Annotated in this window: 95 protein-coding genes, 6 tRNA genes, 1 other RNA gene and 2 pseudogenes (2 of these 104 running past the window's edge); 43 read left to right on the top strand and 61 right to left on the bottom strand. The window is 43.1% G+C overall.

Annotated elements, in window-relative coordinates; genetic code table 11:
- The 15 genes from EIH25_RS10955 to EIH25_RS10885 form a co-directional block, all read right to left on the bottom strand.
- Nucleotides 1-1,929, bottom strand: partial view of a bifunctional 4-hydroxy-3-methylbut-2-enyl diphosphate reductase/30S ribosomal protein S1 gene (locus EIH25_RS10955; RefSeq protein ID WP_124101076.1) — the 5' portion only. 33 nt of this gene lie to the left of the window's left edge; 1,929 of the gene's 1,962 nt are visible here — the first part of the coding sequence; it begins with the start codon at nucleotides 1,927-1,929; its stop codon lies off the left edge, out of view.
- Entirely contained in the window at nucleotides 1,930-3,282 is a 1,353-nt protein-coding gene (gene cmk / locus EIH25_RS10950) for a (d)CMP kinase (protein ID WP_124101075.1), read from the bottom strand.
- A gap of 127 nt (nucleotides 3,283-3,409) precedes the next feature.
- The gene (locus EIH25_RS10945; protein WP_124101074.1) at nucleotides 3,410-4,639 is read right to left on the bottom strand and encodes an NAD(P)/FAD-dependent oxidoreductase; all 1,230 of its coding nucleotides are present in this window, start codon (nucleotides 4,637-4,639) and stop codon (nucleotides 3,410-3,412) included.
- Nucleotides 4,640-4,714: 75 nt separating this feature from the next.
- Nucleotides 4,715-5,569, bottom strand: a complete 855-nt coding sequence (locus EIH25_RS10940; protein ID WP_124101073.1) for a MurR/RpiR family transcriptional regulator — start codon at nucleotides 5,567-5,569, stop codon at nucleotides 4,715-4,717.
- A gap of 139 nt (nucleotides 5,570-5,708) precedes the next feature.
- Nucleotides 5,709-5,918, bottom strand: a complete 210-nt coding sequence (locus EIH25_RS10935; protein ID WP_124101072.1) for a DUF3006 domain-containing protein — start codon at nucleotides 5,916-5,918, stop codon at nucleotides 5,709-5,711.
- A gap of 26 nt (nucleotides 5,919-5,944) precedes the next feature.
- Nucleotides 5,945-6,991 (bottom strand): hypothetical protein, encoded by a 1,047-nt coding sequence (locus tag EIH25_RS10930; RefSeq protein ID WP_124101071.1) that lies wholly within the window; start codon nucleotides 6,989-6,991, stop codon nucleotides 5,945-5,947.
- A 55-nt stretch (nucleotides 6,992-7,046) separates the two neighbouring features.
- Nucleotides 7,047-7,988 carry an MBL fold metallo-hydrolase gene (locus EIH25_RS10925; protein ID WP_124101070.1) on the bottom strand — a complete coding sequence of 314 codons (942 nt, stop codon included), beginning with the start codon at nucleotides 7,986-7,988 and terminating at the stop codon, nucleotides 7,047-7,049.
- Nucleotides 7,989-8,037: 49 nt separating this feature from the next.
- A complete protein-coding gene (locus tag EIH25_RS10920) occupies nucleotides 8,038-9,903 on the bottom strand; it encodes a YgiQ family radical SAM protein (RefSeq protein WP_124101069.1) in 1,866 nt (621 codons plus the stop codon).
- Between the two features lie 53 nt (nucleotides 9,904-9,956).
- Nucleotides 9,957-12,551: a DNA translocase FtsK gene (locus EIH25_RS10915; RefSeq protein ID WP_243113156.1), complete on the bottom strand. Its 2,595-nt coding sequence runs from the start codon at nucleotides 12,549-12,551 to the stop codon at nucleotides 9,957-9,959.
- Nucleotides 12,552-12,653: 102 nt separating this feature from the next.
- Nucleotides 12,654-13,517, bottom strand: coding sequence for an undecaprenyl-diphosphate phosphatase (locus EIH25_RS10910; RefSeq protein WP_124101068.1), 864 nt, complete (start codon nucleotides 13,515-13,517; stop codon nucleotides 12,654-12,656).
- Between the two features lie 184 nt (nucleotides 13,518-13,701).
- Complete coding sequence (locus EIH25_RS10905) at nucleotides 13,702-14,334, bottom strand: ATP-dependent Clp protease proteolytic subunit (RefSeq protein ID WP_243113181.1); 633 nt, start codon at nucleotides 14,332-14,334, stop codon at nucleotides 13,702-13,704.
- Between the two features lie 308 nt (nucleotides 14,335-14,642).
- Nucleotides 14,643-15,734 carry a hypothetical protein gene (locus EIH25_RS10900; RefSeq protein WP_124101067.1) on the bottom strand — a complete coding sequence of 364 codons (1,092 nt, stop codon included), beginning with the start codon at nucleotides 15,732-15,734 and terminating at the stop codon, nucleotides 14,643-14,645.
- 263 nt (nucleotides 15,735-15,997) lie between these two features.
- The gene (locus EIH25_RS10895) at nucleotides 15,998-17,197 is read right to left on the bottom strand and encodes a hypothetical protein (protein WP_124101066.1); all 1,200 of its coding nucleotides are present in this window, start codon (nucleotides 17,195-17,197) and stop codon (nucleotides 15,998-16,000) included.
- 250 nt (nucleotides 17,198-17,447) lie between these two features.
- Nucleotides 17,448-19,898 (bottom strand): glycosyl transferase, encoded by a 2,451-nt coding sequence (locus EIH25_RS10890; RefSeq protein WP_124101065.1) that lies wholly within the window; start codon nucleotides 19,896-19,898, stop codon nucleotides 17,448-17,450.
- Nucleotides 19,899-19,998: 100 nt separating this feature from the next.
- Nucleotides 19,999-21,009, bottom strand: coding sequence for an aldose 1-epimerase (locus tag EIH25_RS10885; protein ID WP_124101064.1), 1,011 nt, complete (start codon nucleotides 21,007-21,009; stop codon nucleotides 19,999-20,001).
- A 307-nt stretch (nucleotides 21,010-21,316) separates the two neighbouring features.
- Between EIH25_RS10885 and EIH25_RS10880 the strand changes: the two genes are divergently transcribed.
- The 5 genes from EIH25_RS10880 (at nucleotide 21,317) to EIH25_RS10860 (ending at nucleotide 27,526) form a co-directional block, all read left to right on the top strand.
- Complete coding sequence (locus tag EIH25_RS10880; protein ID WP_124101063.1) at nucleotides 21,317-21,523, top strand: DUF378 domain-containing protein; 207 nt, start codon at nucleotides 21,317-21,319, stop codon at nucleotides 21,521-21,523.
- A gap of 653 nt (nucleotides 21,524-22,176) precedes the next feature.
- Entirely contained in the window at nucleotides 22,177-24,018 is a 1,842-nt protein-coding gene (gene uvrC, locus EIH25_RS10875) for an excinuclease ABC subunit UvrC (RefSeq protein WP_124101062.1), read from the top strand.
- Nucleotides 24,019-24,110: 92 nt separating this feature from the next.
- Nucleotides 24,111-25,385 carry a folylpolyglutamate synthase/dihydrofolate synthase family protein gene (locus EIH25_RS10870; protein ID WP_124101061.1) on the top strand — a complete coding sequence of 425 codons (1,275 nt, stop codon included), beginning with the start codon at nucleotides 24,111-24,113 and terminating at the stop codon, nucleotides 25,383-25,385.
- Between the two features lie 80 nt (nucleotides 25,386-25,465).
- Nucleotides 25,466-27,412 carry a methionine--tRNA ligase gene (metG, locus tag EIH25_RS10865; protein WP_124101060.1) on the top strand — a complete coding sequence of 649 codons (1,947 nt, stop codon included), beginning with the start codon at nucleotides 25,466-25,468 and terminating at the stop codon, nucleotides 27,410-27,412.
- 37 nt (nucleotides 27,413-27,449) lie between these two features.
- A tRNA-Arg gene (locus tag EIH25_RS10860) sits at nucleotides 27,450-27,526 on the top strand.
- A 63-nt stretch (nucleotides 27,527-27,589) separates the two neighbouring features.
- Here EIH25_RS10860 and EIH25_RS10855 read toward each other — a convergent pair.
- From EIH25_RS10855 to EIH25_RS10840, 4 genes are all read right to left on the bottom strand, one after another.
- Nucleotides 27,590-28,501, bottom strand: a complete 912-nt coding sequence (locus EIH25_RS10855) for a tyrosine-type recombinase/integrase (RefSeq protein WP_164489226.1) — start codon at nucleotides 28,499-28,501, stop codon at nucleotides 27,590-27,592.
- Between the two features lie 89 nt (nucleotides 28,502-28,590).
- Nucleotides 28,591-28,803, bottom strand: a complete 213-nt coding sequence (locus EIH25_RS10850) for a hypothetical protein (protein ID WP_124101058.1) — start codon at nucleotides 28,801-28,803, stop codon at nucleotides 28,591-28,593.
- 113 nt (nucleotides 28,804-28,916) lie between these two features.
- Entirely contained in the window at nucleotides 28,917-30,137 is a 1,221-nt protein-coding gene (locus EIH25_RS10845; RefSeq protein WP_124101057.1) for a hypothetical protein, read from the bottom strand.
- A 615-nt stretch (nucleotides 30,138-30,752) separates the two neighbouring features.
- Nucleotides 30,753-31,133 (bottom strand): hypothetical protein, encoded by a 381-nt coding sequence (locus EIH25_RS10840; RefSeq protein ID WP_124101056.1) that lies wholly within the window; start codon nucleotides 31,131-31,133, stop codon nucleotides 30,753-30,755.
- Between the two features lie 181 nt (nucleotides 31,134-31,314).
- On the opposite strand from EIH25_RS10840, the gene EIH25_RS10835 reads away from it, so the two are divergent.
- Nucleotides 31,315-31,503, top strand: a complete 189-nt coding sequence (locus EIH25_RS10835; RefSeq protein ID WP_124101055.1) for an antitoxin — start codon at nucleotides 31,315-31,317, stop codon at nucleotides 31,501-31,503.
- Nucleotides 31,500-31,757 carry a hypothetical protein gene (locus EIH25_RS10830; protein WP_124101054.1) on the top strand — a complete coding sequence of 86 codons (258 nt, stop codon included), beginning with the start codon at nucleotides 31,500-31,502 and terminating at the stop codon, nucleotides 31,755-31,757. The genes EIH25_RS10835 and EIH25_RS10830 overlap by 4 nt, the downstream gene beginning before the upstream one ends.
- Before the next feature lie 49 nt (nucleotides 31,758-31,806).
- Here the strand turns inward: EIH25_RS10830 and EIH25_RS10825 are convergent, their stop codons facing one another.
- From EIH25_RS10825 to EIH25_RS10770, 13 genes are all read right to left on the bottom strand, one after another.
- Nucleotides 31,807-32,604 carry a zonular occludens toxin domain-containing protein gene (locus EIH25_RS10825; protein WP_124101053.1) on the bottom strand — a complete coding sequence of 266 codons (798 nt, stop codon included), beginning with the start codon at nucleotides 32,602-32,604 and terminating at the stop codon, nucleotides 31,807-31,809.
- 194 nt (nucleotides 32,605-32,798) lie between these two features.
- Nucleotides 32,799-33,032 (bottom strand): hypothetical protein, encoded by a 234-nt coding sequence (locus EIH25_RS10820; RefSeq protein ID WP_124101052.1) that lies wholly within the window; start codon nucleotides 33,030-33,032, stop codon nucleotides 32,799-32,801.
- Nucleotides 33,033-33,224: 192 nt separating this feature from the next.
- Nucleotides 33,225-34,991 carry a hypothetical protein gene (locus tag EIH25_RS10815; protein ID WP_124101051.1) on the bottom strand — a complete coding sequence of 589 codons (1,767 nt, stop codon included), beginning with the start codon at nucleotides 34,989-34,991 and terminating at the stop codon, nucleotides 33,225-33,227.
- A gap of 61 nt (nucleotides 34,992-35,052) precedes the next feature.
- Complete coding sequence (locus EIH25_RS12495; protein WP_164489225.1) at nucleotides 35,053-35,226, bottom strand: hypothetical protein; 174 nt, start codon at nucleotides 35,224-35,226, stop codon at nucleotides 35,053-35,055.
- A gap of 16 nt (nucleotides 35,227-35,242) precedes the next feature.
- Complete coding sequence (locus tag EIH25_RS10810; protein ID WP_124101050.1) at nucleotides 35,243-35,509, bottom strand: hypothetical protein; 267 nt, start codon at nucleotides 35,507-35,509, stop codon at nucleotides 35,243-35,245.
- 727 nt (nucleotides 35,510-36,236) lie between these two features.
- The gene (pyrE, locus tag EIH25_RS10805) at nucleotides 36,237-36,896 is read right to left on the bottom strand and encodes an orotate phosphoribosyltransferase (protein ID WP_124101049.1); all 660 of its coding nucleotides are present in this window, start codon (nucleotides 36,894-36,896) and stop codon (nucleotides 36,237-36,239) included.
- 143 nt (nucleotides 36,897-37,039) lie between these two features.
- Nucleotides 37,040-37,909 (bottom strand): M15 family metallopeptidase, encoded by an 870-nt coding sequence (locus tag EIH25_RS10800; RefSeq protein ID WP_164489224.1) that lies wholly within the window; start codon nucleotides 37,907-37,909, stop codon nucleotides 37,040-37,042.
- Nucleotides 37,910-37,986: 77 nt separating this feature from the next.
- Nucleotides 37,987-40,458: a HAMP domain-containing sensor histidine kinase gene (locus EIH25_RS10795; protein WP_124101047.1), complete on the bottom strand. Its 2,472-nt coding sequence runs from the start codon at nucleotides 40,456-40,458 to the stop codon at nucleotides 37,987-37,989.
- Nucleotides 40,433-41,134, bottom strand: coding sequence for a response regulator transcription factor (locus EIH25_RS10790; protein ID WP_124101046.1), 702 nt, complete (start codon nucleotides 41,132-41,134; stop codon nucleotides 40,433-40,435). The genes EIH25_RS10795 and EIH25_RS10790 overlap by 26 nt, the downstream gene beginning before the upstream one ends.
- Nucleotides 41,135-41,363: 229 nt before the next feature.
- Nucleotides 41,364-42,119: a YdcF family protein gene (locus tag EIH25_RS10785; protein ID WP_124101045.1), complete on the bottom strand. Its 756-nt coding sequence runs from the start codon at nucleotides 42,117-42,119 to the stop codon at nucleotides 41,364-41,366.
- Between the two features lie 2 nt (nucleotides 42,120-42,121).
- Nucleotides 42,122-42,898 (bottom strand): hypothetical protein, encoded by a 777-nt coding sequence (locus tag EIH25_RS10780; RefSeq protein WP_124101044.1) that lies wholly within the window; start codon nucleotides 42,896-42,898, stop codon nucleotides 42,122-42,124.
- A 214-nt stretch (nucleotides 42,899-43,112) separates the two neighbouring features.
- Nucleotides 43,113-43,700, bottom strand: coding sequence for a dipicolinate synthase subunit B (locus EIH25_RS10775; protein WP_124101043.1), 588 nt, complete (start codon nucleotides 43,698-43,700; stop codon nucleotides 43,113-43,115).
- Nucleotides 43,690-44,559: a dipicolinate synthase subunit DpsA gene (locus tag EIH25_RS10770; RefSeq protein ID WP_124101042.1), complete on the bottom strand. Its 870-nt coding sequence runs from the start codon at nucleotides 44,557-44,559 to the stop codon at nucleotides 43,690-43,692. The genes EIH25_RS10775 and EIH25_RS10770 overlap by 11 nt, the downstream gene beginning before the upstream one ends.
- Before the next feature lie 390 nt (nucleotides 44,560-44,949).
- Between EIH25_RS10770 and EIH25_RS10765 the strand changes: the two genes are divergently transcribed.
- Entirely contained in the window at nucleotides 44,950-45,435 is a 486-nt protein-coding gene (locus EIH25_RS10765) for a hypothetical protein (RefSeq protein ID WP_124101041.1), read from the top strand.
- 117 nt (nucleotides 45,436-45,552) lie between these two features.
- Here the strand turns inward: EIH25_RS10765 and EIH25_RS10760 are convergent, their stop codons facing one another.
- Complete coding sequence (locus EIH25_RS10760) at nucleotides 45,553-46,311, bottom strand: aminoglycoside phosphotransferase (protein ID WP_124101040.1); 759 nt, start codon at nucleotides 46,309-46,311, stop codon at nucleotides 45,553-45,555.
- A gap of 491 nt (nucleotides 46,312-46,802) precedes the next feature.
- Between EIH25_RS10760 and adhE the strand changes: the two genes are divergently transcribed.
- The 5 genes from adhE to recR all read left to right on the top strand — a co-directional run bounded on the left by adhE (nucleotide 46,803) and on the right by recR (nucleotide 52,585).
- Nucleotides 46,803-49,412: a bifunctional acetaldehyde-CoA/alcohol dehydrogenase gene (gene adhE, locus EIH25_RS10755; protein WP_124101039.1), complete on the top strand. Its 2,610-nt coding sequence runs from the start codon at nucleotides 46,803-46,805 to the stop codon at nucleotides 49,410-49,412.
- A gap of 444 nt (nucleotides 49,413-49,856) precedes the next feature.
- An RNA gene (gene ffs / locus EIH25_RS10750) (signal recognition particle sRNA small type) lies at nucleotides 49,857-49,956 on the top strand.
- A 42-nt stretch (nucleotides 49,957-49,998) separates the two neighbouring features.
- Nucleotides 49,999-51,609 (top strand): DNA polymerase III subunit gamma/tau, encoded by a 1,611-nt coding sequence (gene dnaX / locus EIH25_RS10745; protein WP_124101038.1) that lies wholly within the window; start codon nucleotides 49,999-50,001, stop codon nucleotides 51,607-51,609.
- 18 nt (nucleotides 51,610-51,627) lie between these two features.
- A complete protein-coding gene (locus tag EIH25_RS10740) occupies nucleotides 51,628-51,978 on the top strand; it encodes a YbaB/EbfC family nucleoid-associated protein (protein WP_124101037.1) in 351 nt (116 codons plus the stop codon).
- A gap of 4 nt (nucleotides 51,979-51,982) precedes the next feature.
- A complete protein-coding gene (gene recR / locus EIH25_RS10735; RefSeq protein WP_124101036.1) occupies nucleotides 51,983-52,585 on the top strand; it encodes a recombination mediator RecR in 603 nt (200 codons plus the stop codon).
- A gap of 141 nt (nucleotides 52,586-52,726) precedes the next feature.
- On the opposite strand, the gene EIH25_RS10730 is transcribed toward recR, so the two are convergent.
- The 11 genes from EIH25_RS10730 to EIH25_RS10680 form a co-directional block, all read right to left on the bottom strand.
- Nucleotides 52,727-53,200 carry an HD domain-containing protein gene (locus EIH25_RS10730; RefSeq protein WP_124101035.1) on the bottom strand — a complete coding sequence of 158 codons (474 nt, stop codon included), beginning with the start codon at nucleotides 53,198-53,200 and terminating at the stop codon, nucleotides 52,727-52,729.
- Between the two features lie 211 nt (nucleotides 53,201-53,411).
- Nucleotides 53,412-53,885: a tRNA adenosine(34) deaminase TadA gene (gene tadA, locus EIH25_RS10725; RefSeq protein WP_124101034.1), complete on the bottom strand. Its 474-nt coding sequence runs from the start codon at nucleotides 53,883-53,885 to the stop codon at nucleotides 53,412-53,414.
- A gap of 74 nt (nucleotides 53,886-53,959) precedes the next feature.
- Nucleotides 53,960-55,117 carry a type II CAAX endopeptidase family protein gene (locus EIH25_RS10720; protein WP_124101033.1) on the bottom strand — a complete coding sequence of 386 codons (1,158 nt, stop codon included), beginning with the start codon at nucleotides 55,115-55,117 and terminating at the stop codon, nucleotides 53,960-53,962.
- 337 nt (nucleotides 55,118-55,454) lie between these two features.
- Nucleotides 55,455-55,853: a hypothetical protein gene (locus tag EIH25_RS10715; RefSeq protein WP_124101032.1), complete on the bottom strand. Its 399-nt coding sequence runs from the start codon at nucleotides 55,851-55,853 to the stop codon at nucleotides 55,455-55,457.
- A gap of 227 nt (nucleotides 55,854-56,080) precedes the next feature.
- A complete protein-coding gene (gene tuf, locus EIH25_RS10710; RefSeq protein WP_124101031.1) occupies nucleotides 56,081-57,280 on the bottom strand; it encodes an elongation factor Tu in 1,200 nt (399 codons plus the stop codon).
- A 112-nt stretch (nucleotides 57,281-57,392) separates the two neighbouring features.
- Entirely contained in the window at nucleotides 57,393-59,471 is a 2,079-nt protein-coding gene (gene fusA / locus EIH25_RS10705) for an elongation factor G (protein ID WP_124101030.1), read from the bottom strand.
- 21 nt (nucleotides 59,472-59,492) lie between these two features.
- Nucleotides 59,493-59,963, bottom strand: coding sequence for a 30S ribosomal protein S7 (gene rpsG / locus EIH25_RS10700; protein ID WP_124101029.1), 471 nt, complete (start codon nucleotides 59,961-59,963; stop codon nucleotides 59,493-59,495).
- Between the two features lie 220 nt (nucleotides 59,964-60,183).
- Nucleotides 60,184-60,609, bottom strand: coding sequence for a 30S ribosomal protein S12 (gene rpsL, locus EIH25_RS10695; protein ID WP_124101028.1), 426 nt, complete (start codon nucleotides 60,607-60,609; stop codon nucleotides 60,184-60,186).
- A 232-nt stretch (nucleotides 60,610-60,841) separates the two neighbouring features.
- The gene (locus tag EIH25_RS10690; protein WP_124101027.1) at nucleotides 60,842-62,440 is read right to left on the bottom strand and encodes a hypothetical protein; all 1,599 of its coding nucleotides are present in this window, start codon (nucleotides 62,438-62,440) and stop codon (nucleotides 60,842-60,844) included.
- A 100-nt stretch (nucleotides 62,441-62,540) separates the two neighbouring features.
- Complete coding sequence (locus tag EIH25_RS10685) at nucleotides 62,541-63,020, bottom strand: RNA polymerase sigma factor (protein ID WP_124101026.1); 480 nt, start codon at nucleotides 63,018-63,020, stop codon at nucleotides 62,541-62,543.
- Between the two features lie 233 nt (nucleotides 63,021-63,253).
- Nucleotides 63,254-67,294 (bottom strand): cellulase family glycosylhydrolase, encoded by a 4,041-nt coding sequence (locus EIH25_RS10680; RefSeq protein ID WP_124101025.1) that lies wholly within the window; start codon nucleotides 67,292-67,294, stop codon nucleotides 63,254-63,256.
- Between the two features lie 489 nt (nucleotides 67,295-67,783).
- Here EIH25_RS10680 and iorA point away from each other — a divergent pair, with 489 nt between their 5' ends.
- The 7 genes from iorA to EIH25_RS10645 all read left to right on the top strand — a co-directional run bounded on the left by iorA (nucleotide 67,784) and on the right by EIH25_RS10645 (nucleotide 74,266).
- Nucleotides 67,784-69,553, top strand: a complete 1,770-nt coding sequence (iorA, locus tag EIH25_RS10675) for an indolepyruvate ferredoxin oxidoreductase subunit alpha (protein WP_347561951.1) — start codon at nucleotides 67,784-67,786, stop codon at nucleotides 69,551-69,553.
- 88 nt (nucleotides 69,554-69,641) lie between these two features.
- The gene (locus EIH25_RS10670) at nucleotides 69,642-70,217 is read left to right on the top strand and encodes an indolepyruvate oxidoreductase subunit beta (protein WP_124101023.1); all 576 of its coding nucleotides are present in this window, start codon (nucleotides 69,642-69,644) and stop codon (nucleotides 70,215-70,217) included.
- Between the two features lie 39 nt (nucleotides 70,218-70,256).
- On the top strand, nucleotides 70,257-70,547 hold the full coding sequence (locus EIH25_RS10665) for a helix-turn-helix domain-containing protein (protein ID WP_124098061.1): 291 nt from the start codon (nucleotides 70,257-70,259) through the stop codon (nucleotides 70,545-70,547).
- The gene (locus EIH25_RS10660) at nucleotides 70,504-71,040 is read left to right on the top strand and encodes an IS1 family transposase (RefSeq protein WP_124098062.1); all 537 of its coding nucleotides are present in this window, start codon (nucleotides 70,504-70,506) and stop codon (nucleotides 71,038-71,040) included. The genes EIH25_RS10665 and EIH25_RS10660 overlap by 44 nt, the downstream gene beginning before the upstream one ends.
- 554 nt (nucleotides 71,041-71,594) lie before the next feature.
- Nucleotides 71,595-72,827, top strand: coding sequence for a phenylacetate--CoA ligase (locus EIH25_RS10655; RefSeq protein ID WP_124101022.1), 1,233 nt, complete (start codon nucleotides 71,595-71,597; stop codon nucleotides 72,825-72,827).
- A gap of 249 nt (nucleotides 72,828-73,076) precedes the next feature.
- A complete protein-coding gene (locus EIH25_RS10650; protein ID WP_124101021.1) occupies nucleotides 73,077-73,844 on the top strand; it encodes a TIGR00282 family metallophosphoesterase in 768 nt (255 codons plus the stop codon).
- A gap of 158 nt (nucleotides 73,845-74,002) precedes the next feature.
- Nucleotides 74,003-74,266, top strand: a complete 264-nt coding sequence (locus EIH25_RS10645) for a stage V sporulation protein S (RefSeq protein WP_124101020.1) — start codon at nucleotides 74,003-74,005, stop codon at nucleotides 74,264-74,266.
- A 293-nt stretch (nucleotides 74,267-74,559) separates the two neighbouring features.
- Here the strand turns inward: EIH25_RS10645 and EIH25_RS10640 are convergent, their stop codons facing one another.
- Genes EIH25_RS10640 through EIH25_RS10625 form a run of 4 tightly spaced genes read right to left on the bottom strand, consistent with a single transcriptional unit; the run spans nucleotide 74,560 to nucleotide 76,978 of the window.
- A complete protein-coding gene (locus EIH25_RS10640; RefSeq protein ID WP_124101019.1) occupies nucleotides 74,560-75,708 on the bottom strand; it encodes a zinc dependent phospholipase C family protein in 1,149 nt (382 codons plus the stop codon).
- Complete coding sequence (locus EIH25_RS10635) at nucleotides 75,705-76,322, bottom strand: flavin reductase family protein (RefSeq protein WP_124101018.1); 618 nt, start codon at nucleotides 76,320-76,322, stop codon at nucleotides 75,705-75,707. Before EIH25_RS10635 ends, EIH25_RS10640 begins: the two co-directional genes overlap by 4 nt.
- Nucleotides 76,319-76,684 carry a hypothetical protein gene (locus tag EIH25_RS10630; RefSeq protein ID WP_124101017.1) on the bottom strand — a complete coding sequence of 122 codons (366 nt, stop codon included), beginning with the start codon at nucleotides 76,682-76,684 and terminating at the stop codon, nucleotides 76,319-76,321. The genes EIH25_RS10635 and EIH25_RS10630 overlap by 4 nt, the downstream gene beginning before the upstream one ends.
- A 15-nt stretch (nucleotides 76,685-76,699) precedes the next feature.
- Nucleotides 76,700-76,978, bottom strand: a complete 279-nt coding sequence (locus EIH25_RS10625; RefSeq protein ID WP_124101016.1) for a hypothetical protein — start codon at nucleotides 76,976-76,978, stop codon at nucleotides 76,700-76,702.
- 242 nt (nucleotides 76,979-77,220) lie between these two features.
- Here EIH25_RS10625 and EIH25_RS10620 point away from each other — a divergent pair.
- From EIH25_RS10620 to EIH25_RS10605, 4 genes are all read left to right on the top strand, one after another.
- A tRNA-Ser gene (locus EIH25_RS10620) sits at nucleotides 77,221-77,311 on the top strand.
- A gap of 54 nt (nucleotides 77,312-77,365) precedes the next feature.
- Nucleotides 77,366-77,441 (top strand) — tRNA-Ala (locus EIH25_RS10615).
- A gap of 615 nt (nucleotides 77,442-78,056) precedes the next feature.
- Nucleotides 78,057-80,087 (top strand): serine/threonine-protein kinase, encoded by a 2,031-nt coding sequence (locus EIH25_RS10610; RefSeq protein WP_347561945.1) that lies wholly within the window; start codon nucleotides 78,057-78,059, stop codon nucleotides 80,085-80,087.
- A 1-nt stretch (nucleotide 80,088) separates the two neighbouring features.
- Nucleotides 80,089-80,391, top strand: a complete 303-nt coding sequence (locus EIH25_RS10605) for a hypothetical protein (protein ID WP_124101014.1) — start codon at nucleotides 80,089-80,091, stop codon at nucleotides 80,389-80,391.
- Between the two features lie 403 nt (nucleotides 80,392-80,794).
- On the opposite strand, the gene EIH25_RS10600 is transcribed toward EIH25_RS10605, so the two are convergent.
- Nucleotides 80,795-81,502, bottom strand: coding sequence for an XRE family transcriptional regulator (locus EIH25_RS10600; protein WP_124101013.1), 708 nt, complete (start codon nucleotides 81,500-81,502; stop codon nucleotides 80,795-80,797).
- 162 nt (nucleotides 81,503-81,664) lie between these two features.
- A protein-coding gene (locus EIH25_RS10595; protein WP_124101012.1) for an IS3 family transposase occupies nucleotides 81,665-82,803 on the bottom strand; the annotation gives its coding sequence in 2 pieces (ribosomal slippage) (nucleotides 81,665-82,551 and nucleotides 82,551-82,803; 1,140 coding nt in all).
- Between the two features lie 136 nt (nucleotides 82,804-82,939).
- Here EIH25_RS10595 and EIH25_RS12490 point away from each other — a divergent pair.
- From EIH25_RS12490 to EIH25_RS10560, 7 genes and pseudogenes are all read left to right on the top strand, one after another.
- Nucleotides 82,940-83,080 carry a hypothetical protein gene (locus EIH25_RS12490; RefSeq protein WP_164489223.1) on the top strand — a complete coding sequence of 47 codons (141 nt, stop codon included), beginning with the start codon at nucleotides 82,940-82,942 and terminating at the stop codon, nucleotides 83,078-83,080.
- A 37-nt stretch (nucleotides 83,081-83,117) separates the two neighbouring features.
- Nucleotides 83,118-83,960, top strand: a pseudogene (locus EIH25_RS10590) (IS3 family transposase); the annotation flags it as partial.
- A 101-nt stretch (nucleotides 83,961-84,061) separates the two neighbouring features.
- Entirely contained in the window at nucleotides 84,062-84,928 is an 867-nt protein-coding gene (locus EIH25_RS10585; protein ID WP_124101010.1) for a recombinase family protein, read from the top strand.
- Between the two features lie 134 nt (nucleotides 84,929-85,062).
- Entirely contained in the window at nucleotides 85,063-86,127 is a 1,065-nt protein-coding gene (locus EIH25_RS10580; protein ID WP_124101009.1) for an ATP-binding protein, read from the top strand.
- Nucleotides 86,120-88,354 carry a S8 family peptidase gene (locus tag EIH25_RS10575; RefSeq protein ID WP_124101008.1) on the top strand — a complete coding sequence of 745 codons (2,235 nt, stop codon included), beginning with the start codon at nucleotides 86,120-86,122 and terminating at the stop codon, nucleotides 88,352-88,354. The genes EIH25_RS10580 and EIH25_RS10575 overlap by 8 nt, the downstream gene beginning before the upstream one ends.
- 396 nt (nucleotides 88,355-88,750) lie before the next feature.
- Complete coding sequence (locus EIH25_RS10565) at nucleotides 88,751-89,779, top strand: hypothetical protein (RefSeq protein WP_206425708.1); 1,029 nt, start codon at nucleotides 88,751-88,753, stop codon at nucleotides 89,777-89,779.
- Nucleotides 89,780-89,857: 78 nt separating this feature from the next.
- Nucleotides 89,858-91,037, top strand: a pseudogene (locus EIH25_RS10560) (IS256 family transposase).
- An 825-nt stretch (nucleotides 91,038-91,862) separates the two neighbouring features.
- On the opposite strand, the gene EIH25_RS10555 reads toward EIH25_RS10560, so the two are convergent.
- The 4 genes from EIH25_RS10555 to EIH25_RS10540 all read right to left on the bottom strand — a co-directional run bounded on the left by EIH25_RS10555 (nucleotide 91,863) and on the right by EIH25_RS10540 (nucleotide 94,971).
- Nucleotides 91,863-92,396, bottom strand: a complete 534-nt coding sequence (locus EIH25_RS10555) for a hypothetical protein (RefSeq protein WP_124101005.1) — start codon at nucleotides 92,394-92,396, stop codon at nucleotides 91,863-91,865.
- A 116-nt stretch (nucleotides 92,397-92,512) separates the two neighbouring features.
- Nucleotides 92,513-94,054 (bottom strand): NAD(P)H-hydrate dehydratase, encoded by a 1,542-nt coding sequence (locus tag EIH25_RS10550; RefSeq protein WP_124101004.1) that lies wholly within the window; start codon nucleotides 94,052-94,054, stop codon nucleotides 92,513-92,515.
- Nucleotides 94,055-94,059: 5 nt separating this feature from the next.
- Nucleotides 94,060-94,443 (bottom strand): holo-ACP synthase, encoded by a 384-nt coding sequence (gene acpS / locus EIH25_RS10545; RefSeq protein ID WP_124101003.1) that lies wholly within the window; start codon nucleotides 94,441-94,443, stop codon nucleotides 94,060-94,062.
- Nucleotides 94,444-94,458: 15 nt separating this feature from the next.
- Nucleotides 94,459-94,971, bottom strand: a complete 513-nt coding sequence (locus tag EIH25_RS10540) for a hypothetical protein (RefSeq protein WP_124101002.1) — start codon at nucleotides 94,969-94,971, stop codon at nucleotides 94,459-94,461.
- A gap of 298 nt (nucleotides 94,972-95,269) precedes the next feature.
- Between EIH25_RS10540 and EIH25_RS10535 the strand changes: the two genes are divergently transcribed.
- Nucleotides 95,270-96,487 (top strand): iron-containing alcohol dehydrogenase, encoded by a 1,218-nt coding sequence (locus EIH25_RS10535; protein ID WP_124101001.1) that lies wholly within the window; start codon nucleotides 95,270-95,272, stop codon nucleotides 96,485-96,487.
- A gap of 100 nt (nucleotides 96,488-96,587) precedes the next feature.
- Here EIH25_RS10535 and EIH25_RS10530 read toward each other — a convergent pair whose 3' ends face one another.
- Nucleotides 96,588-97,952: an MATE family efflux transporter gene (locus EIH25_RS10530; protein ID WP_124101000.1), complete on the bottom strand. Its 1,365-nt coding sequence runs from the start codon at nucleotides 97,950-97,952 to the stop codon at nucleotides 96,588-96,590.
- Nucleotides 97,953-98,628: 676 nt separating this feature from the next.
- Here EIH25_RS10530 and EIH25_RS12695 point away from each other — a divergent pair.
- Entirely contained in the window at nucleotides 98,629-99,111 is a 483-nt protein-coding gene (locus EIH25_RS12695; RefSeq protein ID WP_124100999.1) for a prepilin-type N-terminal cleavage/methylation domain-containing protein, read from the top strand.
- A gap of 43 nt (nucleotides 99,112-99,154) precedes the next feature.
- Here EIH25_RS12695 and EIH25_RS10520 read toward each other — a convergent pair whose 3' ends face one another.
- The 4 genes from EIH25_RS10520 to EIH25_RS10505 form a co-directional block, all read right to left on the bottom strand.
- Nucleotides 99,155-100,966: a hypothetical protein gene (locus EIH25_RS10520; RefSeq protein ID WP_124100998.1), complete on the bottom strand. Its 1,812-nt coding sequence runs from the start codon at nucleotides 100,964-100,966 to the stop codon at nucleotides 99,155-99,157.
- A 68-nt stretch (nucleotides 100,967-101,034) separates the two neighbouring features.
- Nucleotides 101,035-101,505, bottom strand: coding sequence for a type II secretion system protein (locus EIH25_RS10515; protein ID WP_124100997.1), 471 nt, complete (start codon nucleotides 101,503-101,505; stop codon nucleotides 101,035-101,037).
- 164 nt (nucleotides 101,506-101,669) lie between these two features.
- Nucleotides 101,670-102,602: a cysteine synthase A gene (cysK, locus tag EIH25_RS10510; protein ID WP_124100996.1), complete on the bottom strand. Its 933-nt coding sequence runs from the start codon at nucleotides 102,600-102,602 to the stop codon at nucleotides 101,670-101,672.
- Nucleotides 102,603-102,824: 222 nt separating this feature from the next.
- Entirely contained in the window at nucleotides 102,825-103,571 is a 747-nt protein-coding gene (locus EIH25_RS10505; RefSeq protein WP_243113154.1) for an acyl-ACP thioesterase domain-containing protein, read from the bottom strand.
- Between the two features lie 211 nt (nucleotides 103,572-103,782).
- Between EIH25_RS10505 and EIH25_RS10500 the strand changes: the two genes are divergently transcribed.
- On the top strand, nucleotides 103,783-105,084 hold the full coding sequence (locus tag EIH25_RS10500; protein ID WP_124100995.1) for a phenylacetate--CoA ligase: 1,302 nt from the start codon (nucleotides 103,783-103,785) through the stop codon (nucleotides 105,082-105,084).
- 100 nt (nucleotides 105,085-105,184) lie between these two features.
- On the opposite strand, the gene spoIID is transcribed toward EIH25_RS10500, so the two are convergent.
- Entirely contained in the window at nucleotides 105,185-106,150 is a 966-nt protein-coding gene (spoIID, locus tag EIH25_RS10495) for a stage II sporulation protein D (protein WP_124100994.1), read from the bottom strand.
- Between the two features lie 197 nt (nucleotides 106,151-106,347).
- Between spoIID and EIH25_RS10490 the strand changes: the two genes are divergently transcribed.
- The 8 genes from EIH25_RS10490 to EIH25_RS12630 all read left to right on the top strand — a co-directional run bounded on the left by EIH25_RS10490 (nucleotide 106,348) and on the right by EIH25_RS12630 (nucleotide 114,202).
- Nucleotides 106,348-107,541, top strand: coding sequence for an ATP-binding protein (locus tag EIH25_RS10490; protein WP_124100993.1), 1,194 nt, complete (start codon nucleotides 106,348-106,350; stop codon nucleotides 107,539-107,541).
- The gene (locus EIH25_RS10485) at nucleotides 107,541-108,035 is read left to right on the top strand and encodes a GNAT family N-acetyltransferase (protein ID WP_124100992.1); all 495 of its coding nucleotides are present in this window, start codon (nucleotides 107,541-107,543) and stop codon (nucleotides 108,033-108,035) included. The genes EIH25_RS10490 and EIH25_RS10485 overlap by 1 nt, the downstream gene beginning before the upstream one ends.
- Nucleotides 108,036-108,228: 193 nt before the next feature.
- A tRNA-Lys gene (locus tag EIH25_RS10480) sits at nucleotides 108,229-108,304 on the top strand.
- Nucleotides 108,305-108,558: 254 nt separating this feature from the next.
- Nucleotides 108,559-108,635, top strand: a tRNA-Pro gene (locus EIH25_RS10475).
- A gap of 305 nt (nucleotides 108,636-108,940) precedes the next feature.
- Entirely contained in the window at nucleotides 108,941-109,645 is a 705-nt protein-coding gene (locus EIH25_RS10470) for a LytTR family DNA-binding domain-containing protein (RefSeq protein WP_124100991.1), read from the top strand.
- 1 nt (nucleotide 109,646) lies between these two features.
- A complete protein-coding gene (locus EIH25_RS10465; RefSeq protein ID WP_243113152.1) occupies nucleotides 109,647-110,378 on the top strand; it encodes a GHKL domain-containing protein in 732 nt (243 codons plus the stop codon).
- A gap of 87 nt (nucleotides 110,379-110,465) precedes the next feature.
- A complete protein-coding gene (locus tag EIH25_RS10460; RefSeq protein WP_124100990.1) occupies nucleotides 110,466-112,328 on the top strand; it encodes an ABC transporter ATP-binding protein in 1,863 nt (620 codons plus the stop codon).
- Entirely contained in the window at nucleotides 112,325-114,202 is a 1,878-nt protein-coding gene (locus tag EIH25_RS12630) for an ABC transporter ATP-binding protein (RefSeq protein ID WP_124100989.1), read from the top strand. Before EIH25_RS10460 ends, EIH25_RS12630 begins: the two co-directional genes overlap by 4 nt.
- Nucleotides 114,203-114,691: 489 nt before the next feature.
- Here the strand turns inward: EIH25_RS12630 and EIH25_RS10450 are convergent.
- A tRNA-Leu gene (locus EIH25_RS10450) sits at nucleotides 114,692-114,778 on the bottom strand.
- 221 nt (nucleotides 114,779-114,999) lie between these two features.
- Between EIH25_RS10450 and rimM the strand changes: the two genes are divergently transcribed.
- Nucleotides 115,000-115,343, top strand: the 5' portion of a protein-coding gene (rimM, locus tag EIH25_RS10445) for a ribosome maturation factor RimM (protein WP_124100988.1). It continues 157 nt past the right edge of the window; 344 of the gene's 501 nt are visible here — the first part of the coding sequence; it begins with the start codon at nucleotides 115,000-115,002; its stop codon lies off the right edge, out of view.

The raw sequence follows: 115,343 nt of genomic DNA, 5'->3' as shown, positions 1-115,343 counted from the left end.
CGCTTCCTCGTCCGGCAGCAAAGCTCTCATCGAAAGGCTGATCCTCTTCTTGTCAAGATTGATCTCAGTGATCTGAGCGTCAACGACCTGACCTACCGAAAGAATATCCGCAACATTGTCGACTCTCTGATTTGCAATCTGAGAAATATGAATAAGACCGTCGATTCCGTTTATGATCTGAGCAAAAGCTCCGAACGACGTTATAGAAACGATCGTAGCCTTAACGACCTGTCCTACCTGATAGTTAGCCTTAAATATCTCCCATGGATTTTCCGAATCCTTCTTGTAAATCAAAGAAACCTTCTTGGTTTCAGGATCAATATCCTTTATCTTTACTTCAATCTTGTCGCCAATGCTGACAACGTCTGAAGGATGCTTGATTCTGTTCCACGACAGATCCATTCTTCTTACAAGCCCGTCAACACCGCCGAGGTCAACGAACACGCCGTAATCTGTAATAGACTTGACCTCGCCGTTTACAATGTCCCCTGCCTGAGCCGTTTCAAAGAACTTAGCCTGAGCGGCTTCTCTTTCCTCGCGCTGTACGGCTCTGATCGAACCTACCGCTCTCTGCTTGCCCTCGTTTACCTCGAGTATCTTGAAATTTACCGTCTGTCTGAGAAGCTCGTTAAGATCGTAATCTCTTCTCGGAGCCGCCTGTGAAGCCGGAATAAATACCTTGACTCCGTTGGAAGCGACGAGCACTCCGCCCTTTACAACATTTGTGACAGTTCCGGTAAGAACCGCGTTTTCTTCCTTTGCGGCGCATATCTTCTCAAAGCCCAGAGCCGCGTCTACTCTCTTCTTGGACAAAGTAACGACTCCGTCCTGATCATTGGTTTTAAGAACGATAAGGTCAATAGTATCGCCTACCTTGACAACGTCTTCAACCGATTTGGCAGGATCGTCAGTCAGCTCGGAAACAGGAATTACGCCCTGCTGCTTTGTGCCCAGGTCAACATAAACCTCGCTGGCGTTAGCGCTCAGCACTGTACCGGTTACTCTCTTTCCAATATGTATTGGCTTAAGAGAATTCTCCATCTCCTCCACCCAGTTAAATTCTTCTTCATTGTTCAACATTTCACTCATGGTCTGTTGTACCTCCTTGATTATATAAGCCGGAGTCGAAGCACCGGCAGAAATCCCGATAAAATCTGCACCTGATAAGTCTATATCGGCAAGCTCCCGCGCGCCCTCGATCAGATAGCATCTGCAATATTCGCCGCATACCGCTTTAAGCTTATGGGTATTTGAGCTGTTTTTTCCCCCAACGATTATCATTGCGTCAGCCCTGCGCGCAATATCCGCCGCCTCTTTCTGACGCTCGGACGTAGCGCTGCATATCGTATCGAATATAAGCGCCCCCGGCAAAAGCCTTTCAGCCAGAGCGCAGCATTCGCCCCATATTTTTTTATTATACGTCGTCTGCGCGAGAATTGCAAGCTTTTGGGGATCGAAATTCTCCTTTTTCACCAAATTTTCAAGCTCTTCACATCCGGCAAACACGAAAGACGGACCCATGCAGTGACCCCTTATTCCGATAACCTCGGGATGACTTATGTCTCCGGCTATCAGTACGGTGCAGCCGCTTCCGGATTTTTCACACGCGATTTTATGAATCCTGGCTACAAACGGACAGGTCGCGTCTACGACCGCACAGCCTATTTCCGACAGGCGTTCGTAAACGTCATGACCGACTCCATGAGAACGTATAATAACGGTATGTTCAGGCTTTACTTCTTCAAGCGAAACCGATCTGCAGCCCCTTGCCTCAAGATCTGAAACGACATTTTTATTATGAATTATAGGACCTAACGTTACAACATTATTTCGGTTATCTAATTCATTATACACTATTTTTACGGCTCTGTCTACACCAAAACAGAAACCTGCCGTCTTAGCGGTGCAAATTTTACAATTTCTTAACATTTAATATACCAATTCGGTTATAGCGTCCATTATCTTTGTTTTCAGCATTTTCAGTTCCTTCGGACTTACAGACGTAACCGCGAGTTCCTCCGGCCTGATCGGTCTGCCGAACCGAACGACTACCTTTCTTCTGAATTTCAGCTTTCCCTCAAAGTTTATTCCTACGGGAATAACGGGGACCTGCGCAATAGCGGCAATAAGAGCCACTCCGGTCTTTCCCTTTCCCACCTTTCCGTCCTTAGAACGGGTTCCTTCAGGAAAAATAACAAGATTTCGTCCCATTTCAAGCTTTTCAACCGACATATCTATAGCCGCCGTATCTCCCTTGCCTCTGGTTACGGGAAAAGCACCGAAAAATCTGATAAGCCATGTAAAGAATATATTCTGCTTAAAAAGCTCCTCCTTAGCCATATAGGAAAGAGGAACCCTGGTAGGCAGCGCGATGAAAACCGGGTCGGAATAGCTTCGGTGATTCGACGCGAAAATATTGCTTCCGTCCTTCGGAATGTTCTCCGTCCCCTCGAAAGACAAATTAAACCAGCACTTATATATAAGCCTTACCACAGGTCTTAAAATACTGTATAAAAACATTCTGACGGGACTGAGCTTCTTCCCGCGCTTTACCGGTCTTATCTGCGCAATTTCCTTTGACTCATGCTTTTTCTGTACGCTGCCGTTTTTTTTAGAGGCAATTTTATCCTCTGCAATTTTATATATAACTTCAACCGCCTCGTCAAGAGAAAGATCGGTAGAATCCACCTCCACCGCGTCCTCCGCCTTTTTCAGCGGCGCTATATCACGGTGAATATCGTTATAGTCCCGCTGCCTGATGTCCTCGAGCACCTGCTCGTAAGTTGAGGTATCGCCCTTTTCCTGAAGCTCCTTATAGCGTCTGCGCGCCCTTTCCTCGGCAGCCGCAGTAAGAAAAATCTTTACGTCGGCGTCCGGCAGAACTACCGTGCCTATATCTCTTCCGTCCATAATAATATTGTTTTCCCGGGCTATGCTCTTCTGAAGCTCAAACAGAAATTCTCGTACAACCGGAATTGCCGAAACGCCGGACGCGCCCATGGATATTTCTGGAGTCCGTATCTTATCTGAAACGTCCTCTCCGTTAAGTATTACCTTCTGGGATCCGTTCTCATACGCAAGCTTAACGTCTATTCCGCTCAGAAGGGGACAAACCTGCGTACTGTCCGCGGGATCCGCTCCCTTTGAGATCACATTATACGCGACAGACCTGTAAAGCGCCCCCGTATCTACATACACATAGCCCATTCTCTCAGCGAGCCGTTTAGCGATCGTGGATTTACCGGCTCCCGAAGGCCCGTCAAGCGCAATATTGATTCCCATAATTCTTCCTCCTGTTTATAGTAATCGCCAAATAAATCCGGTTTCAGCGCCGAAGTCATTGCTGAAACGCAGATATTTATATTCACCGTAATCTGTTTCCTGATACACGACCTTAACGCGCAGCGCATTAAACGTCAGCAGCGCAGGCATATGCCGTTGAAAAGGCTATCTGCAAATTAAAACCGCCGGTATATCCGTCTACGTCCAGAACCTCACCGATAAAATAAAGCCCCTTTACAAGCTTTGATTCCATGGTCTTGGGAGATATCTCCCTGACGTCCACTCCGCCGCGTGTAATTATTGCCTCTTCTATCGGACGGAGAGCCCTGACAGAAAAACGCATATCCTTAAGAAGCTCCGCCAGACGTCCGCGCTCTGTCCTCGTTATCTGGTTCACCTTTTTATACGGCTCTATTCCGCTGAGCCTTACGACCGTATCTATCATTTTCGACGGCAGCAGCTTTTTCAGCGCGTTTGAAAAATCACGGTTGGGATATTCACTGAAATCCCTTAAAATACGCTCGTCCAGCTTTTCATGGGACAGCGCGGGCTTCAGATCTATCGAAACCGTATACCTGCCCTTTGTTATCCTGTCCATATGCGCCGAGGCTGACAATGCAAGGGGGCCCGACAAGCCGAAATGAGTAAACAGCATTTCTCCCAGCTCCGAAAACAAAACCCTGCCCGTCTGATCGTCATGCAGCGTAAGCGTGCAGTTTCTGAGAGAAAGCCCCATCATTTCCGCACAGTGTCTTTCTTCCGTAACTATAGGACAAAGCGACGGCGATATTTCCGTAACCCTGTGGCCCGCCTGCAATGCAAGCTTATATCCGCCGCCTGTGGAGCCTGTAAGCGGATAGGATTTTCCTCCTGTAGCGACTACCACCTTTTGCGCATAATACTCGGCTTTTTCGCAGCTTACGCCTTTTACCCTTCCGTCCTCTACAATAAGCTTTCGGGCGTCGTCGTAAATGAATTCAACTCCGGCCTGCTCCGCCGCTCCGACAAGAGCATTAAGGATCGTTTCCGCCCTGTCGCTTTTGGGAAACACTCTGTTTCCCCGCTCGGTTTTCAGCTCCGCGCCAAGCGATTCAAAAAACGCCATCGTATCCTCGGGAGCAAATCGTGAAAGCGAGGAATACATAAAGCTGGGATTTCTCGGAATGTTCTTCATTACGGTTTCCGCGTCGCAGCTGTTGGTTACGTTACATCTGCCCTTTCCGGTAATAAGCAGCTTTCTTCCCGGCTTTTTCATATGCTCAATAACCGCAGTCTTTTTTCCGAGCCACGCCGACTGAACCGCGCAGAACAGCCCTGCCGCTCCGCCTCCTATTATGATAACATCATTTTCAGACATATTATAATTATAACCATTTTCCCCTCAGGAAAAATGTACCTCCTTTCGGCGCACTGAATAAAGCCAGGTCACATATTACGGTTCATATACGTCGTATTCCTCCCAGATACGTTCAAGACTTTCAAAGCTTCTGGACACCTTGCCGACGTCGCTTATGGAAACCGCGGCTATCAGCGCGTTTATAAGGCTCAGCGGAGCGACAAGCGAATCCACGAAGGAAGCCATGTCGCTGCTGGCGAGCAGAAGATTATCGGCATAGCGGGCAAGCGGCGATTCCGACGAATCGGTTATGGCAATTACATTCGCGCCCTTGTTGCTCGCGTACTGCAAAGCCTTTACAGTCTGACGGGAATACCTTGGAAAAGAGATTCCTATGATAACGTCCTTTTCGTCCATATGCATTATCTGCTCAAACATTTCGCTGGTAGTCGTATTTCTGATAAGCTTGACGCGCGGAAAAATAAGCGTGAAATAATAATTCAGAAAGCTTGCCAGAGGAGCGGCGCTTCTCGCTCCGAGAATGTAGATAGTATCGCAGCTCATGATTTTATCCACAGCGCTGTTGAAATCCTCTTTTGAGGTTTCCTCAAGCGTCCGGCGTATCTTTTCAATGTCGAGATTAAGCACCCTTTCAAGCACATCGTCGCGGCTCATACGGTCGGAGGTAACCTCGATCCTCTGGACCGCGGTAAGCCTGTTTCTCATCAGGTCCTGCAAGGCTCTCTGAAGCGCCGGATAACCGTCGTAGCCTAGCTCGGAAGCAAACCTCACTACCGTGGACTCGCTGACGCCAACAGTTTTCCCCAGCTTCTGCGCCGTCATAAAAGCTGCCTTATCGTAATGGGACAAAATATAGTTTGAAATAAGCTTATGCCCTTTTGAAAGCGTTGGCTGCCGCTCTTCGATCAATGCAAATAAATCCTTTTTCATAAAAAAGCCCATGTGCAAAGCCTGCCGTCGGCTATAAAAGAGCCTGACATGGGTCTGCCCTCCTTTTTGCATAATTTCTGATTTCCTTACGCCGCCCTTCGTACGGCACATTACCGTACCGCGCAACGGGCGTATCAAGCTACTCCCACAGGGAATCCAGCAGCTTATTCATTCTCCGCCGCCGCTCGTCAGTTTCGGCTGCAAGCACCTTATACGAACCGTCTGCGTATTCCACAATGTCGCCTGCCTCAGCGTTTTCAGCCTGAACGCACGGAATAACGACGCGTTTGCCGTTTTCATCCTCACAGACAAAGCTTTCGCCCTCTCTGCGGTCTATAATCAGCTTCATATTGTTCACCTTTTCAGTCTGCAAATTCAATAACGCTCAGCATTATTTGAATCGTAAGCTACCGTATTGCTGATTGGGGTATAAGAGTCGGAAAAGCTTTTATAATCGCCGCCTACCACCAGAGTAACTTCAAAAAAGCCTTTTCTTTTATATGTAAGCTCGTCATAGTAAAGATCGTTAGCTGAACGTACGCCGCTCGGTTCTCCGTCTTTTTCTATATACCACCAGATCCTGCCTTCCAGATTGCCCATTTCAGGACGGATCACCAGAATCTTTTCGTCCTCTTCCTTCAGAGTTATTTCCACAGGCAGCTCAATCTCTTCGTCTGTCTTAAACAGTCTTTTATCCAGACCGTTAAGATAATCGAACTTTATTCCAGCTATAAGCCTGGTATTCGTATAATACTCTACCTCGAAATTCTCCAGCTCGGAATTCTGTATCTGCTGGTACTGCGCGTCAGTCAAAAGGCACTGTACGATTTCCTCATCTTCCTCAACAAGCAGAACATAAGCGTTATCCTCCGTTTTCCGCACCATTTCCTTTGTGAAGGACGCGGATAAAAGCCTGCTCATCCGTTCGTCCTCTTCGGCGTCTGAGATCAATAATATCTGGTCGTATATGTTTTTGCCGTACAGCTTTGAAAAACTGCTGAAAAACAGTCCTGCGCCGACAATACCGCACAGCAGCAGAAAAACCGCAAGTCTGACAAAATACTGTTTTACAAAGCTCCGGTCAGTGCTGAACGACGCTTTTCTCAGAGTAACCAAAATGCCGAATTTATCCGAATATCTGTAAGCCCTGCCATGCCTGTACCTGCGTATCAGCATCTCGGCGGCAGTAATAATCAGCTTGGAGATATTATATATAAAAATTATAAAGCATACGATCCTTAAAGCCAGAAACTGCTTAAATCCGGACATACTGTCAAACGGATCAGCTTCGCCGAAAAACAGCCCGCGCAGAATATGGTCTGCAAGCAGCGACGCTGCAAGCATTACAGCGTTAGGCAGGATCACAAGAAAATATTTTATTATTAATCCTGCCGATAAGGCGTATCTTTCAGTTGGTTCCATATTTGCCCCCGTTATGCTTAATTTATGCCTTTACTGGTATTGTCCGTATTTCAATTCAATTTACCGACAGACCCTTTCCGTCGGATGTAAATACAATCGTTCCGTCGTCACGGGTTATGTAAATATTTTCAGCGTATTTCTGAAGCCTGACCAGCGTTTCATCGCTGGGATGACCGTACTTATTGTCAAGCCCGCAGGAAATGACCGCGTATCTGGGAGCCACGGCCGCAAGAAACTCGCCCGACGAGGAAGTAGAGCTGCCGTGGTGTCCGGCTTTAAGCACCTTGGAGGACAGCTCAAAGCCCTGCTCCAGCATTTCCTTTTCCTCCTCCGTTTCGCAGTCGCCTGTTACAAGAAAGCTGTTTTCTCCGTGAACGATCTTCACAAGCACTGAATAATTATTAAGGTCGCTGTGATCCTCCTTAGTCGTGTAAAGCTCCACCTCGGCGCTTCCCAAAACAAAGCTTTCGTCCTTTGCCGAAGCTATCTTCATGCCCTTGTCCTTTATTGAAAGAAGCATATTTTCATAAACCTTTGAGGTCGGCGTCATGTCCTGAGGAACCTTCGGCATTATAAATCTGCCGGTCTCAAAGCTGTCTATTATCTCGCTCATCTCGCCGATATGGTCGGAATGAGGATGAGTTGCAATTATAACGTCAAGCTTTTTTATATCCAGCTTCTGAAGATACTTTATTACCGTATTGTCCTCGTCGCGGTCGCCGCAGTCTATCAGCATTGTCTTCCCGTCGGAAACGACAAGCGTGCAGTCGCCCTGTCCCACGTCTATAAAATGAACCTGAGTATCGGAAGCCTCAATGACAGCAGGCTCGTCCTCAAGCCCGAGAGATATTTTAAAATCACTGTAGGTATATATCCCCGTCAAATCAAGAACAGCCAGCACCGCCGCCGTAATTACAGCAAAAACCGCGGCGAAAGCCTTTTTATTCATGCTTCCGGCAGAACAAATCGGATTTTTTCGTTTTCCTCTCTTCGCCATATACTATCTCCCGCACCGTCCGCGTATGTATAAACGTCCTTGTTGTGTGTCAGCGTTTTTTTGAATAACGTCCATTTCTGCCTTTTCCTTTTGCGTCCCCGGACTTTCTCTGCCTCTTCAGATATTCGGCGTCGGGCGGAACAAGCTTTCCGGCTCCCTGCCCTATCAGATCCTGTCTGCCCGCCCTGCACAGCGCCTTTATTATCCTGCCGCGGTTTTCAGGCTTGAAGTATTGCAGTAGGGCGCGCTGCATCGCCTTTTCCTCAGGAGATCTTGCAACATACACCGACTCGAGGGTGTAAGGATCAAGTCCGGTATAAAACATACAGGTTGAAATAGTTCCGGGAGTAGGATAAAAATCCTGAACCTGCTCCGGATGTATCTTATTCTGCTTAAGAAACACTGCAAGCTCTACCGCGTCTTTAAGCTCAGAGCCGGGATGAGAGGACATAAGATAGGGAACAAGATACTGCTCCTTTCCCTTTTGCTTTGTTATCTCATAGAATTTTTTCTGAAATTTCTTGTAGGCTTCAATATGGGGCTTTCCCATTTTATCAAGCACCGCCGACGAGCAATGCTCAGGAGCTACCTTAAGCTGTCCGCTTATATGGTGCTCTATAAGCTCCTTCATGAACTCGTCGCTTTTATCCTCCATGAGATAATCATAACGTATTCCTGAGCGTATGAACACCTTTTTCACTCCCGGTATTTTCCTCAGCTTTCTCAGCATATCAAGATATTCGGTATGGTCTGCCTTAAGACTTTTACAGGGCTTTGGCGCTAGGCATTTTCTGCCCTTGCACAGCCCGTATTCAAGCTGCTTTTCACAGGACGGTCCCCGAAAATTGGCAGTCGGCCCTCCGACGTCGTGAATATAGCCTTTGAATTCCGGCATCTCGGTAAGCTTCCTCGCCTCCTCAAGCACCGATTCCTCACTGCGGCAGGTCACCCGCCTGCCCTGATGAAGCGCTATGGAGCAGAAATTACAAAAACCGAAGCAGCCCCTGTTGTGTGTGATCGAAAACTGTACCTCCTCGATCGAGGGAACGCCGCCCTGACTTTCATACATAGGATGGTATCTTCTTTCATAAGGCAGAGAATAAACCTCGTCAAGCTCTTCGGAGGTAAGCGACAGCGTGGGAGGATTCTGAACCAGCATTTTGTCTCCCTGCCGCTGGATTATCATTTTTCCGTAAACCTCGTCCTGCTGATCGTACTGTATCCTGCACGCCTTTGCATAAAGCGTCTTATTCTCCGAAACCTCCTTGAAGGACGGACACTGTACCGCGCCGTAGGGAGTTTCGGCAGGCTCGCACAGGTAACAGGTTCCTCTTACATTGCGGACGGACCCGATGTCCTCCCCCGCGTTAAGACGGTCGGCGATTTCAGCTATCTGATGCTCTCCCATTCCGTACATCAACAAATCCGCGCCTGTATCTACAAGAACCGACGGCATTACGCTGTCGCTCCAGTAATCGTAATGAGCAAAGCGGCGGAGCGAAACCTCCAGCCCTCCGCACAGCACGGGAAGCTCAGGAGCAGCCTGTCTGCACATACGGCAGTAGACGGTCGCCGCACGGTCGGGACGTTTTCCACCCTTTCCTCCGGGCGAATAAGCGTCGTCCGTTCTCTTTTTCCTGGCTACAGTGTAATGCGCCACCATGGAGTCGATATTGCCCGCCGTTACCAGCCACGCCAGACGCGGCTTCCCCAGCCTGAGAAAATCGTCTGTGCTTCTCCAGTCGGGCTGAGCTATTATCCCCACGGTATAGCCGCGGCTTTCCAGTACTCTTGAGATGATCGCCGCTCCGAAGCTTGGATGATCAACATACGCGTCGCCGATTATATATACAAAATCAAGCTGCTCTATTCCACGCTCCGTCAAATCATTCTGACAAACCGGCATAAACGCCATAAACGTCGTCCTCCGTTTCTTAAGCGGCGCTGCCGGACAGCGCTCTGCCGCTTTTATTTCATTGCCTGCCTTTCAAGCCATTCTTCCTTGGTAATATTTATCTTTCTTGGCTTTGAGCCCTCCTGAGGGCCGATAATTCCCATTTCCTCGATCTCGTCCATAATTCTGGCGGCGCGCGGAAAGCCTAATTTAAGCTTTCTCTGCAAAAACGCGGTAGAAGCGTTTCCCGTTTCAACAATTATGGAGATCGCCTGCGAAGTAAGATCGTCGTCCGTATTCAGGGCAATATCAGCCTCAGAGCCCTTGCCCTTAGGCTGAGGAATATTCTGCTCTACCTCGTGAATGACCTCTTCGCTGTATTCAGCCGTATGCTCGTTTTTGAGAAATTTGACTACGTTTCTGATCTCAGCTGTGGAGGCAAAGCCGCTCTGGATACGCAGGGGCTTCGGCATTCCCACCGGCTTATAGAGCATATCGCCCTTTCCCAGAAGCTTTTCAGCTCCTATCTCGTCCAGAATTACCCTTGAATCGGTATTGTTTGATACCGAAAGCGCGGTTCTGCTGGGTATATTCGCTTTGATAAGACCTGTAAGAACGTCTACTCTCGGCGACTGAGTAGCTATAAGCATATGCATTCCCGCCGCTCTTGCCAGCTGGGCAAGACGCATTACCGATTCCTCAACCTCCGATTTCGCCGCAAGCATAAGATCCGCAAACTCGTCCACAACTATAACGATACGGGCAAGCTTCTGCCTTTCAAGCTCGGGATTTTCATCTACAAACTGATTATAATCCTCAAGGTTCTTGGTTCCGTTGGCTTCAAAAAGCTTATATCTTCTCATCATCTCGTTTACCGCCCAGCCCAGCGCTCCCGCCGCCTTAAGCGGTTCGGTAACTACCGGAATAAGCAGATGAGGGATTCCGTTATACATAGGAAACTCTACCTTTTTGGGGTCGATAAGAATAAGCTTTACCTCGTCCGGCGAAGCATGAAAAAGTATATTGAGTATGATCGAATTGGTAAATACTGATTTTCCTGAGCCTGTAGTTCCCGCAATAAGCATATGCGGCATTGATGCAATATCGCCGATTACGATATTTCCCTCGATATCCTTGCCAACCGCAAAGGAAAGCTTGCTTTTTGCGCTTCGGTACTCCTTGCTGTCGATAAGCTCCCGCATTGACACGCTGTCGCGGTGGATATTGGGTATCTCTATGCCTATCGCCGCTTTTCCCGGAATAGGCGCCTCTATTCTTACTCCGTTGGCAGCAAGATTCAAAGCAATATCGTCCGCAAGATTGGTGATCTGCTTTACCTTTACTCCCGCCGCCGGCTGAAGCTCGTATCTCGTTACCGACGGTCCTCTGTGAATGCCGATTATTCTCGTTTTAACTCCGAAGGTTTCAAGCGTTTCCACAAGCTTCTGAGACTTTTCCTCTATTTCCCTCTGAGCAAGCTCGGGAGAAGCAGAATTATCAGGATATTTCAGAATGTCTACCGGGGGATAAACGTAAGCCGGAACCGTTTCCTGCTGCTCCAGCAAAGAAGTCTGCCCCTCGCCGTCAACAAAAACCTGCTTCGGCTGACTGTGCTTTTCGCTTTCGATCTTTTCGCCTATTTTTTTCTGCTCCTTGGCAACCGCCTTTTCAATAATGCGCTTAAGCTCCTGCTCGTCGGATTTTTTATCCCTGCTTTCCTCCGAAAGAGTATCCTCCCCGAAAATACCGTCAGGATCAGACGGCAGGCTTACATCGTAAGGCTCTCCGACGTCCGAAGCTTCCGCGTCCTGAACTTCAGAAAAGGCTCCTTCTTCCTGTCCGACGTCGTCCTGATAATATTTTGCAATATCTATACGAACCTTTCTGTCAGATTTCTTTTTCTGAGTTTTATCGGGCTTTTCCTTGGGCGGCTGCATCGCCCTTTCGATACGCTCCTCGCTGACCGCCTTATACCCTCCGACGAACGGCTTTGACAGCGCCCTGAACAAATCGGGCAAAGTCAGATCCGTAAGCAGCATTATAAAGGTAAAATCAAGCAGTCCTATGATTATTCCTCCGCCGACGCGCTTGAACGCCGCAAGCAAAGGCCAGCCGATCGCCGCGCTGGCTATTCCGCCGCCGTTAAGCCTTACTCCGTCGTTGTAAAGCCCTTTAAGCTTCAGCAGAAACGTTTTGCCCTCCACAGTTCCGTTGACCGCTATCTGAGCCGTTCCGCTTAAAAGCAGCATAAGCACAAGACCCTGTACGATTCTCGCAACGATCGTATTATGAGATTTATCCGAAGCTATCTGAAGCGCCACATAAATTATCATCGGTCCTGCCAAAAAAACAGATACTCCGAAAATCCCTCTGTTAATTTCATACAGGCTTGTCCACAGACCGTCTCCTTTTATAAAAGTAACCAGTAGCTCCAACACGCCTGCAAAAAACAGTATGTACGACCAGAAACGTCTCTTCTCCCTTTGCCGCGCAACCTGAGCCGGATTTTTCTTTGCAGCGCCTGTCGCCCCGCCCTTGCCGGACGCGCTCTTTGCGGCGCTTTTTTTATTATTGGATTTTGCTCCGGACTGGGTCTTCCCTTTGTTTCCGGACGCGGATTTTGAAGCTGCAGGTTTCTTCGACGCCGCCATTAAATTTTTCACCACCACTAAAAATCTTGCTGTATCCGCGACCAGACAGTGCGCAGCAGCATATTCAAAACCAGTAAAAGCACTGCAAGACCGCACAAGGCAGTCCTGCAGATACGCATTTTATCCTATTACCAAAGCGTGTCCGACAAACTTTTCAATAATCGAAACAACAATCACAATTATTCCTAAAATAAAAGTGTAATATCCGAATATCTTAAATTTATCGGTTTTAACAAGCCAGTTTACAAGCTTTATAGCGCATACTCCCACAATTGCCGCGACTATAAAGCCTATGATACATTCCGGTACGCTTGCAGCAGCTTTTTCACCGACGGCGTCCTTTATCTCAACCGCACAGCCCCCGAGGATCGCGGGTATGCCCAGTATAAACGAATACTGCACCGCCGTTTCGCGGCTGAAGCCGGAAAAAAGTCCCGCCGAAATGGTCGAACCGGAACGTGAAACTCCCGGAAGCAGCGCTACTCCCTGAAAGAAGCCTACAGTAACCGCGTTTCCTGCCGTTATATTCTTAGGAGTTTTCTTCCCCTTAACGCATTTGTCAGACATGAAAAGCAGACCGGCGGTATACAGAAAGCAAAGTCCCTCGGCAAAAATGCTCTTATCCTCTGCAATTCCCGTAAACCAATCCTTGAACAAATAAAACGGTATAAGGCAGGCGGTGGATATAACTATCATCACTATCATTCTGCGTTCGGGATTCATCTCGCGCCATTTGAACTTTCCTGTGAAAATATCTCTGAGCATAACGAAAAATTCCTTGATCAAGGCGATTATTGTTTTCTTGAAAGCAAAGAAAACCGCCACCAGCGTTCCGAGATGGAGCACCGCGGAATACATAAGCGCGCCCTCTCCGCTTTTTCCGGTAAAATGCTGGAACAGCGACAGATGTCCTGAGCTTGAAACCGGCAAGAACTCCGTTAACCCCTGAATTATCGCCTGAAAAACAGCGTTGATCATTCCCATTATGTACTTTCCTTTCCGAAAATTAATTGCGTTGCATTATGTATGAAAGCCCTCAGACAGGGCTTGGAACTATTTTAAATACCAAAACGGATCCGTATTGACCTCAAGGTAATTATCGGTCTTAGGCTCATAAACGCTGTCGGTGCGCAGAACCTCGTAAATATCAATAACAGTATAAAGCATTCTACTCCCCACCGCCTCCGTCCTCTATCATTTCATAAAGGCACTCTATAGCGTCTGACAGACCCCCTAGCTGGTCTATAAGACCTACTTCGACCGCCCGTTCTCCGTCGAGCACTGTACCGACGTCCATCATAAGCTCGCCGGTAGTCATCATAAGCTCTCTGAACTTATCGGGGCTTATTCCGGAATTGTCAGCCACAAAGCGGACTATTCTCTCCTGCATTTTGTCAAAGTAGGAAAGCGTCTGAGGGACCCCGAGCACCAGACCGTTCATTCTGACCGGATGAATCGTCATTGTCGCCGACGGAACTATGAACGACCTCTTTGCGCATACCGCCAGCGGAACCCCTATCGAATGTCCGCCGCCTACCACCAGAGATACCGTAGGAGTTTTCATTCCGGCGACAAGCTCGGCTATTGCAAGACCTGCCTCAACGTCTCCGCCGACAGTGTTAAGGATAATAACAAGCCCTTCTATCGACCTGTCCTGCTCTATCGCGACAAGCGCGGGAATTATATGCTCATATTTTGTAGTCTTGTTCTGGGGCGGCAGAATATAATGCCCTTCTACCTGACCGATTATATTAAGACAGTGAATCAGATGCTTTGCGTTAGGCGTTGCAACCTCGCCCATTTCCTTGATCTGTTCACGCTGCTGCTCCGTTTCTTCAGGAGAAGGAGAGCCTGGATCATCAGCTTCCTGAGGCGGCTGCTGGATCTCTCCGTTATTCTGGTTTTCCGGCATATTCAACGACCATGCTTCCTTTTTGAAGCACTGCTCCTTTCACAAAGATTTATATACCTTAGTATAGGTCAAATCTCTGCGTAATATGCAGGAAATATTCCAAACGTTTTTAATCATAACACATTTACGCCGCTGTGTCAACATTATTAAGCCATGCCATGCAAGGCTTCGTCAATATCCTGCAAAAAATTTATATATTATTCATACTCCTGCGCCAGCGTACCGTCAACCCAATTGACCAGATCGATAAAGGTTTCACGGCTCAGTACTGTAAAATATTTATTTGCCGGCTGTTCGTTATGAGTAAGGCTGTCCGTAAAGCAATAGCCGTCCGCGGAAATAGTTACCTGAACACGGTCGCGGGCGCTCAGTCCGAATACTATCTGGATAAAATCCAGATTTTCGTCCTTGCTCGGTCTGCTGACAGCGCTTTCGCTTCCGAAGCTTGCTATCATTTTTTCCAGCTCGCTGTAATGATCGCCGCTGAGAATGTAGCACTCCCCGTACACATCTCCGATTTTCAGCTTTATCATTCCATAAACGCCCTCATAAATCTTTATATTGTAATAGTCGTCAAAAACAATAAAATAATGCTGACTCGACGAGGACGCCTTGTAAACTGCCGACGCCTTTTTTGCAGTGTCTATATCTTCAATGTTTGCAGGATCAAGGCTGTCCCACTTTTTATCATATACTGATTTTCCGTTTACCGTAAGCTCATAAAGCTCCTTGTCTTCCTGAGAATCATATACGGCTGAAACCGCTATAGCTTCTGCGGAAAAGCTGTGATCCTCAACAAGCTTTCCGTAGCCACCGCTTACCCGCAGATAATCCGCAGACATACCCGAACCCTCAGGATAATTCAGCTTTATAAGATCGTCAGACACAAGCTCGGCGGAAGAATAGGTGTCCGCCTCGATCACAACGGTTCCATGCTTATTTATGATACCGACAAACCCGTCCTCCTCAAAAACATAATATGTATCAAGGTAGCTTTCAATACATACATATTCCTCGAAAGGCTGCTCTTCAACCTTTTTTGCCAGCTCCTCCTTATTAAACGAGGAGTATATCTCATTTGAAAGCATATCCGGAACGCTTATTTCCTCCATAAACTCCGGAAAGGAATAGTCCTTTATTTCAACAGGCGAAAGAGCGGAATTAACTCCGGTATTTTTTGATTCAGTACTGCTGTTTATCGCGCTGCTTTCATCTTTGTCGCACGAGGTCATAGCTGCTGCCGAAACCGCCGCGCATAAAATGCCCGCCAGTATTTTTTTTATTCGCATTTTATGTTTCATCTCCGATCCTTTTATTTTTACACACGTTTTGTTATATATAAATAATTATAGCACACGGCGCAGAATAAATCAAGCAAAATCTGCCCGCATTTTCGCGGCAGGCGCAGCGGAAGGCTTACAAAACGCCATAAAGCCGGAGAGTTAAACCGAAAAGCGGCAGACCAGACTTCCCGTAAAACACATTTTTTACAGAAAGCCGATCTGCCGCATAGCAGCTGTTCGGTTTTTATGATCAGCTGATTTTAAAGCAATTATTTCTTTGATTTTTTCTTGGATACGAATTTACCGGAATTTACGTCGTAAGCAGCGCCGCTCTTTTTATTCATTATAATTACGACAACGCCTACTGCAAGCACTATTCCCGAAACTACGCCGATTATGATAAATATTACATTTCCGGAGCCGCTGTCTGAACCGGCATTGGTATTCGCCTGCTGAGCCTCCGTTTCGGCCGCTGATGAAACAGCCTCTGACGCTTCCGAGGATTCTTCCTGCCGTTCCTCAGATGAATTCTGAGCGGCGTCAACCTTGTGAGTGCCGTTATCGGTGCAATTGGTCACGGTTATTCCGGTGCATTTCAGCTTGCAGAAGCCCGCGTCGCCTATACAAATGGCGCTTACCTTCTCAAAGTTGGCTGTTCCGTAGGCCTCGATTATATCTATGTAGTCAAAAACCGCCTGGGTATCCGTAAACTCGGCGGGAGCGATTTTTGCCCATACATTCCCGTCCTCATCCGCCATAGGCGTATCGGGGTTTTCCCAGCTCTGGAAAACAAGCTCGCAGGGCGCCTGGTCTACGTCTTTTTTATCTATTTCATAGTCGACAATTATCTGCGACTTTGAAGTCATTCTGGTCGTGTCAAAATCCGTGTATTCGACCATAATGCTCTGTCCCCAGTTTTTAGACTCCTTAGCGTCTTTACAGTCGATCTCAACGGATTTAAGCGAGTTTTCACCGTCCAGATCCTCCTCGGCAATACAGTTGGTAATCGTCATTTTTGTAAGCTTGACAGAGGTTATTCCCGTATCTCCGATAAGAATCGACTTTATCTGCTTAAAGTCCTTGGTGCCGTATGCCTCAGCCATATCGTCAAAATCAAATACGGCCTCGCCGTCGCCGAAGTCTAAGGGAGCCACCTTGACCCACAGTCCGCCGTCGTCGTCAGCGTTGGGAGAATCGGTATTATCCCAGCTCAGAATTATAAGCTCCACCGGCGCCTTCTCATAATCCGCGTCTGTTTCAAACTCAATCTTTACCTGAGAATCAGCCGACATTCTCAGAGGGCTGAACACATCGGCGGTAAGCTCAAAGGTTTGTCCCCAGTCTGACGCTTCCTCTGCCGCTGAAACGTCGATCTCAACATCCTCTTTTGCAAAAGCGGTAAGCGCAAAGCTGAGAAAAAGCGCAGCGCTCACTGCCAAGCCGGTCAATGCCGATAAAAATTTTTTCATGTTCACTTCTCCTTTTGGTAATTTGCACAATGTTATTACACATAATATATGTAATTTTACCATATTTCATTGTTATTATATCACAATGCAAAATTGAAGTCAACAACTCAAAATGGGTAAAAGGCGCAGAAATTTTTATGTTTTTCACTTGCTTAATTGATAATTATCACAAATTTCATTGTTTTTATGGATAAATAATAAACATAAAAAGCGCAGTCCCTTAAAGGAGCTGCGCTTTTATAACCAGCTGTTATCCCATTATAACCTCGACTTCATGAGCCGTACCCTTTTCAAATACCGGCAGAATATTTCCGTTAATCTTCACGCCGTCAACTGTTACGCTTCTGATTCCCTTGGAAATATGATCGGGATTCTTAACCGTTATGCTGTATGTATTGCCGCGGTATTTTCTGACAAGCTTAAAGCCGTCCCATGACTCAGGTATTGAAGGATCAATCTTCAAGCCGTCGTAATCGGGAATACATCCGAGAATAAACTGAGATATTGCCACAAAATTCCATGCAGCAGTTCCCGTCAGCCATGAATTCTTTGCCTCGCCGTGTCTGCCCGCGTCCTTTCCTGCAATCATCTGAGCGTATACATAGGGCTCGGTTCTGTGCAGATCGGAAATATCCTCAAGATATGCCGGAGCGATCTTTGAATAGTATTCAAAGGCCTGATCTCCGCGTCCTATGGCCGCCTCGGCGCAAATTATCCACGCGTTGTTGTGACAGAAGATACCCGCATTTTCCTTGTAGCCCGCAGGATATGTGGAAATCTCGCCGTATTCCTTATAGTACCTTGTAAACGCGGGATTGTTCAGCACAAGACCGTATTTGGAATCAAGATATTTCTTTACGCTGTTTAGGGTAAGTATATCCTTGCCGGAATCTCTGCCGAGTCCGCCCATAACCGCAAAGCCCTGAGGCTCAATAAATATCTTGCCCTCCTCACACTCATGAGAACCGACCTTATTGCCGAAATCGTCGTATGCACGGAGGAACCACTCTCCGTCCCAGCCGAATTCCATCGTATTTCTGTTCATTATCTCGATCTCAGACTGAGCCTTTGCAGCCTCGTCGTCAAGACCCTTATATCTGCACAGAGCGACATATTCGGGTCCGATGTAGGACATCATTGCCGCAACCATTACAGATTCCGCCGTACGACTGAATTTATCCTCCCCGTATTTAGGAGAAGTATAGGTCTGGAAGCTTTCACCGGGAACGTCCGAATGACAGGAAAGGTTAAGACAGTCGTTCCAGTCGGCTCTCATTGCAAGAGGCAGACCGTGAGGACCTATAAATTTAGCGACGTGCCAGAAGCTCTGCTTCAGGTGGTGCATCATTGTCTGAGCCTTGCTTTCGTCATTGTCATAAGGCACCATTTCGTCAAGTATCGAGTAATCTCCTGTTTCCTTTATATACTGAGCAGTGGAAAGTATCATCCACAGCGGATCGTCTGAGAAATCGCCGCCGATCTCATTATTTCCTTTTTTGGTGAGAGGCTGATACTGATGATAGCAGCCTCCGTCCTCCAGCTGAGTAGCGGCAAGATCGAGTATTCTTTCTCTTGCTCTTTCAGGAATCTGATGTACAAAGCCGAGCAGGTCCTGATTTGAATCCCTGAAGCCCATTCCTCTGCCTATGCCGCTTTCAAAGTATGAAGCGGAACGGGACATATTGAATGTAACCATGCACTGATACTGGTTCCATATATTCACCATTCTGTTGAGCTTTTCGTCGGAGGTTTCAACATGATACTGAGAAAGCAGATCGTTCCAGTAGGCTTTCAGCTCGGCAAGAGCCTTGTCCGCCTTTTCGGCAGTATTCATAGCCTCTATCATTTCATAAGCCTTGGACTTGTTCATAGAGCCGTCGGCGTTCCACTTGTTTTCTCCGTTTTCAACATAACCGAGCAGGAACACAAGCGTCTTTTCCTCTCCGGCTTCAAGCGTAATATCCAGACAATGGGAAGCTACAGGCGACCAACCGTCGGCAACGGAATTATTCGACTTTCCGGCAAGAACCGCCTGAGGATTCTCAAAGCCGTTGTAAAGTCCGACAAAGCTTTCTCTGTCAGTGTCAAATCCGCATATATCGGCGTTTACGGTATAGAACGCAAAGTGATCCCTGCGCTCCTTATACTCCGTCTTATGATAGATCGTTGAGCCCTCTATCTCAACTTCACCGGTATTGAAGTTTCTCTGGAAGTTGGTAGAATCGTCCTGCGCGTTCCACAGACACCATTCAATAAAGGAAAACAGCTTGAAGCTTTTCTTTGATCCAGAGGTGTTTTTCAGCACAACCTTCTGAACCTCGCCGTTGAAATTCTGCGGAACAAAGAACGTTACTTCAGCCTCTACGCCGTTCTTTGCGCCCTTGATAACAGTATAGCCCATTCCGTGGCGGCAGGAATAGCTGTCAAGCTCTGTTTTTACGGGGCTCCAGCCGGGAGACCATATAGTGTCGCCGTCTTTTATGTAAAAATATCTTCCTCCCATATCAACGGGAACGTTGTTATAGCGGTAACGGGTGATCCTTCTGAGCCTTGCGTCCTTAAAGAAGTGATAACCTCCCGCCGTATTGGAAATGAGGGAGAAAAACTCCTGAGTTCCCAGATAATTTATCCATGGATACGGAGTTCTTGGATTGGTGATGACGTACTCCTTGCCGGCGTCATCAAAAAAACCGAATTTCATTTTAAAATCCACCTTTCAAATATTTATATGTATAAATTAATTTACATCAATCAAATTTCCTCGGAAAAGCGATTCGCCGAACCGTAAGAAAAGCCGTAAATCAGTCTGTAAAAAACCTCTGTCCGCAGACAAAGCTTTCTCCTCCCGCAAGCTCGGCATAACCGCTGACCTCTCCGGGCAGACTTAAATTAGGAGAATTTATCATCGCGGTCATCGGCTCGGGGCAGAAATACCCCTTGTCGCCGTCATTATTCCACATATTCCAGAATTTAAACTCCCTGGACACCTCGTTTAATATCCTGCGGCCGGTAGCGGTATCGGTAACGACGATTCCATAAAAAGCCTTACCGTCAAGGTCGTTCATACAGGCTGTAAACATATCGTTTGAAATTTCCTGCAGCGTCGGACGTTTTGTTCCGTTTTTATATTCAGTATCCCAATCTGACAATTCAAGCAGCCTTTCCGTAGGCAGGAACCTTTCGTCAAGCTCGCACTTTTTCTCTACCGGAACGCACAGGCGCATGGAATCTTCCCTGCCGCCTTCCGTCATCGGAGCGTTGATGCAGGTATGAGTGCAGAGCGAAACAGGAAGCATTTTCCCGCTTTTATTTTCAAGCCGTATTTCCTGCTCAAGTCCTTTTTCGTCGGAAAGGGTAAAGGTATATGATATCCTGAAATCAAGGGGAAAATATTTATACATTTCATCTGAACCGTTATGCTCAAAAGAGGTTTTCACAACGGCTTTCCGATCATCGGCAAACGCTTCATCAACGCTGTGGACGCGTTTATGAACCCAGCCGTGCAGAAAATTACCCGTATCCTTTTCATTTATCGGAAGCTTATATAAAGCGTCCGATGTTTTTATAATTCCTCCGTCATAACGGTTCGGAAGATACAGCGTCGGAAGTCCCCAGATCTCTCTGGCCTCATTTATCGTGCCGATCGTGCAGTCATCTCTGTACCGAAAAATTTCAATACGGTTTTTTTTGTCAAAAAGCCTCAGAACTCCGCAGCCGGTTTCCGGTGAAACGACAGCCAGATATTTTTCCGTTTCAAGCCTGACGCATTTAATTCCTTTAAAATCATATTCCGTATCGGCACAGCAGCTCATCTTAGTATATCCCCTTTTTATCCTTTTGATAACGTAAACGTTTAATATCAATAATTATACCATATTAAAAACACATTGTCCAGTGTTTTTTGTATATTATTAAATAGAATTTCAAAATAAAATTTAAGTAATTCTGAACAAAACAAAAAGCTGATTAAAATTCAGCTCTGTTATGCGAAATCCTTTTCGGACAAAAATTTCCGTTTTTTTATCGTATAAATATTTTTTTACCGGCAATAATATGAGTGCAAGGACAAAAAGCTGTCTTTAGCGTGTAATACCATTTACAGAAAGGACGGTATAAAAAATGCTTGACAAGATTGCGCTTTTTCTGCTAATCGTCGGAGGAATCAACTGGGGCCTTATCGGAATTTTCCAGTTTGACCTGGTAGCCTTTCTTTTCGGAGGTTCGGCGGCGATTATCAGCAGAATTATTTATGTGTTGGTCGCAATATCAGCGATCTGGTGCATTTCACTGTTTTTCAGGGATAACGAGCTGGTGGAAATGTCATAATTCAGTTTTCAGGAAAAATTGTTTTTTGACATAAGGAAAGGGAGCCTGTTTTTTCTGAAGAACGTTTCAGGTAAGCGGGTTTGCTCTGTTTCGTCTTCACGGCAGTTCCTCGCAGTCCGTGACGCGGCGCGCGGCTTGCGGGGAGCTGCTGTAAAGCAGACTTCCTTCCCTTATTTCAAAAGCAGATCCTTCTTTGATTTACATACTTTAAAGTAAATGATTGAATTATTTTAACTCAATTTTAGTTACAGGCAGAATAAATTAAATTACTGATGTAAAAATGTCCAGTAAAAGCACACTATATTTGTACAAACCGACGAAAAAGTTAAGCGTTTGAAAATGTTTTTCTCATTTCCTTGACTATTTAAGCAAAATGGAGTATAATCAAATTGATGTTAAGGAATTGAACAATTATTGTTTGATTTAACATCCGTTTTGTTGTCTCCTTTCTTTTGTTCTACACATAGTTTTTTTATTTTATTTTCCGCAGAGCACCGTTGCTCTGCATTTTTTTTGCCGTTTTCAGCAAACTGCATTATTATCGCTTCAGCTCCGGCAGTTTTGTTATTTTAAATTGCCCTTGCCTTGTGTTTTGCCGCTCATTATGATATACTATAAATAAATCTTCTTAAATCTTTTACGGAGGCGTGAAAATGCGAATAACAGACGGCGACAATCCAAGACTTCCCTATCTGCGCGAAAAAACTTCAAAGCTTACGTCCTCTCCCGGCTGCTATATAATGAAGGACTCTTCTTCCAAAATCATATATATCGGCAAGGCGAAAAATCTGAAAAACCGGGTGACCTCATATTTCCGCAAAGGTCAGGATCATCTTCCCAAGGTGTGGAAAATGGTTTCTCATGTAAACGACTATGATTTTATCGTAACAGACTCGGAATTTGAAGCTTTGGTTCTGGAATGTTCCCTGATAAAGCAGTATTCGCCTAAATACAATATACTTCTTAAGGACGATAAGGGCTACAGCTATATCCGTATAACCAACGAAGCTTTTCCCAGACTGCAGAGCGTATTGCAGAAATACGACGACGGCGCCGAGTATATAGGTCCCTATACCAGCTCCTATGCCGTAAGACAGGCGGTTGCCGAAGCCAACAAGGTGTTCATGCTGCCGACGTGCAGCAGAAAATTTCCTCAGGATTTCGGAAAACAGCGTCCCTGTCTTAACCATCATATAAAGCAGTGCATGGGCGTATGCACCGGGCAGATTTCTCAGGAGGAATACAATGCCGTTATACGCCAAGCTCTGGATTATATCAGAAACGGCTCTCAGGACTCGATAGAACGGCTGACCAAAGAAATGGAAGCCGCCGCCGAGGAGCTTAACTTTGAGCTTGCCGCCAAGCTCAGGGACAGAATTTCCGCTATAACCAAAGCTGCGGATAAGCAGAAAATAATCGATCCGAATATGAAAGACGCAGACATAATCGCAGTTTCGCAGAACGGTGAAAAAGCCTGCGCCAGCGTGCTTATGTACCGCGGAGGGCGGCTTTTCGACAAGGCGGATTTCTTTCTCGGCGAGGAGGAGGATCAAACAGAAATGCGTGAAAACTTCATAACCCGTTTTTACTCCAACCGGGATTCCGTTCCTAAGGAAATACTTCTCGACGAGGATATAGAAAACTATCAGCTGCTGGAAAAGTGGCTGAGAGAAAAGTCCGGCCATGCCGTTCACATATCGACTCCTAAAAGAGGTCATATGCTGAGGCTTACCACATTAGCCAAAAGCAACGCCTCAGAATACCTCTCAATAAAGGTAGGCCGCACAGGAAAGGAGATCGTAGCCCTTGAAGAGCTTGCAAAGGCGCTGGAACTCCCCAAGCCCCCGAAATTTATAGAATGCTACGATATTTCCAACCTTGCTTCATCGGATATGGTCGCAGGCATGGTAGTATTTGAAAACGGACGCCCCTGCAAGAAATACTATAAGAAATTTTCCATAAAAACATTATCGGAACAGAACGACTACGCAAGTATGTGCGAGGTGCTGGAACGAAGATTCAGAAACTATTTTGAGAAAACCGACGAAGGCTTCTCCAAACTGCCCGATCTGATCCTGCTGGACGGCGGTCAGGGGCACGTCAATACCGTTACGCCGGTTATAAGAAAAATGGGAATAGACGTTCCTGTTTTCGGTCTGGTAAAGGATTCCAAGCACCGAACCAGGGCGGTCGCTACAGGCGGAGGAGAAATAAGCCTGACAAAATCACGCAGCGCCTTTAATCTTGTTACCAGAATACAGGACGAGGTGCACCGCTACGCCATAACCTATCAGGCGAAAAAGCACAGAAAAAGCTCATACCAGCTGGAGCTGACCAAGGTCAGGGGGATAGGCGAGAAAAAAGCGGTGAAGCTTATGACCCAATTCAAAACCAAGGAAAACCTGAAAAAAGCTACTGTTCAAGAGCTTGCAAAGGCGGCGGGAATTAACGCCGCGGCAGCCGAAGAGCTGTACAAGGTCATTCAGGATATGTAGTCTTTTGGACAGCCTTACAGACAAGCAGACACAAACGCCGCTAAGAATATCGAAAGGAGATATGTTCCCTGACGGAGCATTGCCATATAAAAATGACTGAAGCAGAAAAATATATCAGCAGCTTTTCAAGAACGGGGAAACGCATACATGACCTTGACCGGATCAGATCGCTGCTTTCATTGGTCGGAAGTCCTCAGAAAAAACTTCGTTTTATTCACATTGCCGGCACCAACGGCAAAGGCTCGATGGCGCAGATGTTCAACGAGATACTGATAGACGCGGGTTATACCGTCGGACTTTTCACCTCTCCTTACATAATAGAGTATTCAGACAGAATAAAGGTAAACAACTGCAATATTTCAAGTTCAGAGCTTAACGAAATCATAGAAAAAATCAGGCCGTCTATCGAGCGTCATCCTCAGAGAAAGGAATTTTCCCAGTTTGAAATAACTCAGACGATAGCTTTTCTGCATTTTGTCAGCCGAGGCTGCGATATCGTAGTTCTGGAAACCGGCATGGGAGGACTGCTTGACAGCACTAACGTTATTGAAAAGCCGCTGGTTTGCGTAATAGGCTCGGTTTCCTATGACCATACGGCGGTTCTGGGAGATACTCTGGAAAAAATCGCGTATCAGAAAGCCGGAATCATAAAGCCGAAATGTCCCTGCGTGCTTTCTCCAGGAAACAGTACCGAGGTCGTAAGTATAGTAAGAGAAAGGGCGCTGAATACTGATTCGCCGCTGGATATTTCCGACCTTGCCCTTTGCAGCGTGAAAAAAAGCGATATAACCGGAAATGATTTTACCTACCGAGGCAGGGATTACAAAACGTCTATGGCGGGACTCCATCAGGGTTCAAACGCTGTGACTGTAATCGACGCCATGAAATTCGTATCCGAAGCGCTGCCTGTTTCTCAGAAAAGCATTGCAAACGGCATAAGAAAGGCAAGGCTTTTCGGCAGAGTCGAGGTTATTTCAGAATCCCCCCTTACTATCCTCGACGGCGCCCACAATCCTGACGGAACAAAAGCGCTGGCTGATTCCCTCAAAGCCTTGAAAGGCAGAAAAATAACCGCTGTGATCGGAATGCACAAGGATAAAAACGCGCTCGAAGCGGTAAAAAACCTCATTCCCTTAGCCGACAGCTTTACGGCAGTCGACGGCTTTTCCGATAAAGGACTTGACTTTGACAAAGCTGAGCTTGCCGGACTTATAATAAAAGCCGGAGGAAACGCGCGTCCCGCTCAGGAGAGCATAATAAATGAGATACGCAAAGCAAGAGAAGAGAATCCGGACGGAGCGGTTCTGATCTGCGGCTCTCTTTTTCTAGTCGCATATGTTAAAGCTAATGCAGGTAAATTATTCTGAAAAGCTTGACGTTGATACGGAAAAGTTGTATAATATTAAAAGTGCTTTGCACTAATCTATTCGTTTTAGGAGGAAATAAAATGCCTGAAAAGCCTTTTTACATTACTACCCCGATCTATTATCCATCGGGCAATCCGCATATCGGTCACTGCTATACGACGGTCGCGTGCGATTCCATTGCCAGATATAAGCGAATGCAGGGCTGCGATGTAATGTTCCTCACCGGCACCGACGAGCACGGTCTTAAAATCGAACAGAAGGCTGCCGAAAAAGGCATTACTCCGAAACAGTATGTTGACGAAATCGTAGAAGTATTCAAAAAGCTCTGGGACTACATGAATATAAGCTACGACAGATATATAAGAACCACGGACAGCTACCATATCGAAACGGTTCAGAAAATATTCAAGGCTCTTTATGATAAGGGGTATATTTACAAGGGTGAATATTCAGGAAAATACTGTACTCCCTGCGAAAGCTTCTGGACTGATTCGCAGCTAATTGACGGAAAGTGCCCCGAATGCGGCAGAGAGGTTACGGAGGCGAAAGAGGAAGCATATTTCCTTAAGATGTCGCCTTTTGCGGAAAGAATTGAAAAGCTGCTTACCGAAACCGACTACCTCCAGCCTAAAACAAGAGCGACAGAGCTTGTAAACAATTTTATAAAGCCCGGTCTTGAGGATCTGTGCGTATCAAGGACTACGTTTAAATGGGGAATTCCCGTAACCTTTGATGAGGGTCACGTCGTATATGTATGGATAGACGCGCTGTCAAACTATATTTCCGCTCTGGGCTACTGGAACGAGGAGTATAAAGACTTCGATAAATTCTGGCCGGCAGACGTCCATATGGTCGCAAAGGACATAATGCGCTTTCACGCCATAATCTGGCCTGCAATGCTGATGGCGCTTGAGCTGCCGCTGCCTAAGCATCTGGCAGTTCACGGCTGGATCACCTTCAACGGTCAGAAGATGTCCAAATCGCTGGGCAATGTTGTCGATCCGTTCATCCTCGGGGAAAGATACGGCTCAGACGCTATAAGGTACCATATTCTCCGTGAAATGGCGCTGGGCGCGGACAGTTCTTTTTCAAATGAAATAATGATAAACAGAATTAATTCCGATCTTGCCAACGGTCTGGGAAATCTTGTTTCAAGAACTGTGGCAATGGCTGACAAATACTTCGGCGGAACGCTTCCCTCAGAACGCGAGGAGGGAGAATTCGACCGGGAGCTTATTGAAGAAGCCCTTGCTTTAAGAAGCAAAACCGACGATTTTATTGACAAAACCCAGATAAACAACGCTCTTGCAGAAATTTTCAGGGTAGTTTCAAGGGCAAATAAGTATATTGACGAAACCGCGCCCTGGATTTTAGGAAAGGACGAAAGCAAAAAGGCAAGACTTGCTTCCGTGCTTTACAATCTGCTTGAAACTATCAGAATTACAACCACTCTGCTAAACTGCTTTATGCCCTCGACAATGCCGAAGATCTGGGAGCAGATCGGCGCTGCGGAGTCGGATATTTCCTATGAAAACGCAGGAAAATTCGGCATTCTGCCTGCAAATGCGGCAGTCAGGAGGGGTGAGATCATATTCCCCAGAATTGACGTTGATAAGGAAATAGACGAGCTTAACAAGATCATCGGCAGCAATAAAGCCGAGGAAGAAAAAGGCGAAGAATTTGAGGCTGCTCCTTTAGCCGAACAGATCTCGATTGACGATTTTTCAAAGGTCGATCTGAGAGTAGCGCTTGTAAAGTCCTGTGAAAAGGTCAAGAAGTCCAAAAAGCTGCTTTGCCTGCAGCTTGATGACGGCATGGGCGGCAGACAGGTGGTATCGGGAATTTCTCAATGGTACGCTCCCGAGGACTTAATAGGCAAAAAGGTGATCGTAGTCGCGAACCTTAAGCCTGCGACGCTCTGCGGAATCGAATCAAACGGAATGATATGCGCCGCCGACGCTCCGGACGGCTCGGCAAAGGTCATTTTCCCCGACCAGAGTTTGCCCTGCGGAGCTAAAATAAGATAATCAGCTAAAAAAAGGAGCGGATCACCGCTCCGTATATGCGCCTGTAGCTCAGTTGGATAGAGCGCAAGACTCCGACTCTTGAGGTCGCAGGTTCGAATCCTGTCAGGCGCGCCAACAGCAAGTTTTTCTTGTTAAAATTATAGACTTACACATTTATGTGTAAGCCCGTAATAAAAACTATATTTCAAATATAGGATTATCAATTTCATCCGCACGACCATTAAGATAATAACGTGTTGTGGTAGATGTATCGCAATGTCCAAGATAAAGAGAAAGATTAGGCAAACTACAGCCATTTTCAAGACTTATCAACGCAAAAGAATGTCTAAGCTTATGAGCCGACAAATAAGGCAAATGCTTGCCATATAAATTTACGTACTCTTTATCACGGCGATTGAAAAACTTAATCCAGTTATGAGAGTGCCAAGAAGGAGTTAAGTAATCAGAATTTCTGCAATTGAATTGGTTTGCAAAAACAAAATCATTAATATGAGGCAAACGTTCAATTATATCAACTGCCTGAGGCATAAGCTTTATAGTTCTGGAATAACGGCTTTTCGTAGTATCGGTATAATAGCGGTTACCGCAATTATTACAAATAACGGCGCAAACAGTAACATAATAATTACCGTTGACCTGTTTAACACGCTCCCATTTTAAAGCAAGTATTTCCTCTGCTCTCATACCAGTTAAAAACTGAAAAAAGAATAAGTCTGAAACAAAGCTTTTTTCTGAAAATATAAAAGCAATTTCCTCTTTAGTAAAGCTTTTAACCTTGTTTCTGTCGTTCATACGCTTGTAAGGCATATAAACAATACCGTTGCTTATATCCTTTTCACATAAATCATTAACATAAGCGGTAGACATAATCTTTTTTATATCATAGATTATTTTTTTAACAGTTCCGCTTGTTTTAAGCCGTTTGTCTGCACTGGCTAAAGCTTGCATTACATGAACAGGTTTTATCTCGTTCAGTTCCATATTTCCTAAAAGGGGAATAAGATACTTACGTATATAAGTCTGATGTTCAACTGTGTTTACAGTTTGATAGCTGCTAAGATACAACGGGATATAATCTTTAAATTTCATTATGACATTCCTTTCTTGCATGAGGGTTTGTAGAAAAGCTGTCTGCTGAATTGCGCCAACAATTCAGCGTTAAAGACAGCTTTTTCTTATTAACGTACATTGAGATAACGTCTAAGAGCAAGGTAACGTCTTTCGTTGCCGAACTCCGTAAGAAACTCTTTCAAAAGGCTGTCACGCTCGGCAGGACAGCAGAGAAACACAATTATTAAGTTTTCGTCCGTCTGCTTGCTACCCTTAATCTGACCGCTTAACCACAGATAAAACAGCCTTAATTCATCTGCATTAAATTCCTTAGTTTTCATAATAAACCTCCTAAATGTGATATTATATCAATTATTTTTCTTTTGTCAAATTGGCAAAAGTAATTGTTTAATATATTAACTGCATATTTTTGAAAGTAAACTTTCAAAAATTATTAAATAGCAAAACCGTTTATCAGTGATTCTTCAATCTGTTCGCCCTCTTTCTTTACATAAGTTACTTTTATACCGTTCTCGCCTTTATAATCGTTATTAAACTTTACTCTGTCTATACAATAGGCTTCTATATCGTCAAACTCTTTGTAAACGTCTTTTACACAACCGTTAATTTCACAAGGAACAGAAGCTTGAAAATAAACAGTACAGTCCTTTTTTTCATATTTAAAGCAACGGATTATTTCTTTTATACGGCGGTAAAACTGTTCTTTCTTATCTTCTCCCTCATTGTTGTTATAAACATGATAAGGTGTAAGGGGCGAGGTTATATAAACCTTTGTCCAAATACAAGTTTTATTAAAATAACGTGCATTTATATCCCTTTTGTATTTATCAAGATACATAAGCATATCAGCAAAACGAAATTGACCCCGAAATTCGTCAAAGACAATAACGTCTTGACCTATATAATTATCAAACGGGTGCTGATAATCAGAAACCAAGTATACATTTTCATCTCCGTACTTTTCGCAAAGTTCAACGTATTTATATGATTTTCCGCAGCCTGTTCTTCCGCAAAGCCAGTAAACGTCAACATTTCTTACCCTCGGTATATCTTGACACCGTTTATTAAAGAAAAGCCAATTTACAGCCTTTTCTTCTTTTAATGCCTTTGGAAACTTAATAAATATTTCACGAGGAGTAAGACCCTCTGCTATAAGGTTCTTGATTTCATCAAGAGTTATAAGGTCGTTTCTTTTCCCCTGACAACCGATTATATCTCCAACCTGAGATTTAGCAATTATTTTTTCGCCTTTTTCCTCAAATTTTCCGACCTTATTTATATAATCCTCAACATCTTTTTTACTGCCTTTTGTGACCTCAATATGTATCTTAGGAAATAAACGTTTTAAAACAGTTAAAGGACGATAGGTTTTCTTACTTTCAAAAACACAATGCAAATGTTCAAGACCAAGAGCCGAAATACAATACAATACCGCTCCTGTATGCTCGTCACCGTCCGAAACCCATTTATTCAACACATCATCGCAAATTTGCTGTTCAGTAAAACCGTAATATTCAGTTGGTTCTTGCATTAATATTTCTGGTTTTCCGTTTTCATCTTTTATTATTTCTCCTGCTTCATTATGCCTATAGGTTATATTATAACGAGGATTATTTATAACACAGAATGTTGATTTACAAGTAAAATCCGACAAAATTTCACCCCCTTGTGACGAAGTTGTGACAAATTGCTGTCACAAGAAAATTACTAGAAAATACGTAATTTGCACCACCTTTGTGACGTGTGACGAAGTTGGGGGTAATACTAACCCCAACTTCGTCTTATCCTCGCTATATAAGAACATCAGTTCCTATATATTATAATAGAACATTTATTCCACTATGTCAAGAGGAAAGTTTGTCCAATGTATTAACGGCTGTTATAATTTGCTTGATGAGGAAAGTTTGCAAACCGCTAAAGCGGTTACGCCATTCGGCGGTTTGTATAGACCGATAGTTTGCTAATGCTTAGAAAGGGCGCTAATTAGATATTTTTATAAAGTCAGCAAAAAACAAAAGGATTATTCAATTTTGAAAGTTTGAGAAAAAGGAGCGCAGGGAAACAGCGACTGCGGTCTCTGTAAGGTGGGGAAGCTCCCCACAGAGCGAATGCGTCCAGTCCGTCCGACCTGCGGTCGTTACTCCTTACCGCTAAGTTTAATTCGCTCATTATATAGACTTTGCGTTTTTTACACATTTTTATTACCTCACTTTTTTGAAAGTTTACTTTCAATTTCTGCCCGTATAGCCGTTAGCCCAGCTTATGTATTTCAATCTTTTGTATAGTGATTGATAAACATATGATTTTTGATTTCTTCTGCATTATCGCTTGTAATTGCCCAAACATCAGTTAAATAAATACCGATGTTATAAAATCCCGCATAAGAATCAAAAGCATAGATATTCAGCCAAACGTCAAGTTGTCCACTGCTTTCGCCATATGCGTCATTTACTCTTGCATTTTTAGCAATTTCAGCTTCAGCTTTTAAAATTTCAAAATTTATATTAGTGCTGCTTGCTGTTCTTACCGCCATTTTTGCATAATCTTTAAGACCGTTATCTTCTTTCATTTCATTAATGATTTTGTTTGCCGCTTTCAATTCAGAAAGAGTAATAATTTTTTTTGCATCATCTGTAAATTTAACTTTCATGATAATTTTCCTTTCTGGTTTTTAGGATTTTCCTTTCCTTCTATTATATATTATACCATAACGTTAGTACATAGTCAAGTAAACATTTTGTACTAACAATATGTATAAATCATGTACTAACGCTAGTACATGATTGACAAAAAATCAAAATTAATGTATAATTATTCAAGAGGTGATAAAAATGCCGACAGCAAGAACAAAAGCAAATAGAAAATACAATGAAAAAGCATATGACAGAATAGCTTTAACAGTTAAAAAAGGGAGGAAAGAAGAAATAAAGAAAACAGCAGAAAAAAACGGGTTAAGCATTAATGCTTATATAAATAAACTTATTGATGATGATATAGAAAGAGAGGAAATCCAAGAATGAATTATGATGAGTTATCATCAGTAATTGATTTATCATTAAATGCGATTGTTATATTAAGAATACTGTGGATAATTTTTAAAATAATTGTTGGTATAGCTATAATTTATATTGCTTGTAAAATCAATAAAATACTTGATATATTAAGAGATTTACACTATTATCAGCGCAATCATTTTGAAACGGAATTTGAAGTTGAAGAAGATGACGAAAAAGAAACAATAATCACAAAAGTTTTTAAAAAGCTAAGTGAATAAGCATAACATCAATCCGGCATGGACCTTGCGGTTACCATGCCGGATTTTATTACCATGCATTTTTACGTTTGCGTATACTCTTTTTCTGCTTACGGTCAAGGGGCTGTGTATGAGATTCTGAACCATCTCTATTTGACAATATTTCTTCGTCAGAAAGGTATTCTTTTGCAAGCATATTTGTGACAAGTTCAGACGTATCATATAACTGTCGATATTTATTGCGCTGTATGTACGTCTTGTTATAAAGCGATACAGGACTGTAAGCTTTGTTTTCGCTGTATAACTCATATTCCTCAATGTCATAAGTATAACCAGTCTGTATACGTGTGTAAGGGTGTTTAAAATGAGTATGACAAGCTGTAACATCTGCGGTTATATCCCTTATTTGTTTATCAAGCAAATTGAATCTTTGAACCGTTGCATATATCATCATTCGTCTTTTACGGCATTGACAAAGATGCTGAAAAAGTGGTTTCGGAACTGCACACTTGCCACCGCTAAAATCTCGACTGTTAAATATTGTGCCTATCTCATCAATCAGAACAAGCGTATTTTTCGGAGCGTTAAGAATATCCTGTGCTGTATTCAAAGGCAAAATTTTTGTATAATCAGGGAAGTTTTGAAGCTTGATATTTGTCAATATGTTAAGCTGAGGATACTGTAAACAAAGCTGATATGCTTTTGTAACCATAAGACTTGTTTTTCCTGCACCAAACTTTCCAACAAATAAATGTATCCCCCAGCCGTTAAAAAGCTGTTTCCAATTAAAATATGCTGAACAGCATTTATCATAGGCAATATATGCGGTAAGCATAGGAATACGAACATAATAATCCATTAAAACCATTCAGACACACACCCCTTATCTCATATGAAAAAAGCGAATCATGCAGTTATAAAGCATTTTCCAGAGCATAAAAAGCATAATACAAGCAAAAACAAATTCCATTGCCAGAACTCCGAACTGTTTCCAAGTAGTTATATTCTCGATTGCGGACAAATCGCAACCGAGAATTTTTAACAACTGATAACAAGCGTTTTCTATGTTGTAGAGCATTTTTCTGCACCGTCCTTTTCCGTATCATTATTTTGAAAGTTGACTTTCAATTCCTGTTCATCAAGAATTGACTGAATAAGTTTACGGCGTGGCAAACTCATTTGTTTTTCGGCTTTAAATTCATGCAAATCCTTAAAAAATGCGATTACACCGCAAAATGCGGAAATTAACAAAATGATTATCATAATCATTATAAAAAATTTAAATATGTTCAGCATAATTTACTCCTCTCTAATCTTTGTTAAATAAATAGTGTAGTAACTGCAAACTACAGCCAATTATACATAAACCTACAATCATACTTCCTAAACTAAATTCAAAACCATTAAAATTCATGCGCAAGGAAAAAATACTTGCAATCGAAGTAAAAAGCTTTTTCATTATCCCAAAGAAATCCATAAAACACCTCGCTAAATAACAAATTTTATAACAACAAGAGCAAGCAAAACCACAAAGAAGCTTGCAAGAATCGTTAAAAACCAACTTGGTAATATAGCTATACAAGCGGTTAGAAATTCGTAAAATGTAGAAGTGCCGTTGAGCAAATCAGTAATTGAACCAACGCCAAAGTCAGTTGAAAAATTATTTTGCCAACGTATTTCATCATCATATTTTTTCTGTTCTTCTGCTGTTCTTTCATCTGATAAAGTTCCGTCAGAATTTACAGACTGATAACTGTCAGGTTTATAAGCAGTATCACCAGTATAACTAAAAGGATTTCCCTTTGTTGTATATTCATCGCCATTATACTTAAAAGGTGTATACTCTGGGTAATCATCAAAGCTAAATTCATTTCCTAAATAAACATACTGAATGGGTTTGTTTTCCCAATAATCAACAAAAGTTCCGTTGTCATAAACAGTATCATCATGTTTTGTGCCGTCGGCATTTTCTTTATTAAAAATTATAGCACCGTTAGGAGATGTATCACTAGTTAAATCAAATGCAGAAAAAGAAACAGGTGCTGTACTATCAGTTATTAGCACTGGATAATAAGTAGGATAATCATCCGTAAAATACACGTTTTCAAGATTTATAGTTATAGTTTTAGACGGTAAATCTTCAATAAAATTTTTATATTCACTGCCAGTAATGTTTTTTATATCTTCAAAATACTTTGACATATCACAAAAATCAAACCAAGGATAAAGACCATTTGCATAAGTGGCAGTTGATGTACTACCGTTTATTTCACCGTTATCAATATCAACAATACTATATTTTTGTTTAGATAAATATGTATAAACTGAATTTTCAACGACTGCGCGAGGACTGGCAGTAGACGGATTCGCACCAGTTATAAAAAACATAAGTTTCTTGTTCAAACCCTCTAAACTGGTTTCAGTTCCGCTTTCTGTTCCGTCATATGCCGATAGCAAATCTTGTATACTGTTTTCATCACTTGCGCCTAATTCTCTAGCGTGATTATACTCCCAAGAACGGCGAGCAACATACTCAACATAATCGGGATTTAAACATATAGTAACCTTTATTTCCTCTGTTGTTATTTCTATACCGTCATTAGGACTACCAGGAGCCATCAATATTCCACTGCGTTTCATATTTACCGATAAATTCGGAGTATAAGAAACAGTGAAAGGAGTAGGGGGAGCAGAGGGGTCAACAGGTGTTATGTCTACATCATCAGCAATAATTTTAAGACCTTGCGAATTTAAAATCAAAGATTGCCCATTATCTGCAAAGCCGTCTTTATAAAGAACAATTTTTGCAGAATCAATATATTTTCCGGGGTTATCAATACCGTATGTATTATAAGAATTACTGTAAAAACCAGTTACAATATTATCTGTAACATATAATTGACTAGACCCATAAGCAATAACTTTGTCAAGTTTTTTTTCTAAATTATAACTTAAATCAATAGAAGTAACAGGTTCATCAAAAGCATAGTATCTATATGTATAAATGTCCTGAGAACCAAAGGTATAAACACTATAAGAAATAAAATAATTTAGTAGAAAGCAAGAAGGTATTTGACCTTTTAAGTAATCAACAAAATCACCTAAATATGCATTACCGTCCTCTGAAGATAATTTATAAAAAGTAAAATTACCAGAAGTATAAGACTCACCCTTTTCAGCTCTAGCAATAAGACTTGAAAAAACACCAGTACATATAATTATCAGAGTTGTTATTATGCTTATTAGTTTTTTCATTTATTTTCACTCCTTTCAAAAAATTAAGCGGAGCGGTTAATAACCGCACCGCTCAATTAGATTATGCCCTGCCCTTTGTAAGCTTACGGATTACACCAATCGCAACACCAAGAAGCGAAGTACCGACAAAAACCATAACAAGAGGATTTCCGGTCATAATCGTCCAAACCTGTGAAACAAGGTCGGTAATGGTGGATACACCGCCAGTAATCGTAGATTCTGCCAAAATTTCCATAGAAAAAACTCCTTTCTTAATCTAAAATATTGATACCTGTTATAACGGGCTTCTGAATACCGTTATAAACACGAATATCCACATCAAAAGTAACATTAGACCCGATAACAGCCGTTGAATCAGGGAAAGTATCCTGCAAAAGTTTCACAGGGACTTTAACAGCCTGAACAGAACGACCATTAACTGTTGAATCTTCTTTAGTACAGAAAACGGAATAATTTTTCCATTCCCTGCCGTTTTCAAGAGTACCTTTGTTTTCTTTGAAGCCTACAATTGTGTACATTTTTTCATTTCTCCTTTAAAAAAATTTAATGTTAAGAGATTTTCTTTTATTTCTCTAGTTATATAATACAACATTTTTTATATAACGTAAATTCGTGACTTATTTCTTGTCAATAGATAAAAAATTAATTTAAGCGAAAAAAATTGACACATAAAAGTAAATTTTTTATGTGTCAATTTGTATGATTATTTATTGAATATTTGTTAATTATAAGGTATCAAATACTCCGACTCTTGAGGTCGCAGGTTCGAATCCTGTCAGGCGCGCCAGTCCCAGCTCGGACAACGCAATACCCGTCATCATTTTGTGGTGGCGGGTATTTTTAAGCCGCTGGCAAATACCATCTCATTGTCACAAATCAGTGAAAAAATAAGAAAATCCGCATAAAAGAAAAAAGACAGTCTGCTGACTGCCTTCTAACTTGTGTAAAAATTTTGGAGAGGATGAAACGAGCTAAGAGTTAATTCACTTAGTGTTTTCATTCTTTTTTCTTTCTTTGTTCTACAGTTAATATTATACTCAATTACCGCGCAACTTCAAGAACAATACAATTACATTTTACTACAGATTAATTACAATTGACTTTTTTTGCTGTAACCTTTCTGGTACATTTGCGCAAATTAATATACGGATTTTTTACAGCTCCGCTTTAAATACTCCGCCGGACTGTATACAAAACTGCCCAAAAAGCGCCCGAACTCATTGTCCTGAATTAAAAAGCTGAAAATTATTCAGCCGCGCCGTATTCCTCGCGATACTTCAGCATTTTTTCAAGATATTCTTTTCCCTCTACTATGCCGTCCCGGATCGCTTTGATAATATCGTTTATATTGACGATAGAATAAACCTTTACGCCGAAGTCTATATATGCCTGCTGAACAGCCGAAAGCTCGGTATCAAGCGCCTTCTCCATACGGTCTACGGTAATTACCATTCCGGTAATGTCAACGTCCGCAGCGGATTTCAGCTTAGGCACAGACTCCCTTAAGGCTTTACCCGAGGTCATAACATCGTCTATAATGATCACCTTTTCATTGTCGCTCAGCTTTTTGCCCACAAACATTCCGCCCTCGCCGTGATCCTTGGCTTCCTTACGGTCAAAGCAATATGAAACGTCGGCGCCGTACTTGGTTCCAAGCGCGATAACTGCCGATACCGCAAGAGGAATACCTTTATAAGCAGGACCGAATAAGGTTTCAACCGGTATCTTATTGTCCGCAATACAGTCGGCATAGAATTCTCCCAGCTTAGCAAGCTGCGCCCCCGTTCTGTAATTTCCGCAGTTAATAAAATACGGAGCCTTTCTGCCGCTTTTCAATGTAAAATCTCCGAAGGTAAGCGCTCCGCTGTCCACCATAAACTTAATGAATTCTTCCTTATAGGTCATAAATCATACATCCCTTCAAATTTAATAGGCATATATATTATAGCATATTCCTGGTCCGCTTGCAAGCACGTATCATTCCGCGTCTGCTATAAACATAAAGAAGGCGTCTTTCCTCCGCCCGACGGCAGAAAAACGCCCAAAAATTATTTCTTAACGGTTATTATCCAACCGCCGCAGTTATCTCCCGAAACAGTTTTCTCGCTTCCGTCCGGAACTCTTATCAGCTCGCCCTGCTGACGCGATATTATGTATCCGCCGTATTCGTAGAATTTGCCGATTTCCAAGCCCTCGACATATTCTTCAAAAGTTTCATGCTCAAGACTTATTATCTCAGAATGAGGCAATCCTACATATCTTATATGCCACGGCTCGTATTCTATTCCTGTAACCTTCTTTTTGAACAGCGGATATCTGATAATAAACCCATACTCCCCGCATTCTGAATTAACGAACTGTCCGGCGTCGGATTTCAAAAATCCCATTCCCGCAAATCCGTCGGTATACACATCAAGCGCAAGCCCCGTCTGATGCTCGCTGGAGCCCGCTGCCATAGCGGTATCCGAACCCTCCTGCGCCAGTATATCCTCCTGCTCCGCTGCGGTGCGGAAGGACGACATTATGTAAAGATTTTGTCCTGTTTCATCTCTGACCGCTTCGGAAAGCTTTTCAAACGCATTCAGCGCGCATCGGTTTATTACCGCTCCGCTGCTTTTATATTCCTGAGTATCCGCCGAAAAGCCCTCAGGCAGAAGATTATCTGAATTTACAAGCATCAGGCTTTGATTTAAAATACAGCCGTTTTGCTCAAGCTCGTCGATATACATACTTTCAAGGTTTAAATTTTTTTCGCTTACCCGGATAAGCTCGGCGCTTTCGCTCAGCCTGCCGAATTCATGCTTTACGATAAACCTGAGATCCGGCCTCAGCGCAAACAATACCGCCGCGGTCACCGCCGCCAGCAGTACAAGCAGCAACAGCGCCCTGCAAAAAAGCTTTTTTCTTTTAAATATCATATTATCTTCCTTTATTTTCTCCAAGGACGTCCGAATGGACGCCTCTTGGATTTTCTGTTGTTTCATACACCGCAGGGTCAGCGTTCTTCAGTATCGGAGCTTTTTTGCAGCAGAACCACCGCCTTGAAAACATCTCCGTCAAGCTCTACTCTGAAAGCTCCTCCGCACGCCTCGGTAAAGGTTTTGGCTATCGAAAGCCCCAGACCGTTCCCTCCGTCTGTTCTTGATTTATCTCCTCTTGTAAATCTTTCCATTATCTCTTCAGGCGTGAAATTCATTTCATAGCTTGCAATGTTTTTCATCTCAAGCTTTATATAATCCTTTTCCTCTTTAAGATCTACAAATATTCTGGTTTTCTCCATAGAATAATTAAGAGCGTTGTCTATAAGATTCTGGAATACCCGGTAAAGCTTGTTCCCGTCGGCGGTTATCATCGCGGACTTAGGCTCTATATTTATCTTCAGCTGTCTGCCGCTTTTCTCTATTTTATCCGCGGCGTCTGCCAGTGCCTGATTAAGCAGTATTACCGCGTCAAGGACCTCCATGTCTATATCTACGCCGCTGGTGGCTTTGGCAAGAGAAAATACGTCTGCAACTATATTTTTCAGCTTATCGGATTTCTGCTCCAGGATTCTGACGTAATCCATCGCTTCAGCCGGCAGCTCCTCCGCTTTAAGTAGGTCTATATAGCTTATGATCGAAGTAAGCGGCGTTTTAAGGTCGTGTGATACGTTGGTCACAAGCTCTATCTTCATTCTTTCAGACTGAACCTGCTTTTCTACCGTTTCCTTGATGTTTTCAGAAATTTCGGAAAGCTTGCGGCTGTCGCTGAATACAAGAGAGCCTTCAGGTATTCTGTCGTCAAACTCCTCTCCCCTGCTCATCAGGTCGATCTGGTTATTCAGACTGTCGATATCCTTATATATTTTAAACTGAGTTATAACAAACCAGATAAAATATACAGCGTAAGCCATCAGCTCAATAGGATTATTTGAAAAAGTAATAACGTAATCGTACAGCATTATTGCCGCCAGAACAGTAGCGCCTATAAAGATCCACTGGCGAATAAAAAGCCTGCGGGCGGCAGATTGGCTTTTGTACCGGGCGAAAACTCCTGAGCCGCGCAGCTTTCCGCCGATCCAGCTGATAAAACGCCTGCACAGCTTAAAAACATAGAAATCCTTCCAGAAGCTGTGAATTTTCAGCTTGCTGACCGTACCCAGAGCAAAGCCTAAACCGACTGCGCATATAAAAGTGACCGCTCCGCTTAAGATCCAGAAAGAATAGGGCTTTTCAACATCAAAAAGATTGAGCGCTATTCTGATGAGATTCTGATATTCAGATAAAAGCATTCCCGCCAACGCAAGAGCGAAAGTTATTCCGGCAATAAGAAATTCCGTATGCCATCTTCCGAATACAGCCGCGTATTTCCATTTAACGCCGCCGCTTCCCTCATAGCCGCATACTACGACCAGATATACCACGCATATAGCAAGTATAAATGAAGCAATAATTATTCTGACGATAAGTCTGTTTCCGGAATCAACGTTTTTGCTGAAATTAAGCTCTTCCTCCGCCAGCTTTTCCTGGTTGGGAGAGATCATGACCGTTATATCTTCATCGTCAAGATAGTCAATCTGATAATCGTCCGTTTCCTCGATAGGCACGTCAATATAACGGCTTTCGCCGTCATAATAGTCATAGTAATCATAATTGTCTCTGTCAGCAAGCACTCTCTTATATCCATTGACAATATAGGACTTTGAGGGATCGCTTGTATTAAAATCATAAATATACAGATCGTCGTAAGGCCCATAGCACATAATATACCTGCCAAAGCTGTCATAGCACGACCAGCCTATCGGAACCGAAGAAATATCATACTGCTCGCTTTCATAATAGTCATCGCTTCCCGGAATATCCATATATATATAATGGTATCCGCTGTCCGTCTGATAACCGCTGTCGGTTTCAACTGTGTTTTCATGCCTTATATACCAGCATTTTCTGCCGCTTTTAAAGCTTTCCGTATCCTTGTCCTGGGCTATAATTCCTTTCAGCCCGTCAATATTGGTTATTAAGTTATCTCCGTAGGCTACATAATAATCAAAAAATTCACTTTCTATTACCGGAACGCCGTCGCTGCTGTAAATCCTGATTTTATCCGAATATTCGTAATTTTTCAGCGCCCTCATGAAATTCTTGTAAAGATACTGATTCCCGCTGAATTTTCCGTCTTTAAAATTCCTCAGATAAACCGACGCGGTTATACACAGCGCCTGATAAAGATTATCCTTGCTTGAAATAAACTCCTCGCTTGCGGTATACTCGTCGTCAAAATAATATCCCACATTGTTTTGGCTTTCGTCGTATTCCATAGCCCAGCCCAATATGCAGAAGCCCATTACGCAGGCGATCAGAAACGCGAACGCTCTGAATATCCCCGACGTTACCGCCTTTTTAAATTTATTTACTCGGGATTGATCTCCGCCGGCTTTGCCCTGTTCCTCCGATACAGATTCCTCAGATCTTTTCGATTTTATATCCAATGCCCCACACCACCTTTAAATACTTGGGCTCGCGAGGATTTATTTCTATTTTCTCGCGGATATGACGGATATGAACCATAACCGTATTTTCAACGGCATAAGCGTCCTCGTTCCACACCTTTGAATAAATCTCCTCCGCTGAAAATATCTTTCCCGCGTTGCGCATAAGCAGTTCAAGTATTTTCAGCTCCGTAGCCGTCAGCTTGACCTGCTCTCCGTCCACCTCCAGCGTTTTAGCGGAGGTGTCGAGAGCAAGCCCGCCTATTTTTATCAGATCCGTTTTATTTGTGTCTGCCGAGCCTAAATGAAGATAACGCCGCAGATTTGATTTTACTCTTGCTACAAGCTCCATCGGATTATACGGCTTTGTTATATAATCGTCAGCGCCCATTGAAAGCCCCAGCACCTTATCGGTGTCCTCCGACTTGGCCGAAAGCACTAATATAGGGATATTTCTGGTGGTTCTGATCTTCATCATTGCCGAGAGTCCGTCAAGCTTAGGCATCATTATGTCGATAAGAATAAGATTTATATTTCTGTTTGAAGCAAGCTTGTCAAGAGCGTCAAGTCCGTCGTACGCACGGATAACCTCGAAATCCTCCTTCTCCAGCAGCTTCGCGATAGCCGCTACAATATCCTTATCGTCGTCTACAACAAGAATGCAGCCGTTCTCCATTTAAGCTCAGTCCTTTCCTTGTACGATTGAATTATATAATACACTTTTTAAGTTCAACCTGACGTATTTCTTAAAAATATCTTAACCGTACCTATTATACCATATAACAAAAGGGTTTACAACAAAAAACCGCACGCATGGCATGACCGTTCAGCTTCAGCAGACAGAAAAAATCCGCCGTCACTGTGTGTGACGGCGGATCTCACCGCTTCGCGGGCTGCTGCTATGACTAACTGAAAAACCTGAGCTTTATAAGCCCAAGCCATTCTCTTATCCAGTAGGTGAAAATATATCTCGGCTCGGTCCGGGCGGATATTGCATGGACCTCCTCCGCTCCGCGCTTTTTCGCGATCAGACCGGCTCTGTACTGATGAAAGCCGTCGGTCACAACTGTGATACGCCGCTCAAGCCCGAGCATATCAACGATTTCAAGGGAATTTTTCATGTTTTCATCAGTGGAAAAGGATTTTTCCTCTTTTATAATACGGTCCGCGTCTATCCCTTTTGATACAAGGTACCGTTTCATAGCTTCCGCCTCGGTAATTTTTTCATCGCTGCCTTTTCCGCCCGACACAATACATCTCACGCTTTTATGCTCGCTCATATATTCAAAAGCGGCGTTAAGCCGTCGCCTGAGCATTCGGGAGGGTCTTTTCCCGTTGACCTTGCAGCCCAGCACAATAAGCAGATCAGGCTTGACAGGTCTTTTTTTCATTGCCTTTATCATACTGACAGACAGTATAAAAGCACACGCCGCCGAAGCCGACAGCAGCAGCACCGCCGCTGTCAGAACAGCCTTTCCCGCCGCGCCGCGCCACACCGCGCCAAGCAGCAGAACAAATTTATCCCAGCCGCAGGTAATAAACAGCGCCGTCAGCGATATGACGATCCCGACAGCGTTTCCTGCATTTATAACAGGAAGCGGCGCCAGAAAAAGCATTAGCAGAACCGTTTCCAGCGCCGCAAAAATATGCCTCAGACTCATTATCAGGAATTTGCCGCCGTAAGAGTTATCTCGCTTCCGTCATCGGCTGTAAGCCTGAGAGTAAATATGTCAAACGTATAGCTGTAGGACGCCAATTCGCCACCGTTCCTAGTTACTTCAAACGTTTCTGCGGTCTGAGCGTAAGTCATAGCCTCGCCCGTTTCTGAGCCGTAAGCGCTTATAGTGCCTGTTCCGTCGCCGTTGAATACCCATTCGTTAAGATAGGTGCCCTCGGAATCCACCTCATAGTAGGTTCCGCTTATCGGAATAAACTCAATTTTTGTCCATTCATATTCCGAACCGTTTCTTTCAAACGTAAGAACATTTCCGTCGTAAGTATAGTCCGCAGGCTCTGAATCGTCAACGCCGCCGCGGTTTATTGTAATAGTATCGGCAGTCTGATCTATTCCCAAAGGAACTCCCGTAACCGCTCCTATTCCAACAAGATAGCTTGCGTTTTCGTTGATTATAACATAGTTGCTCTCAACGCCGTCTATACTTTCCTTGAATATTCCCGAAACCGGAATATAATCGTTTCCGTCAGCTACGGAAGATTCGTCATCTGCCAGAGAACCCTGAGAATCAGCGTCAGATACGCTTTCCGTCCGCTGAGCCGGAGAACTGTCGTTTCCGCTGTTATCTAACGTCTGCTCCGACTGAGAAACGGCGGATTCCGTAAGCGCCCCTGTATCTGACTCACCGCTGTCGTCAATAGCTCCGCAGGAAGCAAGCGTAACAGCCAAAGCTGCAGCCGCTGCAATAAAATACTTCTTTTTCATAATAGATCCTTCCTTTTCATTTACATCATTTTGCTGCCGTAAACCGAATAAATTTACGCTTATATTATACAGCATACACCGCCGGTATGTCAATTGCAATTTCCGAATTGTAATAACTCTTACAAATAAATAAGCTTTTATTTCCATTATGATAAAAAGGGACTCTCCGCATGGAAGGTCCCGTAAATTATCTTCAGTTATAAAAAGCTGTTTTCTACTGTTTTGCGGTTATTACCGGCTGAAGCTGCTCGCCCTTCAGAGCCGCTTCGACAGTTTCGTTTATCCGGGTGAAATCAGCCACGACCGAATTCGGCTTAGCCGTAAAATTATCCTGACAGTAAGGTACAAAATAATAATTGCGGTAATTCTGCAAGGCCCCTATATTTTTGGCGCAGCCGGCAAGAGCGTCGTTGGTCGAAATTGCCAGAACTACCGGTCTGCCGTTTCTCAGATGCGATTTAACAGCCATCGTAATGGGCGTATCAGAGATACCCAAGGCCAGCTTTGCAAGAGTATTTGCCGTACAGGGGGCGACTACCAGTATGTCAAAAAGCTTTTTGGGGCCTATCGGCTCCGCTTCTTCTATGGAAGCAATAATTTTTCTGCCGCATATCTCTTCGATTTTTCTGCGGTTTTCCTCCGCCGTTCCGAACCGTGTGGAGATACCCCATGCGTTAAACGACATTACGGGGCTTACCTCCGCTCCGGCCTCAACCAGCGACTCCGCCGCTTTAAAAGCCTTTTCAAAGGTGCAGAAGGAGCCCGTCATTCCAAAGCCCACCTTGATTCCTTCAAGTGACATTTTTCACACCCCTTTCATTTATAATATTCTTAACCGCCTCGGAGATTATTTCTCCGCTGGTGATTGGGGCGACCTTTCCGGGCAGAGAAAGGGCCTGGATCGCGCGCTTGTTAAGACGCGCGGCCGCTTCAAAATCAACTCCGCCCGGCTTAGACGCCAAATCTATTATAAGCGTATCCTTTGAAACGGCCTCAAGCATTGCTTCGTCAAGTATCATTGACGGCGCTGTATTTATAATAAGGTCATATCTTCCTATATGTCCGAAAAGCTCGTTGATATGGAATGCTTTGAGCCCTGAATTTTCCGCCTCCGCCAGCGCTCCCAGCTTTCTCGCCGTACAGGCGACCTCAGAACCTGCCGCTTTGAAAAGCGCGGCGGCAGCCTTTGCAACCCTTCCGTAGCCTATGATAAGCGTGCGGCTGCCGAAAACGGTAGTAGCAAGCTCCTGCATAGCAAGCTGAAGCGCCCCTTCGGCGGTAGGTATGCAGTTTTTTACCACAAGCTCTTCACGCTTGAAATAATCCGCTACCTCAAAGCCAAGCGCGGAAAAGTATTCAATCAGACGGGTCCCAAGCCTTCCTCCTGTAACAATGGCATTTTTGCGAAGATACGGCGCTAAATCCTGACAATTTACTTCCGCGCCTCTCTGGCACGGTATTTCAAGCTCTCCGCCGGACATCATCGGAAGCACAAGAACGTCCGCCTTTTCTTCCATTTTATCCAGGCTGTCAAGAGATACGACGTTCGGAGACGAATCAAAGATCCTATAGGTATAAACTTTTCCGTATTCCGCAAGCTTTCTGCCCATATATATCTGTCTGGCGTCCCCTCCGACGCATAAAAACACTGTCTTTTTCATATATCGAAACCTCCTGTCGCATAAGCCATTCTTACATTTTCATTATATGCCACTTATACTGCTGTTGTTACGCCGCCTCCCCGCTTTTGCGCTCATTATTCCGGTCGGAAGGATAAATGACCCGCGTCAAGTTCAGGCTTCTTCAGACAGCCCGATTTGTTACCCAAATGTAATATTTTTAGTCGATATCAACTAATTAAACGTTTAAGATCAAGGAGGATTTGTATTAAAACGCAGTTTTTAATAACAAAAGTGTTATTTTGCTTTACAACAATAAATGGCTGTGGTATACTATGTAATTATGGAATTAATTTATGTAAAATCTGAGTATAATTTTTATGCGGGCGGTAAACGCCATACAAGACTGGTGTGATCCGGGGGTAGATTTTTATGAAAAAAATTATTGTTTGCTTGGCCGCTGCTTGCGCGATGACAATGCTTGTTGCCTGCGGAAGCGCTGACAATAGCAACGGCGCGGTAACTCTTAACAATAACGATAATATTCAGAATGAAGACGAAAAGACTGCCGCTCTGGACGGAGAAACGTTTGAAAAGCTTCCTGACGAGAGTGTGGATTCCTTAAATTTTGTCGCGGACGCAGTCAAGGAGCTGTTCGACAACGACGGCGGAGATTGGATGTACGGCTACAAGGGAACCGGCGCTATTAATAATTCTCAGTGCTATATATTTGCGGTTTATACTTATAAGGACGACGTTCATGTAAAGCTCGGAACGGTGGCTAAAACCGTTTACGGCTCAGACCTGTATGTTCTTGACGAGCTTACAGGAGAGTATGTTAAAGCACAGCTCCCTGACGACAGCTCAAACGAATTGGCATGGGCTGAAACAGAAACTCTCGCTTTTGCAAAAAACTAATGATAAACACAGAAACGCGGCTTGTTCATATAGGACAGGCCGCGTGTTTTATACCCTCAGAATTTAATGTAAAAAGCAGGACTCCGCAAAAACGAAGCCCTGCCGGAAAGCAAAATATCAATCGTAATCAACAACGTCAATCCACTTCAGAAGGAATTCCTTCTCCGACTCGATTCCCTTGTCAAGCTGAGCCGCCGCAACGATAGGCAGCCATGCCTGAACATAATTCTTTGAGGTTCCGCTCTTCATACAGTAGCGGTCAAGATATTTGTCAGCGATCTCCGGCTTGTTAAGACAAAGCAGAAGATAGGTTTTTGCCACATCGGCAGAAGCGTTGCCCTGTCTTGCCGAACCCCAGTTTATCACATAGGTTCCTTCGTCATTGATTATAATATCCTTAGGCTCAAAGCTGTTGTGGCAAAGCTTGATATGCTTAGGCATTGAATCCAGTCTTGTCAGAAGCTCATACTTTTTGATCTCATCGATCTGTCCGAGGGATTTGATCTGTCTTGCCATTTTGTCCTTGAGCTTTGAAAGCAGAGGCATATACTGAGCGTGTATCTCACACTGTATATCAATAAACTGATTTAGATATGTATCCATCTTATCCGGATTTTCGTCCATAAGCTGCTCAAGTGTCTTTCCCTTGATCCAGTCCATCGTGATAGCCCATTTCCCATCGATAAGAGATACCTCATGAAGCACCGGCATTTTAATTGACGAATTTACCATCGTTGTTTCAACTCTTGCATGAGTCAGCGCGGCATACAGACATTTTTCCTTGTATTCCGGCTTTTTGTATATTCTGACAGCAAGACCGTCGCTTTCATAAACGTCATAAAGCTCGCTGCTTACAATAAAATTCTTAAGCTCCATAATTCATTTCTCCTTTTTATAATAACGTTAATTTTGCAGTACAGGTAAAGAAAACGTAAATAACCGACCTCTTATGTGTAAAATGACGTCTGTGAAATTTCATTTTCTTCACTGTATATATTGTACCACATATCTTAATAATGTCAAGTATTTTTCGTAAAATTCACTAATATTTATTTTTTGTTATTTTAAAATTAATTTTAAATACACATTTAGAAAACGATTTAATGCCGACGTACGATATACGTTTGATCAAGCTTGTCAGATCATTATGCAAATTGACGAACACAATTTGTTTATATTACATAAAACAATTTTCATTATTTGTGTATAATGAATAATAATGATGTCAAAAATACTAGAAAAGCTGTACGAAAAACAGATTGACAAAAAAATAACAAACAGCTATAATATAAATAAGATGAAACAGGCATACTGTAATTCGGTTTCATCAGAATACACAACGCTAATATTTTATTGGAGGTTTATTTATGGCAAAGAATGAAACACCGGTATTGGTAGACAGCGTAGAAGCACTTGAGGCGAAGATCGCCGAAGTAAGAGAAGCTCAGAAAATTTTTGCTACCTATACTCAGGAGCAGGTTGATAAGATTTTCAAGGCTGCCGCCATTGCCGCTAACAAAGCAAGGATTCCTCTTGCAAAAATGGCCGTTGAGGAAACGGGCATGGGCGTGGTTGAAGACAAGGTCATCAAAAACAACTATGCGGCTGAATACATTTACAATGCCTATAAAAATACTCAGACCTGCGGAATTATCGAGGAGGATACAGCTTACGGAACCAAGAAGGTTCTTGAGCCTATCGGCGTTATCGCCGCCGTTATCCCTACAACCAATCCTACCTCTACCGCTATCTTCAAAACGATGATCTGTCTTAAAACAAGAAACGGAATCATTATCAGCCCTCACCCGAGAGCTAAGAAGTGCACGATCGAGGCCGCCAGAATCGTTCTTGAGGCTGCCGTTGAAGCCGGCGCTCCTAAGGGCATCATCGGCTGGATCGACGTTCCGTCCCTTGATCTTACCAATACGGTAATGAAGGAAGCTGACTGCATTCTTGCCACTGGCGGACCGGGAATGGTTAAGGCCGCTTATTCAAGCGGTAAACCCGCCCTTGGCGTAGGAGCCGGAAACACCCCTGCCGTAATTGATTCTTCAGCTGACATCAAGCTTGCCGTAAACTCCATTATTCATTCTAAAACATTCGACAACGGTATGATCTGCGCTTCCGAGCAGTCGGTTATCGTTGACAAGACAATTTACGACGAAGTAAAGAAGGAATTCAAGGCGCGCGGCTGCTATATCCTTAATAAAGAAGAAACCGAAAAGGTAAGAAAGACTATTATCATCAACGGCGCTCTTAACGCTAAGATCGTCGGACAGTCCGCTCACAGGATCGCGGAGCTTGCAGGCGTTGAGGTTCCTGCTGATACCAAGATCCTTATCGGCGAGGTTACTTCCGTAGAGCTTGACGAAGAGTTTGCTCATGAAAAGCTTTCTCCTGTTCTTGCAATGTACAAGGCCAAGGACTTTGACGACGCTATAGAAAAGGCTGACAGACTTGTTCAGGACGGCGGATACGGTCACACGTCTTCACTTTATGTAAACGCTTCTACTGAAAAGGAGAAGATCGACAGATTCGGCGCCAGAATGAAAACCTGCCGTATCCTTGTAAACACTCCTTCCTCCCATGGCGGTATCGGAGATCTTTACAACTTCAACCTGGCTCCTTCCCTTACTCTCGGCTGCGGTTCATGGGGCGGAAACTCCGTTTCAGAAAACGTTGGCATCAAGCACCTTTTAAACATCAAGACAGTTGCCGAGAGGAGAGAGAATATGCTTTGGTTCAGAGCGCCTGAAAAGGTATACTTCAAGAAGGGCTGCCTCCCTGTTGCTCTCAGAGAGCTTAAGGAAGTAATGGGCAAGAAAAAGGCATTTATCGTTACTGACCAGTTCCTTTACAAGAACGGCTATACAAAGGCTATCACAGATCAGCTTGACAAAATGGGAATCCTCCATGAAACCTTCTTTGACGTTGCTCCCGATCCTACGCTTGCCTGCGCTCTCGAGGGCGTAGCTCAGCTGAGAGCTTTCGAGCCTGATACGATAATCGCGGTAGGCGGAGGCTCCGCTATGGACGCCGCAAAGATCATGTGGGTTCTTTACGAGCATCCGGACGCTGACTTCTTTGATATGGCAATGAGATTCATTGATATACGCAAGAGAGTTTATACATTCCCCAAGATGGGCGAAAAGGCATATTTCATTGCCATTCCGACGTCTTCCGGTACAGGTTCTGAGGTTACTCCTTTTGCGGTTATCACCGACGAAAAGACAGGAACCAAGTATCCTCTTGCCGACTATGAGCTTATGCCTAATATGGCGATCGTTGATACAGACCTGATGATGAGCGCTCCTAAGGGACTTACCTCCGCTTCAGGTATCGACGCTCTTACTCACGCGCTTGAGGCTTACGCTTCGGTTATGGCTACCGATTATACCGACGGTATTGCTATCAGAGCAATGCAGCTTATCTTCAAGTATCTCCCTGCGGCCTATGAAAACGGACAGACAGACGTTAAGGCCCGCGAGGAAATGGCTACCGCTTCAACAATGGCAGGTATGGCGTTCGCCAACGCGTTCCTGGGAGTATGCCACTCAATGGCTCATAAGCTCGGCGCTTATCACCATCTGCCTCACGGCGTTGCTAACGCTCTGCTTATTACCCATGTTATGAGATTCAACGCTGATCCTACACCGAGAAAGATGGGAACCTTCTCGCAGTACCAGTATCCTCATACTCTTGAAAGATACTGCGAATGTGCACAGGCTCTCGGAATCGTCGGCAAGAACGACGAGGATACTCTGAATAAGTTTATCGCAAAGATCGAAGAGCTTAAGGAAGCAGTTGGAATCAAAAAGACAATTGCCGATTACGGCATTGACGAGCAGACATTCCTTGACAATCTCGACCAGATGGTTGAGGACGCGTTTGACGATCAGTGCACAGGCGCTAACCCGAGATATCCTCTCATGAGCGAGATCAAGGAAATGTATCTCAAGGCTTACTACGGCAAATAATCAGCCTTTACTGAAATTGATTTTCATCTATAAACCTCTTATAAAAAAAAGAAAAGACGCTTCTGATATTTCTGTCAGAAGTGTCTTTTCCTTTTTAATTTGTAGCAAAGCCCGATGTGAGCTCGCTTAACATCGGCTGCGACGAAACAACCTGCGCCGCAGGAGCTTTAGCTCCTCAGACTTTCAGCAGGTAATTACGTCCCCTGCCGAGAGCCTGAATGTCCCCCGCCTCCTTAGAGGCGGGGGACATAGGCGCTAGGTTATAATGCTTTGATTTATGACACAAATTTGTTACCTAAGCGACACTGCTCTGCCGCTTGAAAACTGCGGTCAATAAAAAATATAAAAAACCCTTGCATTTTTTCCGTATATGTGATATAATAATTGAGTAATGTTAAGATTGGGTTGTTTCAGAAATGTTCCTCATCAATCCGAGATATAGGTGTGCGGGTCCTGTGCAATGAAACGCTGTGAACCATGTCAGGCGGGGAACCGAGCAGCATTAAGCGGTCTGTTTCGTGTGACACAGTTTCGCCTGCGCGCCTATATGTCGGATTGATTTTTTGTGCCGGGGAGGTGGCTGGGATTGTATCAGGCTTTATATCGTAAATGGCGTCCGATGTCCTTTGACGACGTTGTTTCTCAGCCTCATATTACCGAAACGCTTAAAAATCAAATTTCAATGGGCAAAACTGCTCACGCTTACCTTTTTACAGGCTCCAGAGGAACGGGAAAAACTACCTGCGCAAGAATTTTTGCCAAAGCGGTAAACTGCCTTGATCCTCATGACGGAGAGCCTTGTCTTGAATGCGAGATGTGCAAAAACGCAGACAGCGGTTCGCTTTCCGATATAATTGAAATAGACGCGGCTTCAAACTCCAAGGTGGACGATATAAGAGAGCTCAGGGAGGGAGTCGTTTATACTCCTGAAATGTGCAGATACAAGGTCTATATTATAGACGAGGTTCATATGCTGTCCGCAGGCGCGTTCAACGCCTTGCTGAAAACAATGGAGGAGCCGCCTGAGCACGTTAAGTTTATACTGGCTACTACAGAGGTCCACAAGGTTCCAGCAACCATTGTGTCAAGATGTCAGCACTTTGATTTTCACCGTATCAAAACTCAGGATATCGTTGACAGGCTTTTATATATCGCTTCACAGGAAAAGCTGACGCTTCATAACGAGGCAGCGGAGCTTATCGCAAGACTTTCGGACGGCGGAATGAGAGACGCGCTTTCTCTGCTTGATCAGTGCGCCGCATATTCGGACGATATAACCGCCGAGGTTGTTTCAAACGCCGCGGGAATCGCAGGCAGGGGATATTTATTCGACATTCTTGAAGGAGTCTGCTGGCGTGATACAGCCGGAGTAATTAGAAAAATAGACGAGTTGTATTCCATGTCCAAGGATCTGGCGGTGCTCTGTTCCGAGCTTATAGCTCAGATGCGTAATATTATGATTTTAAAAACCGCAGACAGCGGCGCCGATCTGATCGTATGTATGCCGGAGGAGCTTGAGCGCCTGAAAAAGCTTGCCGATTTAATTGATCTGGATACCGTACTGAGCTATATATCAATTTTGCAGGAATGTTCCGAACGCTTTTCACGAAGCTCTAATAAGTGTATCGAGCTTGAAATGTGCGCGGTAAAGCTTTGCACATATTCGCCTGCCGAGCCGGTCAGCGCCGCCGCTGTGAAAACCGCGCAGCAGCCGGCAAACGGAGCTCAGCTGGAATCGCTTACCGGAAGAATAACCAGGCTGGAACAAGCGTTGAACAGCGGTTTCGCTTCCGTTTCAGACCAGCGTCCCGTTGATCCGCCTCCAAAAAAAGAACCTGCCGAGCCTCTCAAAAAATTTGACCCGAACAATTTTACTCCTCTTGACGAGTGGAAGGATATACTTGAACGGGTAAATGAACAGGCGCCTGCAATCGGCGCTTTTCTGGCAAATTCAATGGCGTGCATAGAGGGAAACGTTTTTAACGTCGTAGTCAACAGCGATTTTCTTCTGAAAAAATTCAAGGCGTCGGACGACAAGGCTCTTCTGAAAAGGATAGTCAATGATTATTACGGAAAAGACTTCGGATTTATGCTTTATTCTTCAAAAAACGTTGATATTCAGGACAAGGAAAACCCTATCAACGAGCTTATAAAGCGAGCCCGTGAAGCTGAAATCGAAGTTGAAATAAAAAAGTAGATTTAAGGAGTTTTAATTATGAAAGCAAGATTACCTCAGGGTATGGGTAAAGGCCCTTCTAACAACATGAATCAGATGCTGAAGCAGGCTCAGAAAATGCAGGACGAGATAACTGCTCTCCAGTCCGATCTTGAACAGCGTGAATTTTCCGCTTCCGTCGGCGGCGGAGCTGTTGACATTACTATAAACGGAAAAAGACAGGTGCTTAAGCTGAACATCAAGCCGGAGGTAGTTGATCCGGACGACGTAGAAATGCTTCAGGATCTTATTATGAGCGCATTCAACGAAGCTGTGAGAAATCTTGATGAAACCAGCGACGCCGAAATGCAGAAGCTTACCGGCGGAGTTTCTTTCCCCGGACTGTTCTGATAAAATGGCTGATTCTAACGCTCTGCCGCTTGTAATCCTTTCCGAGCAGTTTGCCAAGCTTCCCGGAATCGGCATGAAATCCGCTCAGCGGCTGGCTTATCACGTTATGGAAATGTCCGACGCCGAGGTTAATGAGTTTTCACAGGCTCTTCTTAACGCCAAGAAAACTGTTCATACCTGCAAGGTGTGCCAGAACTTTACCGAAAATGAGCTTTGTGCTTTCTGTTCGGACCAGAGGCGCGATCACGGAACAATCTGCGTAGTTGAAACGCCGAAGGATATTTCCGCCTTTGAACGCACTAAGGAATACAAAGGCGTTTATCATGTTCTGCACGGGTTGATTTCTCCTATAGACGGAATTACCCCTGACAAGATCCGCATAAAAGAACTGCTGTCCAGAATTTCGGACGGAAATGTCAGCGAGGTCATAATGGCGACCAATCCTACAGTAGAGGGCGAAGCGACGGCTATGTACATATCCAAGCTGCTCAAGCCCTTCGGCGTCAAGGTCACGCGGCTGGCATTCGGACTTCCGATCGGCGGAATGCTGGAGTACGCCGACGAGGTAACGCTTTACAAAGCGCTCGAAAACCGCAGTGAGATTTGATTATTTATAAAGCGGTATCATATTTTGAAAACATATATAAAAGCTGGCTGCTGTAAAGCCAACGCCACATAAGGAAGTTTAGAAAAATGCCCTCCGAAAGAGTTTGTTTCTTCGGAGGGTGTAATTTGTGTAAGAGCATACTCATTTTGTCTCGTTAATTCTAAATTCTATCAGCAAATTACGATACCGTTCCATTTCCCGCTGCGCTACGGGAAACGCAGTATTGTACAAACAGTGATCCATGACATCTGCATCTTTCAATAATTCGTCATATGGTTCGTGAATGTGTTTTTTATCACTATGTCTTGAAATAGCAGTAGTAACTATTTTAATTTCATCATCACTATATAGCCTCATTGTTTTCAATATTGTTTCTGCTTGTTCTGCACCCTTTGCAGCGTGATTATCGCTGGTGCCACCGGACATATAAAATATATCATGAAGCATTCCGCAAGTTGTAGCAAGTTCAACATTCAAATTCCTTTTCATAGCTAACAATGTACAAAATCGTGCAACACCGTACATATGAGAGATATATATACGGATATGATCTGATTTCTCATTAAAAATAATCTTATCAATTTCATTGCGTAATATTTCAAGCCGATTTTCCATAAATTTTCCTCCTAAAACTAATTCGCTAACAGTATTATCATATGTCCTACATCGTAACAAGCAGGGAAACTGTCAATACAGTTTCCAACAGCAAGAAAATGGCGTTGTATCAATGAAGATACTTCGCCGTTTTTCTTTGAGATACTTCCTTATCTGGCGTTAACGAATGCCCGCTTTTTGTTTTATTATAAATTTGTTGCCACCGCAGACCTTAAGTTTTTTCAGCTTTTCTTTTCAGTCTTAGCTGCGCAAAAAACTCGGATAGAAGCCCGGAGCACTTTTCCCGCATTACGCCCGCGGTAATCTCCGGCTTATGATTATACGGATATTCAAACAGATTCAGTACTGAACCGCAGGAGCCTGCCTTTTGATCTTTCGCTCCGAAAACTACCCGTTCCACACGGGAATTTATAATCGCTCCGGCGCACATAGGACACGGCTCAAGCGTAACGAAAAGCTCGCAGCCGATCAGCCTCCAGCCGCCTAATTTGCGGCTTGCCTGATCTATCGCCATTATTTCTGCGTGAGCAAGCGGCGATTTGTCACATTCCCTCCGGTTATAACCCTCTCCGATTATCTCTCCGGTTTCTTTTTTCACAATCACCGCTCCTACCGGAACTTCTCCGATTTTAGAAGCCTTTTTTGCAAGCTCAACGGCTCTTTCCATGTAAAATTCATCGCTCATATTTACTGCCGGACTCCCGCAGGAGATACCGCTCCTTTCGTTTTTGATGTTTGCACAGCGCGCAGGCGATTGTTCTATATAATTTTTATAGTGAAAACCGTGAGAAAAAACGCCAGTATTATCCATGCGATAAGCGCCGTACTTGTTGCGGAAGCTTTAAGCTTTTCCCCCAGCGTCATATGCGATTCGTCATTTTTTATATTGAAATTCCAATCGCCTCTGCTGACAAGACGCGAATATGCTACAATAGCTCCTGCAAAAATGGCAAGGCAGATAACCGTTTCAGTTATCTTTCCTCCTACATACCCCAATTGAAGCGATATATAAGTCATAATAAAAGTCACTACCCTGCCGCTTATTCTCATGGCGAAGGCAGTATATATAGAACCTGATCTGACAGTGAAAAGTCCGACCACCAAAGAAGCGCAGAAAATATATCCGATCTGAGAAAGACTGTAATAGCACAAACAGCTGACAAAGCTCGTGATAAGTATAGCGAACAGATCTCCGAACTGCCTGAACGTCTGTAGAATAAGACCTCTGAATAAAATTTCTATAAGAAGCGGAACAAGAATAAACTGCGTCACAAAAAAGATAAGCATAACCGTCTGATTGTCAGTGTAAATATAATCATAATAAAGCGAGTCGATCTTAACCAGTCCAAACAAGCCGGCAAGCAAAAAATTGCCGATACGTCCTATAGCCATAACGACCAGCATAAGCAATACGCCGAAAGCTCCGATTTTAAAGGAGCCCTTCGCCACAGGCAGCATGACCTTTGCGGGAAGACGGGACAAGCCCTTGAAAACAACGATAGGCACGATATATTTAAGCAGGCTGCACACTGCGGTAAATAAAACCGCGTCGGCTCTTATCGGCTTATAATCATACAGCTCCGAATAATAAACTCCGACGCCGTCGTTTAATCCGAAATAATATTTAACCGTCAGCACGCTTCCCAGATCGACAGCCAGCATAAACAGCATTGTAATCCCCAGCAGCAAACAGCATTTAAGCAGAGCCTTCTTCTCTGCCTGCGCCGGTTTTTTCTCAACATACCCCTCGCCGTCAACATAGGTATGCTCTCTTGTATCATGCACGAATTTATAGCCGTAGGGATTTTTCTTATCCGAGCGCCATTTCAGAAACGCAGTGCTGTACTCCTCATTCTGGTTCTGATATTCATGCTCTTTAGCCACGTCTATCATATAGTCATCGTCATAATTTTCCACAGCCTCACCCCCGTTTTTATCAAGGCAATAACGCCGACCGCAGCCAAAATACTAGCCGTATATCCGCTTTACGCCTGCGAACCTGAATTGCCGTACAAAAAAGCTCTGTGCAAGCAAGCCTCTTGCAGCGTTTTCTTAATTATATTTAATCCTTAACAGCAGTTACAACGCCGAAACCTACAGTTCTGCCGCCCTCACGATACTTCAATAGCATTTTTTATGGTATTTTCTATGCTTTCTATTGCGAAAATCCTTATAAAATAAGCTTTCTAAATCTTCCAAAGTGTAACAATGCTTTTTCTCTACTTTCACTACAAACTGAAATTGTTTCCCAAAATCAATTATTCAAAAAATCTTTTGCAGATTTTACAATAGCACTATTAATATCACTGCGTTCTGCCGTTTCTGCAAGAAGCTCCCTAAACTTATTATCGCTGTTTTTATCGTTGCATATTCTATTAAGCATCCAAACTGTATGTATTGTGGGAGAATTTTTAACAGATTGGAAGAGAATATCCTCATACCCTTGTTTATAAAATCGCTCAACAAAATGAACAATCGCCCCCGGCACACCAAAATCAGCTAATGGGTGACGCTCCATAAGTTTCAACAATGGTTCAACGGCACTTAATCCTAAATCTGCTTGTTCAATTTTTTCTACACATTCTTCTTGGACTATTTCAAAATCATCACTATCAATTGTATCTTCCATTTTTTTAATCAATTCCTCTAACATTTCATACCCTCCAAATTCCAATTTACGCCTGCGAGCCTGAATTGCCGTACAAAAAAGCTCTGTGCAAGCAAGCCTCTTGCAGCGTTTTCTTAATTATATCATATTTTTATTTTTAATGCCACAGCTTTTAAATGTATTTACTGGATTTTAACATCTGATTAATTATACGCAAAAAAGTCCCGGATTTTTATTTCCGAGACTTTTAGCGATTCATTTTATTAACTGAATTAATCCTTAACAGCAGTTACAACGCCGGAACCTACAGTTCTGCCGCCCTCACGGATAGCGAAACGAAGTCCCTCTTCGATAGCGATAGGAGTGATAAGCTCAACATCCATTGTAACGTTATCGCCAGGCATGCACATCTCCTTATCAGCAGGAAGTGTGATAACGCCTGTTACGTCTGTTGTTCTGAAATAGAACTGAGGTCTGTAGTTGTTGAAGAAAGGAGTATGACGTCCGCCCTCTTCCTTCTTCAGAACGTAAACCTGACCTGTGAACTTTGTAAGCGGATGAATGCTGCCCGGCTTGCAGAGAACCTGTCCTCTTTCAATGTCAGATCTCTGGATACCACGGAGAAGCGCGCCGATGTTGTCGCCTGCCTCAGCGTAGTCAAGAATCTTTCTGAACATTTCGATACCGGTAACAACAGTCTTAGCTCTTTCCTCAGTAAGACCGATGATCTCAACTTCGTCGCCTGTATTGAGCTGACCTCTTTCAACTCTACCTGTAGCAACTGTACCACGTCCTGTGATAGTAAATACGTCCTCAACAGGCATCAGGAAAGGCATATCAGCCTTACGGTCAGGAGTAGGAATGAAGTCGTCAACAGCGTCCATAAGCTCAAGGATAGGAGCATAAGCAGGATCAGAAAGATCGTCAGGAGCATTAAGAGCGGCAAGAGCGGAACCCTTGATGATAGGAGTATCGTCGCCAGGGAACTCATACTTGTCAAGAAGCTCTCTGATATCCATCTCTACCAGCTCAAGAAGCTCTTCGTCGTCAACCTGGTCAGCCTTGTTCATAAATACAACGATTGAAGGAACGCCAACCTGACGAGCGAGCAGAAGGTGCTCTCTTGTCTGAGCCATAGGACCGTCGGAAGCAGCAACTACGAGGATAGCGCCGTCCATCTGAGCAGCACCTGTGATCATGTTCTTAACATAGTCAGCATGACCGGGGCAGTCAACGTGAGCATAGTGACGCTTGTCTGTTTCATACTCAACGTGAGCTGTGTTGATTGTAATTCCACGCTCTCTCTCCTCAGGAGCCTTGTCGATCATGTCGTAAGCCTCGTACTGAGCCTGACCCTTCATAGCGAGAGTCTTTGTGATAGCGGCAGTAAGAGTAGTCTTACCATGGTCAACGTGTCCGATAGTACCGATGTTAACGTGGGGTTTTGTTCTTTCGAAATGTGCCTTTGCCATAGGAATTTTTCCTCCTTAAATTTTTATAGTTTATAAAATACCATACTATATTGTAATTATATCAGATATTTTAAAATATTGCAATAGGTTAAATGAATATTTTTGAATAAAATTAACCCTTGCTTCTGGAAGTAATGATCTTCTCGGATATCGACTTAGGTACTTCGATGTAGCTGTTAGGCTCCATAGAGTACTGTCCTCTTCCCTGAGTCTTTGAACGCAGGTCGTTGGAATAGCCGAACATTTCAGAAAGCGGAACAAGACAGTCAACCTGAACGGCGCCGGGTCTTGTTTCCTGACCGAGAATCTGTCCTCTTCTTGAGTTAAGATCTCCGATAACCGTTCCGAGATAATCATCCGGAGCGATAACGGTAACCTTCATGATAGGCTCAAGAATTACAGGGTCAGCCTTTCTCATAGCCTCCTTGAACGCCATAGATCCGGCGATCTTAAACGCCATTTCCGAAGAGTCAACCTCGTGATAGGAGCCGTCGTAAAGCTCGACCTTAACGTCTACTACCTGGAAGCCCGCGAGAACTCCTGCTTCCATAGCGCCCTTGATACCGGCGTCAACGGCAGGAATATATTCCTTAGGAATCGCTCCGCCGACAATGTGGTTAACAAACTCGTAGCCCATTCCGGACTCGTTAGGCTCAATATTGATTTTAACATGACCGTACTGACCCTTACCGCCCGACTGCTTGGCGTACTTGTAATCAACGTTCGCGTTCTTTCTGATCGTTTCCTTATAGGATACCTGAGGAGCGCCTACGTTAGCCTCTACCTTAAACTCACGGAGAAGTCTGTCTACAATGATCTCAAGGTGAAGCTCTCCCATTCCGGCGATGATAGTCTGACCGGTTTCCTCGGAGGTCCAGGTTCTGAAGGTAGGATCCTCTTCCGCAAGCTTGGAAAGAGCAATACCCATCTTTTCCTGTCCCGCCTTGGTCTTGGGCTCGATAGCAAGCTGAATAACAGGCTCCGGGAACTCCATAGACTCAAGTATTACAGGATTCTTCTCGTCGCAGAGAGTATCTCCTGTAGTAGTATTTTTAAGACCTATAGCAGCGCCGATATCGCCTGCATAGATAGTGTCGATGTCCTTTCTGTCGTTGGAGTGCATCTGAACGATTCTTCCGATTCTCTCGTCCTTGTCCTTAGTGGAGTTATAAACGGTAGAGCCGGCTTCAAGAACGCCTGAGTAAACTCTGAAATAGCAGAGCTTGCCGACAAACGGGTCGGTTGCGATCTTGAACGCAAGAGCCGCAAACGGCTGGTCGTCGCCGGAAATTCTCTCACACTCCTCGCCTGTCTCCGGATTTACGCCCTTGATATGAGGAACGTCGATAGGAGAAGGCATATAGTCAACGATAGCGTCAAGAAGCTTCTGAACGCCCTTGTTTCTGTATGAAGTACCGCAGGTAACGGGAACCATTGTATTTGCAATGGTGCTCTTTCTGATTACCGTCTTCATTTCCTCAATGGATATTTCCTCGTCGGCAAAATACTTTTCCATAAGCTCTTCGTCGACCTCGGCAAGGTGCTCGAGAAGCTCGGCATGATACTGCTCAGCCTTTTCCTTCATATCCTCAGGAATATCGGTAACCTGGATGTCGGTACCCAGATCGTTGGTATAGATATACGCTTTCATTTCAAGCAGGTCGATGATACCCTTGAAATCGTCCTCAGCTCCGATAGGAAGCTGGATCGGAACGGCATTGCAGTGAAGTCTTGAATGAAGCATTTCCAGTACGTTATAGAAATCGGCGCCCATAATATCCATCTTGTTTACATAGATCATTCTGGGAACCTTATAGTTATCAGCCTGACGCCAAACTGTTTCAGTCTGAGGCTCAACTCCGCCCTTGGCGCAGAGAACCGTTACAGAGCCGTCGAGTACGCGAAGCGAACGCTCAACCTCAACCGTAAAGTCAACGTGACCCGGTGTGTCGATGATGTTCAGCCTGTGACCCTTCCAGTAACAGGTGGTAGCGGCCGAAGTAATCGTGATTCCTCTTTCCTTCTCCTGCGCCATCCAGTCCATCGTGGAAGCTCCGTCGTGCGTTTCACCGATTTTATAGTTTACGCCGGTATAAAACAGGATACGTTCTGTAGTGGTGGTTTTTCCGGCGTCGATGTGTGCCATGATACCGATATTGCGGTAATCCTGCAATTTACATTCTCTTGCCATATATATCCTCCTTTATACTTATTACCATCTGAAATGAGCGAAAGCCTTGTTAGCCTCAGCCATTTTATGTGTATCGTCGCGCTTCTTGCATGAACCGCCGACGCCGTTGAGAGCGTCAAGGATCTCCGCGGCAAGTCTTTCCTTCATAGTAGCCTCGTTTCTTTCACGAGAATACTTTGTGATCCATCTGAGACCGAGCGTCTGACGTCTTTCAGGTCTTACCTCCATAGGGACCTGATAGGTAGCGCCGCCGACACGGCGAGCCTTTACCTCGAGTTCAGGCATGATATTATTCATAGCCTCCTCAAAAACCTCAAGCGCGGGACGTCCCGTCTTTTCCTCTACGATTTCAAATGCTCCGTAAACAATCTTCTGAGCAACGCCCTTCTTTCCGTCCAGCATGATGTTGTTCACAAGGCGCGTTACAAGCTTAGAGTTGTATACAGGATCAAGAAGCACGTCTCTTTTAGCAACTTTACCTCTTCTTGGCACTTTAATTCCCTCCTTCACAAATAAATGAATTCACAGGTACTCGCTCTATAGCCTTGAGCTATAGCCCCGTCAGTCCAATGCAGAGGATAAAATACCGTTCCGCATACGCGGAATATAAATATATATAATCACTCTACACGCAACTGTGGTCTTCGCAGTATGCGACAATGAGTCTAACCTTTGTAAATAAATTTTTCAGTATCAAAGCGCTGGGCTCCGATTACTTGGCAGCTCCTGCCTTAGGCTTCTTGGCGCCGTACTTTGAACGCGCCTGCATTCTCTTGGCAACGCCCTGAGCGTCAAGAGTTCCTCTGATGATGTGGTAACGCACACCGGGGAGGTCCTTTACACGTCCGCCTCTGATAAGAACAACGCTGTGCTCCTGCAGATTGTGACCGATACCCGGAATATAAGCTGTTACTTCATTTCCGTTCGTAAGCTTAACTCTGGCGATTTTTCTCATAGCGGAGTTAGGCTTCTTAGGTGTAGCGGTTCTTACTGCCGTACATACGCCTCTCTTCTGAGGACAGCTCTGGTCGATAGCTACCTTCTTCTTTGAGTTGTAACCCTTCTGAAGCGCAGGCGCGGTCGACTTGGTTTCAAGAACGTCTCTTCCCTTTCTTACTAACTGGTTAAAGGTTGGCATGATTTCTCTCCTTTCGCAAAAATATTATACGACTGATTACAATTCATCAGCATACTTTAATATTATACACCGCAAATTCAAGGCTGTCAAGCGTTTTCTTTAAAAATCCCGTTTATAAAAACTACAAAAATTTCATGTATACTTATATATTTATTGCCTGTTTTCTACAAAACATACAAAACCGCCGCTGAAAACAGCAGGCGGTTTCATATTATTCAGCTTGATTTTAAATTCAGCCTTCAAACTCAACGCTGAATACGGCGACGCCGGTATCTATCCTTAGCACATAGCTGCCTCCGGCTTCATAATTTCCCGTAAATTCCGAAACTGTAAGGCTCTGCGACGGTTCAAGGCTGAATATCTGACCCAGAGCGTTGACATTAATATCCGAATCCGCCGGATAAAGCTCTATATCAGCGTCGTCTCCGGAAAATTCAAGAGCATCCTCCGTTTTATTTATATAGCTTATAGAAGCGGTCACTTCATTTTTCTCTCTGTCGATGTTTAATTCCATGAGGCAGGAAGCAAGCCCGTCCGCCGAATCAAACCGCGCGGAGCCGTTTTCCAGCAGCTCCCTTACGATCTTTTCTCCGTCAGGCTCCTGCCAGCTTACCGCAAGCTTACACTTTATCGGCACGTCCTGAACAGATTCCTCCGATTTTCGGTAAAGCAGCTCCATCAAAGCCTTTGCGCCTTCCTCATCCTTTGATATCATAATATCGCCTTCATCAGAGCTGAAAAATATATTATCCTGAGTATCCGCTACAAAATATTTATATTCCCCTCCGCCGCTTTCTTTTATAATCATAAAAGTGCGCACCGGCATCATTACGCTATTCTGTCCGTAATCGGCGGCTGTGATCCTTTCCATATAATCATTAACTGTTTCGTTAAGCAGAAGCTTTTCGTCCTCGTCGGATATTGCCGTTTCAAATATGATCTCAGAACCTCCGGCTGCCGACACTTCCCTGACGGTAAAATCCGCCTCAGCTTCTGCCTGAGCGTCAAGTTCATACTGATCTCCGAAGCTGTCGGCAATCTGAACTATATCGGCATACACATCTCCTGTATCCTCAGAATTGATATCCCCGTTATATCCGACTCTTATCTGCTTTCCGGCTTTTACCTCGTCCAATGAAATAATGCCGTTATTTTCGTCGTAAATATAGCCGATTTCGACATGAACAGTATAATAAGCCTGATTTACATAAGCTTTGACGACAAGTCCGTCCTCTGTAACATCGCAGACCTCCCCGATAAAATATCCTCCGGTCAGATCGGTTATATATTCCCCCTCCTGAAGGCTTCCTATCCGCTGAAGTATTCCGCAGGAATTTATCCTTTCCGGGTAGGTCTCCATTCTGTTTCCGTCGTAATTTACTATCAGAGTATCTCCCGTCTTAAAATTATCAAAATCCGTTTCGTTGTTGTCCTCATCATAAAAAACACAGCCGTCCGCGAAGGAAACGCTTACCAGACCTTTGCCTTCTTCATATACCGTTACTTGGTTATCCCTTACAGCAGCGGCTATTCCCCTGAAATAATATTCTCCTGACTGCTCTGCCGCAAAGCCGCGGCTTTCGCAGTCAAATACCGCCTCGTCCGCATTAAAAACGCTGTCTGACGGCTCTCCGGCGGATAAATCGCATCCTTTATTCAGCCGACCGAACACAGCGGCGCCTCCTATTATCAGCGCCAGAGCGCACACCGCCGCATTTATATAGCGTCTTTTTACATATACTTTCCTGTTGTCAGTATCTGCTGACGAAAGGACGGCTTCCTTCCATTCGGACGGCGCAGTGTATTTATCAAAAATTCTAAGCTGTTTCATAAATATGATCACTCCTTTCTCAGGTCTAATCACCGCAGCGATAAGCCGGCAGACCGCCGGAAATCCTACCGGCAGCCGTTATGCGCATACGCTTGGGGCGTCATTCAGTCAGAAACTTTTTCAGCCGTTCACGTCCCCTTTTAAGATGTGATTTTACCGTATTTTCTTTCATGCCGGTCATATCCGCGATTTCCTTTACCGAATATTCCTCGTAATAATACAGATAAATCGTATCCCTCTGTTTAGGAGGGAGACTGAAAACAAGCTGAGCCGTCTCAATATCGCTTTTGTCTTCAAAAGGAATTATAAGCTCGTTAAGGCTGACGGTGTTCTTCCTCAATCTGTACCGCAGAACACTTCGGCACTCGTTGAGCGCAACCGTAATGAGCCATGCCTTGACATTAGAGGGACCGCCCTTTTTAAGCTCCCTGAAAAGCTTGAAAAACACATTCTGAAAGCAATCCTCCGAATCTGCATAATTTCCGGTATGTACAAGGCAAAGCCTCGCTACCATATCCGCATATTCTTCAACATATTGACCGTACAGGCTGCGGATCCTTTCATCTGCATTATTTTCCATGCTTTTCGCCCCCCTTCACCAATTAAAACGCCGCAGCTTATAAATAGGTTGCAGCTGATGTGAAAAGCAAATACACAGACCCAGAAACTGATCTGCGCTACCTCATTTAATTTTTATACCATACGATAATGACGCGGATATGAATAAATCTATCAGGCGTATGCGCACGAAAAACGCTCAGGTCTGTAACAGACCTGAGCGTTAATACTGACTTTTACTCAGAAATCAATATTTTATTTTTTCTTCTTTACTACAAGCAAGGCTGCCGCTGAAAGCAGTATGCCTGTAAGGGCGATTGCCTGAGCGCCTGTTGCCGGATTGCTTCCTGCCGCAGAGCTTCCGTTTCCGGAGCCGGCAGAGGAATTTCCTGACGCCGCGGATGTTGTCGGGCTTTCATTGTCAGAAGAGCTCTGAGCAGAATCCGCCGGCGACTCGGAATCTTCCGAATCCGTTGGCTGAGAGGAAGAATCAGTATCCGTATCAGACGATTCGTCTGATACATCTGAGGATTCGTCGTCGCTTGAAGAATCTTCATAAATGTCCTCGCCGACAATTACAGTAAACTCGACTACAAATCCGTTTTCGGTCATTGCAGTTACAGTAGCCTTGCCCTCGCTCATAGCGGTTACCGTTACTCTCGCCTCTCCTGTATCGGAATCGGTTCCTACCGCGGTGTTGTCAACAGAAACTATACCCGCGTTATCGGAAACAAAGGTTACAAGCGAATCGGTATTTCTCGGAACGATCTTTACCGCCAGCTCAGCAGTATCTCCGATATTATCGAGAACTATTCTCTGGTCGGTTACCGCAGTCATCTTAAGCGCCTCGTTTTTCTTGTCTGAGGACGACTGCTTGAATTCGACGTTCTGAAGAGTGAACGTTACCTCTATGGTAGTAGGCTTATCTATAGTTGTAAAGCTTGCAACATGATCAGACGCCGTAACCTCGTCTACAACCGAACCGTCCCACGCGTTTATGGGCTTGCCGCTGTCAAACACCTCCGCGTTAAGCGCGGAAGCAAAATCGCTGTTGTTGATCGTAAGCGGAGTTCCGTTTACAATAACGCTGTCATACCTTATTTCAGCGCTGCTCAAAGGAGATTTTTTAGCGTCTCCGTTTGTAACGTCATAATCCTTGATATAAATTGCGGTAAGCTTGTTGATCTCGGTTATACCCGCCTTCTTTCCGGCAGCCGAAAGCTGGCTGTTAAGGTCAAAAGATACCGTATACTGTCCGTCGCCCGTTGCAGTTACAGGCTCGCTGAGCTCAGTACCATAGTAATTCTTCGCAGTATCGTTATAGAGGATATGAAGCGCGAGATCGATCTCTTCCTTGATTTCGCTGTCGAGAACCTCAACCTTGACCGTCTTTGTTACTCCGCTTGAAGAAGTCATTGTAACATAGGCGACGCCGTTTTTGATTCCTACCGCCTTGCCGAGGGAGTTGACAGTTAAAACGTCATTGTTTGATGACTTATAGGTTATCTGTGAATCCGCTCCGGCAGGCTCGACTGAAGGATTAAGATAAACGTATTTTCCGGAGATTACGGTGTAAGAATCGTCCGCGTTGATTGCGGTCACCGGATTTTCGCTGGTCTTAGGAGAAACCTTAACGGTTACCGTCTTTTCAACCTCGCCGTTCTGAGTATACGCTCTGACTGTGGTGATTCCTATTCCCCTTGCTCTGATCTTACCCTGTGAAACAGTAGCTATCTTGTCGTCGTCAGTGCTCCAGAGCACCACGTCATTGGAATCCGAAGGAGCTGTTTCCGCCGTTACCGTATAGCTTTCGTTAAGCTCCATGGAAACCGTTTCGTCGCTGAGAGTCATTTCCGTAATAGGAGTAATTGTCGGTCCCTGTACAACGTCCTTAAAGTCATAGCTGTTGTTCTTTGAAGTATTAGGCAGATATGTTCCTCTCATCATAGCGTCAACGATGGTTTTGAACAGAGGCACGCACTCGGTTCTGTTCCAGTAGGAGTACAGGCCTGTTTCATACTCGCCCTTGGTTCCGTAGCCCTGATCCCATACAACAGGAACAGCTCCTGCAGCCTGGCAGGCGCGGTGAACTATTTCAGAGAAATATGCTCTTGCTACGTCGTTATATCCGCTTGCGGTTCCCGACTGAGTATAGGTTCTTGTACCGTACTCGCCAAGAATAATAGGAACGTCATGCTTTGCGGCACATTTTTTGAGAGCGTCCGCAACCTGATATACCTCGCTGTAGGTCCAGGTTACATTTGTGGAAGCCTTATAAATATGAAGCGCGAACATAATTCTGTTGTCGCTGTTGTAGCTGTCGTCGGCAAGCTCAAAGCCTGACTGAGTACCGCCGTTTGCATAGTGTGAAACAACGGCAAGCCATCTCTTGGCATTGTTTGAACCGGTCGAACGTACTACGTTTACAAATATCTGATTAAGATTTACAATAATAGGAGTATCATAAGCTATAGCCTCAGCCGAGTTCTTGGCGTCGCCTTCCATGCAGGTGATTTCGTTCATGGACTCGAAAATAAGATGCTCGTCGTAATCCTTGAAATACTCTGCAATATTTCTCCATACCTTTTCGTATTTGTCATAGACCTGGTCTATATCCTCGGCGGCAACTCTCAGCCAGCCTGACTGCTCCGCGCCGTCGTGGTGAACATTGATGATAGCGTACATATCCTGAGATACGCAGTAGTCAACGATATCCTGAACTCTGCTGATCCATGTATCATTTATCGCATAGCCGTTTTCATCGTCTATCATATTGCCCCAGGTTACAGGAATACGAACCGTATTATAGCCCGCGTCATGAAGCGCCTTGATATAAGCCTTTGTGGTTTCAACAGACTGCCATAAGGTTTCGCCGGGGGTAAAGCCCGAATGACCGTCCATTGTGTTTCCGAGGTTGGTTCCGACTCCCATTTCCTTTACGATCTCATCGTCCGTAAGATCGCGGTAAGGAAGCGGATTGGCAGCCGTTCCGGTATCCTTGAAGAGCATATTTGCCTTTACCTTTTCAAGGCTTGCTCTTGCGTTTGCAAGCTCTGTATCGCTGGCTGAATCGTTGCCGTAAACGGTTTTTGCCTTTTCAAGCTCATTCTGGAACGTCTCCCATGAAGCGTCCTGATACTTCGACTGATCCATTGTATCGCAGTAATCAAGCGTCATTTTAAGCAGCTCGCGCTTGGAGGTTTCCTCTACAGGCGGAGTATCGTAGGTAGTGCCTTCAACGACGGGAGCCTTGAATCCGGAAGGATATGCGGTGCCGTTGTTGAATACGATTCCGAGGAACTCACAGTTTGTATTGTCCGTGTAAGCTTTTATCGTGATCGTAATTTCACTCTCATAGCTTGAATCCCATGAGCTTCCGTCCTGCATACTCTTGTTGATATTAACTTCAGGGAATTTGTAATTTCCGGTTCCGGCGTTTCCTACCAGACCGTCCTGGATCGCGTTACCGGTTTTGCCGTAGGTAGCCGAAGCGTTCTGACCGACAAGATATTTGCTTGAAGCCTTTCCGACAGGCTGTCCGTCGTCGCCGTCCGGTCCGAGCTTGATCTGAGCGTTTACCATCGAATCTGTTCCGCCCTCGGTCATCTTAACGTATATGGTCGCCTTTGAAGCGCCCTTCCAGTTGATTCCCGCCTCGTCAAGCTCCTTCTCCGTAATTGTATACAGAGTCAGAGGATTTTCAGGAGTAACGTCTCCCGAAGGAGTTCCTGACGAAATTTTAACATTGTAGTATCCGGTCAGAGTTACAACCGGCGCGTCGGCATTTACCTTATCGCCGTTCTCATCGTATGGATTTATATCTCCCGCAAAGGAAAGATTTATTCCCTTGAGCGAGCTTCCGCCGAGAGAAGCCTTGATAGATTCCGTGCTTATGTAGGCCGTATAGGTTTCGGCAGCGGAATCATACTCACTGTCTCCCACCGTTACAAAGTTGTCGTTCCAGCCTCCCCAGCTTGAATCAAACGGCTGGAAGTTGAAAATTTTCGTTGTGTCCTCGACATCTCCGTCAACAGTATAGGTGACCTTCAGATATTCGCCTGTAGGAACCTTGCTGTCGGAATTTGTCTGCAGATATCCCCATGTGTAACTGCCACCGTCCTCCTGAAGCAGAGATTCGTCTGAAGATACCCTCTGTTTTTCCAGAATGCTGGTTTCCGTCGCGCCTTCCCACGGATCCGCCGCGCTTACGCTTGCAGGCGCCAATGCCGACAAGCCCAGCGAAGACAAACCGACCACAGCGGACAGGAAACCTGCCATGGTTCTTTTCAGTTTCATAATTTACCTCCATCTTCTTAAAAAACTTATCATGATACCCCACACCTTTATTGTAAAGGATTACATTGCGTATTTCAATAGACTTTTGTCCCAAACTTTTCTTGGATTTTTAGGAGTTTTACACAATACGGAATCTGTTTGTACTTATACATATTTTCGACATTCTGATATTTTTTTCGGTACACACAAAACACAAGAAACCGAAATCAATTCTACAGAAATTTGAGAGTATGCCAGTTTGCAAAATAAACGTCTATATTTTAGCAGACAGACCATAAATAACAGCGGTCGGTCAGACACCCAACGCCGCGATACATACAGCAAAAGCCTGTCCATTTGTCATGATGTTTTGCCTCGCGGCTTCCGGCGCGTATAATTGACTTTTCCGTATAATATGCTATAATTATTATTAACGGTAAAAGCTTCGCTTTGCAGGCGGGCTTTCAGCGCCATTTAAAAGGATGTGTTATTTTGTCAGTTAAATTTTTAATGGGAAACGAGGCCATAGCTCTCGGAGCCGTTCACGCCGGAGTAAACGTTGTTTCAGGGTATCCCGGAACCCCTTCCACCGAAATACTTGAAACGGTCGCCAAAAACAACGACGGAAGCGTTTACGTTGAGTGGTCTGTCAACGAAAAGGCGGCTCTTGAAGTCGGCGCGGGCGCCGCCTATGCCGGAGCAAGAGCGCTTGTGACAATGAAGCAGGTAGGACTTAACGTTGCCTCCGACCCGCTTATGAGCCTTGCTTATGTAGGCGTCAAGGGCGGCATGGTTATAGTTTCGGCGGACGATCCCGGCCCTATCTCCTCCCAGACCGAGCAGGATACAAGGCATTTCGCACAGTTTGCAAAGCTTCCGGTTTTCGACCCGTCCTCTCCAGAGGAAGCCTACGAAATGATAAAGGACGCCTTTGAATACTCGGAAAAATATTCTACTCCGGTGCTTTTCAGACCTACTACCAGAGTCTGTCACGGCTGCGCCTCAGTTGAGGTTGACGACAACTATGAAAAGCATATGCCGGAGGGCTTTATAAAGGACACCATGCGCTGGGTGATCTTCCCCAGAACCTCTTATCTGAATCACTGCAAAATAGAAAAGCGCAACCCCGAAATGGGAAGCGAGCTTTCTTCCTTCAGATTCAATTTTATTTCCGGCGAAGGCTCCGCTTCAAAGGGAGTTGTTTCTCACGGCATAAACTGGGCATACACAAAGGAGGCGCTGGCAGAAAACGCCGGCTGCAAACTGATGAAAATATCCACGCCAAATCCGTTTCCCGAAAAGCTTGCGCTTGAATTTCTCAGCGGACTTGACGAAGTTATGTGCATCGAGGAGCTTGATCCGGTTATTGAGAAAGAGCTTACATATATCTGCGGAAAGCACGGATTAAACGTAAAGATACGCGGAAAGCTCGACGGCTCGGTTCAGCCTGCCGGCGAAAACACCGTGGAATCTGTAAGAAAGGTCCTGAGCGGTTTTCTGGGATCGGACTGTCAGGAATCGGAAGCGCCTAAGGCTCCCGAGCTTCCGGTAAGACCTCCCGTTCTCTGCGCAGGCTGTCCCCACAGAGCAAGCTTCTATGCGGTAAAGCAGGCTGCAAAGGGCAGAAAGGCAGTATTCAGCGGCGATATAGGCTGCTATACCCTCGGAAACGCCAAGCCGCTCGACATGGTGGACACCTGCCTGTGTATGGGCGCCGACGTCACCATCGCACAGGGTATCCACAGAGTCGAGCCGGATACCGTAAATTTCTCCTTTATCGGAGATTCTACCTTCTTTGCCTCGGGAATCACCGGTGTTATAAACGCCGTTTACAATCAGACTGATATTATTTTAATAGTGCTTGACAACTCCACTACCGCAATGACCGGACATCAGCCGCACCCGGGAACAGGAGTTACCATGATGGGCGACGTCTGCGAAAAGGTATCTATAGAAAAAATACTGAAGGCAATAGGCCTGACCTCTGTAGAAACAGTTAACGCGCTTGACCTTGAAGCCGGAATAAAAGCGGTCAGGTCCGCAATGGATAAAAAAGGCGTAAAAGCGGTTATCATGAAATCGCCGTGTATTGCGGTCACCAAGCCCTCAAAGCAGTTCACGGTGGATAATGATAAATGCGTAAACTGCAAAAAATGCGTAAAAGAATTAGGCTGTCCCGCGATCGTGCTTGAGAACGGCAGGGTGAAAATAGAAAAAAGCCTGTGCTTCGGCTGCGGAGTATGCGCTCAGGTATGTCCATGCGAAGCGATTTCAGAATAACGGCGGCAGCGCGGAATGAAATTCAGACGCGGAAAAATTATATAAAACTGCTTGGTTAAAGCAGCAAGCTGAAACGAGGTTAAAAGATATGACTAAGAACTGTTTACTGTGCGGAGTGGGCGGTCAGGGAACCGTGCTCGCTTCAAAGCTTATCGCCTTTGCGACTATGGAAAAAGGGGAACAGGTAAGAACCAGCGAAACCATAGGTATGTCCCAGCGCGGAGGCTGCGTTGTGTCACACGTCCGCACAGGCGGCAAGATCGAATCGCCAATGCTTCCGAAGGGCTCCGCCGATGTAATAATCGCGTTTGAGCCTGCCGAAGCGGTAAGAAATATTTCTTATCTCAAAAAGGACGGAACGGTTATAGTAAACAAAAAGGCGGTGAAGCCCGTTACCGCTTCCCTTTCCGGCTCGGACTACGACGGAAGCGAAATGCTTGATTACCTGAAATCCGCCGTAAAAAATCTCACTGTGATAGACGGCGACCAGATATGCGAAAAATGCGGCTCTCCCAAGGTGCTTAATACGGCTCTGCTGGCGGCGGCCGCAAAATCAGGAGAGCTGGGGATCACTGTAGAGGAGCTTAAATCGGCAATTGAAAAGCGTATCCCGCAGAAGTTCCATGAAATCAATCTGAAAGCCGTCAGGATAGTAACCGAATAGGGTGTGGACAAATAGAGCAGAATATGATATAATGAAGGAATGAGAAAAGCAAAAGAAGTAGCAGGTAGAAAATGTCCTATCTGCGGTAAATCAAAAAATCAGGTGAACGCAGGGAAAAATCGTTCGGGAACACAGAAGTGCTTTTGCAATGATTGCAAAAAATACTACACTCTCAACCCGAAAACACGAGAATATCCCGAAGAAATTCGCCAACAGGCAATCAAAACATTCTACGCAGGAGCCAGCGGACGAGGAGTCGGCAAGGTGTTTGGTTTCAGCAAGGCGAATGTCTACAATTGGATTAAAAAAAACAGTTCAAGCTCACAGTAACTTCCATTTTTTAGAATTAGATGAGTTGTATTGGTTTATTGGACAAAAGCCCAAAACAGAAACACGTGAAAACACTTATGTAATGACAATGGTAAGCAGATTGCCAAGACAAATCGTTGGATTTGATGTTGCTTTTGATAAATCACCGGAGCGTATACAAAGGGTGGTTGACAGCGGTCCTGAAGCCGAATGTTACTGTACAGACGGCTATTGGGGTTATGTTGATATTGTATATCCAGGTAAGCATATTCGTAATATTTACGACAAAAGCAACACCTTTACCGTTGAGGGAATAAATGCTGATTTGAGGCATTATATACCTCTTTTGAGGCGACGCAGCCGATGTTTTCCACGAAAGCTTGATACGCTAAAAGCTGTTTTAGAGCTATTTGTCCAAGCGTATAATGAATTTGGCATCGCTAAAATGAATTATCGCAAAAGCCGTACCTCAAATTCTCGTGAATTACCCTTTTCTGTTCTTGATTTTTTATAATCTGCTCTTTGTGTCCACACCTACCGAATAAAAAAACTTGACAAACCAAAAAAGCAGTGCTATTATAATAGTATGACGTTACGCTGGTTAATTCTTTAAGCGATAATCGGCAAACAATAATAATCACCGCAAACCTGTGATTGAGAGTAGTAGCCGGAGCAAAGGCGTTTAAGAGAGCCGCAGAGGGTGGAATCGCGGCAGCGCAGACTCAGACGAATGGACTCATGAGGGCAAACCGAGCGGTCTTTCCGTTAGGGGCGACGTTTTCCGCGTTAAGGAAAAGGCGTATGTCAGTACGCCGGAGAGAGGCGGATTTATCCGCAATTTGGGTGGTACCGCAGGAGCTTTATATCCTGTCCCATTTATTCTGGGGCAGGATTTTTTGTTTTTTGGGGCTTAAAGTATCCTATGATTGAAATAATTAAATTAAGGATTTCTCTGAAAGTACTGAAGCACGCATGACGTATTCCTGCGGTATATAAACCGTTTGTTTATTTTCCCGTTCCGACGGGATTTTGACGGAAACAATATATAATTGATAAGGAGCAATCACCATGAAAATGACCGAAACACAATTTGAGCTTATCAAAAAACAGCTGAAAAAGCTGACCTCTCAGGACTGCTTCTACAAGCGCAAGCTGGAGGGCGTCGACATTGACTCCATCAAGTCGCAGGAGGACTTTGAGAAGCTGCCCTTTACCTGGAAGGGCGATTTAAGGGACGCCTATCCTCTTGGATTGCAGGCTGTACCCGACGAAGAGATAGTGCGTATCCACTCCTCCTCCGGCACTACCGGAACGCCGGTCATAATCCCCTACACTGCTCAGGACGTTTCAGACTGGGCGGATATGTTTGCACGCTGCTATGCAATGGCTGGAATAAACAATCTGGACAGAATCCAGATCACTCCGGGCTACGGTCTGTGGACTGCCGGAATAGGCTTCCAGCTGGGAGCGGAAAGGCTCGGCGCAATGACTATCCCCATGGGACCAGGCAACACCGATAAGCAGCTGAGAATGATGACGGATCTGAAATCCACAGTTTTATGCGCCACCTCCTCTTACGCGCTTCTGCTTGCGGAGGAAATCGAAAAGCGGGGAATCGGAGAGCAGATATGCCTGAGAAAGGGTGTCATCGGCTCGGAGCGCTGGGGAGAAAAAATGAGAAAGCGGATCGCCAAGGAGTTGGGCGTTCAGCTTTATGACATTTACGGTCTTACCGAGGTTTACGGTCCCGGAATAGGAATAAGCTGCGATCACGAATGCGGAATGCATATGTGGGACGACTACATTTATTTTGAAATCGTAAATCCCAAGACCGGAGAGGTGGTGCCGGACGGAGAAATAGGCGAGCTGGTAATTACAACCCTGAGAAAACAGGGCGCTCCTCTCATCAGATACCGCACCCACGACCTTACAAGAGTAATTACCGGAGAATGTCCCTGCGGCTCAAGGTACCCGAGGATAGATACCATTCTTGGCAGAACCGACGACATGGTAAAGGTCAAGGGCGTTAATATCTTCCCGAGCCAGATAGACGAAATGCTGTCCGGCATACCGGGAGCGTCCAGCGAATACCAGTTTATGATCGATCACCTCTATGGCAAGGATATCTGCACACTGTTCGTAGAGATCGACAAGGGCGCGGACAAAACCTCTATGGAGGCCGCTATCGGTGCGGGCTTCAAGGCAAAGATAGGAATAACCGTTATAGTAAAGCCGGTGGATATAGGCGAGCTTCCTCGGAGCGAAAAGAAATCCACACGGGTTTTCGACAACCGCTACTGATGTCTTTTTCTCCTGTGCCAAAGCGTTGACAGAACAACAAAACAAGCGGACGGTCTGCCGCCGTCCGCTGATTTTTTCGGTACATATTCTACCAACCTTCCGTTTTTCTTCTTGACTGGACAGATAATTGAGTATATAATTATATATTATACTGATGCCGAATGCTGCCAATTCTTTATATTTTGATTTGCACCCGCGGCAGTATCTTATAAGCGGAACAATATAAACTTATCGGAAAAGAGAGTGCGTATGAACTTATTATTTGTAGGCGACGTAGTAGGAAAGGCAGGCTGCGATTTCCTCAGGGACAATATCTATCAGATCAAAAAAGAATACGATATTGATTTTACAGTTATCAACGGCGAAAACTCAGCTCAGGGGAACGGACTTACTCCCAGATCCTTCGACGAGCTGATAAGAATAGGAGCTGACGTTGTCACTACCGGAAATCACTCCTTTAAAAGACGTGAAAGCGTAAGTATCTACGACGAACAGGAAATACTTCTGCGCCCTGCCAATTATCCGGAAGGGGTCGCGGGCCACGGCGTCGCCGTTATTGATTTATGCACCGTTAAAATAGCCGTCGTAAACCTTATGGGAACGGTTTATCTTGATTCTATCGAAAATCCTTTCTTTTATATAGACAGGATTCTGGAAACGCTGGACACTCCCAATATAATCGTGGATTTTCATGCCGAAGCCACGTCGGAAAAGAAAGCCATGGGACATTATCTTGCAGGAAGATGCACCGCGGTGCTGGGAACGCACACTCACGTTCAGACTGCCGACGAGGCAATTCTTGGAGGTCATACGGCATATATAACCGACGTCGGAATGACCGGCCCTGAAATGTCGGTCCTCGGAGTTGACACGCGGATAGCAATAGATAAAATGAAATATCATTTTCCGGTCATGTTCAGAGAAAGCGAAAGTCCTTGTTTTATCAACGCAGTCGCGGTAAGCTTTGATGAAAATTTAGGCAAAGCAACCAAAATACAAAGAATAATTAAGCGATAATTCACAAAAAAACGCAAATCGTCTTGCAATATCTGACGCAATGATGTATAATAAATTATACTCAATGCGGGAAAACGATTCTTTAATCCTATCCTGCTGAGTATATACAGACTATAATTTATGAATCAGAAGAAAATCCAATAGTGGGAGGTCATAACGTGGAAATTCTAAAAGTTTCAGCAAGATCCGTACCAAATTCCGTTGCGGGAGCTATAGCGGCAATCATCAAGGAAAGCGGCACAGTAGAAATTCAGGCTGTCGGCGCGGGAGCGACCAATCAGGCGGTCAAGGCTGTTGCGATCGCAAGAGGCTATCTGGCTCCGGTAGGTATTGATATCGTTTGTATTCCGGCTTTTGCAAACGTCGTTATCGACGACGACGAAAGAACGGCAATAAAGCTTATCTGCGAAAAAAGAAATTAAAAAACATACGGCAAAAAGAAAATTTCTTTCTGCCGTTTTTTAATGTATGGTTTTCCCGTCATTTGCTGATCAGGGATTTTTCAGAGCCGGCCGTTATTCAAGATCATACGCATAATAAACGCAAGCTGCGTTCAAGCGATTTTATTCTTTGCTGTCCGCTTAGTGAGAGGAAAATATATTTTTGCAGCTTATGCAAAACAGTATGAACACATAAAAGAGCTGCCGCATTTTATAATTGTGCGGCAGCCTTTTTGCTTTAAGATCGCTTATGTTATGATCATCAATGCCGAATATCAGCTTATAATCCAGATCTGAGCGGGGTTTTCCGGATCAAAGTCGGAAATCGAAAGCCCTCCCGATTTAGCGCAGGTAAGAACCTTTTCAAAGCCGGTTCCTCCGGCGGATATTCTGAATCGCTTTTTGCCGTAGCCGGCCGCCCTGAACAAAGCCGGAACCGCTCCCAGCTTCAAATAGTCGTAGCTCTTGCAGTTTTCGCTTACAAAGCCTCCGTCGCTTATTTTCAGACCGAAGGCTCCGTGCTCGTAAATACAAACCTGAAGCTTCTGCTCAAGCTCCCCGTCCGGAGCCGCAAGCGAAAGTCCCTTGGGAGTCACTGTCATCACAAGCCCTGACGCTTCGTTTCTCAAGGTATACGATTTACCGTCGCACAGGAAATTGCCGTTGTCCGCACAGCAGTCGTCGTAAAATTTCAGAAGCAGCGCCGCCGCGTTCTGCTGAACTGCGGGAACGGTAGACCTTGCCGCGTCGTCAAACGCCTTTGGGGCAAGCTTTGATATGGACGGCGCAAAACGCGATGAAAGCTTTATCAGCTTGTTAAGTCCCTGGGTAAATCCGTCGCCGCCGTATGATTTCTGAAGTCTTTTATCGCATTTATCCGCGCTGTACTGCTTGCACAAAGTATTTATATGCTTTTCATAGGCGTAATGAGCGTTTGCCGGCTTATCCTGATACTTCATATTTGCAGTATGAACAGTGCAGCCCATATCCTCCATAAAATGCAGAGCCCGTCCCAGAGTATGCATTGCCTCTGCGGTCTTTCCGCTTTTGTACAAAGATAATGCCGAGGTATAGTTTTCTTCCAGCATCGTTCTCGCGCTCTTTGCAAATCTGCCCAGCCGATTCTTATAGTATCCCCCGACCTCGCTCAGCTCCTTTCCCTTGCTGTTGGAGCAGGAATAATAATGCGTTCCCAGACCCTTGTCAATATCGCCGTCGTTATCAGGCTCTACCGAACCGGCAACCAGTTCTTTTATATGCTCCTTATAGAAATTATAAGGCTTTGACTTATTGTCCTTCTCAAGGAGGGCTACCGCCTTTTCGGTTATATCGGAATGCGTTTCGGAAAACCACGCCTCCGCCTTTTTCCCTTTCGATAAACAGTATAATCCGGCGGCTGCCAGAACGGTTACGACCATTTTCATAACTTTCTTTTTCCTTTTCCTTTATTATCTGATTTTCTTCTTTTCTTCCTGACCGAATACCCGAAGCTGCCGAGCTTTCTACCAAGAGCGAAATACTCTCCGTGCGCATACGCAAGCAAGCCTGCTTTATCAAGCTCCAGTCTGCCGTTTGGGTCTATAAGCTCCCTGGCAACGTCAACTCTTACTATATCCGCAATAAACATATCGTGAGTTCCCAGCGGAATGATTTCCCTGACCCTGCATTCAATATTCACCGGCGACTGTTCAAGCACAGGACAGCCGACCTCTCCCGCCTGTTGAACCGAAAGCCCCGTATCCTTGAATTTATCAGTATTTCTTCCCGACCTGACGCCGCAGTAATCCACCGCTCTGACAAGCTGTTCGGTCGCCAGATTTATAACAAATTCCCCGCTGCTTTTGATGATATCATAGGAAAAACGCTCAGGACGTACGGAAATATAAGTCATCGGCGGCTGAGTGTTTAGAATTCCCGTCCAGGCCACTGTAAAAATGTTGGGCTTTTCCACAGTCCCGCAGGTAACCAGAGTAGGAGGAACGGGACAAGTTATTACGCTTCCCTTCCAGCTCTCTTTAGTGTAACAGTTATAGCTCATACGCTTTTATTCTCCGTATCTTCATGCGCTTTTCCGGCTCTGCGGCAGATCTCGTCATAGTCCTTATACAGCTGCTGGGTCTGATTTTCAAGGAAATAATAGTGCTTGATATACGGAATCAGCAGAACCAGCAGCAGAACAGCCAGCGGGACAAGAATAACCTTTTCAGCGCATACTATAGCGATAAAGCAGGCGACCGTAAGCAAAGCGAACAGAACGGTGACGATAAGATGAACAAGCCGTTCATGCATAAAAAATTCAATATGCTTCCGATGATACTCAAGCAGCTCTGAAAAATCGGTATTCTTGCTTTCAAGGCATTTTCTGATATACGCTATGTATTCCTTAAAATATTTCGTCATATCTTCCGCTCCGTTTTATAAATCTATAAACTCGCCGTTTTCAATTTTCAGATTTTCGAGAACCGGACTGTTATAATGCTCCTGTCTTTTGTAAAGATCCTTAGCAAGCGTTCTTTTAAGCAGATCGTCTATTTTACGGTAATATGCGGCAGTCCTGAACGGAAAGCTTTTATACTTCTCAGGACGCTTCCGCTTCTTCCTTTTGCCGTCGAAAAAAATCGCGAGAACAACGGAAGCGGTAAGGGCAGCTATTGTTTTTTCGGGCTTTGAGCTGAATTTAAAAGAAAATTTCATATATACCGACCTCCGTAAAAAATACATACATATATTATACAGCAAACTTACCGCTTTTTCAAGAGCTTTCACCAAAAAACACGAAATTCAGTTTTCGATAAGAAACAAACCTTTCGTGAAGATACGGATTGTGAGCTGAAACGCCCCGCTTTATTTCCGATTTGTGAATTCTAATATTTTTTTGAAAAAGCTCTTGCTTTTTTTCAGAATGTGTTGTATAATATTATAGTGATTTTAGATACGGAGATGTATCGAAGTGGTCATAACGAGAACGACTCGAAATCGTTTGAACGGTAAAACGTTCCGTGGGTTCGAATCCCACCATCTCCGCCAGTTTCAGTTTTGGGAGCGGTATTCTGCTCCCGGCTGTAATTATATTCTATGCATGGGCCTGTAGCTCAGCTGGGAGAGCGCCGCGTTCGCAATGCGGAGGTCAAGGGTTCGATCCCCTCCAGGTCCACCAGTCCCAGCGCGGACAGCGCAATACCCGTCGCCATTTTGTGGTGACGGGTATTTTTATGCCGCAAAGCAAATTCCGTTTCATAGTCCCAACACATATTGCACTGACAAAATAGATAAAAAAGCCTTTGTCCGCCTTTTTAATATAGAAATAACGGCTCTAATGTATATATGAAAAGGAAAAAAGGGTTGTATATGAGTATAACGGCATCGGCGGTTTTGCTTTACAAAAAAGGCAAGAAAATCTATAGGCTTTGCCGCCGCTTTTTTAACAACGCTCGCTCTGCTTCCGGATATGAAACATCAGCTGACAAAGGCGGAGGATGAAACCAGGTGGCATTGTATAAGATTTTCAGAGCATGATTAATGAAAAAACAGGTTCCGAAGATCAAAGAGAAACAAGGTCAAGGTTATGTATAAATATAACAAAAATTTATTGCTAATTTTATGCATAAAGTAGAAAATAAAACAATTCTAAAAAGTTACAAGAAAACTGTTGAAATATAAGAGAATTTATGATATTATGTAAAATAATACAGTTATTTAATTCATCATAATATACAAAAAATATATTGTTTTCTATATAAAGAAATAATTATAATTACGGGGACGTGTTTTTTTGAATTATACCGGCTTGATTTTAAAGGAAAGATATGAATTAATTACAGAATTAGGCAAAGGCGGAATGAGTACGGTTTATCTTGCGAAAGATAGAATGCTAGGTTCCTATTGGGCAGTAAAAAAAGTCGCCAATGACGGCGGAAAGGATCTGCAGGCGTTTAAAAAAGAGGTTGAACTTCTTTCGAGCTTAAATCATGCCGATATACCGAGAATTGTAGACCGGATCGAATTAGGCGGAGAATTTTATGTAATAATGGATTTTGTAGACGGCGTTTCACTCGGTAAAAAGGTGCTTGCAGAAGGCGTTCAATCGGAAAAGGATGTTGTCAAATGGGCTGAAATGCTGTGCGAGGTCATGCTGTATCTGCATACGGTAAAAGCAAAACCGATAATATACAGAGATTTAAAGCCGGATAATATTATGCTGACCAAGACGGGGAGAATCAAGCTTATAGATTTTGGTATAGCAATAGAATGCGCTCACGGGAAAGTGCATAACGGAGAAGCTGTGGGCACAAAAGGTTATGCGGCTCCGGAGCAGTATAAGGGCGCAAGCAATATTTTAGACGAGCGCACCGATATTTACAGCTTCGGGGCGTCTTTGTCATACATACTGACAGGCGTAACGCCTTCTAAGCCGCCTCACGGAGTAAAGTCAGTGCGTGAAAGCTGCCCTAACCTCTCAGAAGGTATAGATTACATAATCAGGAAATGCGTAAAGGATAATCCTGATGAAAGATACGGAAGCTTTGCAGATGTTCTTAAGGATTTAAATGATATAAACGAACTGACAAGCAGTTACCGCAGAAAAATGCGGAATAAACTTATTGGCTTTTATGTAAGCTCGGCTGCCTGTCTGCTTTGCCTTATACCGGCGTTAACCGGATATTCGGGAGTTCAGGCTCAGAAAGCTGACAGCTATCAGCATTATTATCAGCAGGCTGCGGCGGCTCTGAAGAAAGAAGATTATGAAACTGCGGCGCAGAATTATGTTAAATCTATAGAATTTAAGCCTGAGCTTACTGAAACATATCTTCTGTATTTTAACAGTATGCTTCCGCGTGAAAATGACGGCAACTATATAACCCTTACAAAAAATGCAATTGATATAATGAGAAATTCATATCTTGAAAACAGTAAAAGCGAAATGTATCAGAATACTGAAATAGCATATCAGGTTATGAAGAAATGCGTTGAGGTCAACGATTCGTCATATGCGGGGTACGCGCTGAAATATATAGACTTGCTTAAGGAAAATAATTTTGATTCAGACGAGCTTCAATATTTTGAGATCATAGCCTCCAACTGCTCCAACAATCTTGCTACACAGGACTTCACCTTGATGGAACAGTCCTTGACGGAGCTTGAAACTTATACAGATAATACCGTTATAACCGCAGATGATAAGCTTGAGAACTATTATTTGATCATGATTTTATACAGTGAATATCCCGCTTACTTTACAAATCCATATGAAAGAATATTTGAATTAGGAGAAAAGGCTAAGGCCGTTATTGACGGCAGTGTAGAGTCGGACGAGACTGCGTTCAGCAGTATAATACCTTTATATGAGCTTACGGCTTCAGCGCTGTATAACAGTGCGGTAACGATAGCCGATGAGAATTTACAGGTCGAAAAGTATGAGCACAGCCTTGAGTGGTTCGGGTATTTAGACGGACTCAACGACAAGCTGTCGGAAACCCTGTGGCTGAAAAAAGCAAACGCATATAGGAATATATACAGCGTCAATGGTGAAAAGTCATATCTGGACAGGTCTGTCAAAGAATTTGAAGCGCTTCTTGGCGTTTACCCCGATAGCTTTTCAGGGCAGGTTTATCTGGCTATGTCGTATCTGGAAAGCGAGCTTACCGAAGCTGATAACAACAGAGATTTTTCAAAAGCTCTCGATAGCTATAATAAAGCGGATCAGATGAGGGAAAATAATAAGGAGCTATCCGGAGCAGAGCTTTCTCAATTCGGATCACTTAAACAAGCTTATATCAACGCCGGAATTGTAGAGGAGAGATAATATGTATGAAATAATGATGTACTCCGGAGCAATCGGATTTTTGCTTTTTTTCCTGCTGTCTGTATTTTTGTTTATTAAAAACAAGGTGCCGTCCGCCGTTATGTATTTTATAAATATGAGAAAAAAAGGCGTGGATATATGGTCGGAGAATAAAAAGCGGCAGAAAAAACGCCGTGAAAAAGCGGAAAAAACAGAACTTCTGGAACAGGCTGGAGCGGAAAGTTACGAGCCGACAGAATTTCTCGACGAGATGAACTCCGCTGCGGAAAGCACGGAAATTCTGTCTGAATATTCAGATAAATAACTGTTATCTGACACACAAAACCATAAATCAGTAAAAACGCGTGAATATGCGGAAGAACCTTATATACGGCGTTGAAATCGCGCAAAATAGGCATTATCTCACATGGAAAACTAGCGATATCAGAAACGCTGGAAATATTCGGTGTCAAAAAAACAACTCCCGATTACTGAAAAATCAGTAGTCAGAAGTTGTTTTTTTATTTAGGTGTTTTAAAGCGTTTTAATAATTGAAAAACGTTTTAAAATATCGTTTAAACTGCGCAAAAACGCCGTTTTAAGTTTAAAACAGCGTTTTTATTTATACTGTATTTTAAGGTCAAATGATCTTGTATATTAACCAATTTTTATATGGCAACTAGGCAACCATTTTTAATTTTAATGGCAACTGGTTGCCATTAAGAAATTTACAGCACACCTATAACCTTACCTTTGCAGTAAATTTGATCATAATCATTGAGTTTAATATCTTTATATTCCGGATTAATAGAAATAAGGCAGTTACCGCCGAATTTTTTAACATAGCCTTCTCCGTTGACGATAAAAACGCCTATCTCGCCATCATTAACAAAAGGCTGAGACTTAATAAGTATAGTATCGCCGTCATTGTAAAGAGGCTTCATGCTGTCTCCGGCAACTCGCAGCGCGAAATTGGCTTCTGCGGTCAGCGGCGTTTCCTCAACTTCGATCATGTTTTTGGCGTCATGGTCTAAGTAGATTCCTGTGCCGGCACTGACGGGTAAGTCGTAATACTCTATAAAAAGGTTATTTTTAGGCTCTTTTAATGGCTTTTTAGCTGTTTCAGCAAGTTGCTCTGCTCTGCCGATCACTATACCTTTGCCAATATCGTTAAGCATATTATAATATGTAAGAAGCTCCTGCTCATCATCAGTCAGATTGATCGTAGATGGGCTTTTTTCTTTGCCAGTTAATAGTTTTTCGGGCGTGACATTTAAAAATTCACAAATGGGAACGATATATCTAGCTGGAGGATCGGTTTTTCGTATTTTCCAGTTTGTCATTGTGCTTGTATTAATCCCTAAATGCTCACATAAATCAACTTGTCTTAGTTTTCTTTCATTCAAGTAGTTAATCATATTATCAATAATAGACAAAAAAATCACGTCCTTTTTTGTTATAGTTCACAAATGTGAGCTATATGTATTGATAACCCCCACTATGTGAATTATAATTTTACTATAGTACATCTTATGATGTAATAATATCAGAAAATTTACTAATAGTTGAACCAATGTCAATAAAGTGGACAAGAAAAATCAGAAAAAATTGGATTCAGCTTGAATAGGAGTCATTCCGTTATTATGAGAATGAGGTCTTACCGAATTGTAAAAACCGTTAATGTATTGAAAAACAGCAAGGTTTAAATCCTCAAGAGAAGAATAAGCCTTACGGTTAACTTCTTCCTTTTTCAAGTATTTGAAAAAGCATTCCATAACAGCATTATCATAAGGATGCCCCTTTGCCGAAAAGGACTGAATCATGTTCAGATTGTCCAGATGTCTGCGAAATTCAGAGGATGTGAATTGGCTCCCTCTGTCCGTGTGGAATATTATACCTATGGATTTACCTCTTGCGGCAACAGCCGAATTAACGGTATCTATCGCAAGTTTAGTATCAATTTTATTTGATAATTTGTATGCAATCACCTTCCTTGAAAACAGATCGAGAATTACGCATAAATAATAAAATCTTCCCGCTGCTCTTATGTACGTAAAGTCGCATACCCACGCCTTGTTCGGAGCAGATTGATTGAAATTTTGAGACAAAATATTTTTGCATTCTCCATTGGAAACCGATTTTGATTTGTGCTTAAATGGCTTAACAGTGCTCATTTTAGGCAGGTTCATACTCTTCATCAGACGGTACGCTCTGCCGGCGCTGATGTTTATGCGATAATCACGCTTAAGACAAATTTTCATTTTTTCAGCGCCAAAACGCTTTTTAGTTCTTGTATAAAGCTCAAGAATACATTTGCGTATATGGCGGTTTTCCTTTTCGCGGCTGCTTTCATGATGATTTATGTATTTGTAGTAAGTACTTCGGTTTACACCGAGAACACGGCAAAGCGTTGCGATTTTGTGTTCACCGGAAAGCAGCTTAACGGCGTTTAATCTTTGTCTGAGTGAGGCGTGAATATCGCAATGGCTTTTTTTAATATCAGATTTTCCTCCTCAAGCTGTGCGTTTCGTTTCTGCAGCTCCTTGATTTGCTTGGAGGTAAGAATAGTGTTATCGTCCATTTTGACCTCTGAATACTTTTTTATCCAGTTGGCTAAGGCGCTGTGCGATATTCCGTATTCCTGACTTATCTGAGAATAGGTTTTCCCTGATTGATATAAATTTACGATTGTTTGCTTGAATTCCTCTGTGTACTTCGGTTTGCTTTTTCCTGACATTTTTTATTCCTCCTACTTGTCTTTTATTTTGATGTTTTTATTATATCTTACTTGTCCACTTTTTTAGTATATATCCACAATAGGACTTCTGCAAAGGTGGGAACGCATATTCTTAGAAGAAGGAGCCGAAGGTCTAATGAAAGAAAGACGAGGCAGAGCTTGTGCGGCAGGCGGCACAAGAAAAGGTCGCTCACCAAAACTTGATAAAGAAGTTGAAGAAGATTTAATCGCTGAAAATCAACGGTTAAGAATGGAGATAGACTACTTAAAAAACTGAGTGCCTTAGTACTTGCGGAAGAGCGAAAGAACGGCAAAAAGCGTTAATTATCGCTCAGCTAAGGCAAAAATATCCGCTAAAAGATTTATTGGAATTATCAGGTATTGCAAGAAGTACATATTACTACTACCTTAAGCAAAAAGATGTTGATAAATATGCAAAACAAGAAATTGTTGAAGTATTCAATCAGCATAAGGGTAGATACGGATATCGTAGAATTTTAGCCATTTTAAAATCTAAAGGATATACAATAAACCATAAAACAGTACAAAAATTAATGAACAGTCTTGGATTAAAAGGAAAACAACGCAAAAACGGAAAGTATCATTCATACAAGGGTGAAGTGGGCAAAGTTGCAGATAATATTTTAAAACGAGATTTCTATGCGGCAAAGCCATTTGAAAAACTCACAACAGATATAACTGAATTTAAGGTGTGCAATGACAAAGTATATTTATCTCCGGTTATGGATTTGTACAACAGAGAAATCGTATCTTATTCAATTTCATTAAGTCCAAACTTATGGCAGATACGAGAAATGTTAGAAGGCTTATTTGACAAGCTTCCTGATGATGCAAGACCAATATTTCATTCAGACCAAGGCCGGCAATATCAACACGCAGAATATCAACGATTACTTTCAGAACATAACATTATTCAAAGCATGTCCCGAAAAGGTAACTGCATGGATAACGGAGCAATGGAAAACTTTTTTGGCAGATTGAAAGTTGAAATGTTTTATGGAGAAAAATTTGAAAGTGTTAATACTTTCATTGAAGAATTGAAATCATACATTGATTACTACAACAATGAGAGAATATCCTTAAAACTAAAAGCAATGAGTCCGGTACAATACCGAACTCATTCACAAACAACTTAATATTAAATTTTGTCTAAACTTGGGGGGTCACTTCAATCCTGTAAGTTGAACTCTTGTTTATTTTTATTCTATACTTTTATATAAAAAAGGAGGAAATTGTAATGCCAAAATTAAAAGTAGCAGCTTATTGCCGAGTAAGCTCAAATCACGAAAAGCAGGAATCAAGTCTTATTGTGCAGAAAGCTTATTATGAAAAATATATACAAAACAATAATGATTGGGTTTTAGTAGACATATACGCTGAACGAATGTCAGGTTTGAGGTTGGAAGACAGAACGGAGTTTCAACGTATGCTGGAGGATTGTGAAAAAAGGAAAATTGATTTGATACTGACAAAATCAATCAGCCGTTTTGGAAGAAATACACTTGATACATTAAAAATCTTGTATAAGCTTTTTAATATGGGAATAATAGTGGAATTTGAAAAGGAACATTTAAATAATTTTGATAAGGAGCTGAGAATATATATGTCAATATATGCAGCATTTGCACAAGAAGAAAGTAAAAATATGAGCGACAATATAAAATGGGAAATTCGTGAGAGAATGAAATCGGGTAAAGTTTGTTTAAACTGTACCCGATTTTTAGGTTATGACAAAGATGTAGGTGGAAATTTAATTGTGGTTGAAGACGAAGCAAAAGTGGTAAGGAAGATATTTGAGCTTTATCTTTGCGGCTTTGGCGTTCGTAAAATAAAGAAATATCTTGAAGAAAACAAAATTAAAACTGTTACCGGTAAAGATACATGGAGTACTTCGACCATTGATAGGATGTTGTCCAATGAAAAGTATGTTGGAAACGTTCTTATACAGAAAAGTTTTACTGAGAATTTTCTAACAGGTAAGCGCAAGAAAAACAACGGTGAGCTTGATATGTATTTCATAAAGAATAATCATGAGGCAATTATCAGCAGAGAGGTGTTTGAGGAGGTGCAGAAGCGGAAGGATAGATATAATCAGCCTAAGTAAAAAATATACACAATACACAATATGGATATTTATAGAAAACGTCAATAAAAGCAAAATAATTATTTTTGTCCCAAAAGTATTGACATTAGTCCCATGACATGATATAATGAAAACTAAATTGGAGGTGTTATATTATGAAAAAGCAAAATGTCATCAACTTGATTAAATATCATGTTGATAAAAATGAGAATGCTTTTAGGAATGAAGCTGTAAATATTGCAAGATATTTTGATAGTATAGGCGATGATCAGTTAGCTGAATATATTATGGGATTAATGTCAGAATCAAATTTATATACACCACAAAGTAATGATTTTGAAAGTGAATTTTTAAAGCAAATAGATATTAGAGGAATTGAACCATTAAGTTTACCATCAGAATTAACCGATGATATTATTGGAATTATAAATGCCGTCAATCATAACATAGGAATTAATAAATTTTTATTTGAGGGTTTGCCTGGTAGTGGTAAAACTGAAGCGGCTAAACAAGTTACTAGGTTATTGAACAGAACATTATTTTGTGTTGATTTTGACAATTTGATTGATAGCAAATTAGGTCAAACTAACAAAAATATAACAAGTGTGTTTAGCGAAATTAATACGTTGCCACATTCTGATAAAATTGTTGTTTTATTTGATGAAATTGACGTAATTGCATTAGATCGAATCAACTCTAATGATGTTCGTGAGATGGGAAGAGTAACTTCAACTATTTTGAGGGAACTCGATAGATTGACTGATCTAAACAAGGAAATAGTGATTATCGCAACAACAAATTTATTTGAGAATTTTGATAAAGCATTAGTAAGACGTTTTGATGCAGTTATTAATTTTAATCGTTACAGTAAAGATGATTTAATAGAGGTTGCAGAGTATTATTTCACGTCTTTTATTAAGAACTTTAAAGGCATATCCAAGGATACACGATTGTTTAAAAAAATATTAAAAACAGCAAAAAATTTGCCTTATCCAGGCGAATTAAAAAATATTATTAAAACCTCCTTAGCATTTAGTGATGCATCTAACGAAAACGATTATCTAAGGCGGTTATATAATAACTTGATTGGAAATCTTGAGCAAACTGAAATTATTCAACTTCATAAAGTAGGATTTACCGTACGTGAAATTGAAAAACTAAAAGGCGAATCTAAAAGTACAGTTTCAAGAAAGCTAGGAAGGGAGGATCAGGATGAATAATGTGCTTGAATTAAAAGGAAAGCGTTTTATGCAGGCAAATAAATCTGTCAGAGGCGGTGGAGCCGCTATGAATAGCAGAATTATAGTAAAAAACGAACAGCTTATTAAGTTAAAATTGAAGATTGAACAAATCAAAGATTTTTGGCAACATGAAAAGAAACCTTTTTCAGGTGTTTTAATTAGTGTTCACTATAATAAAATAGTTGCCAAAAGTAATCGTATAGCTGGATTGTTTAAAGGCAAGGATTCAAATTTTGCTATTGTTGGAGCTAAATTTAATGAAGATAAAAGTAAGCATATAATTACTTATTATCTTGATACTCAAGATCTTGACAATAGTATGGATTTGCTGTCAAAAGTAAATAGTGTTCTTATTTCTAGATTTAAAGATGGTATAAGTAAATCTGTTTTTGAAAATAAATCTATAATTGACAATATTCCATATGAACAATTCTCTTTAACAAAAACTGATTTTAAACAAGTAATAGCAGATGTTTCATATATTGAGGATTTTGATGTTGATTTCAGTACGCCTGAAATCAAAGAAAGTATAATTACTCTATATGATACGGGGTTGGATACTAAGATATTGTTAAAGAATATAGGAATTGACATCATGTCAAATAGAATATTAGATAATCAAACTGTTTATTTAGATAAAAAAGAAGTTGAATTTTTGTATGAGAAAGCACCTTATTTAGTAGCAATGTCAACGGTTAATTTGTCTCAATTATCTCCAGATGATTTTATTCAAGAATATAATCAAGAAATTATGAGTATTCCGTCCCCAACAATAGAGCCAACAATTGGTGTTATTGATACGTTATTTGATAAGAGTGTATATTTTAGTGAATGGGTTGACTATCATGATATGGTAGATGATAATATTCCTAAAAGCGCAGACGATTATCGTCATGGTACAGCTGTATCGTCGATAATAGTAGATGGAGCTCGACTAAATCCTTGGTTAAATGATGGATGTGGAAGGTTTAGAGTTCGTCATTTTGGAGTTGCTGTTAACTCAAAATTTTCATCTGTTACAATTATAAAAAAGATTAAAGAAATTATTAAGAACAATAAAGATATAAGGGTTTGGAATCTTTCGCTTGGAAGCAATCAAGAAATATTTGATAACTTTATTTCCGCAGAAGCTTCAATATTAGATCAGATTCAATATGAAAATAATGTGATTTTTGTTGTTGCTGGTACAAATAAACCTGATGACAAAACTGTGAAAATAGGTTCACCTGCTGATTCGATAAACAGCATGGTAGTGAACGCCGTAACAAAAAGCGGTTTATCGACTAAATATGCACGAAAAGGTCTTGCATTATCTTTTTTTGCCAAACCTGATGTTAGCTATTATGGTGGCAGCGAAGAACAATATATTAAAGTTTGTGAACCGTTAGGTGTCACATATGTTGCAGGCACTTCATTTGCTGCCCCGTGGATCGCACGTAAATTATCTTACTTAATTGATGTTTTGGGATTAGGCCGAGAAGTTGCAAAAGCCATGATAATTGATGCCGCAAGAGATTGGAATGAAAATCCAACACCTGAAGAAGTAGCACTTTATGGACATGGTGTTGTGCCGATAAAAATCGACGATATTATCCAAACCCAAAATGATGAAATTAAATTTTTAGTTTCTGATATAAGTGAAAAGTGGAATACCTATAATTACTATTTTCCGATTCCGCTTAAAGATGATAAATATCCTTATATAGCAAGAGCGACAATGTGTTATTTTCCTATTTGTAATAGAAGCCAAGGTGTAGATTATACAAATACTGAGTTGAACCTTCATTTTGGCAGAATTAAAGATAATGGTGAATTGAATGAAATAAACAATGATAAGCAAAATCAAAATGAATCTTTAAACGCCGAAACAAGTTATTTGCTTGAGGGTGAAGCAAGGGAAAAATTTAGAAAATGGGATAATGTAAAATATGTTGCTGAGAAACCTAAAGATAGAATGAAGTCTAAAAAATCATATAGCAACAAAAATTGGGGCATGGAAATCAAAACGAATAACAGACTGGATCCTAGGGATGGTGTAGGAATTCGGTTTGGTGTTGTTGTTACATTAAAAGAAATTTATGGAGTTAATAGGATTGATGAGTTTGTTAAAAACTGCACATTAAATGGATGGTTGGTTAACGAAATTAATATTAAGAATAGAATTGATCTTTATAGTAAAGTTAATGAGGATATTGAATTCTTGTAATAGTATAGTGATTCATGAAATATAAAAAAAGAACAAAATAAAGAAAAAGTCTTGTGAGACTGCAATCTCAACAAGACTTTTGGGAAACAATAATAAAAGTAAAGTATTATTATTATTCCAGTGTCATTTAATATAATACAACTTTTATGATCAAAAGTCAATGTTTCTTTGTAAAATATGATTGAGATGGATGTGAAATTTTGAAGATCAAGCTCTTGAATTTTGTTTTTTAAAATATACAAAATCTATAGCGCCAAAGCGCAGAAAGAGGTATTATTATGCCATATTATATTATTAATAAAAATAAAGATGCTAACGGATGCAATGAAGTACATACAACTACATGCGATTATTTGCCACTTCCGCAAAATCAAATATCGCTTGGTTGGCATTCTGATGAACACGACGCAGTTAAATATGCTAAGAATTGTGGTTGGTATAATGCGGATGGGTGTTATTATTGCTGCAATAAAGAACATACGAGGTAGCGGAGTGAATAATTTGAAGGAAAATTCCTACATAAACTCTTATGCCAATGGATTTCTACAGGATAAAGAACGTGGCAAAACCGTTGACAAGAGTGCAAAATCAAAAACAAGTTATATTAAATATTGGAAGGAGATTTTGGCATTAATTATTCCTGCTTTTGCCATAATTAAAACATTTCTAACTGGAATGGCAAACATAATTCTTTCGAGTTATAATAAGTTTTTTAATATTGATGCTAAGTGGAATACAATATACAATATTAATTTCTTATCTGAAATTTTAAATTTAGTTGCAATGTTAGTTTTATATCTGGCTTTAAATATTATTTCCTATAAAATTTTTAAGAATAATAAAGGCGTTAAATTAGCTTTTAAAACAGGATTGCTTTTTGTAATATCTGGTTTAATTATATTAATTAGCGGTGCAGCATTATCTTATTATGATTTTATTGATTTTACGACAGGTATGGAACTATCGGAGTGGGTTGTAACTATTATATCATTATTCTTGGTTGAATTTATGCTTTATTGTTATGGAATAATTTTTGGAAGTTTTGCAAGGCCTGATTCAATATTATCAAAAACGTCAATTTCTTTGACTGATAAAATGATGAACATATTTAATCTTGTCAAAAGCCGAATTGGCAAAATAATGATTGCTGGTAGTTTATGTATAATTGGCTTAATTTGGTCTGCATTTGGTTTTGGTTCTGCATTAGCTTCTAATCGAAGAAATTTTACTTTTATAGATAATTCTAATCTAGTGATTTTGGCTGAAAATGATGGATTGTATTTGTGTGCTGATTATTCATTTGATGGAGATAAACTAATAATTGAAACATCACATCAGCAAAAAATTCCTGTAGATAATGTGAAATATACTATAAAAAAAGTAAGGACTTTTGAGATTTCCGAGTCTGAATATCCAACTGTGTAAATGTCAATAATATCCATAAGAAAAATATGGAGGTTATTGATAATGAAAAAGAGAAATCACGGATTAAGCGACAAGGAGATGGAACTTGTAAAACTGCTGATGGCAGACTGTGAAAGCACAGGAGATATTCAGGCAAAACTTAAGCGACTCTTTGCTGGAACGATCGAGCAGATGCTTGAAGCAGAAATGGACGAACATCTCGGCTACGCAAAAAATTCTGCTTCCGGAAACAACACCGGCAATAGCAGAAACGGCTACGGCAAGAAGACAATTTCAAGCGATTACGGTGACTGCGAAATATCCGTTCCCCGTGACCGCAATGGTGAATTTGAACCGAAGGTCATTGAAAAGCGACAGACCCGCACGGACGAAATTGAGCAGAAAATCATGGCAATGTACGCAAAGGGAATGTCCCAGCGTGACATTGAAGATACCCTTCGTGAAATCTACGGTTCAGAAATATCACAGGGTTTAATTTCACGAATAACAGACAAAATTCTTCCCGAAGTAAACGAGTGGCACGGACTGCAAATTATCCCGTAGTTTTCTTTGACGGAATTGTATTCAATTCCCGCAAGGACAACAAGATTATCAGCAAATGTGTATACTCTGTTCTCGGAATAAATATGGAAGGACAGAAGGAAATTCTCGGCACATGGATCTCCGAAAATGAGTCTGCAAGCTTTTATGCAAGCATATGCTCAGACCTTAGAAACCGCGGTGTTACGGACATTTTCATAGCTTGCCATGATAATTTGAACGGACTTTGCAGTGCCATAAACGCAGTGTTTCCAAAGACGAAAAACCAGCTTTGCATTGTGCATCAGATAAGAAACAGCTGCAAATTTGTGCCTTACAAGGACAGAAAAGCGGTATGTGCAGACCTCAAGAAAATCTATGGCGCTGTCAATCTTGATGACGCCGAATATGCAAAGGAAGAATTCCGTGAGAAGTGGGATAAGAAGTATCCGAATATTCTTAAATCCTGGGATAAAAACTGGTCTGAGCTGACCACATTTTTTGAATATCCGCAGGAGATAAGGAAGATAATATATACAACAAATGCAGTTGAGAGCTATCATCAAATGGTAAGAAAATTCACGAAATCCAAGGCGGTTTCCCGACAGATGATTCCATTCGCAAGGTCATTTATATAAGCGTAGTGGAAATCTCAAAGAAATGGACGATGCCAGTCAGGGACTGGGGACTTGCATACTCTCAGTTTGCGATTTTCTTTGAGGACAGGTTTGCAGCCTGATGGCTGACGAGGGCTCTGCCCTCGAGCTCCCGAGGTTTATCCGCTCGGAAGATACCGGTGAATAGAAAAGCAGCGACAATGCCGCTGCTTTTCTATTCACCGTATATCTTACAGCCTGCGTCGGGTCGCTCCTCAGCGTTGCCTTTTTTGGCTGCAGTTTTAGTATTGTCAAATTTTTGGCGATTATTGCGTTTACACGGTTTGTTTTTCAGAACCAGATTTCCAAAGAGTGATACCCCTAACACAATTTAAACTCTAAGTCCAAACTGCGTTGATTTTTATGATGAGAATTCCATAAGTGTTGGTTTTTCAGTATTTTGTATTATTGAACAAAGAAAAAGCTGGAAAATCTGAATCTTTTTGTCCACTTTTATCATTCATCTATTTTGTCAGCGCTTGACAGTCCCAGCGCGGACAGCGCAATACCCGTCGCCATTTTATGGTGACGGGTAATTTTATGCCGCTGGGCAAATATCTATTTTATGGTCAAAACACATATTAATAAACCTAACGCAGTTTGAACCCTAAAGTCTAAACTGCGTTGTCTTTTATGCTGAGAATCCTGTAAATGCGGACTTTTCAGCATTTTGTATTATTAAAAAAATTCGCTTTATAAAATAAAAAAAGCTAAAATTCAGAAAGAAAAAGCAAAAGACCTGAAATCTGAATCCTTTAATTTGCTTTTATCAGCACTTGACATCTTTTCATTCAAACAAAAAGGGGCTGTTGCGCCATGCAGCAGTCCCTGATTCATTTCTTAAAATATACATACCGCAGACCGGCAGAAAATAATTTCAGCTCTATTGCAGTTCGTACATCTGCCGATCAATCAGTATCATAATCCGAAAACTCCGCGGTTATTTCTCCTGCAATCTCAAGCGTGCTGACAGTCCCATCGCTCACCTCTGCCGTAAATCCGGCGTTTCCGGTTTTGCCGTCGAATATATAATTACCGCCTTTGCTTGAGCTTTTTATTCCCTTGCCTGAAATACACCTGTCCGCCGCCGAAGCTACAAGCTGAATCATTCCGTTTTCAGGAAGCTCCTCCCTGTCCGCTGTGTACGTAAGCTCCTTGAAGTTTACCGTACATTGATCGTTCAGCAGAGAAACCTCCATTCCCTCAATCGTTTCCGGCTCGGAAAATACCGCCCTCCAGCCTACTCCGTCGATCCTTTCCAGCTGCGCGCGATACTGTTCTTCATTCTGTACAATAACCGCCGTACAGGTAAAATTCTTTTTCAGCTCCGGCGGCTTTTCATCTCCTTTGCCGCATCCCGAAGCAACCGCCGCCACGCAAACCGCGATCATAGCGGCGGCAGCTTTTCTGAAACAAACGCCCGTAAACGAAAATCCCGTCACAAGCCCGCACCTGCCTTTCCCTTATATAAATCTGCCGAAATTTTATTTCCTGCCGACAGCACATTCCGACAGATAAAAAATGCCGCCTTTCAAAGAAAGACAGCATTGTCGGGAAATTATACTATAACGCCTCGTTCAGCCTGCCACAGCATTTTCGGGAAACAGGATATAATGTCCTCGGCAAGCACTCCCCTCGGCGAATTGGTTTCGCAAAGCAGCTTTGCCGATCTTCCCATAATGTAATCAGCCAGAATACAAGCGTCAGCGGCAGACGTTCCCTGAGCGCAGAGAGAACCGATAAGCCCGGCAAGCATATCTCCGGAGCCTCCCTTTGCAAGCGCCGAACAGCCGAAATCGGTAATAAAGCACCTGCCGCCGCATACGGTAACCGTCTGAACGTTCTTTGCATGAACGACCGCTCCGTATCTTTCGGCAATCCGTCCGGCATATCCTATGACGTCCGTAAGGACCTCGGCGATTTCTGCGCCACACAGTCTTGCAAGCTCGCCGATATGAGGAGTAAGTATAATCTCCGTCTGTTTTTCTTTTAATACATCTATATGCCCGGACAGACAGTTTATTCCGTCGGCGTCAATAATCAAGGGACATCTTGCGTTTCTGACTATTTCGCACACGATTCTTTCGGTATCCTCCGTTTTCCCCAGACCGCAGCCTATCACAGCGGAGTCGGCCTTTGAAAGCGATTCAAGTATCACTGGTAAGCTGTCTGCTGAGACAAAGCCTTCGCCGTCGGTATTCAAGGCGGTAAAGGTTATTTCAGGAGTTCTTGTAACCGCGGGCAGAACCGCGCTTTCGGGAGTGCACAGCTCAACCAGCCCTACTCCGGAGCGCATTGCCGACATTGACGATATTACCGCGGCTCCCGGATATTTCCCCGAACCGCACAAAAGCATACACCTGCCGTAGGTTCCCTTATGGCTGTTGTCGCTTCTTCCCGGCAGCAGCTCCGCCGCCTCAAAAGCGGTCACAGACGATATCTCCGGCGTTAAGCCGTCGTCCCAGCCGTCGGGTATACCTATATCGGCGGTAATTATCTTGCCGCAGTATTCCTTTGCCGGAGAAAAGAACATACCGGTCTTTTTTCGGTGAAAAGTCACCGTTTCATCGGCTCTGAAAGCTCCGGCGCTTACCTGTCCGTTAAGCGAATTTACGCCGGACGGAATGTCACAGGCTATTCTGAAAGCGGAAAGCTCATTGATTCTGCTGAATAATCTCCCGAGCTTCTCGCTTAATTCTCCGTGAAACCCGGTTCCGAACACGCAGTCGGCAATTATTCCCGCGCAGGAAATGATTCCGCCGACCCTCTCGTCGTTTATATCCAGCACGGCTGTTTTCTCAGGCATACCTTCAAAGGCCGCCCTTGAAAGCTCCGTCGCCGGCGCTCCGCAGCAAAGCACTACAACAGGAAGTATTCCCTGCTGCTCAAGATACGCCGCCGCTTTAAAACCGTCGCCGCCGTTGTTGCCGCTTCCCGCAAGTATCACCGCGCTTCTTTTCATCAATCTGCGTGAAACTGAGGCTATCCGCCTTGCAAGCCTTTCTCCGGAGTTGTCCATAAGCTCATCCAGCCCCTTGCCGAGCCTTACGGAAGCCTGCTCCGCTTCCCTCATCTGCGCGGGAGTCAAAATTTTATGCATAAAATTCACCCTTTCTGCTGATCGCTTTTTCTGTAGCCAATACAAACCGCCTGAGCCAGCTGAGAGGTATGGGTAATACTTACCGAAAATTCCAGCCCCAGCTTATCGGCAATTTTCTCCGCATTTCCGGTAAGCTCCAAATACGGCGCTCCAAGCCCGTCGCGAAGTACAGAAACCTCGTTTAGGCTGAAATCCCTGACTCCAGTGCCGAGAGCTTTTGAAAACGCCTCCTTAGCCGCCCAGTTTCCCGCCATAGACTCCGCAGAGTTGCTTTTTGAAGAAAAAAGGGCAATCTCCTTCTCAGAGAAAACCCTTTCGACAAATCTGCGGCTTTTAACGCTTTTTTCTATACGGGCTATTTCTATCAGATCAATTCCTACCGTATACACAGCGCGCCTCCCGTTTTAAAGCTTATTCCTTATATTTCTCGGAACATAAGGCTTTATCAGTTCAAGCATTTCCTCGCTGGGAGTAAATACAAGGACGGTATCCCCCAGGCTTTTGTGGTTTACTCTTATAAAATAATCCGTCTGATTCTCATCGTCGGCAGAGGCTCTCACATATGTTTCGGCGCCTCCGGTATTGCTGGAATCCGAAACGGCTCCGAATTCGGTAGCAGAGCCGATCCTGACGGTGCAAAGTCTTTTTCTTTTGCGCTGAGCGATGATCTTATCCACGTCCAGCTCTCCGTTGGTAAGAATGTACTCGTACTCTACGTCAAGATTAGTAACAAGATAATATCCGCCGTAAAGCGAAAGTCCCGCAAAAAGTATCCCGAACATAGAAAACTGAGTTCCGAAGGCAAAAACAAAGCAAACCATAGCAAGCGCGACGGCTGCGATCATAATGAATACCTTGGATACCTTTTCATTTCTGTTTGGGATCTTGCGCACTATCTGCTCCTTGAAAACGTCCATAATAACAACCTTTCCTTCCGATAATTATTATTTAGAATTATACCACATTTTCAACGCCTTTTCAAGTGCGGCGCAAAAAATTAAAAATTACCGGCGTTCAGTAGGCGTTATATCTTTACTGAAAATATATAGCATATATAAATTACCGCAAGACATAAAATATTCATAACTATGTAGCACAAAGTTAATGTGGATAATGCTATAATTATTTCAAACAATACAGGTTATTGTTGTGCAGTTTTTACATAAAGTTTACTGCGTTCCAACATTATTGACAAAAATTGAGGAGGAATCAGCAATGGCTAGATTTACGCTGCCGAGAGATCTGTATCACGGAAAGGGATCTCTTGAAAATCTTAAGACTCTGAAAGGAAAAAAAGCAATCATCGTAGTAGGCGGAGGCTCAATGAAGAGAAACGGTTTTCTTCAGAAGGCCGAGGCTTATCTTAAAGAAGCCGGCATGGAAGTCAAGCTTATCGAAAACGTTGAGCCGGATCCGTCGGTTACAACCGTTATGAACGGCGCTAAAGTAATGCTTGAATACGAGCCTGACTGGATCGTCGCTATGGGCGGAGGCTCTCCTATCGACGCCGCTAAGGCTATGTGGATCAAATATGAGTATCCCGACTGTACTTTTGAGGATATGTGCAAGGTATTCGGAATTCCCGAGCTGAGAAAGAAAGCTCATTTCTGCGCTATTCCTTCAACCTCCGGAACGGCTACCGAGGTAACCGCTTTCTCGATTATCACAGACTACGACAAGGGTATCAAGTATCCTATCGCCGACTTTGAGATCACTCCTGACGTTGCTATCGTTGACGCCGAGCTGGCTGAAACAATGCCTCAGAAGCTTACCGCGCATACGGGCATGGACGCTCTTACCCATGCGGTTGAAGCTTATGTTTCAACAGCTAACTGCGACTATACCGATCCTCTTGCCATTCACGCTATTGAAATGATCCAAAACGATCTTATCAATTCCTACAACGGCGATATGGACGCCCGCGACAGAATGCACAACGCTCAGTGCCTTGCAGGCATGGCGTTCTCAAACGCTCTGCTCGGTATAGTTCACTCAATGGCTCATAAGACGGGAGCCGCTTTTGCAGACTACGGAGCTCACATCATTCACGGTGCGGCAAACGCTATGTATCTGCCGAAGGTAATAGCTTACAACGCCAAGGACGAAACGGCTAAGAAACGCTACGGAGTAATTGCAGACTATATGCATCTGGGCGGTTCCAGCGATGACGAAAAGGTTGCTTTGCTTATCAAGTACATACGCGACATGAACGATAAGCTGAATATTCCTCACTGCATCAAGAATTACGGTCCTGACAGCTATCCCTGCGAGCAGGGCTTCGTTCCTGAGGAGGTATTTCTCGAAAGACTGCCTGAGATTGCCAAGAACGCTATCGGCGACGCCTGCACAGGCTCCAATCCGCGTCAGCCTTCACAGGAGGATATGGAAAAGCTGCTTAAATGCTGCTATTATGATACCGAAGTTGACTTCTGATATTAAAACAAATGATATAAAAAATACCGGCTCGCTCATGAACCGGTATTTTTTGCGCAGATATGGTCTGTTCAGACTGCGAAAGCCGAACAAAAGTCATTTAATCTCCTATAGGTTTTATAACCTTTTTGTAAATATGTCTTATAAACAACACCGAACAGCATACCGACGATATTTCCGCAATGGGAAAAGCCCACCATACATATGCCACATCGCCAAGCCTCGAAAGCAGATAGGCTACCGGCAGCAGCACGATAAGCTGACGGGCAATTGAAATAAGCATGGAAAACAGTCCATGTCCCAGCGCCTGAAGCGACGAACTGATGATAATGCAGAATCCGGCAAACAGAAAGCTTATGCTGATTATCCTGAGAGCAGTAACTCCCATTGACATCATATTTTCCGAAGCCTCAAACATTTCAAGCAATACATTCGGAACAAGCTGCATAAGAGCAAAGCCGATCAGCATCAGAATCATTGCGTAAATTACGGAGATTTTTATAGTGTCGGTCATACGTTTTTTGTTTCTCGCGCCGTAGTTGTAGGAAAGCACCGGAACCATTCCGTTGTTAAGTCCGAACACCGGCATAAACACGAAGCTCTGAAGCTTGAAATACGCGCCGAGCACCGCCTGCGCCGTATCGGCAAAGCCGCCGAGTATCTTGTTCATTCCAAAAGTCATTACAGACGTGATGGACTGCATAATAATTGAGGGTATTCCTACTGAATATATCCTTTTTATTATTCTTCCGCAGGGACGGAAGCCGCGCATACTCATGCTTATCTCTTTATTGAATTTTATGTTGAACACAAGCCCCATCAGCATTGCCGCGATCTGTCCGATTACCGTAGCTATCGCCGCTCCGGCAATTCCCATCTCAGGAAAAGGCCCCAGTCCGAAAATAAGACAGGGATCAAGAATAATATTTATTATAGCTCCCGCGCCCTGAGTAAACATGGTATACATCGTCCGTCCGGTAGCCTGCAGCAGACGTTCAAAGGTTATTTCAAATAAGATTCCGAAGCCCGATACCAGACAGATAGACAGATATTCTTTTCCGTAAGCTATGATCTCGCTGTTTTTGGACTGAGCCTCAAAAAATATTCCAGTAAAAAACAGTCCGAAAATCAGAAATATAAGATAGTGAATAAACGTCAGGAAAATTCCGTTGTGAGCCGTTTTGTCGGCGTCTTGAAAATTTCTTTCTCCGAGGGACTTTGAAAGCAGCGCGTTGATTCCGACTCCCGTTCCGGCGGCGACGGCAATCATAAGATTCTGCACCGGGAACGCCAGTGAAACCGCGGTAAACGCGTTTTCGCTTATTTTGGACACAAAAATACTGTCTACGATGTTATACAACGCCTGAATCAGCATTGAAATCATTATAGGCAGCGACATTGATAATATCAGCTTGTTTATCGGCTGAACACCCATTTTATTTTCGCTTAAGACCTGCTCGTCCATTAATTATATCACGCCTTCCGTCCTTACCTCAAGGACAAAATTTTATACCTTTTTAACCTTTTTATTATAACATAAAACGACCTTTTTTTCAAGAATCAGCATAACTTTTCTGTATATTGTATAGATTGCATAACTTTATGCCAAATTATTTTGGCACATTAAACAAAACTAAACTTTAAATTGAGCAACATCAAATATTAAAATGTATTATCAATTAAACAAATTGTGCAGATTGCTATTATAAGCAACAAATTATTTCCTTATTTCATCAAATGCAACAAAAATTAAAATTGATATTGACAGGCAATTTTTTTTAAGATATAATAAGTAAGATATAGAAACAGAATGTTCACATGGAATTATGTCTTTTGCTAGAAAATAATTACTGCAAAATTGGTCATTTTAACTTAAAGACAGCTTATTTTTAGTCATATTCGCCAAACTTGAATAATAGTTAAGAAAAACTATTGACAATTGTGCATGAAGCGAGTATAATGTAAATATAGTTAAGACAGGTTAAAACGATAAATAAAAAGCTACATAAATTTTTCGTTGCCTGTTCTCCCGGTCCATTTGATTTTCAATCAAAGGCGCCGGAAAGAAAGGAAAGCGGCATGAGGAAGCAAAGCCTCAGAGCTTTTAATAAAAATCATTTATATTATGGAGGGATTTTTCTATGAAAAAGTCACAGAAAGGTTTTACTCTGGTTGAACTTATCGTGGTAATTGCCATTATCGGCGTTTTGGCAGCTATCCTTGTACCTTCTATGATGGGGTACGTAAGAAAGTCCAGACTGAAAACCGCAAATACTAATGCCAAGACTGTATTTACAGCAGTGCAGAATGCTTGTCAGGAGGCAGAAACCGAAGGCGCTCCTCTTGGTGAGGGTGATGGAATTAATTCTGCTACAGAGGTTACAGAACCAAGCGATGATACTCAGCCTGTAATGACAGCTGTTTTTAACGCATTGCAGGATAACGGCGATGAGTTAGGATTTGTTCTTGTAACAATTGACGATGACACCGGTGGATGTGAACTTGCTCAGTGGGCACAGACAGAGGATGACACAATGATCGGTCAGTATCCTAATGCAGCTAGCGAGCCTGAAGACGCGCCGGATTGGGCTTCTGCACCAGCAGGCGGCGAAGCAGGCGCATAATGTGTAATTTAACAAGCAACAGCTTCGGTTGTTGCTTGTTTTTTTACGTAAGTTTTAAGACTAAATTCATATTACCGTTAGTTATGCATAATCCGTACAAAATACTATAAGAACAGCCGTTGTTTAATTGCTTAATTAAGTGCGAGCATTTTGAATTTTTTTCACTTGTATCAAAGATATCAGCATCGCCATTTATAATTATATTAGTAATTTCATCACCTGAAATCCAACCATTAATAGTAGCGTTTTCTTGATTAGTCAGGTTTAAAAGCGTCCAAGTAGTTATTACATAATCAATTTTGATATTAGATGCATTTATTTCATCAATATAGTCTTTAAAAGTATCTGCAGTTGTAATCCATACATTATTTGCTTTAGCTAAATACCATGTATAACAGGTTATTGTCCAAGAGCTTTCCATATCGGGTAAAATAACAATACAGTTTTTGTTTTCAAATGTATGATTAGCATTTTTGTCGGTGTTAAAATGTTGAAACAAAAACTGGCATGGTTCGTTTATATTAACATTAATTATGATAACGGCAGCAATTACACAACAAATTATATTACCTGCTTTTTTTATATATGGAAGATGAGTAATTACAAAATACGCTAATGTAACAATAACCGAGCAGGCAAGCGGAAAAGTCATAAAAATATATCTCATGGAATATACGCCCATTTTTGCTATATCTGTTGTATCAGCCATAATTGCCAATAATGAAATAACAGAAATAGTTATAAAAAAAGGAATATAATTGAGTTTTGAAAAAAAGCTTGGAATACCTTTTATTTTCTGCACCAATTTTATTTTAAAATTAATGTACCAAGGTTCTTTCCTAAACAAATAGCAAAGTGGAAGAAGTAAAATAGCAATGCAAATAATAGAAGCAAAAAATATGCTTAAAAAAGGTGACTTGTATTTTGATACGGCAAAACCGAAATTATATTGTGTAACGTAAGAAAACATTGTCCTAATTTGCATTGAATAGGTCATGAGCTTAGTTTCGTAGGTTGAATAGCCAAAAATCTGTTTAAGTGCAGCAGGATATACTAAAATATATAAAAGCAATACACCTAATGTTGAACCGCCGTAAATAAAAATTTTTTTGATTTTTCTTTTACAAAGCAGAAAAATACAGTAGCAAGCGGTAAAAACTCCAACGTAAGCAATTCCGGTGTAATGCGTCATGAATAAGCAAAAAGCGGTTATAATAATAGGCGGAAGATATTTTTTTAGATTAATATTTTCGGATTTAAACAAGACCGCATTAAAATAGGTATACATAACTCCCAGCATTGTAAGTAGACTATACTGTCTTAGGAAAATAAAGGTGGATAAAGCACCCGTTCCAAAGCCATAAAGAGTACAGCATAAAAGCGCCGCTGTTTTTGAGCCTGAAATGCAGCAGGAAAGCTTGTATAAAAATATTTGAGTTATAACAAGAAAAACACAATTTAACAAATATGCAAAATAAAAAGAAAATGTATCTGAAAAAAACGAACAAATGGTATGCAACAAAGCATAATAAAGAGGGGGATGATGATCTAAAGATTGATTGTGATAAACCGAGTCATAGGAAAACCGTTCACCTTTTTGAACAGTTATGTAGTCATTATAAGTTTTTCCCGTAGTCCACTTATTTACATTGATTGAATCGTCAATATTAAAATCATCAATGAACACACCATCTTTTATGTATATAAACGGCTGATAATAACTATTTGCAAGCCCGTAGCTCCAGATTTCATCTGAATGACATCCATGCTTTTCAAAGGTAAAAACGTATGTAGTATAAAACAATTGAGCAACAATTAAAAAAAATAATAAAATATAATATTTTTTTGTTTTCATATCGTATCCTTTAGACATAAAATAAGCAGCTATGATAGCTGCTTATTTTATTATTCAATTGAGAATTATTACGGAGTACCTGCACCTGTACCTGGCTGCGTTCCCCATGTTGGAACAGCATCAACTTCGTCAGCAGGATCAGGATACTGACCTACCATTGCATCACCTGTTGCTTTGATCCACTGTACGCCGCCGCAGCCGCCGTCAGAAGCAATCCATACGTTTACAATACCCATATCATCGCCATTATCTTTTAACGTATTATAAACTGCTTTTTCTACATCAGAAGATGCACTAGACGCTACAGTCCATTCAGATAAAGCAATACCTGATGAAAGAGGTGTTCCTTTTGTTTCAGCTTCCTGAGCCGCACTCTGTACTGCTGTAAATACAGTCTTCGCATTTGAATTAGCGGTCTTAAGTCTGGACTTCTTAACGTACCCCATCATAGAAGGTACAAGGATAGCTGCCAAAACGCCGATAATGGCAATTACCACGATAAGTTCAACCAGAGTAAAACCTTTCTGTGACTTTTTCATAGAAAAATCCCTCCATAATATAAATGATTTTTATTAAAAGCTCTGAGGCTTTGCTTCCTCATGCCGCTTTCCTTTCTTTCCGGCGCCTTTGATTGAAAATCAAATGGTCTAGGAGGGATAAAAGCTAAAAAAAGGACGGTTCAAAACCGTCCCTCAACAACATATTATTCCGCAAACAAAGCGGTAGATAAATACCTCTCGCCGGTATCGGGCAGAAGCGCAACTATTACCTTGCCCCTGTTTTCCTCACGCTTAGCCAGCTCCGCAGCCGCATACAGCGCCGCTCCCGACGAAATTCCCACAAGTATTCCCTCAGTCTTTGCCATAAGGTTTCCCGTTTTTAAAGCGTCCTCGTCCGTTACCCTGACAACCTCGTCGTAAATTTCAGTGTCCAGAACCTCCGGAACAAAGCCCGCTCCTATCCCCTGTATCTTGTGGGGGCCTCCTCTGCCCTCTGAAAGCACAGGTGAATTGTCAGGCTCCGCGGCAACGATTTTAATATCAGGATTTTTTGACTTAAGATACTGCCCTGTTCCGGTAACCGTGCCTCCCGTTCCTACTCCGGCTACAAAAATGTCTATTTTTCCGTCCGTATCCTCCCAGATCTCCGGGCCGGTGGTTTCTATATGCGCCTTAGGATTTGCAGGGTTCACAAACTGACCGAGGATGACCGAGCCTTCAATCTCCCTGTTAAGCTCGTCGGCCTTGGCAATAGCTCCCTTCATACCCTTTGCGCCCTCCGTCAGAACTATCCGCGCTCCGTAAGCCTTAAGCAGATTCCTTCTTTCAACGCTCATCGTTTCCGGCATAGTAAGAATAACCTTATATCCTCTTGAAATTCCTATTGCCGCCAGACCTATTCCCGTATTTCCCGAAGTCGGTTCGATTATAGTGCTGCCTTTTTTCAGGATACCCTTTTCTTCAGCGTCCTCGATCATGAATTTTGCCGCCCTGTCCTTAACGCTTCCTGCCGGATTGAAATACTCAAGCTTAGCCAGCAGCGGCTTATCAAGCCCCATACGTTCGCTCAGCCTTGAAGCCTCAAATAAAGGCGTTTTCCCCACCAGCTCCGAAATACTTCTGTAAATTTTAGACATAAAAATCTTCCTTTCCTCATGCATAGCGATAGATCTGCTTGTGCGGTTATGATCTGTAATGCTCTGTCGTGTCCTTGTATTATAATATACACGGCATTTCCTACTTTGTCAATATGAATTATATGAATTTGTAGATATAAAACAAAATATGCTCTGATAGCTGCTCAGAATTGTAAGTAATGTCAAGACATCATATCTCGGCAGCGATCCTGCTCACAGCGCTTATTTCAATGTATACTCAACTATGCAAAACGACTTTCCGTTTTCGTCGGAAATATCCACCGTTACAGCGCCGTCTTCGGAAAATACCCTTGGTATCGCCGTATCTGCGCGTTTCAAAGGCATTTTATATTCAATTCTCATACGGCTTATATCAGCGTTTTCCGGCAGATATTCGTCCGCAATATCAATATACCGGGCGTTGTTCACATGATGATTCATATCTATATAGCATTTCATTATATGCAACGGAGGAAAAACCTCCGGCTCCGAGTCCGGAAGCGTTATCTTTCTGGGAAGATACTCCATGTCTTCCTTCGGATAAAGCTTTACTCTGTCCACCAGCTCCTGAGGCACCTTGCGCGGCCGCTGACTTACGTTATCCATAAAAGCGCCAGACGCGATGCTTTTTACCAGCGGCTCTCCGTTTTCGCTGTAAATTATTGTATTTCTGTAGCCGTACATTCTTTTAAGCTCGTATGTCCATGTCCTTATCTTTATTTTTTCTCCGTAGAACGGGCGTCTTGCAATATCTATCTGCCTTGACACAAGAAACATAACGCAGTTTTCCTCTCTGAAAAACGGCGACATAACCGGATGAGAATCCAGGTGAAAAATACTGCTGTCCTGTAAAAAATCCACTATTGCGCTGTTTCTGGCTTTTCCGTCCTCTCCTATATTACTGCAGTTTACCGTTCTGCTCATTTCAAACATAATATCAAAGTCCTCTCCCTTTGTTTTTCTGTTCATACAGCATTGCCCAATCAATGCCATTATTCTCCAAAACGTTTAAAAAGATCGCATACTATGAAAAAGCTGTGCCGTCTTAAATAATTATACTCTTAATGACGCATAAAATCAAGTGAGCAAATTTGTACATTATTTTATCAATAACTCTTGAAATATTTTGTTTTATGTAGTATAATATATTATGCTTTAATACTTTAAAGGAGATTTATTTATGTTTTTTCAGAAGGATATTGAAACGATGCCGCGGGCCGATATCGAAAAATTACAGCTCGAACGGCTAAAAAGACTTGTAAAATACTGCATGGACAACGTTCCTTTTTATAATAAGCGGCTTACCGAAGCAGGCGTGACCGCTGATAAGATTAAAACCCTGTCTGATATTCAGTATATTCCATACACCACAAAGGCGGATATGCGGGACACCTATCCTTTCGGGCTTTTTGCCGTTCCAATGAAAAAGATCACGCGTATTCACGCTTCCTCCGGCACTACAGGCAAGCCCACCGTAGTCGGCTACACCGCCAACGATCTTGATATGTGGAGCGACTGTGTGGCTCGCCTTATCACCGCAGTGGGAGCAAACGATGAAACGATCGTACAGATAGCCTTCGGATACGGTCTTTTCACAGGCGCCCTCGGACTTCACTACGGACTTGAAAAAATAGGAGCCGCCGTTGTGCCTACCTCTAGCGGAAATACCGAAAAACAGATCATGCTTATGCAGGACTTCGGTACTAATACTTTAGTTTCAACTCCCTCATACGCCCAGTACATAGGCGAAAAGGCACGCGAAATGGGCGTTATTGACAAAATACATCTCAAGCTCGGTCTGTTCGGCTCCGAGGGCTGCACTCCCGAAATGAGAGATCAGATCGAAAAGACGCTGAACATTTTCGCTACCGATAACTACGGAATGAGCGAGCTTATGGGACCGGGCGTTTCCGGCGAATGTATAGAGCGCGACGGAATGCACATTAACGAGGATCACTTCTATGCCGAGGTTATAAACCCCCGGACCGGCGAGGCGCTTCCCAAGGGCTCTGAGGGCGAGCTGGTTATCACTACTCTTACCAAGGAAGGAATTCCCATGCTGCGCTACCGCACCAAGGACATTACCCAGATCAATTACGAGCCCTGCAAATGCGGCAGAACCTTTGCAAGAATGGCAAAGCCCAGAGGACGTTCGGACGATATGCTGAAAATCCGAGGCGTAAACGTGTTCCCGTCGCAGATAGAAAGCGTGCTTATGGGCTTTGAACAGATTGCCCCTCACTATCAGCTGGTGCTGACAAGAGAAAACTGCGCGGATCATCTTGAAATAAAGGTCGAGCTCTCCGACAAGTGCAGCGATATTCTCGACAACTTCCCCAGACTGGAGCAGCTGCATAAGGACATTCGTCACGGAATGAAAACCGTTCTTGGCATAGATACCAAGATCACGATAGTCGGTCATAAAACGCTGCAAAGATTTCAGGGCAAGGCTCAGCGTATCCTTGATTTAAGAAACAAATAACAGCTATAACAAAAGCCTGCGTATATAAGCAGGCTTTTAACGCGATAACGCAAGGTATCCGGCATTGTTCCTGACACGGCAGTAAAAAACCGCGCATGAATCAGGACAAAGCCGTTCCCGGAAAGTAATGGGATAATATTTCCTCGCAGCTCTTTCCCTCACGCGCAAGGTAGTTGGCGCCGTATTGGCTCATTCCCACAAGATGTCCGTAGCCCCGCGTCGTTATGATAAATTTTCCGTCCGAATATTCCGCTTCAAAGCAGGGCGACGGAAGAGAAAGCGCGTTAGCAAACTGCTGACCTGTTATGAAAAAGCTTTCTCCTATTCCGACCGAAAGCACCGTCCCCGAAGCAGTCGTTTCATCGGGAACGATCCACTTTTCTTCAGAAACTCCGCTGATATCCGCATCTGGAAACTGAGCGGAGATTCTGGCGGAAAGCTCGTCCGGAGTAAATTCGGTTTGCTTCTCAAAGCCGGATATTTCAGTGTCCCACGAGCTGTCGCATACGGTCAGATAAGGTATGTCCTCCCCCCACGCGTTAAGAGCCGATTCGGTTTTCCCTCCGCTTATAGCGTGAAAGGCTACGGTTATCGGCTCGCCTTCATATTCCAGAATATCGTCCTTTACCGCTTTTACCGCCTTTGATATTTTTTCATAGGCGGTTTTATAGTCGTCGCCGTAAAGCTCCTTCGCCTGCGCCTCGGTAAAGTAGCCGAGATACAGTGAAGCGTCGTCGCTCATTGCCGCGCCTTTCAGCGCTTCAGTCGGATTTTCCTTTTCATTCAGAATACGCCTTACGGCATATGTATGCGCAAGAACAGCCTGCGCCTTCAGCGCCTCCTCCTCAAAATCGGCGGGCATCTGCGCCAGGACCGCTCCTATCATGTAATCCTCCATAGGTATTTCCTCGACCTTGTCCTCCTCGGTAAATAAGAATTTTACCGTATCGGAACCTGCCTCGGTATTGGCGGGAGCCTGTCCGCTTTTTCCGTTGAAAAAGGCTATGCAGGGAACAAGTATCAGAAACACTGCAAAAACCGCCATCAGCTGAATATGATTTTTCAAGTCGATCTTCCTTTCAATGTCCTTTTTATATAATTATATTCACGGAACTTAAGGAATATGACTGGCTTTACAATATTTTTTCCTGAACACTGGTATGCCGATATGAAAAGCGTTCGCTTCTTCCGCCGATTCTTGACTAATGGAATCTAAAGTATTATAATATAATGGATATATGATTTCAAAGAGGGTATTTTAAAATGAACGACTTCAAAGAGCTGCTTATGCAGACAAAAACTCTGGTTATTTTTAAAAGTCTTAAGGAAAGAAATGTTATAAAAAAGCTTTTGCTGGCTCTTGAAGCCTGCGAAGATGGCAAAATGGACAAGGCGGTGGAAAAATACTGCGACTTTGCCGCTCAGCTTTATACTCACTCGGATAATCTTACACGCTATATCCTAAGGCTCGCGCTTGAAAACGAAAATCTTTATATGCTCAAAAAGGGCGAGGGAAAGGAAACCGGAGCGCTGCTGGACGAATGTCTTGCCAGCGAGCTTATGGTTTTGCAGGATCTTTCACGCATATCTTCCGAGGCTATCATATCAAAAATCGGATACAGCGGATTTCTCCCCCGCTACAAAACCGAGGAACTGGATTTTTCTAAAATATACGCCGACAGGATCCATCAGATAAACCAATACGGCTACGGAATATACTCTCATTACCATGTTTTTGTCATAAAGAACGGTTCTATAGTTCCGGTTGAATACCCTGACCCTATCAGACTTTCTCAGCTTTCGGGTTATGAAAGGGAGCGCAAAGAGGTTATAGACAACACTCTGGCTCTGCTTAAAGGCAAGCCTGCAAACAACGTTCTGCTTTACGGCGACTGCGGAACGGGAAAATCCTCTACGGTCAAGGCTATTGCAAACGAATACTATCCCGACGGACTCAGGCTTATAGAGCTTAAGAAAAAGCAGCTTCACGAAATTCCCGCGATAGTTGAGGTCATAAGCAAAAATCCTCTTAAATTCATTATTTTTATAGACGATCTTTCGTTTACCGAGGACGACGATGATTTTGCCGCGCTTAAAGCCATATTGGAAGGCAGCGTTTCCTCCACCGCGTCAAATCTTGCGATATATGCTACTTCAAACCGCCGTCACCTTGTGCGTGAAACGTTTTCCGCAAGAGAAGGCGACGAGATCCACTTCAACGACACGATGCAGGAGCTTTTGTCGCTTTCCGACCGCTTCGGACTTACCGTTACATACTCCAAGCCTAATAAGGAGCTGTTTCTGTCGGTGGTACGCGATCTGGCAGGTCAGTACGGTCTTAAAATGCCTGAGGACGAGGTGTGCGCAAAGGCTGAGGCCTTCGCCCTTACAAGAGGCGGACGCTCGCCCAGAGTCGCCAAGCAGTTTATAGAATATCTGAAAGGAATTGAGGAATAATGCTTACTTTTGAAAAAATTTTGTCTGACGAGCAGCTAAGGCAGACCGCCGCTCTTGCCGACGAAATCTGGCACCAGCATTTCAGCGGTATAATATCCGACGGACAGATAGACTATATGGTTGAAAAGTTTCAGTCATATCCGGCTTTAAAAGCACAGACAGAATCCGGATATGACTACTACGGATTTTTTGTTGACGGTATTCAGGCGGGTTATTTCGGAATATGCGAAAAGCCTGACAATACGCTGTTTCTTTCAAAGCTGTACCTCAAAAAGGAATACAGAGGACGGGGCTATGCTTCAAAAGCTTTTGATTTTATCAGGAATATAGGAAGAAAAAACGGAAACACTATGGTATGGCTTACGGTAAACAGGCATAACGATCCGTCTATTGAAGTTTATAAGCACTGGGGAATGAAAGTGCTCAGAACCGAAGCTGCCGACATAGGCGGCGGATACGTCATGGACGATTATGTTTTCGGACTGGAGCTTTGATTATTCTGCCTGCTGCCGCTGCGCTTTATCTGTCAGATAGGGTTGTACAAACTGTATAACCCAACAATTTGCAGGAAAATTATTTTTGTCAGTATAATAAAATTTGCATAAAACACTTGACAAATAAACGTCAGTTTGCTATAATAATTAAGTCGTTGCAGAATGAAAATTCTGCCGCTTCATAACTAGCTGTGAGTTATTAGCTCAGTTGGCAGAGCATTTGACTTTTAATCAAAGGGTCCGGGGTTCGAATCCCCGATAGCTCACCAGGATAAAGTCTCGTATTTACGTTAAACCGCGCAAATACGGGACTTTATTTATTCCGAATTTTCATAAAATATGAATGAATCACAGGAAATATGACACGTTTTCAGATATATATTATTACAGCGCAGGTTTGTCCTGTGCATCCGACCGAGAAAGCACAATATATAACCGACTGGTTTAAAAACAATCTATGAACTTCCCTGAAAATCTCTTGACACAATGAAGATTTAGTGCTAAAATATTATAGCAGAGTTTTCGAGGTGTAGCTCAGTTTGGTAGAGCACTACGTTCGGGACGTAGGGGCCGTGGGTTCAAGTCCCGTCACCTCGACCATATTTGTGGAACAAAAAGATATCCACTCCGAAAGCCGCGCAGTTATGCGGCTTTTTTTGACGCCAAAAAATCTTTCACAACCGAATATTATTAAAGCAATCGGCAGATTTTCAAGAAAATTTCTTTTATATCTGCCGATTTTCTGTGAGAAAGCATAAACAAATAGCCGACCGATCATTTTGAGAATCAGGGGCTGCATCACATAATTTCAGACTTTGATCACAGTAAAATATCTTTAAAGTACGCCGCATAAGATTGAAAATGCTTATAAAATATGCTATACTAATTCAAAAGGCGGTGAGTTTATGCCAATAACGATTTCTATCTGCGATGATGACAGTATCCAAATAAGCAGCCTGAAAAGCATTTTAAGTGAATGGTCTGCCGGCAAGCCGTTTGCTGTGCATATAAACACCTATGAAAGCGCCGAACAATTTCTTTTCTGTTATCCTGATGATCCCTGCGATCTGCTTTTGCTTGACATTGAAATGAAAGGCATAAACGGAATGGAGCTTGCAAAACAGCTTCGCGCAAAGGGAGATATGCTTCCGATAGTGTTCATAACAGGCTTTTCAGAATATATGAGCGGCGGATATGACGTGGAAGCGCTCCATTATCTTCTGAAGCCTCTGAACAAGGACAAGCTGGTTGCAGTTCTTGACAGAAATGCAGAACGATATGCTGAAAAATCAGCCGAAACAGTGCTGACGACCGACAGCGGAACAACGCATATTTCAACTGACAGAATAGTCTTTGTTGAAGCCTTCGGGAGGAATACTCAGGTGCATATATCAGACGGCAGAATGCTTGACTGCAATATGAGCATCGCAAGCTTTGAGGGGATAACCGGCTTTATTCATACTCACCGTTCTTATATTGTAAATCTGCGGTTTGTCAAAAGCATAGGAAAAACGGCGGTCATGCTTGATAACGGCAAGGAAATACCTCTTTCAAGGCGGCGCTATGGCGAAGTAAATAAAAAATTTATTGAGTTTTACACAGGAGAATAAAATGGAACTTGCCGTAATTACAGTTACAGCTGCTCTTGCTGTATCGGCGGTTATTTTGCTGCTTATATGGATGAAAAAATATCTTTACAATCTCATCGACCGCCGCATAGAACGCTTCCAGAGCGAGCTTATTGAAAAACAGGTAAATGAAATCGAGAATATGTATAAACAGGTGCGGGGCTGGCGGCATGATTACCGTAATCATATTCAGAATATGAAAATACAGCTTGCCGAGGGAAATTATGAAGCTCTCAACAGCTATCTTGACAGTCTTGCAGACGACTTAACCACTGTTGATACGGTTATAAAAACAGGAAATGTAATGGCTGACGCTATTCTAAACAGCAAGCTGTCCATAGCGCAAAAGCTGAATATAAAGCTGAATGTCAAAGCGAACATTCCTAAACATCTGACGCTGTCCGATGTGGAGCTGTGCGCGGTTATGGGAAATCTTCTTGACAATGCGGCCGAGGCTTGCGCTAAGCTACCTGAAAGCGAGAGATTTATGAGAATTTACATAGGCACTTTAAAAAATCAGTTTTATCTTTCGGTTCAGAATTCGGCGGGAGAGGTCAGAAAGTCAGGAAATGAATACCGTTCCACAAAGGGTGAAAATCACGGCTACGGAATATTCCGCATAGACCGTATTGCCAAAAAATACGGCGGCTATGTCAACAGGCAGAACGAGGAGGGCATATTTGCCACGGAAATAATGCTGCCGCTGGAGCCGTAAGCTGCATTTCGTTACAAATACCGACCGTTCGTGCAAAAACGGGCACAGCGGTCGGTTTTTATGTTATGATGATTGCGAGGTGAGATTATGCAGAAAATCACAAAACGAAGCAAAAAGAAGAAAAAGGAAGACCGTGAAAAATACCGTGCGGAAATCAAGAGCCGAAAATACGGCGTTGTGCAGAATCTGACTTATGCGATGGGCGAAATATGGAGCATTGATAAAAAGATGATTTTTTCCTGCTTTGCATTTGCTGTGAGTTACTATTTGGCCCGTCTGTGCGCTACCTTAACGGATAAATATGTTGTAGAGCTTGCTGCCGCAGGCTTTGGCAGCACAAATCTGTTAATGATCTGTATCATGCTTATTGTAGGCAATAAGGTATTCGGAAGTATTCAAAATATAGTTGGAAATTATCAGGGCTTTATCGGTTTTAATAATCTTTACAACCATTTCGCTCTGAAGCTAATGCATAAAAATATGACTACCGACTATGAAAACAACGAAAAACCCGGAATAAGCGACAGGCTTAATAAGGCTCGTGACAGTTTGAGCGTTATTTCTCTTAACGTCGTAATTAATATCAGGGGAACGCTTCGCCACACTCTTGAATTTTTTACATACTCGGCTCTGCTTACGACCCTTGATATAAGGGTGCTTCCAGTAGTAGTTCTTCCTGCGGTGGCTTGCTACAACATAGAACGGCACAAAATGAAATGGATATGGAATATGCAGGATAACTGGCAGAAATATGACCGTCAGCTCAGCTATATACAAAACGTAGGCGGAGATTTTTCAAAAGCAAAGGACGTGCGTGTTTTCGGTATGCAGGAATGGCTTGAAAAAGCGTTTTCACGTTCACTTTCCGATAGATTGAACTGGCTCAGACAGCAGGACGCATGGGAGTTCAGACATAATCTTCTCAGTACGATAGTCAGCTTTATCGGAAATTTCTGCACATACGGCTACCTTATATGGCTTGTTGCAAACGGAGGTATAGGCGCAGGTGATTTTGTACTGTACTTCAACTCCGTTTTCAGATTAAAAGAAGCTACAAGCGACTGGTGCAACAATATGTCGGGTTATCAATGGATCTCGGGCAATATAAATAATTATCGTGAATATCTTGAAACCGAGGATATCACCAACCGGGATAAAGGCGTAAATATTCCCGACGGCGAATATGAGATTGAATTCCGTAATGTTACCTATACCTACGGCGGTGCGGAAAAGCCTACTATCAATAACCTTTCATTTACGCTCCATAATGGAGAAAAGCTTGCGCTTGTCGGTCTTAACGGAGCAGGCAAAACAACTATCGTAAAGCTTATGTGCGGTTTATATGATGTTACCGACGGCGAAATTCTGCTGAACGGAGTTAACGTCAAGGAGTATAACCGAGAGGAATATTTTAAGCTGTTTTCTGCGGTATTTCAGGATATTTCCGTTTTGGCAGTAAGCGTTGCGGAAAATATAACAGGACAGCCGGAAGCGACTATGGATAAAAAGCTGCTTTGGGACTGTATGAAAAAAGCGGGAATTTACGATAAGGTGATGACGCTTCCGCAGAGGGAAGAAACGCCCCTTGTCCGTTCCGTTTATCAGGACTCCGTTGACCTTTCGGGCGGTGAAAAGCAGAAGCTTGCTCTTGCAAAGGCGCTATATAAGGGCGCGCCTATATTGCTGCTTGATGAGCCGACGGCGGCGCTTGACGCTATTGCAGAACAGAAAATGTATATGAATTATCTTGAATTTTCAAAAGCAAGGTCAAGCCTTTTCATATCTCACAGGCTTGCCTCAACACGTTTCTGCGATCGCATTATAATGATAGAAAACGGAACATTGGCTGAATGCGGAACTCATGCAGAGCTTATGGAGCTTGGCGGAAAATACGCAGAGCTATTTGAATTGCAGAGCAGCTATTACAATGACGGGGAGGTATCGATATGACCGTTAGAGAAAAGCTCAATATAATCAAGCGCAGTATAAGGTTTGCAGAAGCGGCAGACAAGGGTATTTTCCGCAGAGCGTTCGTAAATATCATTCCCGACGTCATATCTACCTTTTCGGGGGTGTTTTTGGCCTCTCTTGTAATAGACGGGGTAACAGGCGGAAAGCCTGTTTCATATCTGCTTAAAGCGGCGGCAATAGTATGCGTGATCGAGCTTATATCACAGTTGATACGTTGTATTAACAACCGCCGTCTGCAAACGCACGACACTTTATATAAACGAAACGTTGAGGGCAGTATGTGGCGCAAGGTTCTTAATATGGACTATGCGAAAATTGAGGATATTGATACCCAGAACAAGCTTGACAACGCAAGAAATTACGGCTGTTACAACACAAATACAGGATTACCGGCGCTTACAGGTCACCTTACAGGCGCAGCAAAGGGCGTGCTTGAAATGGCGGTTGGTTTCGCGCTTGCCGTACCTATCCTGTTTTCACATTCGGTTAAAATAACCGATCTGAGGAGCTTTATGCTGTCGGGCTGGGGTGTTGCAGCGGTACTGGCTGTGTGCGGCGCGCAGGAGCTGCTTCAATCACTGGTGCTTATTCCGAAATCCGATAAGATCATGAACAAGGTATATACCAATCCCGATATATTACAAGCAGAAAGAGAACGTAATTTTTTTCAGAGCCACACAATATACGAATACCGAAACGGTAAAAAAATACGCCTTTATAGTGAGCAAAAGCTTATCGAGAGAAAGTATAAAAAAGCAATAAGCCTTATAACAAATGAGTGGAGCAGCTCTTTCAAAGGCATGACCAGACTGCTTATTGTTATGTATTTCCTTGATATACTTGCAAATCTTATTCTGTATGCCTTTGCGATTTTCCGTGCGGTAAACGGTGTAATGACAGCAGGCGAGGTAGTGGCTTTTGTTATGTATTTTACAAGAATACAATGGGCGTTAGAGCAGGTATCGCAGAACGTGAGCAGTACGCTTACCAAATCGCAGATGTGGAGTCAGGTTTTTGAATTTCTCTACATACCCGATGAAAAATACAAAGGCACGATTCCAACCGAAAAGCGCGACGACAACGAATACGAATTTGAATTCAGGCACGTTTATTTTAAATATCCGGGCAGCGAGCAGTATGTTTTGCAGGACATAAATCTCAAATGGCGCGTCGGTGAAAAGATGGCTCTGGTAGGCAAAAACGGAAGCGGAAAGTCAACTCTTGTAAAGCTGCTCTGCCGGCTTTATGATCCTACCGAAGGAGAGATCACCCTTAACGGGATTGACATACGCAAATATAAATACGAGGAATATATGGATTTGTTCTCGGTTGTGTTTCAGGACAGCAAGCTGTTTTCTTTCAGCATCGCGGAGAATGTTGCCGCAGATACGGAGTATGACGCAAAGCGCGTGGAGGATTGCGTCCGCAGAGCTGGTTTTTCCGAGCGGCTTGACAGTATGGAAAAAGGCATTGAAACCTGTCTTTACAAGGATTTTGACGAAAACGGAGTAGAAATTTCCGGCGGCGAGGCGCAGAAGCTTTGTCTTGCAAGAGCGATCTATAAGGGCTCGCCCTTTATAGTACTCGATGAGCCGACAGCGGCGCTTGACCCAATTTCAGAGCACGATATTTACACGAAATTCAATTCCATTGTCGGAACAAGAACGGCAATTTATATTTCACACAGACTTTCAAGCTGCCGTTTCTGCGACGATATTACTGTCCTTGACGGCGGCAGAATAGTAGAGCGCGGCTCCCATGATAAGCTGCTGAACAACGCCGGCGCATATTCTGAATTATGGGCAGCGCAGGCGGAATATTACAAGGATACGGCAAGCGAATTGTTCGCTTAGTCACAGTCCTTTCAGCTGCTCAGTCCGTTATTATCAGCTTATGTACGCAGGCGGTTCTTAAATGTAATACTGACAACAAGCATATATTGCCGCTTTCAACTTTTCTCATCAAAATCATATTACGCAAATAAAATCCGGATTTACCGGCGCTACAGAGCTTAACAACAACGTCTGAATCCCCCGAATATGCAAAAAACGCGGCAGGAGCTTTACAATCCTGCCGCGTTTCCTTTATACAGGTATATATCTATTTATCTGCCCTGCTTACCTCTCTTTTTGCTGTAAACAGCCGTTCCCGCCAAAGCGGTTCCGCGGAAGCGGAGGAAAAAGAAAAGCTGAATAAAAACGCTGAAATTGCCAAAATAAAAAGCACAAGATTTCTCTTGCGCTTAAAAATGTGTTATGACTATAAAATAGATATTTACCCAGCGGCAAAAATTACCCGTCACCACAAAATGATGACGGGTATTGCGCTGTCCGCGCTAGGACTGGTGCCGCTAACCGGACTTGAACCGGTACGGATTTTACTCCGAGGGATTTTAAGTCCCTTGTGTCTGCCTATTCCACCACAGCGGCAATTTAACTTGTTTATTATATCATAAATCATACATATTGTCAAGCATAGGATCAAACAGAATTTATATAAGCAGCATATCGGACGCTATAAATAAAGAATCCGATTTTTTATCGCGGCGCCGCACACTCAATCGGGTTTATTTATTTGACGCTATTGAAAAAAATCTATGACTATGATATAATTATAATATATAAGTGCGGCTATTACTGGAGGTTTTTATATGAAGCAATACCTTGAAATAGGCAAAATCGTATCTGTATTCGGACTGAAAGGCGAGGTCAAGGTTAATCCCTGGTGCGATACTCCGGATTTTCTGTGCGGGTTTGACACGCTTTATTATAAGAGCCGTACTCCGGTAATAATTGAAAAAGCAAGAGTCCATAAAAATATTGTTGTAATGAAAATCAAGGACGTTGATACTGTTGAGGAAGCTCAGAAGCTGAGAAACAGGGTGCTTTATATGGATCGTAACGATATTGGTCTTGACGAAGGCTGTTATTTTGTGCAGGATCTGCTTTCCCTTAAGGTCATAAACGCTTTGACTTCTGAGGAATACGGCATAAT

Origin of the sequence: Ruminococcus sp. Marseille-P6503, from assembly GCF_900604945.1 — a bacterium.
In the GTDB taxonomy this organism is placed as follows: Bacteria; Bacillota; Clostridia; order Oscillospirales; family Ruminococcaceae; genus FB2012.
The sequence above is the reverse complement of the archived record's forward strand: the minus strand, read 5'-3'. Positions and strand labels throughout refer to the sequence as shown.

What these genes read in the sequence shown, in the direction of transcription:
- cmk (WP_124101075.1), bottom strand. Translation starts at nt 3,282, where the DNA reads ATGGGAATCAATATTGCGCTTGACGGGCCTTCGGGAGCCGGTAAATCC.
- EIH25_RS10485 (WP_124100992.1), top strand. Translation starts at nt 107,541, where the DNA reads ATGCTTACTTTTGAAAAAATTTTGTCTGACGAGCAGCTAAGGCAGACC.
- EIH25_RS10585 (WP_124101010.1), top strand. Translation starts at nt 84,062, where the DNA reads ATGCCAAAATTAAAAGTAGCAGCTTATTGCCGAGTAAGCTCAAATCAC.
- EIH25_RS10460 (WP_124100990.1), top strand. Translation starts at nt 110,466, where the DNA reads ATGCAGAAAATCACAAAACGAAGCAAAAAGAAGAAAAAGGAAGACCGT.
- EIH25_RS10690 (WP_124101027.1), bottom strand. Translation starts at nt 62,440, where the DNA reads ATGAAACAGCTTAGAATTTTTGATAAATACACTGCGCCGTCCGAATGG.
- EIH25_RS12490 (WP_164489223.1), top strand. Translation starts at nt 82,940, where the DNA reads ATGAAAGAAAGACGAGGCAGAGCTTGTGCGGCAGGCGGCACAAGAAAA.
- EIH25_RS10810 (WP_124101050.1), bottom strand. Translation starts at nt 35,509, where the DNA reads ATGTACACAATTGTAGGCTTCAAAGAAAACAAAGGTACTCTTGAAAAC.
- EIH25_RS10670 (WP_124101023.1), top strand. Translation starts at nt 69,642, where the DNA reads ATGACTAAGAACTGTTTACTGTGCGGAGTGGGCGGTCAGGGAACCGTG.
- EIH25_RS10730 (WP_124101035.1), bottom strand. Translation starts at nt 53,200, where the DNA reads ATGGAAAATCGGCTTGAAATATTACGCAATGAAATTGATAAGATTATT.
- EIH25_RS10920 (WP_124101069.1), bottom strand. Translation starts at nt 9,903, where the DNA reads ATGGCGTTTATGCCGGTTTGTCAGAATGATTTGACGGAGCGTGGAATA.
- EIH25_RS10550 (WP_124101004.1), bottom strand. Translation starts at nt 94,054, where the DNA reads ATGCATAAAATTTTGACTCCCGCGCAGATGAGGGAAGCGGAGCAGGCT.
- EIH25_RS10780 (WP_124101044.1), bottom strand. Translation starts at nt 42,898, where the DNA reads ATGAAAAAGAAGTATTTTATTGCAGCGGCTGCAGCTTTGGCTGTTACG.
- EIH25_RS10820 (WP_124101052.1), bottom strand. Translation starts at nt 33,032, where the DNA reads ATGCTGAACATATTTAAATTTTTTATAATGATTATGATAATCATTTTG.
- pyrE (WP_124101049.1), bottom strand. Translation starts at nt 36,896, where the DNA reads ATGACCTATAAGGAAGAATTCATTAAGTTTATGGTGGACAGCGGAGCG.
- adhE (WP_124101039.1), top strand. Translation starts at nt 46,803, where the DNA reads ATGGCAAAGAATGAAACACCGGTATTGGTAGACAGCGTAGAAGCACTT.
- EIH25_RS10500 (WP_124100995.1), top strand. Translation starts at nt 103,783, where the DNA reads ATGTTTTTTCAGAAGGATATTGAAACGATGCCGCGGGCCGATATCGAA.
- EIH25_RS10770 (WP_124101042.1), bottom strand. Translation starts at nt 44,559, where the DNA reads ATGAAAAAGACAGTGTTTTTATGCGTCGGAGGGGACGCCAGACAGATA.
- EIH25_RS10565 (WP_206425708.1), top strand. Translation starts at nt 88,751, where the DNA reads ATGAACACGACGCAGTTAAATATGCTAAGAATTGTGGTTGGTATAATG.
- fusA (WP_124101030.1), bottom strand. Translation starts at nt 59,471, where the DNA reads ATGGCAAGAGAATGTAAATTGCAGGATTACCGCAATATCGGTATCATG.
- EIH25_RS10530 (WP_124101000.1), bottom strand. Translation starts at nt 97,952, where the DNA reads ATGGACGAGCAGGTCTTAAGCGAAAATAAAATGGGTGTTCAGCCGATA.
- EIH25_RS10925 (WP_124101070.1), bottom strand. Translation starts at nt 7,988, where the DNA reads ATGGCGAAGAGAGGAAAACGAAAAAATCCGATTTGTTCTGCCGGAAGC.
- EIH25_RS10635 (WP_124101018.1), bottom strand. Translation starts at nt 76,322, where the DNA reads ATGAGCTATAACTGTTACACTAAAGAGAGCTGGAAGGGAAGCGTAATA.
- EIH25_RS10790 (WP_124101046.1), bottom strand. Translation starts at nt 41,134, where the DNA reads ATGGAGAACGGCTGCATTCTTGTTGTAGACGACGATAAGGATATTGTA.
- iorA (WP_347561951.1), top strand. Translation starts at nt 67,784, where the DNA reads ATGGGAAACGAGGCCATAGCTCTCGGAGCCGTTCACGCCGGAGTAAAC.
- EIH25_RS10800 (WP_164489224.1), bottom strand. Translation starts at nt 37,909, where the DNA reads ATGATATTTAAAAGAAAAAAGCTTTTTTGCAGGGCGCTGTTGCTGCTT.
- EIH25_RS10775 (WP_124101043.1), bottom strand. Translation starts at nt 43,700, where the DNA reads ATGTCACTTGAAGGAATCAAGGTGGGCTTTGGAATGACGGGCTCCTTC.
- EIH25_RS10900 (WP_124101067.1), bottom strand. Translation starts at nt 15,734, where the DNA reads ATGCGAATAAAAAAAATACTGGCGGGCATTTTATGCGCGGCGGTTTCG.
- EIH25_RS10490 (WP_124100993.1), top strand. Translation starts at nt 106,348, where the DNA reads ATGAACGACTTCAAAGAGCTGCTTATGCAGACAAAAACTCTGGTTATT.
- EIH25_RS12495 (WP_164489225.1), bottom strand. Translation starts at nt 35,226, where the DNA reads ATGGAAATTTTGGCAGAATCTACGATTACTGGCGGTGTATCCACCATT.
- EIH25_RS10625 (WP_124101016.1), bottom strand. Translation starts at nt 76,978, where the DNA reads ATGAAATTTTCTTTTAAATTCAGCTCAAAGCCCGAAAAAACAATAGCT.
- EIH25_RS10715 (WP_124101032.1), bottom strand. Translation starts at nt 55,853, where the DNA reads ATGTTAGAGGAATTGATTAAAAAAATGGAAGATACAATTGATAGTGAT.
- EIH25_RS10935 (WP_124101072.1), bottom strand. Translation starts at nt 5,918, where the DNA reads ATGAAGCTGATTATAGACCGCAGAGAGGGCGAAAGCTTTGTCTGTGAG.
- uvrC (WP_124101062.1), top strand. Translation starts at nt 22,177, where the DNA reads ATGCGAATAACAGACGGCGACAATCCAAGACTTCCCTATCTGCGCGAA.
- EIH25_RS10505 (WP_243113154.1), bottom strand. Translation starts at nt 103,571, where the DNA reads ATGAACAGAAAAACAAAGGGAGAGGACTTTGATATTATGTTTGAAATG.
- EIH25_RS12630 (WP_124100989.1), top strand. Translation starts at nt 112,325, where the DNA reads ATGACCGTTAGAGAAAAGCTCAATATAATCAAGCGCAGTATAAGGTTT.
- EIH25_RS10905 (WP_243113181.1), bottom strand. Translation starts at nt 14,334, where the DNA reads ATGGGCGAGGTTGCAACGCCTAACGCAAAGCATCTGATTCACTGTCTT.
- EIH25_RS10885 (WP_124101064.1), bottom strand. Translation starts at nt 21,009, where the DNA reads ATGAGCTGCTGTGCCGATACGGAATATGATTTTAAAGGAATTAAATGC.
- EIH25_RS10660 (WP_124098062.1), top strand. Translation starts at nt 70,504, where the DNA reads ATGTCTACAATTGGATTAAAAAAAACAGTTCAAGCTCACAGTAACTTC.
- EIH25_RS10785 (WP_124101045.1), bottom strand. Translation starts at nt 42,119, where the DNA reads ATGAGTCTGAGGCATATTTTTGCGGCGCTGGAAACGGTTCTGCTAATG.
- EIH25_RS10895 (WP_124101066.1), bottom strand. Translation starts at nt 17,197, where the DNA reads ATGAAAAAATTTTTATCGGCATTGACCGGCTTGGCAGTGAGCGCTGCG.
- EIH25_RS12695 (WP_124100999.1), top strand. Translation starts at nt 98,629, where the DNA reads ATGAAAAAGTCACAGAAAGGTTTTACTCTGGTTGAACTTATCGTGGTA.
- EIH25_RS10465 (WP_243113152.1), top strand. Translation starts at nt 109,647, where the DNA reads ATGGAACTTGCCGTAATTACAGTTACAGCTGCTCTTGCTGTATCGGCG.
- EIH25_RS10910 (WP_124101068.1), bottom strand. Translation starts at nt 13,517, where the DNA reads ATGGGAATGATCAACGCTGTTTTTCAGGCGATAATTCAGGGGTTAACG.
- EIH25_RS10515 (WP_124100997.1), bottom strand. Translation starts at nt 101,505, where the DNA reads ATGAAAAAGTCACAGAAAGGTTTTACTCTGGTTGAACTTATCGTGGTA.
- EIH25_RS10825 (WP_124101053.1), bottom strand. Translation starts at nt 32,604, where the DNA reads ATGGTTTTAATGGATTATTATGTTCGTATTCCTATGCTTACCGCATAT.
- EIH25_RS10605 (WP_124101014.1), top strand. Translation starts at nt 80,089, where the DNA reads ATGTATGAAATAATGATGTACTCCGGAGCAATCGGATTTTTGCTTTTT.
- EIH25_RS10760 (WP_124101040.1), bottom strand. Translation starts at nt 46,311, where the DNA reads ATGGAGCTTAAGAATTTTATTGTAAGCAGCGAGCTTTATGACGTTTAT.
- rpsL (WP_124101028.1), bottom strand. Translation starts at nt 60,609, where the DNA reads ATGCCAACCTTTAACCAGTTAGTAAGAAAGGGAAGAGACGTTCTTGAA.
- EIH25_RS10520 (WP_124100998.1), bottom strand. Translation starts at nt 100,966, where the DNA reads ATGAAAACAAAAAAATATTATATTTTATTATTTTTTTTAATTGTTGCT.
- EIH25_RS10680 (WP_124101025.1), bottom strand. Translation starts at nt 67,294, where the DNA reads ATGAAACTGAAAAGAACCATGGCAGGTTTCCTGTCCGCTGTGGTCGGT.
- EIH25_RS10855 (WP_164489226.1), bottom strand. Translation starts at nt 28,501, where the DNA reads ATGAAATTTAAAGATTATATCCCGTTGTATCTTAGCAGCTATCAAACT.
- recR (WP_124101036.1), top strand. Translation starts at nt 51,983, where the DNA reads ATGGCTGATTCTAACGCTCTGCCGCTTGTAATCCTTTCCGAGCAGTTT.
- EIH25_RS10575 (WP_124101008.1), top strand. Translation starts at nt 86,120, where the DNA reads ATGAATAATGTGCTTGAATTAAAAGGAAAGCGTTTTATGCAGGCAAAT.
- EIH25_RS10655 (WP_124101022.1), top strand. Translation starts at nt 71,595, where the DNA reads ATGAAAATGACCGAAACACAATTTGAGCTTATCAAAAAACAGCTGAAA.
- EIH25_RS10665 (WP_124098061.1), top strand. Translation starts at nt 70,257, where the DNA reads ATGAGAAAAGCAAAAGAAGTAGCAGGTAGAAAATGTCCTATCTGCGGT.
- EIH25_RS10835 (WP_124101055.1), top strand. Translation starts at nt 31,315, where the DNA reads ATGCCGACAGCAAGAACAAAAGCAAATAGAAAATACAATGAAAAAGCA.
- EIH25_RS10540 (WP_124101002.1), bottom strand. Translation starts at nt 94,971, where the DNA reads ATGGACGTTTTCAAGGAGCAGATAGTGCGCAAGATCCCAAACAGAAAT.
- EIH25_RS10890 (WP_124101065.1), bottom strand. Translation starts at nt 19,898, where the DNA reads ATGAAATTCGGTTTTTTTGATGACGCCGGCAAGGAGTACGTCATCACC.
- EIH25_RS10765 (WP_124101041.1), top strand. Translation starts at nt 44,950, where the DNA reads ATGAAAAAAATTATTGTTTGCTTGGCCGCTGCTTGCGCGATGACAATG.
- EIH25_RS10840 (WP_124101056.1), bottom strand. Translation starts at nt 31,133, where the DNA reads ATGAAAGTTAAATTTACAGATGATGCAAAAAAAATTATTACTCTTTCT.
- metG (WP_124101060.1), top strand. Translation starts at nt 25,466, where the DNA reads ATGCCTGAAAAGCCTTTTTACATTACTACCCCGATCTATTATCCATCG.
- EIH25_RS10640 (WP_124101019.1), bottom strand. Translation starts at nt 75,708, where the DNA reads ATGAAAATGGTCGTAACCGTTCTGGCAGCCGCCGGATTATACTGTTTA.
- EIH25_RS10880 (WP_124101063.1), top strand. Translation starts at nt 21,317, where the DNA reads ATGCTTGACAAGATTGCGCTTTTTCTGCTAATCGTCGGAGGAATCAAC.
- EIH25_RS10580 (WP_124101009.1), top strand. Translation starts at nt 85,063, where the DNA reads ATGAAAAAGCAAAATGTCATCAACTTGATTAAATATCATGTTGATAAA.
- EIH25_RS10830 (WP_124101054.1), top strand. Translation starts at nt 31,500, where the DNA reads ATGAATTATGATGAGTTATCATCAGTAATTGATTTATCATTAAATGCG.
- tuf (WP_124101031.1), bottom strand. Translation starts at nt 57,280, where the DNA reads ATGGCAAAGGCACATTTCGAAAGAACAAAACCCCACGTTAACATCGGT.
- cysK (WP_124100996.1), bottom strand. Translation starts at nt 102,602, where the DNA reads ATGTCTAAAATTTACAGAAGTATTTCGGAGCTGGTGGGGAAAACGCCT.
- tadA (WP_124101034.1), bottom strand. Translation starts at nt 53,885, where the DNA reads ATGAGCGATGAATTTTACATGGAAAGAGCCGTTGAGCTTGCAAAAAAG.
- EIH25_RS10630 (WP_124101017.1), bottom strand. Translation starts at nt 76,684, where the DNA reads ATGACGAAATATTTTAAGGAATACATAGCGTATATCAGAAAATGCCTT.
- EIH25_RS10535 (WP_124101001.1), top strand. Translation starts at nt 95,270, where the DNA reads ATGGCTAGATTTACGCTGCCGAGAGATCTGTATCACGGAAAGGGATCT.
- EIH25_RS10945 (WP_124101074.1), bottom strand. Translation starts at nt 4,639, where the DNA reads ATGTCTGAAAATGATGTTATCATAATAGGAGGCGGAGCGGCAGGGCTG.
- EIH25_RS10930 (WP_124101071.1), bottom strand. Translation starts at nt 6,991, where the DNA reads ATGGAACCAACTGAAAGATACGCCTTATCGGCAGGATTAATAATAAAA.
- EIH25_RS10870 (WP_124101061.1), top strand. Translation starts at nt 24,111, where the DNA reads ATGACTGAAGCAGAAAAATATATCAGCAGCTTTTCAAGAACGGGGAAA.
- EIH25_RS10815 (WP_124101051.1), bottom strand. Translation starts at nt 34,991, where the DNA reads ATGAAAAAACTAATAAGCATAATAACAACTCTGATAATTATATGTACT.
- EIH25_RS10650 (WP_124101021.1), top strand. Translation starts at nt 73,077, where the DNA reads ATGAACTTATTATTTGTAGGCGACGTAGTAGGAAAGGCAGGCTGCGAT.
- EIH25_RS10685 (WP_124101026.1), bottom strand. Translation starts at nt 63,020, where the DNA reads ATGGAAAATAATGCAGATGAAAGGATCCGCAGCCTGTACGGTCAATAT.
- EIH25_RS10850 (WP_124101058.1), bottom strand. Translation starts at nt 28,803, where the DNA reads ATGAAAACTAAGGAATTTAATGCAGATGAATTAAGGCTGTTTTATCTG.
- EIH25_RS10470 (WP_124100991.1), top strand. Translation starts at nt 108,941, where the DNA reads ATGCCAATAACGATTTCTATCTGCGATGATGACAGTATCCAAATAAGC.
- EIH25_RS10940 (WP_124101073.1), bottom strand. Translation starts at nt 5,569, where the DNA reads ATGAAAAAGGATTTATTTGCATTGATCGAAGAGCGGCAGCCAACGCTT.
- EIH25_RS10740 (WP_124101037.1), top strand. Translation starts at nt 51,628, where the DNA reads ATGAAAGCAAGATTACCTCAGGGTATGGGTAAAGGCCCTTCTAACAAC.